Raw genomic sequence first — 113765 nt, 5'->3', positions numbered from 1 at the left:
CGAGGGGCCTCCTGGATCCTGGCGTGACTGAAATTTCAGTGAATCACGCCCTGCCCCCCTGTCAAAGTGACAAAAACGCCTAACTAGCCGTGATTTAGCCCTGGCCTGACCATGCCCAGCTGCGCCTGGGGCGGGCTCAAGGGCGCGCGCAGGCTCAGCTCGAAGCGACTGCCCAGCCCCGGGTTGGATTCGTGCTGCAGGCGTGCGCCGATCAGCTCGGCCAACTGCCGACAAATCGCCAGGCCAATGCCCAGGCCGCCGTATTCACGGGTCATCGAACCATCGACCTGGAAGAAGCGCTGGTACAGCGTGGCTTCATCCAGGCAGTCGAAACCGATGCCACTGTCGCTGACGCTGATGCTCAAGCCCAGTTGGTCCGGCCCCAGGCGATCACCGCGTACCTGCAACATGACTCCGCCCTGATGAGTGAACTTGATGCCGTTATCCATCAGGTAACCCAGACACATGGCCAGCTTGTGCCGATCGCCGATCAGCACATCCGGCAGCTCCGCCGGGGTATCCAGGCTCAGGTACAAGCCCTTGGCCATGGCGGGAGCAGCGTATTCGGCACGCACCTCCTGCAGCAGCGAACGCAGGCTGAACGGGGCGTTCTGGGCGCTCAGGCGGCCGGCCTGCAGCTCGGTGAGGATGAGAATGTCATCGACCATGCCCATCATGTCCTGGGCCGCCGAAGTAGCGGTGTGCTGATACTGGGCCAGCTCGCCGTCCAGCGACATGGTCTGCATCAGCTCCAGCGAACCGATCACACCGTTCATCGGCGTGCGCAGTTCATGGGTGACGGTGGCCAGGAACTGGTCCTTGAGGCGGTTGCTGTTGGCCAGCTGGACGTTGAGCTGCTCAAGGGTCCGACCGGTTTCGCGCAGGGTCTGGGCCTGCTCTTCACGCATACTGTTTATGCGGTCGGCCAGGGCCAGCGACAGCAGGCCGACCTCCAGCGCCGAACCGATCTGGCTGGCATACATGGTCAGGAATACGTTGGGCAAATAGCCCAGTACCATCAGGGTGTTGACCAGGCCGCCGAGCAAGAACGCCGACCAGGCGATGATGAAGTAGCGAGCCACGCGCAAACCACGGTGCCAGGCATAAATCCCGGCAGCGAAGATGCATACGGTAAACAGCAGCGCCAACGCCGTGGCCAGACGCAGGGCGACGCCGTAGCTGCTGGTCAGCGACAGCAACATGACCAGCGCACCACCGCCCATCAATACCTTGAGCACCCCATCGAAGGCACGGCTGTGATTGCGCAGCTGCAGGAAACTGCGGGCAAACTGGCAACCGAACAGGCCGGACGCACCGATGAACATTGGCGTGGCGGCGTTCGCCCACCAGGGGCTGTCCGGCCAGAAATAGGCCACCCCGGCGCCGTTGACCGAGACCTGGTAAAGGCCGAACGAAGCGATATAGAGGATGTAATACAGGTAACTGGTGTCGCGCACGCTGAGGTAGATGAACAGGTTGTACACCAGCATCCCCAGCAACACGCCATAGATCAGGCCCAGCACATACAGGCGGGTCGGCTGTGCTTCCAGGTAGGCCTGGGCCGACCACAGGGTCAGCGGCGCCTGCACCGAACCCTGGCTGTGCAGGCGCAGGTAGGCGGTGGTGGTCTGGCCGGGAGTAAAGGGCAGTTCGAAAAGGTAGTTGTTCTGCTTGATTTGCCGACTGGCGTAAGGCAGGGCGTCGCCGGTGCGCTGGGCCAGGCGAAAGGTGCCGCTGGCGTCCGGCAGGTAGAGTTCAAGGTGATCGAGGGGTGGATAGGCCAGCTCCAGCAACCAGGTACGTGGCGCGGCCGACGGCAAGGCGGTGTAGTGCAACTGGATTTTCAGCCAGAACACCGAGGTGGAATAGCCGGCATTGAGGACCTCGGCCCGGTGCGGGCGAAAATGCTCGCTGAACGACGGCGCACTGACCTGCGCAATGCTGGCATTGCCATCGCGGTCTTCGAACACCTGCATCATCTGCCCCAGCGGCAAGCTGCGGGTGGAGTCGTTGAAATCGACCGCCGTGGCCAGTAACGGCAACCAGCCCAGCACAACAATCAGCAAATAGCGCATACAGCCCCAGCATGGTCTGTCCCGGTCGCGTCGCGTAGCCTCCTGTCCGTTTGAGGCGACGCAATCCGGCAGTAACCGTTATCGGTTTATTCGAGCACTCTAGCATAGCTTTCCGAGCCTGCCAGACGCCACTGAAAACTTTGCACCGAAGGCTCTAGAACGGCACTTTCAGCGTTTTTTAAACTGCAGTTCAAACGCCCGTTGAAAAATCCGCGGCGCCGGGGCGGACCCAGCAAAAGCGTTTGGTGATAAGCTCGCGCACCATGAATACCTACAGCTCCCGCCCCGTTGTCCTCTGTCTCTCCGGCCACGACCCCAGTGGCGGCGCCGGCTTGCAGGCAGATATCGAAGCCCTGATTGCGCAAGGCTGTCATGCCGCTCCGGCCGTGACCGCCCTGACCGTCCAGGATACTGTCAATGTCAGCGACTTCCGCGTCCTCGACCGCGAGTGGGTACTGGCCCAGGCCAATGCCGTGCTCGCCGATTCGACGGTAGCGGCGGTCAAGCTGGGCATGCTCGGCTCTACCGAAATGGTCGATACCGTGGTCGAACTGCTCAGTGCTCATCCGCATCTGCCGCTGGTCTGCGACCCGGTCCTGCGCGCTGGCGGCGGTGGCCGCCTGGGCAAGGATGAAGTCGGCTACGCCATGCGCGAGCGCCTGCTGCCCTTGGCAACCATCGCCACCCCTAACCTTCCCGAAGCGCGCATCCTGGCCGAACTGCCCGAAGGCAGTGCCGATGAATGCGCAGAAAAGCTCCTGCCGTTTGTCAGACACCTGCTGATCACCGGCGGTCACGGCGACGAACACGAAATCCATAACCGCCTGTACAGCCGCGACGGCCAGCGTCACACCTGGACCTGCCAGCGCCTGCCCGGCAGCTACCACGGCTCCGGCTGCACCCTGGCCAGCACCCTGGCCGGCCGCCTGGCCCTTGGCGAACAACTGCAGAGCGCCGTGCGCACAGCCCTGGACTACACCTGGCGAACCCTGCGCGACGCCGAGCAACTGGGCAAAGGCCAGTTCGTGCCGCGCCGCCTGCCCCTGGATTTCTGTTCCTGATCTTCGCTTGAGGTCTACACCATGAAGTTACGCGGCCTGTATGCCATCACTGACAGCCAGTTGCTGGCCGGCAAGTTTCTGCCCTATGTCGAAGCGGCCCTCGAAGGCGGCGTGACCTTGCTGCAGTACCGTGACAAGAGCCAGGACGAGTCCCGCCGGCTGCGCGAAGCGGAGGCCCTGGCCGAGCTGTGTGCACGCTACAACACTCAGTTGATCATCAACGATGACGCCGAGCTGGCCGCGCGCCTGGGCGTCGGCGTCCACCTGGGCCAGACCGACGGGCCGTTGACCCCGGCGCGAGCCTTGCTCGGGCGCAACGCCATCATCGGTTCCACCTGCCACGCGCAAATTGACCTGGCCGAGCAGGCCGCCCGTGAAGGCGCCAGCTACGTCGCCTTCGGCCGCTTCTTCAACTCGGTGACCAAGCCGGGCGCACCCGCCGCCGACATCGCCCTGCTGGAGCAAGCGCACGACCGCATCCATCTGCCGATCTGCGTGATCGGCGGCATCACCCTCGACAACGCCGCCCCGCTGGTCGCCCACGGCGCCAGCCTGCTTGCGGTGATTCATGGCCTGTTCGGCGCCGACAGCACGCAGGAAGTCACCCGTCGTGCCCGCGCCTTCAACGCCCTGTTCGCATCTGCCTGATTGAGAGAGCCCATCATGTCTCGTTCCGAAACCCTGTTTGCCAACGCCCAGAAACACATCCCCGGTGGCGTCAACTCGCCGGTGCGGGCGTTCAAAAGCGTTGGCGGCACGCCGCTGTTCTTCAAGCACGCCGCCGGTGCCTATGTCACTGACGAAGACGACAAGCGCTACGTGGACTACGTCGGCTCCTGGGGCCCGATGATTCTCGGCCATAGCCACCCGGACGTGCTCGAGTCGGTACGCAAGCAACTGGAGCACGGCCTGTCCTACGGCGCCCCCACCGCCATGGAAACCGAAATGGCCGACCTGGTCTGCTCGATCGTGCCATCGATGGAAATGGTGCGCATGGTCAGCTCCGGCACCGAAGCGACCATGAGCGCCATCCGCCTGGCCCGTGGCTACACCGGCCGCGACAGCATCATCAAGTTCGAGGGCTGCTACCACGGCCACTCCGACAGCCTGCTGGTAAAAGCCGGTTCCGGCCTGCTGACCCAGGGCGTGCCAAGCTCCGCTGGCGTTCCGGCAGCCTTTGCCAAACACACCCTGACCCTGCCGTTCAACGACATCGACGCGGTCGAGAAGATGCTCGCTGACGTCGGCCAGGAAGTCGCCTGCATCATCGTCGAGCCGGTCGCCGGCAACATGAACTGCGTGCCGCCGGCGCCTGGTTTCCTCGAGGGCCTGCGCACACTGTGCGACCAGCACGGCGTGGTGCTGATCTTCGACGAAGTGATGACCGGTTTTCGCGTCGCCCTGGGTGGCGCCCAGGCGCACTACGGGGTCACCCCCGACCTGTCGACCTTCGGCAAGATCGTCGGCGGCGGCATGCCGGTGGGCTGCTTCGGCGGCAAGCGCACGATCATGGAACAGATCGCGCCGCTGGGCCCGGTCTACCAGGCCGGTACCCTGTCGGGCAACCCGCTGGCCATGGCCGCCGGCCTGACCACCCTCAAGCTGATCAGCCGCCCGGGCTTCCATGACGAGCTGAGCGCCTTCACCAGCCGCCTGCTCGATGGCCTGCAACAGCGCGCCGATGCCGCTGGCATCCCGTTCGTCACCACCCAGGCTGGCGGCATGTTCGGCCTGTACTTCAGTGGCGCCGACGATATCGTCACCTTCGATGACGTCATGGCCAGCGATGCCGAACGCTTCAAGCGCTTCTTCCACCTCATGCTCGAAGGTGGCGTGTACCTGGCGCCAAGCGCCTTCGAGGCAGGTTTTACCTCGATTGCCCACGGTGAAACCGAGCTGCAGATCACCCTGGATGCGGCTGAGCGAGCGTTCGCCAAGCTCTGATTTTTGCAGCCCTCGCGGGGCAAGCCAGCGCCCACAGTGATCATTGTGGGAGCGGGCTTGCCCCGCAATGGGGCCTTGCAAAGCAGAAAATCGAGTAAAGACTTTGTAAGGTAGGCGCTGCTTATCCCATAATGTGCCACCAGACACTTTGGCCGCAGCTTTGCAGAGGTATGTCGATCCCCATGAACCGCACCGGCCGCGCCCTTGCCCTGGGCTGCCTGTTGCTTCTTCAGCCCCTGCTGGCCACGGCAGGCGGTAACTCGTTGCTGATTCCAGCAACGGGCCGCTGCACCCTCGATTCCCAGCCCGAAGACCTGCCGCAAGCCCTCGCCGCCTGCCAGGACGCGGCCAAGTCCGGGGATGCCCAGGCCCAGTACGAGCTGGGTGAGTTCTACTACGAAGGCACCCATACCCCACGTGACCTCAACCAGGCCCTGAGCTACTTCGAGCAAGCCTCGCTGCAAGGCCACGCCGAGGCTCAATACCGCCTGGGCACCATGTTCTACAAGGGTGAAGGTGTGGCAGCCAACAATGTGCAGGCCTACATCGTACTGAAGATGGCCGCGGTCAACGGCGCAGAAGACGCGCTGGACATGGCCGACGAGGTGTCTGCCAAGATGCCCCGCGATGAGCTGGAAGTCGCTACCCAGGTGCTCGGGCAGATTTTCCGCAAATACCTGCTGGAGCTGCAGACCGCCGAAGGTCGCACGCCCTTCTCACCGCTGCCCTGAAACGCTCGCCTACTTCTCCGGCATTGGCATCGGGAACGGCATTACATTGCCAGTACCGCGCGCCTCGCTGATCTTGGGCGTGCCCAGACGCTCGACCTCGTCGATGCGCACGATCGAATGCATTGGCACAAAGCTGCGCACCACGCCTTCGAACTGGGCCTTGAGCTTTTCTTCGCTCGGGTCGACCACCACCTGGGTGCGCTCGCCAAAGACAAATTCCTCGACTTCAAGGAAGCCCCACAGATCGCTTTGATAGATCTGTTTGGCGTACATCTCGTACACCTGGCCCTGGTTGAGAAAGATCACTTTGTAGATCGGAGCTTCGCGTTTGGTCATTTTTGGCGGGGACAATCACGGGTGGTAAAGAAGGCGCAAACTATAACATAGGCACCGGGCCGACAACGCTAGGATCCAAAGCCCCAGGCCCTTATAATGTGCGGTTCTTCGAATCACCAGATGATCTCCCATGGCCAAGAAGCTTTACATCGAAACCCACGGTTGCCAGATGAACGAGTACGACAGCTCGCGCATGGTCGATCTGCTGGGTGAACATCAAGCCCTTGAAGTCACGGCCCGCGCCGAAGACGCCGACGTCATCCTACTCAACACCTGCTCGATCCGCGAGCGCGCCCAGGACCGGGTGTACTCCCAGCTGGGCCGCTGGCGTGAACTCAAAGACCTGAAGCCGGACATGGTCATCGCCGTCGGCGGCTGCGTGGCCAGCCAGGAAGGCGAGTCGATCCGCAAGCGCGCGCCCTATGTCGACGTGGTCTTCGGCCCGCAGACCCTGCACCGCCTGCCGGAAATGATCGACGCCGCGCGCACCACGCGCCTGCCGCAGGTCGATGTGTCGTTCCCGGAAATCGAGAAGTTCGACCACCTGCCCGAACCGCGCATCGATGGCCCCACCGCCTATGTCTCGGTGATGGAAGGCTGCAGCAAGTACTGCACCTTCTGCGTGGTGCCCTATACCCGTGGCGAGGAAGTCAGCCGGCCGTTCGATGATGTACTGGCCGAGGTCATTCACCTGGCCGAGAACGGCGTGCGTGAAATCACTCTGCTGGGGCAGAACGTCAACGGCTACCGTGGCCAGACCCACGACGGGCGCCTGGCGGACCTTGCCGAGTTGATCCGCGTGGTCGCCGCCGTCGACGGTATCGAGCGCATCCGCTACACCACCTCGCACCCGCTGGAATTTTCCGACAGCCTGATCCAGGCCCACGCCGAGGTGCCGGAGCTGGTCAAGCACCTGCACCTGCCGGTCCAATCGGGCTCCGACCGGGTACTGGCGGCGATGAAGCGCAACCACACCACCCTCGAATACAAGTCCAAGCTGCGCAAACTCAAGGCCGCGGTGCCAGGCATCTGCATCAGCTCGGACTTCATCGTCGGCTTCCCCGGCGAAACCGAGAAAGACTTCGAGCAGACCATGAAGCTGGTGGCCGACGTCGGTTTCGACTTCTCCTACTCGTTCGTCTACAGCCAGCGTCCGGGCACCCCGGCTTCGGACCTGCCGGATGAAACCCCGGAAGAAGTGAAAAAAGAGCGCCTCAAGGCCTTGCAGCATCGCCTCGATACCCAAGGCTTCGAGATCAGCCGACAAATGGTCGGTACCGTCCAGCGCATCCTGGTCACCGACTACTCGCGCCGTGACCCCGGCCAGTTGCAGGGACGCACCGAGAATAACCGTATCGTCAACTTCCGCTGCGACAATCCCAAGCTGATCGGCCAGTTCGTCGACATCCATATCGACGACGCGCGTCCGCACTCGCTGTTCGGCTCGCTGGCCCATTGACCTGTCCTGCCGGGCCTTGTTACAGGCCCGGCGACCCTTGATCGTTTCAGCGCTTTCGCCCTGCAGCGGCTAGGGTTATCCTTGAGACCATATCCTTTGCCGTTGGGCGGCTGAAAAACGACCTTGAACGCACCTATCGAACCACATCGCTTCATCCTAGAGCCCTTCGAGGCCCATCGCTTCGCCAACCTGTGCGGGCAGTTCGACGAGCATCTGCGCCTGATCGAACAGCGCCTGGCCATCGAAATCCGCAACCGCGGCAATCAATTCGAGCTGATCGGCGAACCCAAACACACCTCCTCTGCCGAGCAACTGCTGCGCCGGCTCTATCGCGAAGCCAAGGCCACCGACCTGTCGCCGGAAATGGTCCACCTGTACCTGCAGGAATCGGCCGTCGAAGAGCTGGAAAACCCGGCCGTCAACGAAGTCAGCGTTTCCCTGCGTACACGCAAGGGCATGATTCGTCCTCGCGGGCTGAACCAGCAGCGCTATGTGAAGGAAATCCTCAGCAACGACATCAACTTCGGCATCGGCCCGGCCGGCACCGGCAAGACGTACCTGGCCGTGGCCTGCGCCGTCGATGCCCTGGAGCGTGAACAGGTGCGGCGCATCCTGCTGGTACGCCCGGCAGTCGAAGCGGGCGAAAAGCTCGGCTTCCTGCCTGGCGACCTGGCGCAGAAGATCGATCCGTACCTGCGTCCGCTGTACGACGCGCTGTACGAGATGCTCGGCTTCGAGCACGTGGCCAAGCTGATCGAACGCCAGGTGATCGAGATCGCCCCGCTGGCCTACATGCGCGGCCGCACCCTGAACAACAGCTTCATCATCCTCGACGAAAGCCAGAACACCACGGTCGAGCAGATGAAGATGTTCCTCACCCGTATCGGTTTCGGCTCCACCGCCGTGATCACCGGCGACATCACCCAGGTCGACCTGCCACGTGGCACCAAGTCGGGCCTGACCCAGGTCATCGAGGTGCTCAAGGGTGTGCCGGGCATCAGCTTCACGCACTTCCAGCCCAAGGACGTGGTCCGCCACCCGTTGGTGCAGCGGATTGTCGAAGCCTACGAGCGCTTCGACAGCCAGCAGCAGAACCCGACCGAAGGCAAACAACGCGATGCTTGAGCTCGATCTGCAGCTGGCAAGCGATGCGAACCACCCGAGCGAAGAGCAGTTCCGCCAATGGTGCGAGCTGGCCCTGCGCCAGCGCACGGCCGATTCGGAGCTGACCATTCGTCTGGTCGATGAAGCCGAAGGCCGTGAACTGAATCTCACCTGGCGAGGCAAAGACTACGCCACCAACGTGCTGTCCTTCCCGGCCGACGTGCCTGATGAACTGCTCGACATCCCGCTGCTGGGCGACCTGGTGATCTGCATCGCCGTGGTCGAGCGCGAAGCCGCCGAACAGAGCAAGGCGCTCGACGCCCACTGGGCGCACCTGGTCATCCACGGTTGCCTGCACCTGCTGGGCTACGACCACATCGACGACGATGAGGCCGAGGAAATGGAAGCACTGGAACGCACGTTGCTTGCGGAACTGGGCCATCCGGACCCGTACGCCGACGACGAACACGACGACATTTCAACACTGATATCTGCAAAGGATCACGAGTAACCGCCATGAGCGAAGATCGATCGAGCAACGGGCAAAAGTCCTGGCTGGGCAAACTGACCCAGGCTTTTGCCCACGAGCCGAAAAACCGTCAGGAGCTGCTTGAGCTGCTGCGCGAAGCCCATCAGAACAAGCTGCTCGACAGCGAGGCGCTGACCATTGTCGAGGGCGCCATCCAGGTCGCCGACCTGCAAGTGCGCGACATCATGGTGCCGCGCTCGCAGATGATAAGCATCAAGGCGACCCAGTCGCCACGTGAGTTCCTGCCGGCGGTGATCGACGCCGCGCACTCGCGCTACCCGGTCGTCGGCGAAAGCCATGACGACGTGCTCGGTGTGCTGCTGGCCAAGGACCTGTTGCCGCTGATCCTCAAGGAGAACGGCGACAGCTTCAACATCAAGGACCTGCTGCGCCCGGCCACCTTCGTGCCCGAGTCCAAGCGCCTGAACGTTCTGCTGCGTGAATTTCGCGCCAACCATAACCACATGGCCATCGTCATCGACGAATACGGCGGCGTGGCGGGCCTGGTGACCATCGAAGACGTACTTGAGCAGATCGTCGGCGACATCGAAGACGAACACGACGTCGAGGAAGACAGCTACATCAAGCCGCTGCCCAGTGGCGACTTCCTGATCAAGGCGCTGACCCCGATCGAAAACTTCAACGAGTTCTTCGACAGCCAGTTCTCCGACGACGAATTCGACACCGTCGGCGGCCTGGTCATGAGCGCCTTCGGCCACCTGCCCAAGCGTAACGAGACCACCGAGATCGGCCCGTACCGTTTCCGCATTCTCAACGCCGACAGCCGCCGGATTCACCTGCTGCGTCTGACCCCTATTACCCGTTAAGGACAACCATGCGCTGGATCACCCGCCCCGGCTGGCCCGGTAACCTGCTGGCCGTGGCGGCCGGTGCAATCACCACCCTGGCCCTGGCGCCGTTCGACATCTGGCCGCTGGCATTGCTCGCGGCCGGCCTGTTCTACCTCGGCCTGCGCGAGCTTAGCCCGCGCCAGGCCCTGGGCCGCGGCTGGTGCTTCGGTTTTGGCTTGTACGCCGCTGGCACCAGCTGGATCTACGTCAGTATCAACACCTATGGCGGTGCCACGCCGCTGCTGGCCACCGGGCTGTTGCTGGCGTTCTTCGCCGCCATAGCCTGGTTCTTTGCCCTGCCCGCCTGGCTCTGGGCACGCTGGCTGCGCCGCAACGAGGCGCCGTTGGCCGATGCCCTGTGCTTCGCCGCCCTGTGGGTAGGCCAGGAAGCTTTCCGCGGCTGGTTCCTTACCGGTTTCCCCTGGCTGTACTCCGGCTACAGCCAGCTTGACGGCCCCCTGTCGGGCCTGGCACCGCTGGGTGGCATGTGGCTGATCTCCTTCTGCCTGGCCCTGTGCGCGGCGCTGCTGTGCAACCTGCCACGCCTGCGGGCGCGCAAATCGTTCCTGGCGGTGGCCATCGTCCTGCTGCTGGCACCCTGGGCAATCGGCCTGGCGCTGAAGAACCACGCCTGGACAAGCCCTGCGGGCAAGCCGCTGACTGTCGCTGCGCTGCAAGGCAACGTCGAGCAGGAACTTAAATGGAACCCGGAACACATCAACGCCCAGTTGGCTCTGTACCGCGACATGAGCTTCAGCTCGAAACCTGTCGACCTGCTGGTATGGCCGGAAACCGCGGTGCCGATCCTCAAGGAACAAGCCCAGGGTTACCTGGACATGATGGGCAACTTCGCCGCCGAGCGTAATTCGGCGCTGATCACCGGGTTGCCGGTGCGCGAAGTGGTGCACGAGCAACGCCGCTATTACAACGGCATCACCGTAACCGGCGAAGGCGATGGCACTTACCTCAAGCAAAAACTGGTGCCGTTCGGCGAGTACGTGCCGCTGCAGGATATGCTCCGCGGCCTGATCGCCTTCTTCGACCTGCCAATGTCGGACTTTGCCCGCGGGCCGGCTGACCAGCCTCTGCTGCAGGCCAAGGGCTATCAGATCGCGCCATATATCTGCTACGAAGTGGTCTATCCGGAGTTTGCGGCGAGCCTGGCGGCGCGCAGCGATATTCTCCTGACCATCAGTAATGACACCTGGTTCGGCACCTCGATCGGCCCCCTGCAGCACCTGCAGATGGCCCAGATGCGCGCGCTGGAGGCCGGACGCTGGATGATCCGCGCCACCAACAACGGCGTCACCGGCCTGATCGACCCGTTCGGGCGGATCACCGCGCAGATCCCGCAGTTCGAGCGCGGCATCCTCTACGGCGAAGTGGTGCCGATGCAGCAACTCACCCCGTACCTGCAATGGCGCTCCTGGCCACTGGTGATTCTCTGCGCACTGCTGCTGGGCTGGGCCCTGCTGGCCAGCCGGATCGCCAAGACCGTCTAGTAGAACAGTTTGTAGCCGAGCAGGCCGACTGCCTCGTTGAGCAGTTGGCCGCTCTGCCACATGGACTTGCCTTCCGGCAGCCAGCCACCGAAAGGCCGGGCGTGATCGCGGCCGAGAAAGCCCACCGGTGCCGGCACCACTTCAAACCCCGCCTGCTCGAAGCTCCAGCGTGAACGCTGCATGTGCCAGGCCTGGGTTACCACCACCACGCGCTTGATCCCCAGGGGCTGCAACAGCTCGGCGCTCATTTGGGCGTTTTCCCAGGTGGTGCGGCTGCGCTCTTCCTTCCAGCGTACAGTCACGCCCAGGTCACGTTGCAGGGCATCGGCCATCAGTTGCGCTTCGCTGGGTGGCGTATCGTAGTGCAGGCCGCCGCTGGTCAACACGGGCAACCCCGACGCCTTCGCCAACTGCGCGGCGTACCGCATGCGTTCCATGGCAACGCCCGTGGGCTGGTCCTGCGAATCCCAGGCCGGATCGCCGCGTTCGCGGCCGGCGCCGAGGATGACGATGGCATCGGCATGCTGGCTAAGCCCTGCCCACTGGCTGGTGGCCAGTGCCGGTTCGCTTTCCAGTCGATAGGCGGCCTGCTCCACCATAATCGGCAGGCTCATCACCCACAGCCCGCCCAAACCCAGGACGAAGCACAGGGTCGACAGCCGCGGCCAGGACCTGCGCAGCCACCAGGCAACTATAAGTAAGAGCAACAGAATGCCAGGCGGCATGATCATTTGTTTGATGAGATAGCGAAACGGCACAGGACACCTCCTTGGAGGTGCGCAGCCTAAGACGATCGGCACCTGGCAACAATAGCCAGGTGCCGATCAGAGAAGTTATTGACTCAGTGGCGCACTCCGCATTGCGCCGGAAAAACCCGAACGGCTACTTGAATTGCAGCGTCCTGGACTTTGCTGTGGTAGCGGAACGCTTGTCCTTGAGCCAGACGACTCTGGCCGCAGGCGGCGACTCCGGTTGTGGCAATGCGCCGACGCGTCCATGCCCGCCTTCCGGAAGGGATTCCAGATAGGCCTTGATCACTTCGAATTCAGCGCGGCTCAGACCACGCAACTCCAATTCAGCAGGCACTTCATCGCGTAATCGAACGGAAGTTCTGGCGACCTCGAGGGCCAGGCCCAGACGATCGATCAGCCGTTCGTAAAGCTCCGGTTTCGTTGCTTGTTGCTGCGACTCTCCCATCCGTTCACCTCATTGAAGGTAAATGTATCTCCCCCCACACATGAGCTTAGCGTTACTCGTAAAAGCAGCAGGACGCCGCGACCAACGGCCCGCCGCGCCACAGGCGGTGCAATCAGGGTTTCCCTCGATGGACAGGGGTCATGTATGCTAGGCCGTTCACCATACTTGACACCGGATTGCCGATGCAGCGGTTTGATCGCTGCCTGGATAAGGTCTCCCATTTCTCAGCGCAAAGTAGCCATGCACGAACTCTATCAGCCCCGCGAAATCGAAGCCGCCGCCCAGTCTTACTGGGATGAGCGAAAGTCTTTTGAAGTCAGTGAACAGCCAGGCAAGGACACGTACTACTGCCTATCGATGTTCCCGTACCCAAGCGGCAAGCTACATATGGGCCACGTGCGCAACTACACCATCGGTGACGTGATCGCCCGTTACCAGCGCATGCTCGGCAAGAACGTGCTGCAGCCAATGGGTTGGGACGCCTTCGGCATGCCGGCGGAAAACGCCGCGATGAAGAACAACGTCGCCCCGGCCAAGTGGACCTACGAAAACATCGAATACATGAAGACCCAGCTCAAGAGCCTGGGCCTGGCATTCGACTGGTCGCGAGAAGTCACCACCTGCAAGCCGGACTACTACCGCTGGGAACAGTGGCTGTTCACCCGCCTGTTCGAAAAAGGCGTGATCTACCGCAAGAACGGTACCGTGAACTGGGACCCGGCCGACCAGACCGTACTCGCCAACGAGCAGGTCATCGACGGCCGCGGCTGGCGTTCGGGCGCGCTGATCGAGAAGCGCGAAATCCCGATGTACTACTTCAAGATCACCGACTACGCCGATGAGCTGCTGGAAAGCCTCGATGAGCTGCCGGGCTGGCCTGAGCAGGTCAAGACCATGCAGCGCAACTGGATCGGCAAGTCCCGCGGCATGGAAGTGCAGTTCCCCTACGATCAGGCCAGCATCGGCCACGCCGGGGCCCTGAAGGTCTTCACCACCCGTCCGGACACCCTGATGGGCGCCACCTACGTGGCCGTTGCCGCCGAACACCCGCTGGCCACCCAGGCCGCCCAGGGCAACCCCGAGCTGCAAGCCTTCATCGATGAGTGCAAGAGCGGCAGCGTCGCTGAAGCCGACATCGCCACCCAGGAGAAAAAGGGCCTGGCCACTTCGCTGTTCGTGGAGCACCCGCTGACCGGCGAAAAACTGCCGGTGTGGGTCGCCAACTACGTGTTGATGCACTACGGCGACGGTGCGGTCATGGCTGTTCCGGCTCACGACGAACGCGATTTCGAGTTCGCCCACAAGTACAACCTGCCGGTCAAGGCGGTGATCCGTACCAGCGCTGGCGATGAAGTCGGCAGCGAGTGGCTGGTCGCCTACGGCGAGCATGGCCAGCTGATCAATTCCGGCGCATTCGACGGCCTGGACTTCCAGGGCGCCTTCGACGCCATCGAAGTGGCACTGATCAAGAAAGAAATGGGTAAATCCCGCACCCAGTTCCGCCTGCGCGACTGGGGCATCAGCCGTCAGCGTTACTGGGGCTGCCCGATCCCGATCATCCACTGCCCAGCCTGTGGCGATGTTCCAGTACCGGAAGACCAATTGCCGGTCACCCTGCCAGAAAACGTCGTCCCCGATGGCGCCGGCTCGCCGCTGGCGCGCATGCCCGAGTTCTACGAGTGCAGCTGCCCTAAATGCGGCACCGCGGCCAAGCGCGAAACCGACACCATGGACACCTTCGTCGAGTCGTCCTGGTACTTCGCCCGCTACGCCTCGCCTAACTACGAAGGCGGCATGGTCGACCCGAAAGCGGCCAACCACTGGCTGCCGGTCGACCAGTACATCGGCGGTATCGAACACGCGATCCTGCACCTGCTGTACGCGCGCTTCTTCCACAAGCTGATGCGCGACGAAGGCCTGGTCACTTCCAACGAGCCGTTCAAGAACCTGCTGACCCAGGGCATGGTCGTCGCCGAAACCTACTACCGCGTTGCCAGCAATGGCGGCAAGGACTGGTTCAACCCGGCCGACGTCGAAATCGAGCGCGATGCCAAGGCCAAGATCATCGGCGCCACGCTGAAGACCGACGGTCTGCCGGTCGAGATCGGCGGCACCGAGAAGATGTCCAAGTCCAAGAACAACGGCGTTGACCCGCAGGCGATGATCGAAGCCTACGGCGCCGACACCTGCCGCCTGTTCATGATGTTCGCCTCGCCACCGGACATGAGCCTGGAATGGTCCGACTCCGGTGTCGAAGGTGCCAACCGCTTCCTGCGCCGCGTCTGGCGCCTGGCTCAGGCCCACGTAGCCCAGGGTCTGCCGGGCAAGCTGGACATCGCCAGCCTCGATGACGGGCAAAAAGTGATCCGCCGCGCCATCCACGCTGCCATCAAGCAGGCCAGCACCGATGTCGGTCAGTTCCACAAGTTCAACACCGCCATCGCCCAGGTGATGACCCTGATGAACGTGCTGGAAAAGGCCCCGCAAGCCAGCGAACAGGACCGCTCCCTGCTGCACGAAGGCCTGGAAGCCGTCGCCCTGCTGCTGGCACCGATCACCCCGCACATCAGCCATGAGCTGTGGCAGCGACTGGGTCACCAGGGCGCCGTGATCGACGCCGCCTGGCCGGTGCTGGACGAAAGCGCCCTGGTCCAGGACAGCATCGTCCTGGTCATCCAGGTCAACGGCAAGCTGCGTGGCCAGATCGAAATGCCGGCCGCGGCCAGCCGCGAGGAAGTCGAAGCCGCCGCCCGCAGCAACGAGAACGTGCTGCGCTTCACCGAAGGCCTGAGCATCCGCAAGGTCATCGTGGTACCGGGCAAGCTGGTCAACATCGTCGCCAACTGACAGGAAACGCCGGCCCGCCATAGCGCGGGCCGGCGCACAGAATCGGCCCACAAGGGAGCTACAACATGATCAAACGCAATCTGCTGGTAATGGGCCTGGCCGTCATGCTCAGCGCCTGCGGTTTCCAGCTGCGCGGTACTGGCAACACGGAACTGGCGATCAAGGAACTGGACCTGAGCGCGCGTAACGCCTACGGCGATACTGTGGTGCAACTGCGTCAGGCGTTGCAGAGCAACGGCGTTAAAGTCTACGCTGGCGCGCCTTACAAGCTGGTGCTGACCAACGAGCAGGAAACCCAGCGTGCTGCAACCTACTCGGGTGGCTCGGGGCGCTCGGCCGAGTATGAGCTGACCACGGTGTTGAGCTACAGCATCGAAGGCCACAACGACACCAACCTGCTCAACGACAAGCTCGAAGTGCGCAAGATCTATGTGCATGACGGCAACAACATCACCGGTTCGCAACAGGAAGCTACCCAAACCCGCGTAGAAATGCGCCGCGACCTGGTGCAGAACATGCTGGTGCGCCTGCAGTTGCTAACCCCAAGCCAGCTCGACAGCCTGCAGCAAAAGGCTGACGAACGCGCCAAGGCCGAAGCCGACGCCCTGGAAGCCGCCCGCCGTGCCCAGGACGAAACGCCTCAGCAATCGCCGCTGCAACTGCCGGTCAACTGAGAATGAACGGGGCACTTCGGTGCCCCGTCTGCCATCATGAAACTCACTCCCGCCCAGCTCAACAAACACCTGCAAGGCAGCCTCGCGCCAGTCTACGTGATCAGTGGCGATGACCCGCTGCTGTGCCAGGAAGCCGCCGATGCCGTGCGTGCCGCGGCACGCCAGCAAGGTTTCGATGAACGCCAGGTGTTCAGCGCCGATGCCAACTTCGACTGGGGCACCCTGCTCCAGGCCGGGGCCAGCCTGTCGCTGTTTGCCCAGCGCCGTGTGCTCGAACTGCGTTTACCCTCCGGCAAGCCCGGCGACAAAGGCGCGGCGGCGCTGATCGAATACTGCTCCAACCCCGCTGAAGACACCCTGCTGCTGATCAGCCTGCCCAAACTCGATGGCAGCGCGCAGAAGACCAAGTGGGGCAAGGCACTGATCGAAGGCCAACACGCCCAGTTCGTACAGATCTGGCCGGTAGACAGCCACCAGCTGCCGCAATGGATCAGCCAGCGCCTGTCCCAGGCCGGGTTGAGCGCCCAGCGCGACGCAGTTGACCTGATCGCCGCCCGGGTTGAAGGCAACCTGCTGGCGGCGGCCCAGGAGATCGAGAAGCTCAAGCTGCTGGCCGAAGGCAATCAGATCACGGTCGAAACGGTGCAGGCGGCGGTAGCCGACAGCGCCCGTTTCGATGTTTTCGGCCTGGTCGATGCGATTCTCAATGGCGAGGCGGCCCACGCCTTGCGCATGCTTGAGGGATTGCGCGGCGAAGGTGTCGAGCCACCCGTGATTCTCTGGGCCCTGGCCCGGGAGCTGCGCCTGCTGGCCGGACTTGCCCAGCAGTTCAGCCAGGGCGTGCCGCTGGACAAGGCTTTCAGCCAGGCCCGGCCACCGGTCTGGGACAAGCGCAAGCCATTGATGAGCAAGGCCCTGCAACGCCATTCGGCGCAGCGTTGGAGTCAGTTGCTGCAAGATGCCCAGCGTATCGACGCACAGATCAAGGGCCAGGCACAGGGTTCGGCCTGGACCAGCCTGGCGCGCTTGTCGTTGTTGATGGCCGGGCAGCGCCTGGCGTTGCCGGCGGAGTGAAGCCGGGGGCTGCTTTGCAGCCCATCGCTGGCAAGCCAGCTCCCACGACCGTCCCTGTGGGAGCTGGCTTGCCAGCGATGGCTTCAACGCCTATATTGCGCCCCACACCCACCCCAGCAGGATTCCCTGTCATGAGCAAAAAACCCGCAAAACCCGGGCCCAACAAGGCCAAATCAATCGTTGCCCAGCCTCTGTTCCGTAGCCGCCAGGAACCCGCAGGCAAAGGCAAAGGCAGCTACCGCCGCGAAGCCTTCCAATCGAGAGATTGGGAGGCTTCTTACTTTTTGGCCGCATAAAGGCAAGAATTCGGCAGGCATGGTATGGTCGACACCTGACCTGAAATACCTGGACCTGTGCATGCCCCTTTGTCTTTCCCGTCGCTGGCAACCTCGTCAGCTGATTGCCGCCTCCAGCCTCATCCTGCTTGTCGCCTGCGCGGAAAAACCCACCGCCGCCGATGCACTGCCGCTGGCCCCTGCCCAGCCTGCTCCGGTAGTCACCCTGCCCAACCCCGCCGTCGACACCAGCACTGAAATCCAGCCGCTGCAAACTTTTGCCCAATGGCAGGCAGGCTTCCGTCAGCAAGCCCTGCAAGCGGGCATCAACGCCAGCACCTTCGACAGCGCCTTCCTCGGCGTCACGCCTGACATGGACGTGATCAAGGCTGACCGCAGCCAGCCGGAGTTCACCCGGCCGGTATGGGAATACCTCGATGGCGCGCTGTCGCCGCTGCGCGTTCGCAATGGCAAGGGCCTGCTGGAAAAACACGCTGAACTGCTGAGCCAGATCGAACAACGCTATGGCGTTGATCGCAACGTGCTGGTGTCGGTGTGGGGCATGGAAAGCAACTTCGGCCAGTTCCAGGGCAACAAATCGGTGATCCGCTCCCTGGCCACCTTGGCTTATGAAGGCCGCCGCCCGGCTTTTGCCCAGGCGCAGCTGATCGCGGCCCTGCAGATCCTGCAAAACGGTGATATCCAGCCCGACGCCATGAAAGGCTCGTGGGCCGGCGCCATGGGCCAGACCCAGTTCATCCCCACCACCTACAACACCCATGCCGTGGACTTCGATGGCGATGGCCGTCGCGATATCTGGAACAGTTCGGCTGACGCCCTGGCCTCCACTGCCCACTACCTGCAGAGCTCCGGCTGGAAACGCGGCGAGCCTTGGGGTTTTGAGGTGCAGCTGGCGCCTGGCTTCGATTACTGGCTGGCGGATGGCAGCCAGCGCAAGACAGTCTCCGAATGGCTGCAACTGGGGCTGAAACTGCCTGCCGGCGTACGCCTGCCTACCGGTAGCGAGCAGCTCTCTGCCGCCCTGTTGCTGCCGGCCGGTTATCGCGGCCCGGCGTTCCTGGTGCTGGACAACTTCCGCGCGATCCTCAAGTACAACAACTCGTCGTCCTACGCCATGGCCGTCGGCCTGCTTGGCCAACGGTTCGACGGCTCGGGTTACATCGCCGGATCCTGGCCCAAGGACGACTTGCCGCTGAGCCGCAGCGAGCGGGTCGAATTGCAGACCCTGCTCAGCGCCCGCAACTACGACGCCGGGGCCGCCGACGGCATTATCGGCGCCAACACCCGCAAGGCCATTCGCAGCGCCCAGCAGGCGATGGGCTGGCCTGCCGACGGCTATCCGACGCACAAGCTGCTGGATAGCCTGCGTCAACGCTAAGCAATACAAAAACGCCCCTGTTCAGGGGCGTTTTTCATTCAGCGTCTGAACAAGTCCTGCTCCAGCCGCAAGCACTTGCGATCGGCATCCAGGTGCACCCTGGCCCCTAGCGGCAAGGTCAGGTTCGGGTCGCAATGACCGCTGCGCCATCCGGCCAGTACCGGCACCTGCAACGGCGCGAAGAACTGCCGCATCAAGGGCGCCAGCGCCTCTAGCGTGATCCCGGCAAAATCCCCGACCAGCACGCCACGAATGCCTTCAAGCTTGCCCGCCAGACGCAACTGGGTCAGCAGGCGATCGACCCGGTACAGCGGTTCGTTAACGTCTTCAACAAACAGGATACCGCCGCCACACTGTATTTCTGCGGGTGTCCCCAGGGTCGCGCACAACAGTGACAGATTACCGCCCAGCAAGGGCCCGCTGGCCGCGCCTGGCAGGATGGTGGTCAACGGCCAGGCCTGCGGATGCTCAATGACATCGCCAGCGCTCAAACGGCCGCTGAGCTGCTCGAACAGCGACGCCAGGGTCGGTTCCTGCTTGTTACCCAGCAATTCCGACTTGAGCATGGCGCCGTGGAACGACACGAACCCGGCATGACGGGCAATGGCCATGTGCAGCGCGGTGATGTCGCTGTAGCCGACCAAAGGCTTGGGGTGACGGCGCAGCAGGTCAAAATCGATGTTGTCCAACAGGCGCATGCTGCCGTAGCCACCGCGCAGGCAGATGATGGCATCGACATCCTCGGCAGCGAAGGCGCTGTGCAGATCTTGCAACCGCTGTGCATCGCTACCGGCCAGGTAGCCCTCGGCGGCGGTCACCCCCGGGTAGATCCGGCAACGATAGCCGCGCGCCTCGAACCACTGGTTGACCTTGAGCGTATCAACCTGGGCAGGACCTGCCGGGGCAATGATTGCAATCAGCCCACCTGCCGGCAAGGCCGCCGGCAGCGGCTGGGCATTCGTCAACAGGCCGGCCTGTTGCGTGAAGGGAAGGTTCATCCAGACGACTCCTTGTGTGGACTGATCCGTCCACAGTAAATCAACGATCCGTTCGACGGCGCAAGGAAGCCTTGCCGCAAACAAAAATGCCGATGCCGCAGGGTAGCGGGCATCGGCATTGAGGCACGGCGGCGTCGATCAGAGCTTGATCTTGGCCTCGTTCGCTTGCTGGTCAGCATGGTACGAAGAACGCACCAGCGGGCCGGAGGCGACGTTCTTGAAGCCCATCTTGTAGCCTTCTTCGGCGAACCAGGCGAAGGTGTCCGGGTGCACGAAACGCTGCACCGGCAAGTGGCTACGCGACGGCTGCAGGTACTGGCCGAGGGTCAGCATGTCGATGTTGTGCTCGCGCATGCGGTGCATCACTTCAATCACTTCTTCGTCGGTTTCGCCAAGGCCCAGCATCAGCCCGGACTTGGTCGGTACATGCGGCACCAGTTCCTTGAACTTCTGCAGCAGGGTCAGCGACCACTGGTAGTCCGAACCCGGACGCGCAGCCTTGTACAGGCGAGGCACGGTTTCGAGGTTGTGGTTGAACACATCCGGCGGGGTCTCGGCGGTGATCGCCAGGGCCACATCCATGCGCCCGCGGTAGTCCGGCACCAGGGTCTCGAGCTGGACGCCCGGCGACAGTGCGCGAATTTCACGAATGCAGTCGGCAAAGTGCTGGGCACCGCCATCACGCAGGTCGTCGCGGTCCACCGAAGTGATCACCACGTACTTCAGGCGCAGGTCGGCGATGGCCACGGCAAGGTTCTTTGGCTCGTCAACGTCCAGAGGCTTGGGCCGGCCATGGCCGACGTCGCAGAACGGGCAACGGCGGGTGCAGATGTCACCCATGATCATGAAGGTGGCGGTGCCGCCAGAGAAGCATTCGCCCAGGTTCGGGCACGAGGCTTCTTCGCAGACGCTGTGCAACTTGTGTTTGCGCAGCAGTTGCTTGATACGGTCGACTTCCGGCGAAACCGGAATACGCACGCGAATCCAGTCAGGCTTTTTTGGCAGCTCGTCGGTGGGGATGATCTTCACCGGGATACGCGCGACTTTTTCCGCGCCACGCAGTTTGACACCCGCCTCGACCTTCGGCCGTGGCGCTGGCGTCACGCTTTGCACTGATTCTTGCACAACAGTAGTCATATTCAGAAGATTCCGCCCGTAAGGGTCGTCTGCTCAGCATAGTCGAGGTGCTTGACCAGCTGCCCGCGCAGCCTTGCCCTTACCTCAGAGAGTTCGATCGAGCCTGCCTGATCGCGCAGCTGGGTCATGGCCAGCCCCGCATACCCGCAGGGGTTAATCCGGCGGAATGGCGCAAGGTCCATGTCCACGTTCAGGGCAAGGCCGTGGAACGAACAGCCATTGCGAATCCGCAAGCCGAGGGAGGCGATTTTCGCCCCTTCGACATAGACGCCCGGCGCATCGGCCTTGGCCGCCGCCTCGACGTTATAACTGGCCAACAGCTCGATCAGGCAGCGCTCAATGCGGCTGACCAGATCGCGCACGCCAAAGCCCAGGCGGCGCACATCCAGCAACAGGTACGCCACCAGCTGGCCCGGGCCGTGATAGGTCACCTGGCCGCCGCGATCGGTCTGCACCACCGGGATGTCACCCGGTACCAGCAGATGCTCGGCCTTGCCGGCCTGGCCCTGGGTAAACACCGCCGGGTGTTCAACCAGCCATACCTCATCCGCCGTGCCGGGGCCACGCTGGTCGGTGAACCGACGCATGGCCTCCAGCACCGGCTCATAAGGCAGCAGGCCGAGGTCGCGAAAGCCGAGGCAATCGGGCATCAGAGCACCATTTTCACGATTCCGGTCGCGCGCAGGGCGCTGTTGATATCGTGCAGCTGGTCTTCACCGGTGGCGACGATGTGCAGTTGCACCGTGGTGTACTTGCCTTCCTTGCTCTGGCGTTCGGCCAGGGTATTCATGTCGACCGTGGCGTACTTCTTCAGGATCTCGATCACCGTGTCCTTGAAATTGACCACGGTGTCACCGATGACCTTGATCGGGTAATCGGCGCAGGGGAATTCGATTTTGTGCGATTTGACGTCTTCGGTCATGGCAGTAACGGCCTCGTAAGCCGTGGCAACAACAACGCCCCCGCGTGAGTGGGCGGGGGCGTGGCAGGTCACGATATCAGTTGAACAACCCGTAGAAGAATAGCCGAATGCTATCCCACACACGACGGAAGAAACCACCTTCCTCGACGCCATCCAGCGCGATCAGGTCGGCACTGTGGACAACCTTGTCATCCAGTTTGACTTCCACTTTACCGATCACGTCACCTTTGTTGATCGGAGCGATCAATTGCGGGTTCATGGTCATGCTTGCAGCCAGCTTTTTCAATTGGCCTTTAGGCAAAGTCATGCTCAGATCCTGAGCCAGACCGGCTTTGACCTGATTGGTCGCCCCTTTCCATACCGGCGCCTGGGCCAGTTCGGTACCCTTCTGGTAGAAAGTCTGGGTTTCGAAGAAGCGGAAGCCGTAAGTCAGCAGTTTCTGGGTTTCGGCTGCACGCGATTGCTCGCTGTTGGTACCGAAGACCACGGCGATCAGGCGCATGCCGTCACGTACCGCCGAAGACACCATGCAGTAGCCGGCTTCGTCGGTGTGGCCGGTTTTCAGGCCGTCGACGGTCTTGTCGCGCCACAGCAGCAGGTTGCGGTTAGGCTGCTTGATGTTGTTCCAGAAGAACTCCTTCTGCGAGTAGATCGCGTAGTGAGCCGGGTCTTCGTGGATGATCGCGCGTGCCAGAACCGCCATGTCGTGAGCCGACGAGTAGTGCTCGGGGTTCGGCAGGCCGGTCGGGTTCATGAAGTGGCTGTTGCTCATGCCAAGATCGGTAGCGGTCTTGTTCATCATGTCGGCGAAAGCGTCTTCGCTGCCGGCGATGTGCTCGGCCAGGGCGACGCTGGCGTCGTTACCCGACTGGATGATGATACCGTGCAGCAGGTCGCTGACGCTGACCTGGGTGCCAACCTTGATGAACATCCGCGAACCGCCGGTACGCCAGGCGTTTTCGCTGACGGTGACCGGGTCGTTTTCGCCGATCTGCCCGCGACGGATATCCAGGGTCGCGATGTAGGCGGTCATCAGCTTGGTCAGGCTCGCCGGAGGCAGACGCTGGTCACCATTGTTCTCGACCAGGATGTTGCCGCTGGAGGCTTCCATGAGCACGTAGGACTTGGCAGCCAGTTGCGGCGGCGACGGCATCATCTGCTCTGCCGCGAAGGCGGCAGGGGCAATCATCAGCGGTACAAGCAGGCAAAGGCGTTTGGCAAAGCTGGTTATGTTCATCCGTCTCTCGAAATGGCTAATGGGCTCATGCCCTCATGGGCAAAACGTTTACAGGCGCATGGCCTGACGGGCAAAACCGCCATTGTACATGGCGGCTGCGCCCGGCTGCATGACAAACCGATCAGTCCCCCCGATCAGTCTGCCGTGACGACTTTGGGCTGCCCCAGATTGGCCAGCCGCACGCTGTCCTGCATCTGCTGGGCTTCGCCCTGGCTGTTGATCGGCCCCAGGCGGACCCGGTGCAGGGTCTGCTGGTTACGCACCACCGAACTGATGAAGACCGGCGCGCTGACCATGCTGCTGAGCTTGGAGCGCAGCAGTTCGGCGGCGTCCGGGTTGGCAAAGGCGCCGACCTGCAAGTAAAGACCATTGCTGGCCAGGCCATTATTGCTGGCGACCTGTACCGGGACCACGGCGGCGGCGTGCTGCTGCGGTGGCGGAGTCCATTGTTCGACCGTACCGGTGCTGGCCGGCAGGGCCTGGGTCTGGGCCACTTGCGGCTGGTCGAGCACCATCGGCGCCGCTTGGCCACGCTGAGCCCACCATTGTTTCGGGTCGATACCCTCGACGCGCACCCGCGCGGTACCGGTTTCGGCATAGCCGAGCTTCTTCGCCGCCGCGTAGGACAGGTCGATGATGCGGTCGGAATAGAACGGTCCGCGGTCGTTGACCCGCAGGATCACGCTACGGTGGTTGTCGAGGTTGGTGACCTTGACGTAGGCCGGCAGCGGCAGGGTCTTGTGCGCCGCGCTCATGCCGTAGAGGTCATAGACCTCGCCGTTGGCGGTGTTCTGGCCGTGGAACTTGGTGCCGTACCAGGACGCCGTGCCCTCGGCGCGGTAGTTGCGCGAGTCGGGGATCGGGAAGTAGGTCTTACCCAGTACGGTGTAGGGGTTGGCCTTGTAGTTGCCGGTGTGCACGGTCGGCGTGGCATCGGGGATCTTCGAGACATCGACATCCCACCAGGGCGCGCCGTCCTTGTGGGCCCGGTTGATGTCCAGCCCGGGCTTGGCCCGCACCACATTGGCATTACCCTGGGTAGAGGTGCTCGGGCGGCTGCTCGAGCAGCTCACCAGCACCAGGCCCAGGGCGGCGCAACCAAGCATTTTCAGCGATGTAGCGGAGAACATTACGCGCATTACTTGGCGCCCCGTGCTTGAACCAGCAGGTCCGAGAGCTGATGCACTGCCATGGCATACATCACGCTGCGGTTATAGCGAGTGATCGCGTAGAAGTTTTTCAGGCCCAGCCAGTATTCGGGGCCATTGTCGCCTTCGAGCCGGAAGGCGGTGACCGGCAGATCATCGCGCAGCGCATCATGACTCGACCAGCCCAGTGCCCGCAACTCCCCGACCGTCTTGACCGCGTCGATACCCGGGCTCAGGCCCTCATCGACACGTTCGCCACGTACCGTGGCACGGCTGACCACCTGCTCGCCAGCGACCCAGCCATGGCGCTTGAAGTAGCTGGCAACGCTGCCAATGGCATCGTCCGGGTTGTTCCAGATATTGATGTGGCCGTCGCCGTCAAAGTCCACGGCGTAGGCGCGAAAGCTGCTCGGCATGAACTGCGGCAGGCCCATGGCGCCAGCATAGGAGCCTTTGAGGGTCAGCGGGTCGACCTGCTCTTCACGGGCCAGCAGCAGGTATTCGCGCAGCTCCTTGCGAAAGAATTCGGCGCGCGGCGGGTAATCGAAGCCCAGGGTCGACAGCGCGTCGATCACCCGGTAGTTGCCGGTGTTGCGGCCAAAGAAGGTCTCGACACCGATGATCGAAACGATCACCTGGGCCGGCACGCCGTATTCCTGCTCGGCGCGGGCCAGGGTGGCCTCATGCTGGCGCCAGAAGTCGACGCCACGGGCGACCCGGGCGTCGGTGAGGAACATCGGGCGATAGTCCTTCCAGGGTTTTACCCGTTCGGCCGGACGCGAGATCGCATCGAGGATCGACTGCTTGCGCTGAACCTCGCAAAACACCCCCATCAGCTGCTCACCGGCAAAACCGTAGTCGCGGGTCATTTCGCCGACGAACTCGGCCACCTGGGGCGAGCCGTCATAGTCGCCGGCAGAGGCACCCTGCACCCCGCCGAACAAACCCAGAAAGCCGACCCAAGGCGCGCAACGAGCCGCCCAGCCACGCATTGCTTGCATGTAATTCTTCACCTTATTCAAACCTGCGCAATCCATTTGCGATGCGTATGGATCGACATTAAAACTCCAAACGCTGACAGCAGCGTCACCAACGAAGTTCCGCCATAACTAATGAAGGGCAGCGGCACACCCACTACAGGCAACAAGCCGCTGACCATTCCGATATTGACGAACACATAAACAAAGAAGGTCATGGTCAGGCTGCCGGCCAGCAACTTGCCGTAGAGCGTCTGGGCCTGGGCAGTAATCACCAGGCCACGGCCGATCAACAGCAGGTAGATGAGAAGCAGCGCGCAGATGCCGACCAGGCCGAACTCTTCGCCGAGCACGGCGATGATGAAGTCGGTGTGGCTTTCCGGCAGAAAGTCCAGGTGCGACTGGGTGCCCAGCAGCCAGCCCTTGCCGAACACCCCGCCCGAGCCGATCGCCGCTTTCGACTGGATGATGTTCCAGCCGGTGCCCAGCGGGTCGCTTTCCGGGTCGAGGAAGGTCAGTACCCGTTGCTTCTGATAGTCGTGCATGACGAAGAACCACATGGCCACCGCCACCGGTACCGCCGCCGCCACCACGCTAAGGATCCAGCGCCAGCGCAGGCCGCCCATGAACAGCACGAAGGCGCCGGAGGCCAGGATCAGCAAGGCGGTGCCGAGGTCTGGCTGACGCACGATCAGGATGAACGGCACGCCGATCATGATCAGGCTGATCATCACGTGCTTGAGGTGCGGCGGCAGCGAGCGCTTGGCCAGGTACCAGGCGATGGTCGCCGGCATGATGATCTTCATGAATTCCGAGGGCTGGAAGCGGATCACCCCGGGGATATTGATCCAGCGCGTGGCGCCCATGGCGTTGTGGCCCATGACGTCGACCACCACCAGCAGGATCACCCCGACCACGTAGGCCAGGGGCACCCAGCGCGCCATGAAGCGCGGTTCGAGCTGGGCAATGACGAACATCGATACCAGGCCGATGCCGAAGGAGCTGGCCTGCTTGAGCAGCAGGTCCCAGTTCTTGCCGCTGGCCGAATAGAGGACGAACAGGCTGCCGGCCGCCAGGGTCAGCAGCAGGATCAGCAACGGTCCGTCGACATGGATACGCTGCAGGAAGCTGGCGCGACGACGCATCACGTCCTCGCTGGAAAGCATGCGATCGAAATTGTTCTTCACTGGGCCGACTCCTGAACAACGGTGGCGGGAGCGAACTCGGATTTGAGCCGGCCGTTCTCGTCGAGCAGCCAGGCGTCCATCACCTGACGCATCACTGGCGCTGCGACGCGACCACCGGCCTCGCCGTTTTCGATCATGACCGAGACCACGATCTTCGGGTTCTCTGCCGGGGCGAAGCCGACGAACAGGGCGTGGTCACGGTGGCGTTCCTGAACCTTGTTGCGGTCGTACTTCTCGCCCTGCTTGATCGCTACCACCTGGGCGGTGCCGCTCTTGCCGGCAATCCGGTACTGGGCCCCGGCAGCGGCGGCGCGTGCGGTACCGCGGGCGTTGTGCATCACCTGCTCCATGCCGTGGGTGACCCTGGCCCAGTCGGACTTGTCGCGCAGCACAATGTCTTCCATCGGGTTGTCGTCCACCGGCGGCTGGCCTTCGATGGTCTTGGCCAGGTGCGGACGGTACCACTTGCCCTTGCTGGCGATCAGCGCGATGGCCTGGGCCATCTGCAACGGCGTGGTCTGCATGTAGCCCTGGCCGATACCGAGGATCAGCGTCTCACCCGGGAACCAGGCCTGGCGGCGGGTGGCGCGCTTCCATTCGCGGGTCGGCATCAGGCCGGCGGACTCCTCGAACATGTCGAGGGAGACCTTCTGCCCGAGACCGAACTTGTTCATGTAGCTGGACAGACGGTCGATGCCCATCTTGTGCGCCAGGTCGTAGAAGTAAGTGTCGTTGGAGCGCATGATCGCCAGGTCCAGGTCGACCCAACCGTCGCCGCTGCGGTTCCAGTTGCGGTACTTGTGGTCATAGTTGGGCAACTGGTAGTAGCCCGGGTCGAACACCCGGCTGCTGGCCGTGACCACGCCACTGTCGAGGCCGGCGATGGCCACTGCCGGCTTGATGGTCGAACCCGGTGGGTACAGCCCACGCAGCACGCGGTTGAACAGCGGGCGGTCGATCGAATCGCGCAGGTCGGCGTAGGCCTTGAAGCTGATACCGGTGACGAATGGGTTAGGGTCGAAGCTCGGCTGGCTGACCATCGCCAGCACTTCGCCGGTGTTCGGATCGAGCGCGACGATAGCGCCGCGTCGCCCGCCCAGTGCGGCTTCGGCGGCCTCCTGCAGCTTGATGTCGAGGCTCAGGACGATGTCCTTGCCGGGGATCGGGTCGGTGCGCTTGAGCACCCGCAACACCCGGCCACGGGCATTGGTCTCGACCTCTTCGTAACCCACCTGGCCGTGCAGCTCCGGCTCGTAGAAGCGCTCGATGCCGGTCTTGCCGATATGGTGAGTGCCGCTGTAATTGACCGGATCGAGGGTTTTCAGCTCTTTCTCGTTGATCCGCCCAACATAGCCGACCGAGTGGGCAAAGTGCGCACCCTGCGGGTAATGGCGCACCAGCTGGGCAACCACCTCAACACCCGGCAAGCGGAACTGGTTCACCGCAATACGGGCGATCTGCTCTTCGGTCAGCTCGAACAGGATCGGCACCGGCTCGAACGGCCGGCGCCCCTGGCGCATGCGCTTTTCGAACAGGGTGCGGTCATCCGGGGTCAGTTCCAGCACCTCGACGATTACGTCGAGCACCTGCTGCCAGTCGCCGGAGCGCTCGCGGGTCATGCTCAGGCTGAAGCTTGGCCGGTTGTCGGCGACAATCACCCCGTTGCGGTCGAAGATCAGCCCGCGGGTCGGCGGAATCGGCTGCACATGCACCCGGTTGTTTTCCGACAGGGTCGAGTGATAGTCGTACTGGATCACCTGCAGGTAATACAGGCGGACGATCAACACGCAGATCAGCAGGACGATCGCCACTGCACCGACCACGACGCGGCTACGCACCAGACGGGCGTCTTTCTCGTGATCCTTGAGGCGAATCGGCTGCGACATTGAAAAGGCTTAAGGCTTATTTATGGTAGGGGTGCCCGGACAGTACGGTCCAGGCGCGGTACAGCTGTTCGCCGATCAGTATCCTTACCAACGGGTGGGGCAGTGTCAGTGGCGACAGCGACCAGCGCTGCTCGGCCCGCGCGCAGACTTCCGGCGCCAGCCCTTCGGGGCCGCCAACCATGAAGTTGACAGTACGCGAGTCCAGGCGCCAGCGGTCCAGCTCGACCGCCAGTTGCTCGGTACTCCAGGGCTTGCCATGGACCTCCAGAGTGACAATCCGTTCCCCTGGCTGGACCTTGGCGAGCATGGCCTCGCCCTCCTGACGAATCAGGCGGGCGACGTCGGCATTCTTGCCCCGGGTATTGAGCGGTATTTCCACCAGCTCCAACGACAGCTCAGAGGGCAGGCGCTTGGCATATTCATGCCAACCGTCCTCAACCCACTTGGGCATGCGCGAGCCGACCGCGATCAAACGCAGACGCACGAGCCTTCCTTATTCCCGATCTTTCAGCTTGTCTGAAAACTCGTGGGCATGATCCGGGCTGTGGTGTTTGCCATCAGCTGAGCGGCTCTGCTCCGCACCCAGCCACAGGCGCTCGAGATCGTAGAACTGACGGGCAGCGGCGGTCATCATGTGGACGATGACGTCGTTCAGGTCGAGCAGGACCCAGTCGCTGTCGCCCTTGCCTTCTTCGCCCAGCGGCTGCACGCCCTTGGCCTTGACCTGCTCGCGGACCTTTTCCAGCATCGCGCTGATCTGGCGGTTGGAGGTACCGGTGGCGATGATCATGTAATCGGTCAGGCTGTGCTTTTCACGCACGTCGATAACCTGGATGTCCTGGGCCTTGACGTCTTCCAGGGCGGATTTGGTCAGTTCGACCAGCTCTTCGGCGCTGACGGCGTTGTGTTTTTGCTTGGTCATATAAAACTCATTCAACTCAATAGTATGAGGCGCTTTTCAGCGCCCTCAGTTCGGCGCACGGTAAAGGTTGTGCGCATCGATGTAGGCCAGTACTGCGTCCGGCACCAGAAACCGCACCGACTTGCCGCTGGCCAGCAGCTGTCGGATCTGCGTGGCTGACACCGCAAGCGGCGTCTGCCAGACGAATGCAATATTCCCGGCAGGCCCTTCGAGGGCCTGCGGATCACTGACCGAGCGTGCGGCCAGCAGGTTGCGCAAGGCATCCGGCGGCTCGACGTCGGCATCCGGGCGTTGCAGCACCAGGATGTGACAATGTTGCAGCAATTCTTCCCAACGGTGCCAACCGGGCAGGCCGCAGAACGCGTCCCAGCCCAGCAGCAGAAACAGTTGCTCCGAGGCGGCCATTTCGGCGCGCATCAGCTCCAGCGTTTCAATGGTGTACGACGGCTTGTCGCGGGCAAGCTCGCGGGCATCGACCGACAGCGTTGGCACACCCTGTACGGCGCACCGGACCATCGCCAGACGGTCCTGGGCCGACACCTGCGGTGTGTCGCGGTGCGGCGGGCGGGCGTTAGGCATCAGCCGCAGCTCGTCCAGCGCCAGCACTTCAGCTACCTCCAGCGCACTGCGCAGGTGGCCGATGTGCACGGGGTCGAATGTCCCGCCGAGCACGCCGATGCGCCGGGCGGGCGACAGCGTCGAAACGTGGGCGGGCGGTTTGCGCTCGGCCAAGTCAGAGCGACTCCTGTCCGCGCAGTTGACCGTCGCCGATCACCACGTACTTCTCGCAGGTCAGGCCTTCCAGGCCAACCGGGCCGCGGGCGTGCAGCTTGTCGGTGGAAATACCGATCTCCGCGCCCAGGCCGTACTCGAAACCGTCGGCAAAGCAGGTCGGGGTGTTGATCATCACCGAGGACGAATCGACCTCGGCCATGAACTGGCGAGCCTGCGCCTGATGTTCGGTCACGATGGAATCGGTATGGTGCGAGCCATAGTGATTGATATGTTCGATGGCCTGGTCCAGGCCGTCGACCACGCGAATCGACAGAATCGCCGCGAGGTATTCAGTGTTCCAGTCCGCCTCGGTCGCCGGCACCGCCTCGATAATCTCGAGGGTGCGCTCGCAACCGCGCAGTTCGACACCTTTTTCCCGAAATTGACGGGCCATTTCCGGCAAGAACTCGGCCGCTACCGACTGATCGACCAGCAGGGTTTCCATCGCCCCGCAGATGCCGTAGCGGTAGGTCTTGGCGTTGAAGGCGATGCGCCGGGCCTTGTCCAGCTCTGCATGCTCGGCCACATAGACGTGGCAGATGCCGTCCAGGTGCTTGATCACCGGCACCCGCGCGTCGCGGCTGATGCGCTCGATCAGGCCCTTGCCGCCACGCGGCACGATGACATCGACAAACTCCGGCATGCTGATCAGCGCGCCGACCGCTTCGCGATCGGTGGTTTCCACCACTTGTACCACCGCCGCCGGCAAGCCGGCCTCGGCCAGCCCGCGCTGGATGCAGGCGGCAATAGCACGGTTGGAGTGGATGGCCTCGGAGCCGCCACGCAGGATGGTGGCGTTGCCGGACTTGAGGCACAGGCTGGCGGCGTCGATGGTCACGTTCGGACGCGACTCGTAAATGATGCCGATTACACCCAGCGGTACACGCATCTTGCCAACCTGGATACCCGATGGCCGGTAGCTCATGTCGCGGATCGCGCCGACCGGGTCCGGCAGGCTGGCCACCTGGCGCAGGCCGACAATCATGCCGTCGATGCGCGCCGGGGTCAGTGCCAGGCGCTCGAGCATGGCCGGTTCCAGGCCGTTGGCCCGGCCAGCGGCCAGGTCCAGCTCATTGGCGGCGGTCAGCTCTGCGCGGGCAGCGTCCAGCGCGTTGGCGGCGGCTTGCAGGGCGCGGTTCTTCTGCGCGGTGCTGGCACGGCCGATCACGCGCGACGCCGCGCGGGCAGCGCGACCCAGGCGGGTCATGTAGTCAAGAACGGACTCAGTCATGGGCTCAGTGGTCTTGGCGAAGGGGAAAATCGGATGATTATAACTGTCGCGTGGTCCCACGCCCAGCGGTGACAGGCGGATGGTCGAAAAGAGTGCTGATATTGGCCATTCAGGGTTGGTTAAGACAGAAATTGCTATCATCGCCCACCTGCCCACCCGCGAACCCCGCCAGCATGCCCGATTCTGCCCCCTGCCCGCTCAAGGCCCTGCCCGACAGTTTCTTCGACCGCGACGCCGGGGAACTGGCCAGGGCTCTGCTGGGCAAGGTCATCCGCCACCGTCACGGCCCGTACTGGCTGGCGGCGCGGATCATCGAGACCGAGGCCTACTACCTCACCGACAAGGGCAGCCACGCCTCGCTCGGCTACACCGAGAAACGCAAGGCGCTGTTCCTCGACGGCGGGCACATTTACATGTACTACGCCCGCGGCGGCGACTCGCTGAACTTCAGCGCCCACGGGCCGGGCAATGCTGTGCTGATCAAGTCGGCCTACCCCTTCGTCGACGCCCTTTCGGATGACAACAGCCTGGCGCAAATGCAACTGAACAACCCCGACGCCAGCGGCCAGGCGCGCCCGCCCGAGCGCCTGTGTGCCGGGCAGACCCTGCTGTGCAAGGCACTGGGCCTGAAAGTTCCGCATTGGGACGGCAAACGCTTCGATGCCGAGCAGCTGTTTGTCGAGGACTGCGGTATCAAAGTGAAACAAATTATCCAGACCACCCGCCTGGGGATTCCCCACGGCCGTGATGAACATCTGCCCTACCGGTTCGTCGACGCCGACTTCGCCCGCCATTGCACACGGAACCCGCTGCGCCGGGGCCAAGTCGAAGGCCGGGATTACTTCTTACTGACACAAGGAAACTGACACGATGGGCCCATGGCTCGACAGCCTGACCACTTGGCTCAGCGCCAACCCGCAATGGCTGGGATTGGCGATTTTTCTGGTGGCCTGCGTGGAATGCCTGGCAATAGCCGGGATCATCGTCCCCGGCACCGTCCTGTTGTTCGCCGTCGCGGTACTGGCTGGCAGCGGCGCCCTGACGCTGGGTGAAACCCTGCTGCTGGGCTTTGCCGGTGGCCTGCTCGGTGACGCGATCTCCTACACCCTGGGCCGGCGCTTTCACCAGAACATCCGCCGCTTGCCGCTGCTGCGCCATCATCCTGAATGGATCGGCAGCGCCGAGACCTATTTCCAGCGCTACGGTATCGCCAGCCTGCTGGTCGGGCGCTTCATCGGCCCGCTGCGGCCAATGCTGCCCATGGTCGCCGGCATGTTCGACATGCCGCTGCCACGCTTTATCGCGGTAAGCCTGATCGCCGGGGCCGGCTGGGCGGTGGCTTACCTGCTGCCAGGCTGGGCCACGGGAGCAGCCATGCGCCTGCCGCTGCCGGAAGGCTTCTGGCCACAGGCCGGAGTGGTCGTCGGCGGCCTGGCGGTGCTGATCGGCCTGAGCATCAACAGCAGCCTGCGCAGCATGCGCCGCGGCACCCGACTGATTGCCGGGATGAGCCTGCTGGCCCTGACCGGGCTGTTTTTCGGCTGGCCGTACCTGACCCAGTTCGACCAGGGCCTGATGACCCTGATCCAGGAAAACCGCAGTCGCGCCATCGACGGCACGGTGGTGCTGATCACCCGCCTCGGCGATTTCCGTACCCAGTTTTTCCTTGGCGGCCTGCTCACTGGCCTGCTGCTGCTGGCCCGGCAATGGCGCCCGGCGATTTTCGCCGGCAGCACCCTGATCGGCACGGCACTGGCCAACGGCAGCCTTAAATGGCTATTTGCCCGGGCCCGCCCGGAAGTACTGACCGATCCGCTGACCACCTATAGCATGCCCAGCGGCCACAGTTCGGCGTCGTTTGCGTTCTTTCTGGTGCTGGCAGTACTGGCCGGGCGCGGACAACCGCCGCGCATGCGCCTGACCTGGATCCTGCTGGGCTGCATTCCGGCGCTGTCGATCGCGCTGTCACGGGTCTATCTGGGCGCGCACTGGCCGACCGACATTCTCGCCGGCGCCATGCTCGCCTGCTGCGTGTGTGCCACCAGCCTGACCCTGACCCAGCAGCGTCAACCGCTCACGGCCCTGCCGCTGCGGGTGTGGTGGCTGATCCTGCCGGCGTGCGTCGCGCTGCTGGCATTCTTCGCCCTGCACGCGCTGCCCCACGCCCTGCTGCGCTACCAGTACTGAGGGCTCAGGCGAACAGCTCGCCCTGCAGCCGATCGAGCAGCGCCTGGATAGCCTCCAGGCGTTTGTGCGGCGAATCGATGGCCAACAGGTCGAGCTTGTCTTCTTCGACGAAGGGCAGCAGGTAGGCCAACTGATTGGCCAGTGCCTGCTGGCCCGTCACGGGTACCGGCATGCCCAAGGCTTCGACCATCGGGTGCTCGCCCAGCGCCTGCAGCAGCGCCAGCAAGTCGTGGTGGTCATCTTCCAGCGATTCATCGGCAAGTTCAGGCAGCCAGGACACATCAGCAACCAGCAACTGATCCTTCTGCACCTCGAACGGCCCGACGCGAAAGCGTCGGGTGCCCTCGACGCGAATACCCAGCAGGCCGTTGTCCTGCTGCTGGAAATCACGAATCAGCGCCTCGCAGCCGACCTGCGAGAAACCGCTCGGCGCACTGCCAACCTGCTCGCCTTCAAGAATGCACACCACACCAAAGCCGCCGCCCTGCTTCATGATGCGGCCGATCATGTCCAGGTAGCGCGCCTCGAATATCTGCAAATCGAGAAAGCAGCCTGGAAACAGCACGGTATTGAGCGGAAACAGGGGTAACGTCATTGCAACTCCTCAAGCAACCAGGCTAACCGCCAGGGGCAGGAACACCGCCGTGGCAACCCCCATCAGGCTCATCGCCAGGGCCGCGAAGGCCCCGCATTCTTCACTTTCCTGCAGCGCCACCGAAGTGCCCACCGCATGCGCGGTAACGCCGAGGGCCATGCCCCGCGCCTCGGGGCTGTGCACGCCACAGCGCGACAGCAGCGCCGGACCGAAAATCGCCCCGATCACCCCGGTGATCAGTACGAACACCGCCGCCAGCGCGGCCACGCCGCCAATCTGCTCGGCCACCAACATGGCAATCGGCGAAGTCACCGATTTTGGCGCCATGGTCATCAGGATCATGTGCTCGGCGCCGAACCACCAGCCCAGCAACAGGCAGGCGCCGGTGGCGAACACCCCTCCGATTACCAGCGTAGTAAAAGTCGGCCAGAACAGCTGGCGAATGCGCCGAAGGTTGAGGTAGAGCGGTACCGCCAGAGCCACGGTCGCCGGGCCCAGGAGGATGTTCATGATCTCGGTGCTTTTACGGTACTCGCTGTAGGTCAGGCCACAGGTGAGCAGTACGCCAATGACCACCAGCATCGACACCAGCACCGGTTGCAGGAAGATCCAGCGGGTCTTCTCATAGGCAGCCAGCACCAGTTGATAGGCGCCCAGGGTGATGCCGATGCCGAACAGCGGATGGTGAATGACGGCGTCGACGGCGCCGCTCCAGTCCAGGCTCATGGCTGCTCCTTGTGGGTGCCCTGGCGGGCCATCAGCTTGTGCATCAGCACACCGACAAACACCAGGGTGAGCAACGCCGACAGCACCAGGGCGCCGACGATGGCCCAGAAGTCCGCGGCAATATCCGCGGCATAGACCATCACCCCCACCGCCGGCGGTACCAGCAAGAGAGGCAGGTAGCGCAGCAGACTGTTGGCCGCCTCGCTCAGGGGCGCGCCCACTTCGCCGCGCAGCATCAGGAACACCAGCAGCAACAGCAGACCGATGATCGGCCCCGGAAGGATCGGCACGAACAGGTGATTGATCGCCGTCCCGAACAACTGGAACAGCACCAGCCAGGTCAAACCACGCAACAGCATAAGCATCTCCTTGAAGCCCGGCGGCCATTATAAGCACGCTAACGACCGGCTTATAAGCCGATATTCGCCGACTTGACCGCACCCTGCAGGCGTGCTGATCTTAGGTCTTCGAATCTGCCGAAGTCATAAGAAACCAAAGACAATCTGGAGAGTCACAATGCCCTATGTACCTGTTGCAGAGCTTTCGCAGTACGTTGGAAAGGAACTTGGACGTTCCGAATGGCTGACCATCGATCAACAACGCATCAACCTGTTTGCCGAGGCCACCGGCGACTTTCAGTTCATCCACGTCGACCCGGACAAGGCGGCAAAAACGCCATTTGGCAGCACCATCGCTCACGGTTTTCTGACCCTGTCGCTGATTCCCAAGTTGATGGAAGGCATTCTGGTTGTGCCTGAAGGCCTGAAGATGGCTGTCAACTATGGCCTGGACAGCGTGCGTTTCATCCAGCCGGTGAAGGTCGACAGCAAGGTGCGGCTCAAGGTCGACCTGACTGACGCCACCGAGAAGAAGCCCGGGCAATGGCTGCTCAAGGTCACCGCCACCCTGGAAATCGAAGGCCAGGAAAAACCTGCCTACATTGCCGAACCGCTGTCGCTCTGCTTCGTCTGAGCCAGGCAATGGGTGAAACCGTCCTGGCGACTGTTTCACCCGCCGCATTCTGCGGCATACTCGGGGCCTCACTCGTCCGGACCCCGCCATGCGCCCACTCGTTCCTCTTGCCCTGACCCTGCTACTGGCCGCTTGCGGTGACGGCGAGCCGTTGTCGCCACCCGATGCGCGCCTGCCCGATGGCGGCCGCTATCGAGGCGAGGTGGTCGATGGTCTGTTGCAAGGTGCCGGGCGCATCGACTACCCCAATGGCAGCTGGTATGAAGGCAACTTCCTCAATGGCCAATGGCACGGCCAGGGTGAATGGCACGGCAGCAATGGCGAGGTCTACCGGGGCCAGTTCCAGCAGGGCCTGTTCCACGGCCTGGGCACCCTGAAGACGCCGGGTAGCAGCTACACCGGCGGCTTCAAGCTTGGCCGCCGTGATGGCGAAGGCACCCTGAAAGAACCCGGCCTGCTCTACCGTGGCCAGTTCAAGGACGACCAGTACAACGGCGCCGGCCACCTTGAACTGGCTGACGGCAGCCAGTACCAGGGCCTGTTCGCCCGGGGCAAGCCCAACGGCGAAGGCATTCGCAGCGATGCCAGCGGCAACCAGTTCAGCGGCCATTTCGTCAACGGCCAGCTCGAAGGCAGCGGCACCTTCAACAGCGCCGAAGGCGATCAGTACATCGGCGCCTTTCACGACAACCGCCTGGAAGGGCGGGGTCGTTATGAAAACGTCGACGGCGACGTGTGGATCGGTCAGTTCAAGGACGGCTCGCTCAGCGGCAAGGGCGAACTGATCGGCAGTGACGGCAGCCACTACAAAGGTAATTTCAGCGACTGGCGCTTTTCCGGTAACGGCCGCCTGCAGTTGCCTGACGGCAGTGTCTATGTCGGCGGCTTCGAGAACGACACCTACCAGGGCAATGGCCGCCTGACCCTGGTCGACGGGCGCAGCGAAAGCGGCCTGTGGCTCAATGGCCAGCGCGTGCGCGACGAGCATGGCAAGCTGCTGCCCGACCCGCTGGAACTGGCACTGCTCAACCAGGGCAGCCTGCTTGACCAAGCGCTGACCAAGGTGCCGGCTTCGACCGCACAAATCGAACTCTACAGCCTGGCTCTGGGTGGCGATGGCAAGCAGAGCGTATTCCTGCGTGAAGCCGACTACGTCAGCAACATGCTCAAGAGCCGCTTCGGCGCGGTCGGCCAGGTCAGCCTGGTCAACCACCGCGACCACCTCGCCGACCGGCCCATGGCCACCCGCGAGAACCTCGCCCGCGCCGTGCGCACTTTGGCAGAGCGCAGCGGCCCGGAAGACCTGGTGTTCATCTATCTGACCAGCCACGGCAGCCATGAGCATGAACTGGTGCTCGACCAACCGCGCCTGCAACTGGCCGACCTGCCCGCCGATGCCCTGGCTGCCACCCTGGCGCCATTAAAAGACCGCGACAAGATCATTGTCATCTCGGCCTGTTATTCAGGGGGCTATATCGCTCCGCTCAAGGACGACAGGACCCTGATCATGACCGCTTCGCGCGCCGACCGGGTGTCGTTCGGCTGCTCGGAAGAGGCGGACTTCACCTACTTCGGCGACGCGCTGTTTGCCCAGGCCTTGAACCAGACCGACGACCTGCAACAAGCCTTTGAACGAGCCAGGGCCGCCGTCTCGGAGCGCGAGGCGATCGAAGGTTTCGATGCCTCCGAACCACAGATCTGGGCGCCCAAAGGCGTACTCGATCACTGGCAGCGCCTGCGCCAGCAACAAGCGCGCAAAGCCCTGCAAAGTGATACGGGCAAGCAACAGGCCGAGCATGCAAAAAATGCCGGTAACCACTAAGCTGACTGTATCAAGGGAGAGACATCATGTACTTGACGCCTCAGCATATCCTGCTTGCCGGAGCCACCGGTCTTACCGGTGAACACTTACTTGATCGGCTGCTCAACGAGCCCACCGTCAGCCGCGTATTGGCCCCAACCCGTCGTCCACTGGCCGAACACCCACACCTGGAAAACCCGGTGGGTGACCCGGCGGTGTTCCTCCCACAACTGGCAGGCCGCGTCGACATCGCCTTCTGCTGCCTGGGCACCACCATCAAGCAGGCCGGATCGGAGCCGGCCTTTCGCGCAGTCGACCTGGACATGGTCGTCGCCTTCGGCAAACGCGCCCGGGAGATGGGCGCGCGGCATTTGCTGGTGGTCAGCGCCCTGGGTGCTGACCGTAGATCGCCGATCTTCTACAACCGGGTCAAAGGCGAAATGGAGGCCGCATTGAAGGCCCAGGACTGGCCGCAACTGACCATTGCCCGGCCTTCGCTGCTGCTGGGCGATCGCGTCGAACCGCGGCTGTCGGAGAGGCTGGCCGGGCCACTGTCCAAGCTGATTCCAGGCAAGTATCGAGGGATCGAGGCATGCCAGCTGGCCCGAGCACTGTGGCGTCTGGCGCTGGAAGAGCAGGACGGGATTCGGATTGTCGAGTCCGATGAGTTGCGCAGGCTGGGCAAGTAGAACCTGGGGCTGCTTTGCAGCCCATCGCTGGCAACGCCAGCTCCCACAAGGATCTACATTCTCCCTGTGGGAGCCGGCGTTGCCGGCGATGAGGCCAGCCGCTACAACCCGCCAGTCGCCTGAAACCCAACCCCCAGCGCGGTCAATACCGACAGCGGCAACAGCAAGGTATCGAGCAAGGCACTGCCCGGCAGATCCAGCCCGGGATACTTCGGCGCCTCGGCACCGAAGCGGTCCATGGCGCAACAGCCACCCTGCATGGCATACAGATCCAGGCGCGTACCGGCATACACCAGCGGCGCACCCGGCTTGGCCGCGTCCAGGGTGCGCACGCTGGCGCAACCGCTAGCCACCAAGCACAGCGTCATCACGCCAAGCAGTCGCTTCATTCATCCGCGCCGAAATGATGCTCGCCCCAACGTGGCAGCATGTCCTGGGGAATGTTCAGCAGGTTGAGAATCCGCGCGACAACGAAGTCGATCAGGTCATCGATGGTCTGCGGCTGATGATAAAAGCCCGGCGCCGCCGGCAGGATCACCGCGCCCATGTTCGACAGCTTGAGCATGTTCTCCAGGTGAATGGTCGAGAATGGCGCTTCACGCGGCACCAGGATCAGCTGCCGACGCTCCTTCAAGGTGACATCCGCAGCCCGCTCGATGAGGTTGTTGCAGGCGCCGGTGGCGATCGCCGACAAGGTACCGGTAGAGCACGGCACCACCACCATCGCCGCCGGCGCGCCGGAGCCCGAGGCCACTGGCGACATCCAGTCTTCCTTGCCATACACGCGAATCTGCCCGGCCGCAGCGCCGGTGTATTCGGTGAGGAAGGCTTGCATGGCTTGCGGTTTGGCCGGCAGCAACACATCAGTCTCGGTGGCCATCACCAGTTGCGCGGCCTTGGAGATCAGAAAATGCACCTCGCGGTCTTCGCGCACCAGGCAATCGAGCAGGCGCAGCCCATACTGCGCCCCCGAAGCCCCGGTCATGGCCAGGGTGATGCGTTCCGGCCCGCTCATTTCAGGGCCTCGGCCAACTTGCCGTGCAGGCCGCCGAAGCCGCCGTTGCTCATGATCACCACCTGGGTGCCGGGCTTGGCCTGGCTCTTGACCCGTTCGATGATGGCTTCAAGGCTGTCGGCGACCACAGCGGGTACCTTGCATTCGGCAGCGGTGGCGGCCAGGTCCCAGCCCAGGTTCGGCGGTGCGTACCAGATAACCTGGTCGGCATCGTTGACGCTTTCCGGCAGGCCATCGCGGTGGGCACCGAGTTTCATCGAATTGGAACGCGGCTCGATCACGGCAATCAGCGGCGCATCGCCGATGCGCTTGCGCAGGCCGTCCAGAGTGGTGGCGATGGCGGTCGGGTGGTGGGCGAAATCATCATAGATGGTCACGCCTTGCACTTCAGCGACCTTTTCCATACGGCGTTTGACGCTCTTGAAAGCGCTCAACGCGGCAATGCCCATAGCTGGCACTACACCAACATGACGCGCGGCCGCCAGGGTGGCCAGGGCGTTGGCGACGTTGTGCTGACCGGTCAGCTCCCACTCGACCACGCCCTGGGTTTCGCCCTCGAAGCTGACCTCGAAACGCGAACCATCGGCGCTGAGCAGCTTGACCTGCCACTGCCCGCCCTCACCGGTGGTCTGCACCGGCGTCCAGCAACCCATCTTGATCACCCGCTCCAGAGCAGGCTCGGTGGTCGGATGAATCACCAGCCCTTCGCTCGGAATGGTCCGCACCAAGTGGTGGAACTGCCGCTCGATCGCTGCCAGGTCAGGGAAGATATCCGCATGATCGAACTCAAGGTTGTTGAGGATCGCGGTGCGCGGGCGGTAATGAACGAACTTCGAACGTTTGTCGAAGAAGGCGCTGTCGTACTCATCGGCCTCGACCACGAAGAACGGCGTGCCGCCCAAACGTGCCGATACCGAGAAATTCTGCGGCACGCCGCCGATCAAAAAGCCCGGGCTCATGCCGGCGTGCTCCAGCACCCAGGCGAGCATGCTGCTGGTGGTGGTCTTGCCATGGGTACCGGCAACCGCCAGCACCCAGCGGCCTTGCAGCACATGGTCGGCCAGCCACTGAGGCCCCGACACATACGGCAGGCCCTTGTTCAACACGTATTCCACTGCCGGGTTGCCCCGCGACAGGGCGTTGCCGATCACCACCAGGTCCGGTGCCGGGTCCAGCTGGGCGGCGTCATAGCCCTGGGTCAGTTCGATGCCCTGGGCTTGAAGCTGAGTGCTCATCGGTGGGTAGACGTTGGCATCGGAGCCGGTGACCCGATGGCCCAGCTCCTTGGCCAGGACGGCCAGCGAACCCATGAAAGTGCCGCAAATACCGAGAATATGAATGTGCATGATCGACCTCGCAAAACGTCGAGGCAGGGTAGCCTAGGGCGCGACAAATCGCATCCTGTGTTTCGCTCAGGCGTCCCGGGCGATGCCGTGTTTGCGAAGTTTTCGATACAAGGTATTGCGGCTGACCCCCAACTGCGCCGCGACATGGGTCATGTGCCAGCGTTGTTGCTCCAGCACCGTCAGCAAGGCATTGCGTTCGGCGCTGTCCAGCGGCGGAGCGGGGTTATCCACAGGCGGATTGCTTTTGATAAGGACCGGTGCCTGGCGCACCACGGCTGGCAGGTCGGCAAACTCGATGCGCCCGTCTTCGCACAGGGCCACCAAGGTGCGCAGGACGTTACGCAACTGGCGCACGTTGCCCGGCCAGTTGAAGTCGAGCAACGCCCGGCGCGCCGAAGGCTCAAGGGCAACCGTTTGCTCGCCGGCCTCTTCAGCCAGGATGAAATCGAGCAGCTGGGATTTGTCGCTACGCTCGCGCAAGGCCGGCAGGTCGATTTCCAGGCCGTTGAGGCGGTAGTAAAGGTCTTCCCGGAAACTGCCATCCTCGACCCGCTCCAGCAGGTTGCGGTGGCTGGCGCTGATGATGCGCACGTTGACCGCTTGTGGCTCGCCACCGATGGGCACCACCATGCGGTCTTCCAGTACCCGTAGCAAACGGGTCTGCAGAGCCAGTGGCATGTCGCCGATCTCGTCCAGCAGCAGCGTGCCGCCATCGGCCTGCTGCAACTTGCCGCGCATGCCTTCCTTGCGCGCGCCGGTAAAGCTGCCGCCGCGATAACCGAACAGTTCGCTCTCGATCAGGCTTTCAGGGATCGACGCACAGTTGAGAGCGACAAACGCCTTGCTGCTGCGTTGACTGGCCTGGTGCACGGCTTTGGCGAAAGCCTCCTTGCCGCAGCCGGTCTCGCCGCTGAGCAGCAACGGCACATCGCGCTCGAACACGCGTACGGCGCGGCGAAAGTCGTTCTGCAGGGCCGGATCGACCAGGCAGATGCCACCGGGCTGCGCGGTTTTGGCCGGAGCAACAAAGGGCGCCGCCGCAGGCACCACCGAACGCACCTGCCCGCGCACACTGGCGAACAACACGCGGCCATCCCGGGTGCGCAGCGGCCAGCTGGTGTTGGCCTGGGCGGTGGCGCGGCTGAACAGCTCGTCCTGGGCGCAATCGAAGAACATATCCACAGGCTTGCCAAGCACACCACCGCGGATGGTGCCCAACAGGTTCAAGGCGCTCTGGTTGACCGCACAGATTCGCCCGTCGCCATCAAAAGCCAGCAGCCCTTCACTGAACATCCCGACCGATTCGGCCTGCAGATGAAAGCGCAGGAGGAACTGGTTGTCGAAATAACGCAGGAAGTAACTGCTCTCGATCATCTTCGCCGAGAGGTTGACCAGCGCCATGGTGTGAAACTGGCTCTGGCGCGATACATCAGCCCGCGCCGACGACACATCGAGCACCGCCAGCAATTCACCGTGCGGGTCGAACACCGGGCTGGCCGAGCAGGTCAGCCCGGTATGGCGGCCACGAAAGTGCTCATCCTGATGAATGGTCACCGCCTGACGTTCGACCAGGCAGGTACCGATGCCATTGGTGCCTTCGCGCGCCTCGCTCCAGTCGGCACCGAGCCACAGCCCGGCGCGTTCGAAAATGCGTCGCTCGCTGGGCGCGGTGACGCAGTTGAGGATCACCCCACGGGCGTCGGTGAGCAGCACGGCATGGCCGGCGCCGGAAAGTTGCTGGTGCAGGCTGTTCATCTCGTTGCCGGCGATTTGCAGCACCTGTTGCAAGCGCTCGCGGCTTTCCAGCACGCGGCCGTGTTCGAGCACGGTCGGCGCCATGCTCTGGGCCGGGTCCAGGTGATAGTCCTCGAGGCAACGCAGCCAGGAACGGGCGATCGACGGGTCGCTACCGGGGCCCTGGGCCAGGGCCTTGCCCTGGGTCACGGTGAGTACTTGCCGGGCGTGCCGGCTGAGGTGATTGCTCTGCACTTTTTATTGTTCTCCGCAGACGAGATAGGCCCAGCATCCTCCACCCGTCGGCGCAATGCAATGCTGGCTTGACCGTAGGGTCACGCTTTGTGTCAGTAACGGTACAAAGTGTCACCCAGGCTGTACCGCAGCCGCTACAGCCCCTCGCCTGCGCCCCCGCAAAAACCTGCCAAGCCCTTGATTTAACTGGGCCCGGCCACACTGGCCCAACCCTTGCTCTATGCTTTACATCCTCCCCAACAAGCACAATAGCCAGGAGACACACCATGCGTTATGCACATCCCGGTACCGAAGGCGCCAAGGTTTCCTTCAAGAGCCGTTACGGGAACTACATCGGTGGCGAGTTCGTCGCTCCAGTCAAAGGCCAGTACTTCGAAAACACCTCGCCGGTGAACGGCCAACTGATTGCTGAATTCCCCCGCTCCTCTGCCGAAGACATCGAAAAAGCCCTGGATGCCGCCCATGCCGCCGCAGATGCCTGGGGCGCAACGTCGGTGCAGGCACGCTCGCTGATCCTGCTGAAAATCGCCGACCGTATCGAACAGAACCTCGAACTGCTGGCCATCACCGAAACCTGGGACAACGGCAAGGCTGTGCGCGAAACCCTCAACGCCGACATCCCGCTGGCTGCCGACCATTTCCGCTACTTCGCCGGCTGCCTGCGCGCCCAGGAAGGCAGCGCCGCCGAGATCGACGGCAACACCGTGGCCTACCACATCCATGAACCGCTGGGCGTGGTCGGGCAGATCATCCCCTGGAACTTCCCGATCCTGATGGCCGCGTGGAAACTCGCCCCGGCCCTGGCTGCCGGCAACTGCGTGGTACTCAAGCCCGCCGAGCAAACCCCGCTGGGCATCACGGTGCTGCTGGAAGTGATCGGCGACCTGCTGCCACCCGGCGTGCTCAACGTGGTGCAAGGCTACGGCCGTGAAGCCGGTGAAGCCTTGGCCACCAGCAAGCGCATCGCCAAGATCGCCTTCACCGGCTCCACCCCGGTCGGCTCGCACATCATGAAATGCGCCGCCGAGAACATCATCCCGTCCACCGTCGAGCTGGGCGGCAAGTCGCCGAACATCTTCTTCGAAGACATCATGCAGGCCGAACAGAGCTTCATCGAAAAAGCGGCTGAAGGCCTGGTGCTGGCGTTCTTCAACCAGGGCGAAGTGTGCACCTGCCCATCCCGCGCGCTGGTGCAGGAATCGATCTACCCGGCGTTCATGCAAGAGGTGATGAAGAAGATCAAGCAGATCAAGCGCGGCGACCCGCTGGACACCGACACCATGGTCGGCGCCCAGGCCTCCGAGCAACAGTTCGACAAGATCCTCTCGTACCTGGAAATCGCCGAGAAGGAAGGCGCCGAGCTGCTCACCGGCGGCAAAGTGGAAAAACTCGAAGGCAGCCTGTCGACCGGTTACTACATCCAGCCGACCCTGCTCAAGGGCACCAACAAGATGCGCGTGTTCCAGGAAGAAATCTTCGGGCCAGTGGTGAGCATCACCACCTTCAAGGACGAAGCCGAAGCCCTGGCGATTGCCAACGACACCGAGTTCGGCCTCGGCGCCGGTGTCTGGACCCGCGACATCAACCGCGCCTACCGCATGGGCCGCGGCATCAAGGCCGGCCGCGTATGGACCAACTGCTACCACCTGTACCCGGCCCACGCCGCGTTCGGTGGCTACAAGAAGTCCGGCGTCGGCCGTGAGACCCACAAAATGATGCTCGACCACTACCAGCAAACCAAGAACCTGCTGGTCAGCTACGACATCAACCCGCTGGGCTTCTTCTAAACGGGCAACAGGGCGGTCCCGACCCGGGGCCGCTCTGGCTCGCTTCCTGCAAGACCATCACCAGACAAACCGGCACCCGCCGGTATTGATAAAAAGAACAGGTGAACCCTATGCCAAGCGATCATACCGGCAGCGTGCCGGCAGGCTCTTCTGTCGACTTCGAAAAGGTCGGCTCCGATTACTTCCAACAACGTGAACTGAAAAAGGGCGCCGCCGGCTGGGTTTTGCTGGTGGGCCTGGGCGTCGCCTACGTGATTTCCGGCGACTACGCAGGCTGGAACTTCGGCCTGGCCCAGGGTGGCTGGGGTGGCATGTTCCTCGCCACCTTGCTGATGGCGACCATGTACCTGTGCATGTGTTTCTCGCTGGCTGAACTGTCGTCGATGATCCCCACCGCCGGTGGCGGCTACGGCTTTGCCCGCAGCGCATTCGGGCCCTGGGGCGGGTTTCTTACCGGTACGGCGATCCTCATCGAATACGCGATTGCCCCGGCGGCCATTGCCGTGTTCATCGGCGCCTATTGCCAGTCACTGTTCGGCATCGGCGGCTGGATGATCTACCTGGCCTTCTACATCATCTTCATCGGTATCCACATCTTCGGTGTCGGTGAAGCGCTCAAGCTGATGTTCATCATCACCGCCGTGGCTGCCATTGCCCTGGGCGTGTTCCTGGTGGCGATGGTCCCGCACTTCGACGTCAACAACCTGTTCGATATCGCCCAGACCGACGCTGTCGGCGCCAGCAGCTTCCTGCCGTTCGGCTATGTCGGGGTGTGGGCGGCGATCCCTTACGCCATTTGGTTCTTCCTCGCCGTCGAAGGCGTGCCGCTGGCCGCCGAAGAAACCAAGAACCCCAAACGCGACCTGCCCCGCGGCCTGATCGGCGCCATGCTGGTATTGCTGGCCTTCGCCCTGCTGATCCTAGTGGTCGGCCCTGGCGGCGCCGGTGCCGAAGCGCTGAAAGCCTCCGGCAACCCGCTGGTTGAAGCGCTGTCGAAAGCCTACGGCGGATCGACCTGGATGGGCGGCTTCGTCAACCTGGTGGGCCTGGCCGGCCTGATCGCCAGCTTCTTCTCGATCATCTACGCCTATTCGCGGCAGATCTTTGCCTTGTCGCGTGCCGGCTACCTGCCGCGCAAGTTGTCGGAAACCAACAAGAGCAAGGCCCCGGTGCTGGCCCTGGTAATCCCCGGGATCATCGGCTTCGCCCTGTCGCTGACCGGCCAGGGTGACCTGCTGATCCTGGTCGCGGTGTTCGGCGCTACGCTGTCTTATGTACTGATGATGGCTGCGCACATCACCTTGCGCATCCGCCGGCCGAAAATGGAGCGTCCTTATCGTACCCCTGGCGGTATCTTCACTTCGGGCGTGGCCCTGGTGCTGGCCTGCATCGCCGTGGTGGCGGGTTTCCTGGTCGACCCACGGGTAGTGATTGGCGCCGCAGTGATTTATGCGGTATTGATTGCCTACTTTGCTTTCTACAGCCGGCACCACCTGGTCGCCGGGACCCCGGAAGAAGAATTCGCCGCGATCCAGAAGGCCGAAGAGGCCCTGCACTGATCAACGCCACCTACGCCGCAGGCCAGCCCTGCGGCGTTCTGGAGATTCTGTATGGCAAGTTTTGTACACACGGCAGGCAACCAGACCTACCGTTTCGACAGCCTGAAAGAAGTCATGGCCAAAGCCAGCCCGGCGCGCTCGGGGGACTTTCTCGCCGGTGTCGCCGCCAGCAACGATGGCGAACGGGTGGCGGCGCAGATGGCCCTGGCCGATATCCCGCTCAAGCACTTTCTGACTGAAGCACTGATCCCTTACGAAGACGATGAAGTCACCCGGCTGATCATCGACACCCATGATGCCAATGCCTTCGCCGCCGTCAGTCACCTGACCGTCGGCGGTCTGCGCGACTGGCTGCTCAGCGAGGCCGCCGACGAAGACAGCCTGCGCGCCCTCGCCCCGGGCCTGACCCCGGAAATGGCCGCGGCAGTCTCAAAGATCATGCGTGTGCAGGACCTGGTGCTGGTGGCGCAGAAGATCCGCGTGGTCACCCGCTTTCGCGGCACCATGGGCCTGCGCGGGCGCCTGTCGACCCGCCTGCAGCCCAACCACCCCACCGACGAGCCGGCCGGCATTGCCGCGAGCATCCTCGACGGCCTGCTCTACGGCAACGGCGATGCCATGATCGGCATCAACCCGGCCACCGACAGCATCGCCTCGATCTGCGCGCTGCTGGAAATGCTCGACGCCATCATCCAGCGCTATGACATCCCGACCCAGGCCTGCGTGCTCACCCACGTCACCACCTCGATTGAGGCGATCAACCGTGGCGTACCGCTGGACCTGGTGTTCCAGTCGATCGCCGGCACTGAAGCGGCCAACGCCAGCTTCGGCATCAACCTCAATGTGCTCAAGGAGGGCTACGACGCCGGCCTGAGCCTCAACCGCGGCACCCTCGGGCAGAACCTGATGTACTTCGAGACCGGCCAGGGCAGCGCCCTGTCGGCCAATGCCCACCATGGCGTCGACCAGCAGACCTGCGAAACCCGCGCCTACGCCGTGGCCCGGCACTTCAAGCCGTTCCTGGTCAATACCGTGGTCGGCTTCATCGGCCCCGAGTACCTGTACAACGGCAAACAGATCATCCGCGCCGGCCTTGAGGATCACTTCTGCGGCAAGCTGCTCGGCGTGCCCATGGGTTGCGACATCTGCTACACCAACCATGCCGAAGCCGACCAGGACGACATGGACATGCTCCTGACCCTGCTGGGTGTTGCCGGAATCAACTTCATCATGGGCATCCCCGGCTCCGACGACATCATGCTCAACTACCAGACCACCTCGTTCCACGATGCGCTCTACGCCCGGCAAACCCTGGGCCTGAAACCTGCGCCGGAGTTCGAGGGTTGGCTGGCGCGCATGGGCATCTTCACCCAGGCCGACGGCCGGGTGCGTTTCGGTGACAACCTGCCACCGGCCTTCCGCCAGGCCCTGGCGCAACTGGGATAAGCGAGTTGACTATGGCCAACACCCCACAACACGACAACAGCGCCAATCCCTGGCTGGAGCTGCGCCGCCTGACCCCGGCGCGCATCGCCCTGGGCCGCACCGGCACCAGCCTGCCCACCGGCGCCCAGCTCGACTTTCAGTTCGCTCACGCCCAGGCCCGCGACGCCGTGCACCTGGCCTTCGACCATGCCGGCCTGCGCGAGCAGTTGAGCGAGCGCGGGCGTGACAGCCTGTTGCTGCACAGCGCCGCCGCCGATCGCCACAGCTACCTGCAACGCCCCGATCTGGGGCGCCGGCTGCACGAAGATTCAGCACAACGGCTGCGCGAGCATGCCCAGGCCAACCCCGGTGGCGTTGACCTGGCCATCGTCGTCGCCGACGGCCTCTCGGCCCTGGCCGTGCACCGCCACACCCTGCCGTTTCTCGCCCGCCTGGAAGAACAGAGCGCCGCCGACGGCTGGTCAACATCACCGGTGGTATTGGTGGAACAAGGCCGGGTGGCGGTAGCCGATGAGGTGGGTGAACTGCTCGGGGCGAAAATGACCGTGATCCTGATCGGCGAACGCCCGGGCCTGAGCTCACCGGACAGCCTCGGGCTGTACTTCACCTACAACCCCAAGGTCGGCCTCACCGACGCCTACCGCAACTGCATCTCCAACGTGCGCCTGGAAGGCCTGAGCTACGGCATGGCTGCCCATCGCCTGTTATACCTGATGCGCGAGGCCTGTCGGCGGCAGCTGTCGGGGGTCAATCTGAAGGATGAAGCCCAGGTGCAAACACTTGAGTCAGATTCGGATACGCCGAAAAGCGGAAATTTCCTGCTGAGTAAACCTTGAGATCCTAGATTGCGTTTTCTAATTGCTTTCAGGCAGCATCTACCAAGGCTGTCGGCGACTTGCCGTAAACTCCCATGGACTCTGAGGCCTGCTTATGCGAATCATCCAAGCAACCCTGGAACACCTGGACATACTGGTTCCGCTGTTCGTCAGATACCGCGAGTTCTACGGCCAGTTGCCCTACCCGGACTCCTCGCGCTCGTTCCTCGAGAAACGCCTGGAGCGTGGCGAGTCGATCATCTACCTGGCCCTGCCGGACGATGACGAGAGCAAGCTGATGGGTTTCTGCCAGCTCTATCCGAGCTTCTCGTCGCTGTCGCTCAAGCGCGTGTGGATCCTCAACGATATCTATGTCGCCGAAGACTCCCGGCGCATGCTGGTGGCCGACCACCTGATGCGCGCAGCCAAGAAGCTGGCCAAGGAAACCAACGCCGTGCGCCTGCGGGTGTCCACCAGCAGCGACAACGAAGTGGCGATGAAAACCTACGAATCCATCGGTTTTCACGAAGACACCGAGTTCAAGAGCTACATCCTGCCTATCAACTCGGACTGATCCGAGCGCAACGGCAGGCACCACGCCTGCCGTTCACATTCATTCGACATCCGCCGCTACAAACTGCGCAGGCACAATCTGTTCGTAGCCGTATAATGCGCCTCTTCATTGTGTGTGAAACTTTACCCATCTTCCGGGTAGCGACCGTCCGCATTCGCACTGCCAGCCATCGCAAGCCCGTCGCTCGGGTCAAGAACACAGGTGCTGTACATGGATTTCAACCCGCTGGACCTTATTCTGCATCTCGACGCCTACCTGGACCTGTTGGTCAACAACTACGGCCCGTGGATCTACGCGATCCTGTTCCTGGTGATCTTTTGCGAGACCGGTCTGGTGGTCATGCCGTTCCTGCCGGGTGATTCCCTGCTGTTCATCGCCGGCGCCGTGGCTGCGGGCGGCGGCATGGACCCGGTGCTGCTCGGCGGCCTGCTGATGGCTGCGGCCATTCTCGGCGACAGCACCAACTACGTGATTGGCCGAACGGCGGGCGAACGCTTGTTCCGTAACCCCAACTCGAAGATCTTCCGCCGCGACTACCTGCAGCAGACCCACGATTTCTACGAGCGTCATGGCGGCAAGACCGTGACCCTGGCGCGCTTCCTGCCGATCCTGCGCACTTTCGCACCGTTCGTCGCCGGCATCGCGAAAATGCACTATCCGCGCTTTCTCGGCTTCAGCGTCGCCGGCACCGTACTGTGGGTCGGCGGCCTGGTCACCCTCGGCTACTTCTTCGGCAACGTGCCGTTCATCAAGCAGAACCTGTCGCTGATGATCGTCGCCATCATCCTGCTGTCGCTGGTGCCGATGATCATCGGTGTAGTGCGCAGCCGCATGGGCCGCAATGAAGCCAAGGTTCACTAAGCCCGGTTTATGTGGTCGCTGAGCGCCTGGCGCCGTCGTCGCACCCTGGCCCGACATCCGCTCGACCCGCAGCGCTGGCAGCGGGTGCGCGAGCGCCTGCCGATGCTCGATGGCCTCAGCGACGAGGAAGACCAGTGGCTGCGTGAAGCCTGCGTGTTGTTCCTGCACGACAAGCACCTCAGCGCCCTGCCCGGGGTCGAGCTGGACGGCGAGCAGCGGCTGTTTCTCGCCGCCCAGGCGCAACTGCCGCTGCTGCACCTGGGCGAGCTGAACTGGTACCAGGGTTTTCACGAAATCATCCTCTACCCCGACGACTTCGTGAGCCCGCAGCGCCATCGCGACGCCAGCGGTATCGAGCACGAGTGGGACGGCGAGCACAGCGGCGAAGCCTGGCAACAGGGGCCGGTGATCCTCGCCTGGCCGGGGGTGCTGGCCAGCGGCGGCTGGGAAGGCTACAACCTGGTGATCCACGAACTGGCGCACAAGCTCGACATGCTCAATGGCGACGCCAACGGCCTGCCGCCGCTGCACAGCGACCTGCGCGTCAGCGACTGGGCCCAAGCCATGCAGGAAGCCTTCGACGACCTCAACCGGCAGCTCGACCGCAACCCCGATGCCGAGACCGCCATCGACCCCTATGCCGCGGAAAACCCGGCAGAATTCTTCGCCGTCACCAGCGAATACTTCTTCAGCGCCCCGGACCTGCTCAACGACGCCTACCCCGCGGTGTACCAGCAATTGCGCGGCTTCTACCGCCAGGACCCGCTCGCCCGCCTGCAGCAGCTGCAGCACCATCACCCGCATTACCAGGACGCGCAGGACTGAGCCTGCCGGACATCCGGCCGGGCGTGGCAAGCGCGCTGGAATGTGCCTATAATCGCGACCAATTTTTGGCCAAACATGGGGGCACTGCCCAATGAGCTACAGCAAGATTCCGGCTGGCAAAGACCTGCCGAACGACATCTACGTCGCCATCGAGATTCCAGCCAACCACGCGCCGATCAAGTACGAGATCGACAAGGACAGCGACTGCCTGTTCGTTGACCGTTTCATGGCCACCCCGATGTTCTACCCGGCCAACTACGGCTACATCCCCAACACCCTGGCCGACGACGGTGATCCACTCGACGTGCTGGTTGTTACCCCGTACCCGGTTGCTCCAGGCTCGGTAATCCGCGCCCGTCCGGTCGGCATCCTGAACATGACCGACGACGGCGGCGGCGACGCCAAAGTCATCGCCGTACCGCACGACAAACTGTCGCAACTGTACGTCGACGTCAAAGAATACACCGACCTGCCTGCCCTGCTGATCCAGCAGATCGAGCACTTCTTCGCGAACTACAAAGATCTCGAGAAAGGCAAGTGGGTCAAGATCGAAGGCTGGGATGGCGCTGACGCCGCTCGCGCCGCGATCACCAAGTCGGTTGCAGCTTACAAAGGCTAAGCAACCCTCAACAAAAAGCCCCGCAAATGCGGGGCTTTTTATTTCAGGGCAAGAACACCCCATTCAAGGTGGGAGCGGGCTTGCCCCGCGATAGCTGACCGTCAGCCACATCGCATCGCGGGGCAAGCCCGCTCCCACAGCAAAGGCAACTACCTTCTCAAGCCCTATTCATTCCCAAACCCACATCATCAACAATCGCCTTGGCGAACCCGCTCAGATAAAAAGCGGCCCACATCATGTCGCCGTCTTCATCCATAACCCCGGCCCGGGTCAGCTTGTGCACACATCCCAGCAGGGTTGAAGCCTGCTCCAGCGCGTAATCACACGGCACGCCTGGCGTAATCCGAAACAGCCCCATGGGCAATTGCTGGCTGCTGATAAAGCTTGTGACACCTACCGTCTCGTCGCACGAATCCTCGTTCATGCCACTACTCCCTCTTCCACGGCCTGCAGCTTGCGCAACGCATGCTCGACCAGCGTCCTGGCCATCTCGGCCGAATGCAGCACATTCATCAGCATGCCCTGACCAGGTTCATTGACGTGGGTTCGGCAGAATTCGTCGGTGGTTTCGTGAATACCGCGCAGCAGTTCGCTGGCGTAGGCCAGGGAATCAGGAGGGATCAGGTCGCTGTGAATGGAGAAATAAGGGGTGGTGAAGCTATTGCGGGAAATATCGGAATACGGTGGATCGGGGACGATCTTCTTCATGGCTTAACTCCCAGTCAATTCAGGAGCCTCCACCTCAATCCTTCTCACAAGATTAGGGTGGCAGCTGTACGCGGGGTGAGAAACCGAGGACATAGGAAACTCGGCCAGACCGAAGTCTGCCCGCGCACAGCCGCCATAACATGGCTGCTCTAATGTCATCGGGTTTCTCACGCCCGGTAGCCCACAAGCGACCCGAGGAAGTTAGACCCGATGCATTTTTCGAACAACAGTGAAAAGGCAGCAGCGTGCGTAGGATAGTTCCGAACGCCATTTAAGTGGATTTTTTTGCCGCGAAACCTCCTACACCAGCCTAAGCAAACACCTGTAAGCCAGACAATTTCCCGCCCTCAAAATGAACCTCGCGTTTATAGCCCGGGCTATGCAAGCCCACTAGACTCGGGCCTCATGAATACATCCGGTGATCGTCTCAAAGCGCTCCTGAGCGAGTGCAACCTGTCCCCTTCCGACTTTGCCGCACAGCGCAAGGTCACGCCGCAGCATGTCAACAACTGGTTCAAACGCGGCGTGCCCCTGGCGCGCCTGGATGAAATCGCCGAACTGCTGTGCGTGCGCAGCCGCTGGCTGCGCAACGGCGAAGGCCCCAAGCACCCCAACCCCTTGCCGCGCCTCAACAGCCAGGCCGCCCGCCCGGGCGTCGAAGGCCCCGATGCCAGCCTGCTGGCGGCGCACAACTACAACGACATCCAGCTGCCGTTCTACGGTATCCAGGCCCGCCAGCTGAAACCGCTTGATGACCGCTACCTGCGCTTGCCCATCCGCGCCCTCGACGCCCTGGGAGTCGACCCTGGCGACGCCCTGTGCCTGAGCATGCCCGGGCACAACATGAGCCCGCTGCTGCCACGCGGCACAACCCTGGCCGTCGACCGCAGCCTCACCCGCGTGGTCGAAGGCGAAATCTACGCCCTGCTGCACAACGGCCGCCTGCGCATCAACAGCCTCAGCCGCCGCGCCAACGGCGCCTTGCGCCTGCACAGTCAGGACAGCGACGAATACCCGACCGAAACCTACAGCCCGGCGCAACTCAAGACCCAGCGCCTGGAAGTACTCGGCTGGGTTTTCTGGTGGGGCCATCTGCGCGACAGCCGCCCGGCTTGAGCGTCGGGGGTGATTTTTTGCTGGGCATCGCCGGCCAATCCCAGTATGCTACGCCGCACATTTAGCCCGGCGGCCCAGCCCGCCCGCGGCCCTGGCGCGGCACCCCACAGCTTGCCCGCCACCTCCCGGCCCCAGCGCCGGAGCAACGATTTTAAGGCGGTTGCGGCTTACCAAAAATTAGCCAAGCCCGTCCCCGGAAGCCGGCCACAAGCCGGCTTTTTAATGCCTGCGATTCCACGCCCCCGCCCCTGCTGAATATGCCCGGAAGACATTCATCTCCAAGGCTACCGGTACGCTTTCATTTTTCAGGAACATCCCCGGCACTACATTAAATTCGACGGCTAAATCGCAAAAATCATTTAAAACCTCATTAATACAGGCGCGAACTCCTCTTAATCTTTAATCAACAACTTACGGAGGCGCCACCATGCTGATTTTCTTCAAATCATTGATCATCGGACTCTGCATCGCCGCGCCCGTCGGACCGATCGGCCTGCTGTGCATTCAACGCAGTCTTTCCCAGGGTTGGCGCGCAGGCTTTGCCACTGGCCTGGGCGCGGCGACCGCCGACTCGATCTACGGCTTTATCGGGGCGCTCGGCATTACTGCGCTCATTGCCACGCTGGTCAGCTGGAAACCCTGGTTGTGTATCTTCGGCGGCGCGTTCCTTGCGTATGTGGGGTATCAGATAATCAGATCGAAAGACAAAGCCGAGTCCCTGACGGGAGAGCGAAGCAACATGCTCACGGCCTATACCACCACCTTGTTCCTGACGCTGTCGAACCCGATGACGATCCTGTCCTTCATCGCCATATTTGCCGCCATGAGTGACGGTATCGGCGGCGAGCAAGGCAGTACCCTGTCAGTGGCACTGATGGTCGCCGGAATCTTTCTCGGTTCTGCGGCATGGTGGCTGGGGTTGAGCGGCTTCTCCTCCGCCTTCAAAGCCAGGATGTCCGGCGCAAAGCTGCGACTGATCAACTACTGCTCAGGCACCGCGATCAGCCTGCTCGGCGCGTACCAGATCGTCAGTGGCGTGATGCTCAGTAGCGCTGCGTGAACCGCAACCGAGCTGTGTATCGACGTAGGCGCCAAAGCGTTCGATGGCAACGCGGATCTGCTCGAGCGACACATTGCTGAAGGACAAGCGGACTTCCCGGGTGCCGTGTCCCAACAATGAGAACAACGCGACCGGAAAAACGATGACCCTGAAGGCGATGGCACACTCTTTCATCTGCGCCTGGGTAAATTCAAAGGGCAGTTTCAGATTGATGAAAAAGCCGCCTGCCGGGCGATTCCACGACACCCCGGGCTGATCGGCGAATGCCTGTGCAAGGCACTCAAGCATGTAATCGCGCTTGCGTGCATAGGCCGCCACGCGAGCGGCGTTCAACTGCACCAGGGAAAACTGGTTATCCAGCAGCAAACCGCCGACGACCGCCTGGCACAGCGCCGGTGTATGCACGCTCACCAGGCTTTTGCTTTTACGCAATCTGGCCGCCCACTCGGGTGCATGAACGCCTTGCGGTGCAACCACATAGCCCATGCGCAAGCCGGGGAAGATCGATTTTGCAAACGAGCCAAGATAAAAGACCCGCTCGCTGTCGAGTGCCTTCATCGCAGGCAGCCGATCGCCTTCGTACCTGAAGTAACGGTAGGCATTGTCTTCCAGCACATAGAAATCGCACGCCCGGGCGATGTCCAGCATGGCCTGCCGGGCATCGAAGGACAGGCTGTCGGCAGTCGGATTACTGAAGTCAGGAATGGCATAAATCGCCCGCACCTTACGCCCCTGACACTGCACGGTGCTGATGAAATGGCGCAACGCGCGCGGGTCGAGAAAAGTGGCCATGGGTACGGCAACAACCTCGATCTTCAACAGTTTGGCAATCCCGGTTATGCCGGAAAACACCGGGTCAGGCACCAATAGCACCCCACCCTTGTCGAACAGTGCCAGCAGCGCCAGTGTCACTGCTTCCTGAAAACCCTGACACACCACCAGGCAGTCCGGATCAACCGGACACAAGCCTTCGTCGACCCGCATGTGCTCGGCCAGTAACTCGTTGATGATCCCTGCCGTTGCCGAGTACTGGCACAGCAATGTCGCCACCGATGCAGGCTGATCGAGATACCGCGTGTAACTGGCCAGGCCACGCTCGATCGACGCCGGATCGCATTGCTCATCGTCCGGACGGCCAGAGGCCAGTGAAATTGCCTGCGGATGCTCGCCCGTCAATGAGTTCAACAAATGAATGACATTCAACACTGGCTCATCAAAAACAGAAGATTCACTGATAGTCGACACCTTGTCGCTCCTGTAAAAAAACAACGGGCCACCTGAGCCCGTTGTTCAATTGCCGACACTTTTGCGCGCTATTGGCGTGTCGCTTGCTCAGCCGTCTGAAACGCTTGCAGCAGGTCATCCTGGAGGTCTTCCAGCGCTTCCAGACCAAAGCACAAGCGCACCAACCCCTGGCCAATGCCCATCAGCGCTTTTTCTTCGTCAGTCATTGACGCATGGCTGCCGCTAAAGGGTTGGGCAACCATCGACGTGACACACGCCATGCCTGTACCGGTTCCGAACCATCTGAGCGAGCGTGTGAAGGTTTTATAGACCGGCACCAGGTCACGGCGAATATCGACAAACACGATCCCGCCATAGCCTGTCAGCTGCTTGCCATCGATGTGCGGGTAGTAAACCCGCTCGATATAGGGGAGGTCCTTCAGATAGTTGAGCATTTGCACGGTGGTCTTGCCGTGCCGCTCCATGCGCAACTCAAAGGTCTGCATGCTTCTGCGCAACAACCAGGCGCTATGGGGCGTCAGGATTGAACCCGAATAAAAGCGCCCTTCCAGCAAGCGCTGGTAAAGTGCCTGGTCATTGACCATTACCAGCCCACCCATGACATCGCTGTGCCCTGAGAAGTACTTGGTGGCGCTGTACAGCGAAATATCCGCGCCCCAGGCCAGCGGCTTTTGAAACAACGGCGTCGCCCAGGTGTTGTCGACCACGATCAACGCCTGGGGATTGATGCTCTTGACCGCCGTCGAAACGGCCTGGATGTCGATATCCTTCAAGAACGGATTGGTCGGTGTTTCAAATATCACCATGTCGACCTTCGCCGGCAAGGCTGCCAACCCCTGCGCACAGCTCAGGTCGAGGATGCTCAATTGCACACCCAGGCGTGCTGCGTAACGCTGGAAAAGTTTGTACGAACAACCGTAGATAAGCCTGTTGATCACCAGCGAATCGCCCGGTTTGAGCAGTTCGAGCACCATGTAGAGTGCACTCATGCCCGTGGCGTAGGCCAGGGCATGTTCGCTCCCTTCAAGGGCCGCAACGACTTGTTCAAGCTCGCTGACGTTGGGATTCGCCTTTCTCGAATAGAAAAATGCCGAGTCGGCGCTGAAAGCACTGCATTGATAAAGGGGCGTGACCGCGGGTTGAGCGCCATGGTCATCCACCCGGATGTGCAACATCTCGGTCGAAATGTTCATGCCTTGCTCACCAGTTTGATGACTTGCTCATACATGTTCTGTTTGCCTTCATAGCCGACGGCTGGCGTGATGTCGTTTTGCGCTATGCCGATTTCCTCGATCGATTCAGTGGGAAAATGGGCACGGTCAAACACTTCATGCAGGTTGGAATTCACCCCCGCTGGCAGCCAGACTTCAGGGCCCAACTCGTCCACTCGAGCCTTCGCGATGATGAACCGATAGCTTTCAAACGGCCGCAGCGTCAGGGTTTTCCACTCGCTGCTGTGGCCATCGGCATAGTTTCGACGCAGGTACACGCTTTGCTCCCGGTCAAGGGTGTTGAGAACCTGGGCGTGCAATGAAACGATGTCGCCGTGCCATCCAAACTTCCTTTTCTCGTACGCAGTCAACGCCTCCTCGCGCAACTCGACCGGCTGGCCAGCGGGCAGCTCGGGCAACAACCTGAAGTGGGCATCATGACCGCATTGAGTACAGCAACCCTGGCTATCCAGGCCGATATTCCTGGCGTTCAGCCCGTAGCGGGTGACCAGCAAGGCGCTGCAGTTGTTGCAACTGGTATTGGTACCGTCGACATCATTCACGTTGCCCAGATAGACATGCTCGACCCCCATCGACCGGGCAACGTCCCTGGCCTTGAGTAACCGGTCAACCGGTGTGCGGATGCTGTTGCTCATCTTGTAGTCGGGGTGGAAGCGCACAAAGTGCAACGGCACCTCTGGGCCCAGCTCATCCAGGACCCACTGGCTGATCGTGCGTGCGGTGTCTTCGTCATCACTGATATCGGTCACCATCAACGTGCTGACTTCGACATACTTGCCCGCGTCATAGACTTTCTTGATACCCGCCAGCACCGGCTCAACCCAGCCGGTGGTGACCTTGCGGTAATACTCGGGAGAAATGGACTTCAGCGAGATCGAGAAAATATCGATGACCGGCAACAGTTCATCGATCGCTTCCTCGCTGATGAAAAAGGCCGATTTGTACAGGTTGATCAAGCCAGCTTCTTTGGCCAGCTTGGCCGTGTCCAGAATAAACTCATGCCAGACCACTGGATCATTGTAGGTCCACGACAGTACGCGAATACCGTGCTGCAACGCGGTTTCCACGACCTGTTCGGGGGTGTAGTAATAAACGTCCTTATCGGTAACGTATTTGGCCTGCGAGGTTTTCCAGTTATGGCAGTAGCCACAATTGAGCATACAGCCGATATTACCCAGCGAGAGAATCCGCTCACCGGGTGCGAAGTGGAAAACAGCCTCGGTTTCGATGGTCTCCTCGGTACTATGAACACCCTTGCCATAGTTCAATGTAACTAAACGTCCGCCGCGATTGCCACGCACCTTGCAAAAGCCGAGCTTGCCTTCCTGAATGACACAGTTACGCGGAGAAAGATGACACTTTACTGCGCCGTCCGGCAACAGCTCTTCCAACTTGGCCGGGGTGCTTTGCAGGGTCCAGGTTTTATTATTGAGATCGTTCACTGTTTATTCCTCATCCATCAGCACAGTAGTTACATCATCGGTTAAGTACGCAGCCGCTCGCGCGCCAGTCACTGACTGCCGAGGAGGGTTGTTGTTATGGTTTTAAATCAGGAGGCGCTGGCCAGGCCGTGATTGGTCAGCGAAAAATGCCGGGCATTGATGGTCATGAATGGTTGAATCAACGGACCGATCACCAGCAGGAACAGAAGCGTCCCGACACCAAACGGACCGCCCAGCAACCAGCCGGTTGAAAAGATACCGATTTCAATGAACATCTTGGCCTGGGTGAATGACCAGCGCCATTTGGCGACCATGGTCAATACCACCAGGTCCATGATGCGAATACCAACGCCGCTCATGATGATCAGCGCCGAGGCATAGGCACAAAGCAGTAAACCCAGGGCCAACATGGCATAGGCATTAAGGTGGGGGACCACATGGCCCTCCAGGTCGAGCACCGTCCACAGATCGATCAACAACCCCGTCAGGGTGGTCGTGATGAACGGGCTGATCGGCGGATATTTCTTGTTCCAGAGCATCCACCAGGTCAGGAAGATCAGCGACACAATCGCCGAGCAGACGCCCATGCCGACCATCAGGATTTGATTGAAGGCAATAATAAGCACATCCAGCGGGTCGGTTCCGAGGTGACTCATAATGAACAACTTGGCACCCAGCGAGAACAGGCCGACACCGACCAGATACATGCACACCTGATCAACTTTCAAGTGGCGAAAGCCAAATAATTGCCCGGTGAGGTACTGGCGAAACGAAGGGTAGTTATTGTTATTGCAGCCGCGCGTCTTATTCCCCATACGAACTCCATTTCCAAGGAAAGACCTGGCCCGTGATCCGCGGACCGGGAAATAATTCTTATTATGTCAACGCCGTTCCCAAGCGACTCTTCGAGCGACGAAATTAGACTAGCATCGCACTATTTTTTGATGCATTATTTTTTAATGAAAAAGACACCTTTTTCATTAATTTCTTTGCTTTTGCCAGAGGAAATCTACATGGACCGTATAGACATAAAAATCCTCGCCGCGGTGCAGACCTCGGGCCGAATTTCCATCACCGAGTTGTCTCGGCACGCTGGTCTTTCTATCCCCGCGACCACTGACCGCTTACGCAAACTCGAAGATGCCGGGGTGATCAAGGGCTACAGCGCCCAGGTCGACCCCGTCAAACTCGGATACGGCATCTCGGCCGTGGTTGGCATGACCACCTTCAAGCCAGCCAAAACCAAGTTGATTGCCCTCCTTCAGGAAATACCCGAGGTCGTCGAGTGCCTGCACGTAACGGGTAACGATTCTTACCTGATCAGGCTCTACGCCAAATCCATGGCTGATATCGAAAACACCATCGCCAGGATCAATCCCTTTGGGGAGACACGCACCAGCATCGTACTGTCAGAACCCATCGAGCGACGAAAACTGGCGCCGTGAAGCGCGACATCGATCTTCAGCTACTTTCTACGCAGTCAACCTGTCCTGAATGAATGGAGGCCTCATGAAACTGATCGGCATGCTCGATTCCCCCTACGTACGCCGCGTCGCGGTATCGCTGGAGCTGTACGGCATCACTTTCGAGCACCAGGCGTTGTCAGTGTTTCGCAATTTTAACGAGTTCGCCGCGATCAACCCGGTGGTCAAGGCACCCAGCCTGGTCCTCGACGATGGCACGGTGTTGATGGATTCGACGCTGATTCTGGATTACTTCGAAGCCCTGGCCGTGCCCGCTAAAAAGCTATTGCCGCAAGACTCTCTGGCCCGCGCCAGCGATTTGCAGGTGATCGGCCTGGCGCTGGCAGCCAGTGAGAAGTCGGTGCAGATCTATTACGAACACAACCTGCGCCCGCAGGAGAAACTGCATACGCCCTGGCTCGAGCGGGTGACCGGGCAGTTGCTGGCGGCGTACGCACAGCTCGACGGGCTACTTGCCGAACAGCCGACGAAATGCCCCAGCCTGCCCTTGAGCCAGGCGGAGATCACCACGGCCGTGGCCTGGTCATTCACTCAATACGTGTGCGCCGAGGTAGTTGCGGCCAGTGAGTTTGCGCATGTGCAGCGTCTGGCTGACAAGATTGAAGGCCATCCGGCGATGCTCAAGTATCCGATCGAATAGCACCTGCCGCCAAACCCTCGCGCAACATCTGCACGAAGGCATCCCTTGACGGATGCCTGCCCGCCTGGGCATGCCAGTAGAAGGCGTTGCTGATGGCCTTGAGTTCGGCGAACTCATGGCCAGTCCAGCCGGCGCCTTTGCGGTATTGCTCGAAAATGCCCCTGGGCACCAGCGACACCCCGGCGCCAGCACTCACGCAACTGACGATGGCGCCATAGCTGGCGATGCCGACAATCGGCAGCTTTTGCCCCTGTTCGAGTAGCCAGCGCTCCAGCGCCGCCCGATAAGGGCAGCCTTCCGGCCACATGAAAATGGCCTTGCCCAGCAGGTCTTCAGCGCTGCGAATCGGTCCGAAGGATTCAGGGGCGATCAGTACCAGGTCCTCCTGATACATGGGCGTGCGCTTGAGCAACGGGCGCTCGACCTCCACCGCGACAATTGCACCGTCGAGTCGATGGTTGAGCACGTCATCGAGCAGTTGCGACCAGGTACCCGTGCTCAGTTCCAGCGAAACCTCGGGGAAGCGCGCATGGTATTCCGCCAGCAATCGCGGTAATCGGCCACTGGCCGAAGACTCGATGGCGCCGATGCGCAAGCGCCCGCTGGGTAAGGCTTGCGGGCTCAAAGCAGCCTTGGACTCTTCAGCCAGGGCGAGCATCTGGGTGGCGTATTCGAGAAAGGTTTCCCCCGCCGGGCTGATCTTCAAGCCACGCCCATGACGCAAGAACAGCGGCACGCCCAGCTCCTCTTCCAGCGCCTTGATCCGCGCGGTGATGTTCGACGGCACATAGTGCAATACCTCGGCCGCACGGGCGATGCTGCCGGTGTCGTAAACCGTCTTGAACATGCGAATCTGCATCAGCTCCATACATCACCCAAAGTGAACGATCCGTTCAGTATAAGTCGATTGTGGTGAGCAGATACCTTTCTGATACTGAAGCTCCACGCCTCTGGAGCCTCTTGCGATGCCACGCGCCCACCCCTTGAAAATCGTTCTGGCGACACTGTTCGTGGTGTTGTGCTGGGCCTATTCACCCGCGGGTATCCATATCGCCCTGCAAGGTTACGAGCCGGGACATCTGGCCCTGGCGCGGTTTATCGTGGCGTCGCTATTCATGGCGTTTGTTGCGGTGTGGCGCGGCATCAGCCTGCCGCGCCCCAAGGACTTGCCGCTCTTGATACTGCTCGGGCTTTTTGCCGTGTTTGGGCATCATGTGGCGCTCAACTTTGGCCAGCGCGGAGTAAGCGCCGGAGCCTCCAGCGTGCTGGCGCAGTCGACGCCGCTGTTCACCTTGCTGATTGGCTTTTTTGTCCTGCGTCAGCGCGTCAGCGCCTGGCATTGGGGCTGCCTGGTACTGGGGATGCTCGGTGCGGCCATTGTCGCCGTCGCTGATCGCGGCTTGGGCACACTCGATGCCCATGGTCTGCTGGTGCTGTTGGCCGCGCTGTCGTGGAGCATCTACTTCACCCTGCAGAAACTTCACGGCCATCGTTACGACGGCCTGACCATGGTGTGTTACACCGTGTGGACCGGCACGGCGTTGTTGCTGGTGTACCTGCCAGGCCTTGGCGCTGCGGTGACTGCGGCGTCGCCACAGGCAAACCTGGCGGTACTGATCCTCGGCGTGTTTCCCAGTGCCCTGGCGTACCTCGGTTGGGCTTATGTACTGAGCCATTCCGACGTCAGTCGGGCGTCCATGGCGCTGTACCTGATCCCGCCCTGCGCAATATTGATTGCCGCCGTTTTGCTCGGCGAACAACCTTCACTGCTGGTGGTGCTCGGGGCACTGGTGGTATTGAGCAGCGTGCTGGCCTTGAACCTGACGCCGGGCTTGTCCTGCCCTAAGCCGGCGCGGCAAATTTCACCTTGAAGTAGTCCAGCAGGTTTTGCCCACGGCGAAAGGCCTTGCGCACCTCGTCACTTTCTTTGAGCAGCGCCTCGCTGGGCACCGCATGCTGATCCACCGGCAATGGCCTGGACCACTCCCGCACCCCCTTGGGAAACATCGCTCTGGGGCGATTGTTGACCCAGTTGGAGAGATGGCACGGCAAGGTCCAGCCACCGAACGCCTGAACGAACAGAAAGCCAAACACATACTGCAGCCACGGAAAGTTGTCGCGATAGCCGAGGCGGGCCATATGGAAAAACGCCACCGTGCCCTCCTCGAACTCTTCTGGCGGCGGCGCAGGCAAGGCAGCCGGGCCCTCTTCCATGTAGACGCGAATCGCCTCCCATTCGGCAACTGCACCGCGCAGGCTGCCACAGGCCACGGTCAGCCACAGGACGTTACCGCTTTGCGCGTCGCGCAGGCCGATCATCAGTTTGAACTCGGGCATCACCGCGTATTCGGTGACCAATTGCCCGGCCGAAACACAGGCGATGACCTCTTCCCAGGGCACATACTGGGGTGCAGCGCCCTTCTTCGGCACCATCGCCACTTCGCGGCGCTGGCGATTGAAGCGGATCGGTGGCTGGACGCTGACCTGGCGCACGGCCAGGCAAAATATGACGACGTACATCAACGCCAGCAGCCCGATAAAACCCCAGATGGGCGGCGATGCGAGAAAGTCGTAGACCCCCTCCCAGAACGGCTCAAGCCTACGCCGCACCCAGGCCCCGAGAAATGCCGTCATCACCACGCAGCTCACCACCCCCATGACCGCGGCAATACCGCAGCGGGCCATGAATTCGAAGTTGCCCCGGCCGATGCCGAAGTCCAGGTAGACCTCATTGGCATCACGATGCAAATGCCGGTAGCTGTAGGCTTCTATACCCGTGGGCAAGGGTTTGGGCGACAGGTAGACGATCTGGGTACCGGAGACTTGCTCGAAGTCTCCGGCATGGGGCAGGCGCTGGTATTTGCTGTCAGGCATGAAAACGTTCCGAGTCCTTTCGACAAGGAAGGCACGCCAGGCGCGCTTCCTATGAATAACGCCGCACAGTATCGCGCAAATAGTCATCCAGCAGTTGTGTATCACCGCGCAGCCTCGGCAAGGTCGGCGAGGTTTCGGCGCGCAGCAATTCGCTGTCGATAAACTGCTGCAGCAACACCCGCCGTGGCCCGTAGTCAGCCTCGACCGCCTGGCGCTTGATGCGCAGCAACTCATCGATCTCGGCGAGCATCTGCGGCTCGCTCAGGGTGCCCGCGAGCAGATCGGCAAAGGCCGTCGGTGGCATGCCCAGGCCCAGGTCGATCCAGCGCACGGCCAACAGCGAACGCAGCACGTACAGGTACTTCTTGAAACGCACCTGCGTGCCCTGGAGGAAGTCGCGGTGGTTCTTTTTCGCCATCGACAGGTAGTGGTGCCGCGCCGCCCTGGCGCTGTAGAACTTCAGCGCCAGCGCCTGGAGCGACTCCACTGCACCCGGTTCAGCGCGGTACACCAGCGGCGAACCGAGCCATTCGAGCAGGGTCGGGTTGGAGTTGCGCAGCAGCTTCAGGGTCTTGCGCAGTTCCCAGCCGCTGATGTCCAGTTCGTCGGTCAGCGGCCGCTCGATGACGTCGCGCGGCTCATCGATGCGCAGGTACCAATCCTGGCGCGGGACGTAGATGAAACGCACGTCGAAGTCGCTGTCGGTGGAGGCAAAACCCCAGGCGCGGCTGCCGGATTCGCAGGCGTAGAGCACGGTGACGTCGTGCTCGCGCTCGACCCGGCGCAGCTCTTCAAGCACCCACTCGCGCATGGCGTCCGGCAGTGGGTGACGGTCTTCCTTGTTCATGTTCGTATCCTTGCACTCGGGCGCCTCAAGGCGCCCTCTCTATCCTTTGACGCACACCACCTGACGCAGGGTGTGCACCACTTCCACCAGCTCACGCTGGGCTTGCATCACCGCGTCGATATCCTTGTAGGCCATGGGGATCTCGTCGATCACGTCCTTGTCCTTGCGGCATTCGACATGGGCGGTGGCGCGTCGCTGATCCTCGACGGTGAACGCCTGCTTGGCCCGGGTGCGGCTCATGACCCGCCCGGCGCCGTGGCTGCAGGAGCAGAACGCCTCTTCGTTGCCCAGGCCGCGAACGATGAAACTCTTTGCCCCCATGGAGCCAGGAATGATCCCCAGCTCGCCCTTCTGCGCCGACACCGCGCCCTTGCGGGTGACTAGCACGTCGTGGCCAAAGTGATGCTCGCGCTGCACATAGTTGTGGTGGCAGTTGACCGCTTCGAGGTTGGCCTCGAAGGGTCTACCGAGCACTTTGCGCGTGGCGGCGATCACCGCGTGCATCATCAACGCGCGGTTCTGCCGGGCGAAGTCCTGGGCCCATTCCACCGCTTCGACGTAGTCGGCAAAGTGCCGGCTGCCTTCTTCGAAATAGGCCAGGTTGCGGTCCGGCAGGTTGGCGATGTGCTGGCGCATGTCGGCCTGGGCCAGTTCGATGAACAGGTTGCCGATGGCATTGCCAACTCCGCGCGAACCGCTGTGCAACATGAACCAGACGCGGTTGGCTTCATCCAGGCAGACCTCGATGAAATGGTTGCCGCCGCCGAGGGTGCCCAGGTGCTGGCGGTTGTTGGTTTTCTCCAGCTTCGGGTACTTGTCGGTGATTGCCTTGAAGCGCGCCGCCAGGTCGTGCCAGGCATGGTCAGCCATGGCCGGCACGCTGTCCCAGGCCCCCTGGTCGCGACGACCGAAGGTCTTGCCGTGGGGCACCGCTTTCTCGATTGCAGTGCGCAGGCCATGCAGGTTGTCCGGCAGGTCGCTGGCGGTCAGCGAGGTGCGCGCGGCGATCATGCCGCAGCCAATATCGACGCCGACCGCCGCCGGGATGATCGCGCCCAGGGTCGGGATCACGCTGCCGATGGTCGAGCCCTTGCCCAGGTGCACATCGGGCATCACCGCCAGGTGCTTGAAGATGAACGGCATCTTCGCGGTGTTCAGCAGTTGCTCACGGGCGCCCTCGTCCACCGGGACGCCGTCGGTCCAGAGCTTGATCGGCTTGCCGCCGGCCACTTCGAGTATGTTCATTGTCGTACTTCCACTTTTATCTGTTGCTGCCGGGCTGCTTGAGCCCGGCAAACCTCATCCGGCCTTGATGCTGACCAGTCCATTCAACACCTGATCCAGGCCGCCGAACACCGAAATCCGGTCGATTCGCTCGGCCACCCGTTCCAGGGTTTCCAGTTCCTTCAGGCGCAGGGCCGTCGGGTTGTCTTCCATGACCTTGGCGGTGTTGAGCAGCGAACGGGTTGCCGAGGTCTCTTCGCGGCGGCGGATGACGTTGGCCTGCGCCGCTTTCTCCGCCTCCACCACCTGCGCCAGCAGGGCCTTCATCTCACCTGGAAGGATGATGTCGCGCACCCCCAGGCCGCTGACTTCGATACCGCTGCCGGCGAGTTTCTCCTGCAGGTACTGGCTGACCGAATCGTCGATCAGTTGCTTGTTTTCCAACAGTTCATCCAGCGTTCGGGTGCCCACCGCCGCCCGCAGGCCGAACTGCACCTCGCGGTACAGGTGCTCCAGCGGTTTGCTCAGTTGCGCGAACGCACCGAGCACATCGCTGTAGCGCCAGTTGGCCGCAAGATTCAGGCGCAGGCTGACCTTGTCGCGGGTGAGGATTTCCTGCCCGCTGATTTCCATGGCCTGGATGCGCATGTCGACCAACTCGACACTCACCTGGCGGCTGAAGCGCCAGAAGCCGTACTGCCCGGCGCCGAGCAACTCGACCACCACGCCATCGACCTTCAACACACCGACATGAAAGGCCGGCACAGACGCCAGCAACACCGCGTCCAGCCCGGCCAGGTTACGGCTGCGCAATTTCGGCTGGTTGAGCTGGGCCACCAGGGCGCCGTCCAGGCGATAAGTCTGGCTCAGGTCGATGCGCTGCAGGGTCTGCGCGCTCTGGCCTTTCCAGTACAGCTGGCGGCTGCCCGGGGCCAGCAACTCGACCAGGGCACCGTCCTCAAATCGCAGGCCGGCTTCGTTTTCCGCCAGGTCCATGCGTTCGAAATACTGCTCGACCAGAGCCGGCTCGCTTTGCCGCAGGTAGCCGGCCAGGCGATGTTCGAACAGCGAAGTATTGAGGCTGAAGGTTTCCACCGTCAGCCGGTTGTGCAGGTCGAAACGCTTGTGCACGCCAGGTTCGAGGATCGACACAAAGTCGCCTTCGCAGAACAGCAGGCCGCGTTCGTTCTTTTTCACGATAAAGCGTTTCAACAGTTTCATCTTGATCATCCTGTGCAATTAATCCTTGGTGCCGGTGCTGCCAAAGAGCCGAGCGCTGCGGGCGTGGCCCGGAGGAGTCAGTTGCCGGGACGTCCTGTCCACTGACCGCATCCTGCGGTCCGGCAACTGCCTTGCTCCGGGCCCGGCCGGCAAGCCGGGCAAATCGGCGGTGGGCGTGTGCGCTCCGTGCGCACCTTGCAGCCTTCCCTGGCTACGCCCCACCGGCGGGTACAACATTCGAGATACCTTGGAGGGTATGTAAGGTTCGAGTCAGGCCTCGAGACCAGCGTCTCCGTGAGGAGCCACGCTATCGACTGCTCGTTGCGGCGGCGGCATGCACGACACCAACACCTGGGGTGGGCTCGTGCACCGGCGGGGACATAAACCCCGTCCCGTTGGCCAGCTTGGCGATGCGGTCGAGGGAGATATTGCGAGGGGCGTGCCAGGTTTTGATTTAAAGACAGAATAAATTTTTATCTTATTGATTTATAAGGATTTTATTTTAACAACCATAAGCAAATGAAATTTCTCAGCCCACAACAAACAAGATTTTTATATATGATGAGATAGGTATTTATCTTTTGAGCTAAATAGAAATGAGCAAGCGTAGCGTCGCCATCGGTTTTCTCGGCACCACCCTTGATCGCAACGGCAAAGGTGCCGCGCGCTGGCAGCGCTGGCGCCCAACCATCAGCCTGTGCCAGCAAGCGCAAACCCCGATCGATCGCCTGGAGCTGATCCACGGCACCAGCGCCCGCGATCTGGGCCTGGCCGAGCGCATACGTGACGACATCCAGAGCATCTCGCCACACACCGAGGTGCGCCTGCAGCCCATGGTCCTGCGCAACCCCTGGGACTTCGAGGAGGTCTATGGTGCCCTGCACGATTTTGCCAGCGCCTACCCGTTCGATACCGAGCACGAGGACTACCTGGTCCACATCACCACCGGCACCCACGTCGCGCAGATCTGCTGGTTCCTGCTCACCGAGGCGCGCTACCTGCCGGCGCGGCTGATCCAGACCTCGCCAGCCCGCGGCAAGGAAGACACGGCCGACCCGGCCGGCACCAGCACGCTGATTGACCTGGACCTGTCGCGCTACGATCACATCGCCTCGCGCTTTCAACGCGAGCAAGCCGACAGCCTGAACTTTCTCAAGGCCGGTATCGCCACCCGCAACGCCGCCTTCAACCGCTCCATCGAGCAGATCGAACGTGTGGCGCTGCGCTCGCGGGCGCCGATGCTGCTGGTCGGCCCGACCGGCGCGGGCAAATCCTTCCTGGCCCGGCGCATCTATGAACTCAAGCGCGCTCGCCACCAGTTGGAGGGGCGCTTTGTCGAAGTGAACTGCGCCACCTTGCGCGGTGACGGCGCCATGTCGGCACTGTTCGGTCACAGCAAAGGCGCCTTCACCGGTGCCCAGAACGCCCGCGAAGGTTTGCTGCGCGCAGCCGATGGCGGCATGTTGTTCCTTGATGAAATCGGCGAGCTGGGCGCCGACGAGCAGGCCATGCTGCTCAAGGCCATCGAAGAAAAACGCTTCTTCCCGCTGGGCTCGGACCGCGAAGTAGAGAGCGACTTCCAGCTGATTGCCGGTACCCATCGCGACCTGCGCAGCCGGGTCGCCGAAGGGCTGTTCCGCGAAGACCTGTACGCACGCATCAACTTGTGGACCTTCGAGTTGCCGGGGCTGGCCGGGCGCAGGGAGGACATCGAGCCGAACATCGATTTCGAACTGCAGCGCCATGCCCGCGAACAGAACCGCCAGGTGCGCTTCAACCTGGAGGCCAAGCGTCGCTACCTGGCCTTTGCCAACTCGCCGCAAGCGCGCTGGGCCGGCAACTTCCGCGAGCTGTCGGCCTCGATCACGCGCATGGCCACCCTCGCCGACAGTGGGCGTATCGACGAAGCGCTGGTGCTGGAGGAGATCGAGCGCCTGCAGCGCGCCTGGGGCCTGGCGCAGGGAGCGGACCCGCTCGACGCGCTGCTCGGCGACAAGGCGCTGGACCAGTTCGACCGCCTGCAACTGCAGGCCGTACTCAAGGTTTGCCGCAACGCCCGCACTTTGTCCGAAGCCGGACGCCAGCTGTTCGATGTATCACGCCAGGAAAAAGAAAAGCCCAACGACGCCGACCGCCTGCGCAAATACCTGGCGCGCTTTGGCCTGGAATGGAATCAACTCAAGGGTTGAACAGGGTGCTAGAATTCGCGCCCTCTTCGGCCGCATCTGGCCGAGCACTACCGAAAAAGGACTCTCGGCCATGTCATTGCTGACAGCTACCCGCCTGCATCTCTACTCCTTCGGCCTGCTGGCCGGCCTCAGCCTCACCGCCGCCAGTGCCTACGCCGACGAAGCCACCGACCAGGCCGTGCACAAGGGCCGCTGGCAAGGCATGGCCGCCATGGCCAACCTGTACCTCAACGACGCCACCCCGGCCGAGCTCATGGATGCCGGTGACAAGGAAAAGAGCGAGCACGACAACTATGCCGGCGCCCTGGCCTTCTATCTGACCGCCGCCCGCCTGGACCCGAAGAACGCCTTCGCCTCTTACCAGGCCGCTGCCGCGCTGTCGTCCATGGACAGCCCGGAACTGGCCGCGCAATACCTCGACCAGGCGCGTGAGCGCGGCTTCTGGCAAGCGGTGATCCTCAAGGAAGACGACGAACTGGAGCCGATGCAGAAAGACCCGGCCTACCAGAAGCTGCTGCAAGCCGCCGAGAAGAACTACCCGACCCAGGCCAAGGACGCCGGCCTCGCTGCGTTCAGCATTCCTGAAGGCAAGGCGCCGGCTGGCGGCTGGCCAGTGGTGGTATGGCTGGCCGGTTTCGGCACCGAAGGCGTCAAGGGCACCAACATGCGCGCCGACCTGGTGGGCGACAAGGCCGTGCTGGTGGCCCTGAACGGCACCCTCAAACGCGACGAGCATCAGTTCATGTGGCAGCGGCAATCGGTCGAGCCGACCGAGCAAGCGGTGGCCGCGGCCCTGAAGAAGCTGGAAAAAGACACCCGCATCGACCGCTCGAAAGTTGCCCTGATCGGCTTCTCGCAAGGCGCCGAACACGCCGCGCACCTGATCGCCCAGTACCCGCAGAACTACAGCGGCGCCGTGCTGCTGTCGCCGGGCGGCTTCAAGATCCCGTTCACCGTGCAGAAGGCCAAGGACAAGCGCCTGGTCGTGGTTCATGGTGCACAGGAGCATGAAAGCAACCTGCAACTGACCGCCACCACCGAAAAAGCCTTCGCCAGCAACAACAAGGTGCAGAGCCACGAACACCCTGAAGGCCACACCTTCCAGGACGACTGGCGCAAGGCCTACCCTGGCTACCTGGATTACGCCCTGGGCCTTTAAGCCCGGCTTAGACCTAGGTCGTAGCCCTGAGGCTTGCAAGCATGATGGCACCCTGATGTATGCTTGCACGGTCTTCAGGGCGGGGTGAAAGTCCCCACCGGCGGTAAATCGAAAGATGAGCCCGCGAGCGCCTCGGCCTTTGGTCGAGGGTCAGCAGATCTGGTGAGACTCCAGAGCCGACGGTCATAGTCCGGATGAAAGAAGGCGTCAGGTCAGGGCCATCGTGCGCCCTGGCGCACGCATTTTGTTCGCCCTGAAACGTTCATCGATCACTTACGAGGAGCGTTTCATGTCCCCTTTGCACCGCAAGCAATTCCCTAACGTCGCTGCCGCCGTCGCTGCCTATCAGGCCGGTAAACCCGTGCTGTTGCTCGATGACGACGACCGCGAGGACGAGGCGGATATCATCGCCGCCGCCGAAAACATCAGCCTGCAGACCATGGCCATGATGATCCGTGATTGCAGCGGCATCGTCTGCCTGTGCCTGGATGAAATCACCGTTGACGAGCTGTCGCTGGCACCGATGGTGCCGAACAACCGCGCCCGCCATGGCACCGGTTTCACTGTGACCATCGAAGCCGCTGAAGGCGTATCCACGGGCGTGTCGGCCCAGGACCGCATCACCACCATCCAGGCAGCGCTGGACTCGACCCGCGCAGACCTGCGCATCGTCAGCCCCGGCCACGTGTTCCCGCTGCGCTCACGCGATGGCGGCGTGCTCACCCGTCGTGGCCACACCGAAGGCTCGGTAGACCTCGCCCGCCTGGCTGGCCTGCGTCCGGCAGCGGTCCTCTGCGAGCTGATGAACCCCGATGGCAGCATGGCCCGTGGCGAACAGGTGGCAGAGTACGCCAGGCTGCATTCGCTGCCGGTACTGACCATCGACGAGTTGGCCCGTTACCGCCAGGCAGCCTTGACTCCCGCCCTGGAAAGCGCCTGAAAAATATTCTGTTCGAGAAAATTTACAGCCCTGCAGACAGCTACTAAGGTGAATACAGAGGAGTGAATCGCGGCTGATTCAAGGCAGTCGCATCGTGCTGAGCGGGTGCAGCTTCATGCACCCGGATTTGCCTCTATTAGGAGGCGGGAAGACGACTTCATGGGGCGCCGCAAGCCAACCCGGAGTCGTCCCCGCCTCTGCTTTTTTCTGCCCTACTTCAAGCCCAGCTGCGTGCGCAAAAAGTCGTGCAGGCCGACCGCGCTTTTCTTGTAGCCGTCCGCCGTCAGGTGCACCAGATCGCCACGGGCCAAGCCTGAAGCCTGCCAGCCGGTAATCGAACACTGTCCGCCCATATACGCCTGCCAGTCCCAGAACAGGGCATTGGCCTGCTTGGCTGCCTGGCGCTGGATGCGGATCAACTGGGCCAGTTGCTGCGGCTGGCGCGCGGCGCAACTGCGGGCCTTGCGCTGCTTGATCGAGTCCGGCGGACCAACCAGCAGCACCACCGCCCGCGGCAGGTCCTGGCGCAGGCGCTTGAGGGTATTGCGCAGTTGCGTCTGGTACAGGTTGAGATCGAGAGTGTCATCGAAGGCTTCGTTGGTGCCGTAGGCGAGGATCACCAGGTCCGGGCGCAAGGTCTTGAGGTTGTCCTGCCAGCCGGCCTGCCATTTGTCCTGCACCTCAAGACGCGCGCCGTTGATACCCAGCGCCGAATAGATCACCCCGGCATTCTTCTGGCCCTGGATGTACCACCCCCCCAGCACGGTGCCGGGACGGCCGTTGAGGGTCAGGTCCAGCGGCAGACCGAGGTTGCCGACCTGCGGGCCGAAGCGCCATTGCCCGCCGGTTGCCGCCAGCATGCGCTGGTTGCGTCCACGGCCGTCGCGCAGCACCAGGGTACTGTTCTCCCGCGCCTGGTACAGCGCCTGCACGCGATAACGTTGGGCACCAGGTTCACGGGCCTCGATGCGTACGCTGGGGTTGGCCGCCATCGGCACCGACAAGTAACCGCCGAGCGGGAACTGCGTGCTCTGCTGATTACGCGCCGACACCAGCTCCCACTGGCGCTTGGCGGCTTTGAGGATAACCTGGTCGTAGCGGGTGCCCGGCACCGGCGTGGCGGCGATCAGGCCGATACCGCCGTCGCCATATCGCGCTTGCAGCAGGCGGCGCATCTCGCCACTGAACAGATCGGCAGCGGTGTGCGAGTCGCCGAACTGAATGATATTGACCGGCGCGCGGTTGGCGTTCTTGAACTTGCCCGCCAGTACCGCCAGGTTGCCATCGACGCGGTTGACCGGGGCCTTGGCCGCCGTATTGGCTGGCCTGGCCGTGGTATTGACCGCCGCCACCGGGCTACAGCCCGGCAGCGCGCAGATCAGCAGGGCCAATCCCAGAATGTTGTGCAGTCGACGCATCAGTGTCCCGTTACAGTGAGGCCGGGAAAGGCGATCATCGAGAGAATCCGTTCCGAGATCAGCTTCTGTCCGGTGGTGGTGAAATGGATGCCGTCATCGACCCGGGTCTTGATCCGTTTGCCCTGGCTGTTCTGCAAAGTAGCGGAGAAGCTGTCGTCGTTGTAACCGAGTGCCGGGTTGGCCGAAACGTAGTGCTGTTGGTACAGGCCGGTCTGTTGCTCGTACAACCCGCTCAGATAAGCCATGGCCGTAGACAGCTTGGGCTTCTGCATGTTCGGCGGCCCGACCCAGATCACCTGCACATTGTGCGCACGGGCCTGGTCAAGAATCGAGTCGATGCGCTGGCGATAGGTGACTTCCCACTCCGGCGACTTGAAGCGCAGGAACGGCTTGCCCTTGCCCTGGGGCATGTCCCACGGGTCATTGGGGCCGAGGAAGATCACCATCAGGCGAATGTTCGGCTCGCTTTCCAGGGTCTTGGCCACGGTCTGCGGCCAGTTGAAGAACCCCGGATAGGCAAGGCCGGTGCTTTGCTTGCTGAGGTTGACGCTCTTGATCTGGTAGCGCTTGCGCAGGCTGTTGGCCAGGTGCGGGGCGACGCCCTGCATCAGCGAGTCGCCGACCAGGAACACTTCATCACCGGCCGCCAGGGACACAACGGTGCCCGCTTGCAGCGGCGTCTGGGCAACCTGGGCCGCAGGTTGGGTCACCGGCGCAGCAACGGGCGCAGCAGGTGCCGCCACCTGGACTACGACCGGCTTGCTGACCGCTACCTGCGCGGTAGCTGGCGGCTTGCCCAGGTGCACCGGAACCACCCGGATCGGCGCCGGCAGCTCGACCGTATCGCTGGCCTCGACCTTGGCCACCAGTACCGGCTCGTTACGTTTTTCCAGGCTATCGACAAAACTGTCGCGGGCATCGCCCAAGGCGTGGGTCAGGTTGCCACCCAGGCGCCAGGCCGGGCTTTGCCCGAGCACCGGCAGCTCGCAGCTCTGGTGATATTTCTGCTGGCAATAGAGGCTGATCGAATCCTGGTTCAGCCAGAACAACAGCAGCGTGGTGATGACGATGGCGTACAACGCCTTGGCCGCGCCCGCTTGCGAGGACATCAAACGACCGGCATTAGAAACTTGCATAGATGAACCCCGGCACGCCCGATTGCGAAGCAAAAATAACCAAGGAAACGAACAACCCCAGCGGTATCGGATACAACTGCCAAGGCAAGCGCGTGGTCGCTGCAAAGAACTGACGCAGGAGCACCAGCAACTGCGGGTAGACAGCCACATACAGCACGCTCACCAGCAACAGCAGGCCGGTACTGGAGAACAATCCATCCAGGCTCAGCCCACCGATTCCGGCGAGCATGTCCACGGCTTCATCAAGGCTCGCACTGCGGAAGAAGATCCAGGCGAAGGCCACATAGTGGAAGGTCAGCAGACGCGCCGCCAAACCGGCCCCCGGCCAGCGCATCGGCTGCGGCAGGATGTAGGTCGAGGCCTTGTACAGCGCCAGGCCGATACCGTGCAACGCGCCCCAGATGATGAAGTTGATGCTCGCCCCGTGCCACAGCCCGGAAACCAGCATCGCCAGCAGCATGTTCAGGTTGCCGCGCCACACGCCCTGGCGGTTACCGCCCAGGGGGATGTAGACATAGTCGCGAATGAACAGCGACAGGCTGATATGCCAGCGGCCCCAGAATTCCTTGAGGTTGTGCGCGGCATAGGGCGCATTGAAGTTCTCGGGCAGGCGAAAGCCCAGCAGCAAGGCAATGCCGGTGACCAGGTTGGTGTAGCCGCTGAAGTTGAAATAGATCAGGAAGCTGTAGCCATACACGCTCAGCAGGATCTGCTCGGGCGAATAGCTGCCCGGCGTTTCAAACACCGGGTCGACCCACTCACTGGCCAGCCAGGCGCTGCAAAAGAACAGCTTGACCACCGCCAGGGCGATCAGGCCCAAAGCCCGTTGCGGCTCCAGCACCTCACGGATACCGCTGGTGCGAATCTGCGCCAGCATGTGGCTGGCGCGGTTGACCGGGCCGGCAATCAGGCTGGGGAAGAACGCCAGGTACAGGGCCAGGTCGAACGGCGAAGCCAAGGGCATCTCGCGGCGGTTGATCGACACCAGGTAGCTGACCGAGTGAAAGGCGTAGAACGACAGGCCGATCGGCACCAGCACTTCCAGCACCGGCAGTGACACATCCAGCCCGGCACTGGCCAGGGCACCCTGCACGCCGCCGACAAAGAACTCCTGATACTTGAACAGATAGAAGCAGCCCAGCACCAGCAGCAACACCAGCAAATAGCTGAAGCGCCGCCCGGGATACCGCTCACCGACCAGGCCGAGCAGGTACACCAGGGCGCTGTAGCCCAGCAGGATATACAGGGAGTTGAAGCTGAAACTGGCCACCAGTGCGTAACTGGCCGCCAGCAGCAGGACGTTCTGCAGGCGAACGCTCCAGCACAGGCTCCAGTAGACGATGAAAAACAGTGTGAAGCAGAGGCCGAACTCGATCGAAAGGAAGCTCACAACGTAGTCCATTACGTGACAACAGAAATAGGAGGCTTCACCGCGAGAAACCCGCGGGGTAAAGCGGGCGCGATTATGGCAGAGAGCCATAAGCCCTCACAATGCGAGCCCTGCAGAAAAATCAAGACTTCACCGGCGGCCTTTGTGCAACAGAATGCGACGAAAGATCGCCCCTATCGATTTGCTCCCCCCGCCCCGCTCTGCTAGTGTCGCGCCGTTTATACCGCCACCGAGACAGCCGCCATGGCCCGAAAAAAAGCCTCCATTGATTTCGAGCAATCCCTCGCCGACCTGCAGGTCCTGGTCGAGCGCCTGGAGAACGGCGAGCTGTCGCTGGAAGACTCGCTGACCGCCTTCGAACAAGGCATCAGCCTGACCCGCGACTGCCAGAGCGCTCTGGCCCAGGCCGAACAGAAGGTCCAGGTGTTGCTTGAGCGCGATGGCGAGCTGGCCGCCGAGCCTTTCGATGCGGACCAGGCAGAATGATCAGTCGCTATCAGGCCGACTGCCAGGCCCGGGTCGACGCCGCCCTTGAGCAACTGTTCGTGCCGCCGTCGCAGGAACTCACCCGCCTCTACCAGGCCATGCGCTATAGCGTGATGAACGGCGGCAAGCGCGTACGCCCGCTGCTCGCCTACGCCGCTTGCGAAGCCCTGGGTGGCACGCCGGAGCAAGCCAACGGCGCTGCCTGCGCGGTCGAGCTGATTCACGCCTACTCGCTGGTGCACGACGATTTGCCGGCCATGGACGATGACGACCTGCGCCGCGGCCAGCCGACCACCCACAAGGCCTTCGATGAAGCCTGCGCGATCCTGGCTGGCGACGGCTTGCAGAGCCTGGCCTTCAGTGCCCTGCTCGACCCGCAGCTGAGCCCGCAGCAAGACAGCATCCGCCTGGCCATGGTCCAGGCCCTGGCGTTGGCCGCCGGCCCTGCCGGCATGGTCGGCGGCCAGGCCATCGACTTAGGTTCGGTGGGCCTCAAGCTCGACCAGACGGCGCTGGAGTTCATGCACCGGCACAAGACCGGCGCGCTGATCGAAGCCAGCGTCAGGCTCGGCGCCCTGGCCAGCGCCCGCGCCGACCAGACCCAGCTCAAGGCCCTGCAAACGTATGCACAGGCCATCGGCCTGGCGTTCCAGGTCCAGGACGATATCCTCGACGTCGAGAGCGACACCGAAACCCTGGGCAAGCGCCAGGGCGCAGACATCGCCCGCGACAAGCCGACCTACCCGGCCTTGCTCGGCCTCGACGCCGCCAAGGCCTATGCCCTGGAACTGCGCGACCAGGCCCTGCATGCCCTGCGTCCGTTTGACGCGGCGGCCGAGCCGCTGCGGGAATTGGCGCGTTATATCGTTGAACGGCGTAATTAAGCGCAAACCGCATCGCGGGGCAAGCCCGCTCCCACAGCGATCACTGTAGGAGCGGGCTTGCCCCGCGATTAGCTCAAATGGGCAGCCAATACCGCAATAAGGTAAACTGCCGCCACTTCATATCTATAACGATTCGCCTGATGCCCACGACGTTTCAAGAGATCCCCCGCGAACGCCCGGTCACGCCGCTGCTTGACCGTGCTGATACGCCTGCCGGCCTGCGCCGCCTGGCTGAAGCCGACCTGGAGAGCCTGGCCGACGAGTTGCGCCAGGAATTGCTCTATACCGTTGGCCAGACCGGCGGGCATTTCGGTGCCGGCCTGGGCGTCATCGAGCTGACGATCGCCCTGCACTACGTCTTCGACACCCCGGACGACCGCCTGGTGTGGGACGTTGGTCATCAGGCCTATCCGCACAAGATCCTCACCGGTCGCCGCCAGCGCATGAACACCCTGCGCCAGAAGGACGGCCTGGCCGCCTTCCCGCGCCGCGCCGAGAGCGAGTACGACACCTTTGGTGTCGGTCACTCCAGCACCTCGATCAGTGCTGCCCTGGGCATGGCCATCGCCGCCCGCCTGCAGAACGATCCACGCAAGTCCATCGCCGTGATCGGCGACGGCGCGCTGACCGCCGGCATGGCCTTCGAGGCGTTGAACCACGCCCAGGAAGTCGATGCCGACATGCTGGTGATCCTCAACGACAACGACATGTCGATTTCGCGCAATGTCGGCGGCCTGTCCAATTACCTGGCCAAGATCCTCTCCAGCCGCACCTACTCGAGCATGCGCGAGGGCAGCAAGAAAGTCCTGTCGCGCCTGCCCGGCGCCTGGGAAATCGCCCGCCGCACCGAAGAATACGCCAAAGGCATGCTGGTGCCCGGCACCCTGTTCGAAGAGCTGGGCTGGAACTACATCGGTCCGATCGATGGCCACGACCTGCCGACCCTGATCACCACCCTGCGCAACATGCGTGACCTCAAGGGCCCGCAGTTCCTGCACGTGGTGACCAAGAAGGGCAAGGGCTTCGCCCCGGCCGAAGTCGACCCGATCGGCTACCACGCGATCACCAAGCTCGAGCCTGTGGACAAACCTGCCGCCGCGCCGAAACAGGCCGCTGGGCCGAAGTACTCCGCGGTGTTCGGCCAATGGCTGTGCGACATGGCGGCGGCCGACCAGCGCCTGGTCGGCATCACCCCGGCCATGAAGGAAGGCTCCGACCTGGTGGCCTTCAGCGAGCGCTACCCGGATCGCTACTTCGACGTCGCCATCGCCGAACAGCACGCGGTAACCCTGGCGGCGGGCATGGCCTGCGAAGGCAGCAAGCCGGTGGTGGCGATCTATTCGACCTTCCTCCAGCGCGCCTACGACCAGCTGATCCATGACGTTGCGGTGCAGAACCTCGACGTACTGTTCGCCATCGACCGCGCCGGCCTGGTCGGCGAAGACGGCCCGACCCACGCAGGCAGCTTCGACCTGTCGTTCCTGCGCTGCATCCCCGGCATGCTGGTGATGACCCCGAGCGACGAGAACGAACTGCGCAAGATGCTCAGCACCGGCCACCTATACAACGGCCCGGCGGCCGTGCGCTACCCACGCGGCAGCGGCCCGAATGCGACCATCGAGAGCAACCTCGAGCCGTTGGAAATCGGCAAGGGCATCGTTCGCCGCCAGGGCAGCAAGGTAGCCTTGCTGGTGTTCGGCGTGCAGCTGAGCGAAGCCCTGAAGGTTGCCGAGCAGATCGACGCCACCGTGGTTGACATGCGCTTTGTCAAACCGCTGGATGAAGCCCTGGTGCGCGAAATCGCCGGCAGCCACGAGCTGCTGGTGACCCTCGAAGAGAACGCCATCATGGGCGGCGCCGGTGCGGCGGTAAGTGAGTTCCTCGCGCGTGAAGCCGTACTCAAGCCGGTGCTGCACCTGGGCCTGCCAGATGTGTATGTCGAGCATGCCAAGCCTGCGCAGATGCTGGCCGAGTGCGGGCTGGATGCGGCCGGGATCGAGGCTTCGGTGCGTCAGCGGATGCAACTGCTCGGTCTTTGATCTTCGGGGCCTTAACCGGCCTCATCGCTGGCAAGCCAGCTCCCACAAGTACAGCGCATGCAGAACCTGTGGGAGCTGGCTTGCCAGCGATAGCAATGGAACTGCCCATGAAATCCCTGCGCCTGGTAGCCCCACTCCTGCTATTGCCGACCACCCTGCTGGCCGAGCCCATCGACCGCGAAAGCGCCCTGAAGCTGCCCGACACGCTGATCAGCGCCAACCGCCAGGTCGAAGACCGCACCCAGACCAGCGCCGCCAACACGGTGTTCACCCGTGCTGACATCGACCGCCTGCAACCTTCCAGCATCACTGACCTGCTGACCCGGGTACCCGGCGTTCAGGTCTCGCGCACCGGCGGGCGTGGCAGCCTGCCCGGCATCTTCATTCGCGGCACCAAGTCGGCCCAGAGCCTGGTGCTGGTGGACGGCGTACGCATCGCCAACACCTCGTCCGGTGACAGCGGCCTGCAGTTTCTCAACATCGATCAGATCGAGCGGGTCGAAGTACTGCGCGGGTCGCGCTCGGCGATCTACGGCAGCGATGCGATTGGCGGGGTGATCCAGATCTTCACCCGCCGCGCCAGCACGCCCGGCCTGCAGCCACGCCTGCACCTGGCCGGCGGCAGCAACAAGACCTGGCAGCGTGATGTTGGCCTGTCCGGTGGTGACGAGCGCACCCGTTTCAACCTCGCCGCCGGCCTGGACGAAACCGCTGGCATCAACGCCACCCGCGAATCGTTTCCCGCCAACGGCGATCACGATGCCTACCGCAACAAGAGCCTGAGCCTGAACCTCAGCCATGTCGCCAGCGACTCGCTGGAGCTGGGCCTGAACTGGCTCGACAGCCACGGGCGCAGCGAATACGACAATCTGTTTGGCGACCAGAGCCAGCCTTATACCGACTTCAACGTCTCCAGCGTCGGCACCTATGCCGACGCCCAGTTCACCGAGATGTGGCATTCACGCCTGGAGCTGGGCCACAGCGAAAACCGTGATACCAAGCGCGACTCGCTGCAACCGGGCGGTAGCGAGTTCAACACCTATCGCGATTCGCTGAACTGGCAGAATGACCTGAGCCTCGACGAACACAACAACCTGCTGCTGGGTGGCGACTGGTACCAGGACCGCCTGCACGGCAGCACGCCCCTGGACGAAGACAGCCGCTGGAACCGCGCCGCCTTTGTGCAGCACCGCTACAAGGGCGACAGCTTCAGCACCGAAGTGGGCGTGCGCCGCGACCAGAACCAGCAGTTCGGCAGCCAGAACAGCTGGAGCGCCAGCCTCGGCCTGCCGCTCAACGCGGACAACGACCTGCTGCTGTCCTACAGCGAAGGCTTCCGCGCGCCGACCTTCAATGACCTCTACTACCCGGACTTTGGCAACCCCGACCTCAAGCCCGAGCGCTCGAAAAGCTACGAATTGCAATGGCGCAGCCAACTGGCTGAAACCACCCGGCTGGAGGCGTCGCTGTACCGCACCGACCTGCGCAATGCGATCTCCCTGGGCCCCAACTACATTCCGCACAATGTCGGTTCGGCACGGATCAACGGCTTCGAAGCCAGCCTGCATCAGGCGTGGTTCGGCTGGCAGAGCAACCTGGGCCTGTCGCTGATCGACCCGCGTGACCGCGATTCCGGGCACACCCTGGAACGCCGTGCCCGCCGTACCTTGAGCCTGGACCTGGATCGCCAGTTCGATCGCCTGGGCCTCGGTGCCAGCTGGCAGGCGGTCAGCAGCAGTTACGCGGATGCGGACAACAAACGCTCACTCAGTGGCTACGGTCTGCTCGGTTTGCGCAGCAGCTGGAACCTGAGCCGCGAGATTCGCCTGGAGCTCAAAGCCGATAACCTGCTGGACAAAGCCTACAGCCGCGCGCAGTACAACTATGGCGCAGGCTATGCTGACTATCGCGAAGAGGGCCGGACCTGGCTATTGGGCGTCACCTGGACGCCGGCGCTTTAGCCTGCAACAACGCACACAACTTCGCCGTCGCTTCGATCATCTGCCCACTGGGGCGCTCCAGGCCTTTGTCCGGCACCTGCAGCAACAGGCCGTCGCGCACTGCCGCAACGTTGGGCCAGGCCTTCCAGGCGTCTAGCTGAGGCTGATCGGGGGCGAGGATGACCTGGGGATTGCGCGCCAGCACGGTCTCCAGGTTGACCTGAGGCGCCGGCTGGGTGAGGTCGGCGAACACGTTGCGCGCGCCACAGACGCTGAGGGCATCGGAGATGATCTGATAGCCACCGACGGTGTACAGCGGCTTGTCCCAGACCTGATAGAACACCGACAGCGGGCGCTCTCGGCGGTACTGTTGGCGTAACGCTGCAAGGCGGCTGCGCAAGGCATCGGCCAACTGCCCGCCTTGCTCCTTGCGCCCGATGCGCACGCCAATTTCGTCGACCTGGGAAACCAGGTCATCCAGCTCGTGCACATCGACGCTATACAGCGGGATACCGAGACGTTCGAGCTGGTCGCGCTGGGCCGCCGGCACGCTGCCCGGCCAGTACAGCACCAGATCCGGGCGCACGCTGAGCAGGCGCTCCATGTCCAGCTGGCCATAGCGGCCAACCAGCGGCACGTCTTCCAGTTGCGCCGGCCGTTCGTGCCACTCGGCCATGCCCACCAGCAGATCGCCGGCCTGCAGGTCGAGAATGATTTCAGTGATCGAAGGCGCCAGGCTGACCACCCGCGGCGCTGCCGCCAATGGCATGCCGAGGGCCAGCAGCAACAGCCACAGGTAACGGCGCATCAGCCGAGCTGGCGAGGGATACGGTAGAGGTAGAGCAGGACCAGGCTGGAGATCGCCAGGAGGATCTGCGGCACCGCCTCAAGGCCGACGAATACCGACAGCGCAGCGATCCAGGCCGGCAGGCAGGCGAACAGCATGCCCAGCCGGCGGATGCGTGCCAGCTCGATCCAGGCCCCAGGCTCGTCGTCAGTGTTCAAGGCTTTCTGGGTCGCGATCAGCCCGTGCTTGTACGCACCGAAGCGCGGCAGGCTGAGGAACATCGACGCCACGCCGGCGATGAACATCGGCATGGCCAGGATCGGAATCAGCGCCTGCACGCCACCAAAGGCCCAGGCAAACACCAGCAACGGTGCCAGCGCCACCGCCAGGTACTGCCACCAGGCCAGCTCCAGACGACGGCGAACCTGGGCGCGGGTCACGCCCGACCGGCCTCGCCCTGGTGCTCGTTGCCCATCATGTGGCCGAGCTTGCCGGCTTTGGTCGCCAGGTAGTGTTTGTTATGTGGGTTGTGGCCGGTGTGCAGCGGCACGCGTTCGGCAACCGGGATGCCCATGCTGGTAAGGGCCTTGACCTTGCGCGGGTTGTTGGTCATCAGCCGCAGCGACTTGACCCCCAGATGCTCGAGCATCGGCTGGCACATGCCGTAGTCACGCTGGTCGGCGGCAAAGCCCAGGCGCTCGTTGGCCTCGACAGTGTCGGCGCCGCCGTCTTGCAGCTCGTAGGCGCGGATCTTGTTCAACAGGCCAATGCCGCGGCCTTCCTGGCGCAGGTACAGCAGCACGCCGCGGCCTTCGCGGGCGATCGCCTGCAGGGCCGCTTCGAGTTGCGAACCGCAGTCGCAGCGCTGGCTGAACAAGGCGTCGCCGGTCAGGCATTCGGAATGCAGGCGCCCCAGCACCGGCTGCCCGTCGGCCACATCACCCAGGCTGAGCACGACGTGCTCGCGGCCGGTGGCTTCATCGAGAAAACCATGCATGGTGAAGGTCGCAAAGGGGGTAGGCAGCTTGGAAGCGGCAACAAAAACGACGGGCACGTTGTGCTCCTGATCAGTAACTTGAAAATTGACGTGGGGCGATTGTATCAGCAGCGCAGCGCCGCTGCTTAGGCTGAATTATTGGGCAAACAGATCGAGAGGTTCGATATTGCCTAACGGTTCTTGCCCTCGCCGCCGAACGGATACGGCTGTTGCCAGTGCTCGAAGATCGCCCGCAACTCGCCACTGGCCACCAGCTTGTCCATGCGTTGATCGAACAGGGCGCGCAACGCTTTGCCCTCGGCAGTGCGGCCAAAGGCGATGTACAGCGGCAGTTCGGCCAGGTGGCTGCGGCGGAACAGCTCGGGCTTGGGCGCCTGTTCGAGGACATAGTCGACTTCGGTCAGGGCATCGATGTAGAAGTCGACGCGATCGTGCTCAAGCATCGGCAAAATCCCCTCGCGGCGCTGGATCTCGCGAAAATGGCCGACGTTGGGCAGGTAGTTCTTGTAGTCATAACCGCGCACCCAGGCCAGGCGATACTGGCCAAGGGTCTGCTGGGTGGGCACAGGACGGCTGGCCAGGCCCAGGGCATAGATATGGTCCATGTCGAAGTACCAGCGCGGGTAGAGGTTGTCGGCGTTCTCTTCGTGATAGGAGCCGACCCAGGCATCCGCCTCACCACGCTTGACCAGGCCGACCGCACGGCTGTACGGCGCACTCAGGGTACGGACCTTGACGCCGGCCGGCTCGAACACCTTGCGCAGCACGTCCCAGGCCAGACCGCTGCCATCGGCGTTGGTGTAATCGAGCCATTCCTCACTGACCAGACGGACCTGGCCGGGCGTCGCCAAGGGCGCATCAGCCGCCTTTACCACATTTGCCGCCAGAACCAGCAACAACAGCAACAGCCGCCATCCCGTCATCACCCCGCTCCCTTAGGTAAAGCTCCATACCAGAACCTGCATGCCCAGCCAGGCAAACACCCCCGCCAGCACATCGTCGAGCATGATCCCGACCCCGCCATGTACGTGACGGTCAACCCAGCGGATCGGCCAGGGCTTGAGGATGTCGAAAAATCGGAACATCAAGAAGCCCGCCAGCAGCCACAACCAGCCTTCTGGCACCAGCCACAGGGTGATCCACATACCGACCATTTCGTCCCAGACGATCCCCTCATGGTCGTGGACTTTCAGGTCATCGGCGACCTTGCCGCACAGCCAGAAGCCGAACAGCATGGTCAGGCCGAGCATCAGCCAGTAGCCCCAGTCGGGCAGCATCTGCCACAACGGGATAAAAGGTAGAGCCACCAGCGAGCCCCAGGTTCCCGGCGCCTTGGGCAAAGTCCCGGAGCCGAAGCCGAAAGCCAGAAAATGCCAGGGATTGCGCCAGACCGACGGCGGAACGAACTCCGCTGGCACCTGTTTGGGGTGATCGGTCACGGTGTCTCCTTAAAATGTTGATAGCCCCGGGTTTGCGGGGTGATGTCCTGGCCGCCGCCATCGAGCAGGCGCACGCCGCTCCCGGCACCGACCCGCCCGACCACATGGATCGGCCAGCCGGCCGCCAGCAGGGACTCAAGCTCGGCTTCGGGCAAGGTAAAGGCCAGGACGTAATCATCGCCCCCGGCCAGTGCCGCCTGTTGCGCGTCGTCGTGGCCGAGAACAGCCTGCAGTGCCGCCGACAACGGTAACCGCTCAAGCTCGACCTGCAATGCCACATCCGACGCCTTGGCGATATGCCCACAATCGGCGAGCAGGCCGTCGGAAATGTCCAGCGCCGCCGTAGCCTTGCCGCGCAACGCCTGGCCCAACGCCAGTTGCGGCTGCGGCGACCAGTAATGGGCAAGCAGGGGCTCGGCCTGGGCAGCATCGGCCACGCGTTCGCCCAGCACCAGCGGCAAGGCGCCGGCGGCATTGCCCAGCTCGCCACCGACACAGAGCAGATCACCGGCTCGCGCACCGCTGCGGGTCAGGGCCTGACCGCCCGGCACACGGCCGAACACGGTCATGGTCAGGCTCAGCGGGCCACGGGTGGTATCACCGCCAATCAGGCTCAGCTGGCAACTTTCGGCCATCTGGTTCAAGCCACGGGCATAGGCTTGCAGCCAGTCGGCACGAACCTCCGGCAGGGTCAGGGCAAGGGTAAAGCCGATGGGCGTGGCGCCCATGGCCGCCAGGTCACTGGCAGCGACGGCCAGCGAACGCTGACCGAGCAGAAAAGGGTCGCAGACAGCCGGGAAATGCACCCCGGCCACCAGCGTATCGGTGGAGATCGCCAGCTGTTCGCCCGGTGGCACGCTGAGCAAGGCGCAATCATCGCCAATGCCCAGCGCCACGCCTTCACCACCTTGCGCACAGGACGCGGCGGCGAAGTAATGACGAATCAGCTCGAACTCACCCATTGGCACATAGCGCCGCAATCAGCGCTTGAACGCCTTGACTTCGGCTTCACGCAGGCGTGGAGCCAGCTTGTCGAGCACGCCATTGACGAATTTGTGGCCGTCGGTGGCGCCAAACACTTTGGCCAGCTCCACACCTTCGTTGATCACGACGCGGTACGGGACGTCAACGCGCATCATGAACTCCCAGGTGGACAGGCGCAGCACTGCCAGTTCAACTGGATCGAGCTCTTCAAGGGCCAGGTCCAGGCACGGCTTCAGTGCTTCGTCGATTTCGGCCTTTTTCACCGGAACCCCGTGAAGGATTTCGCGGAAGTAGGCACCGTCGACATCGGTGAAATCGTTATCGACCCGGAACTGCGCTTCGATCTCGTTCAGCGACTGCTTGGCCATGTGCCATTGGTACAGGGCCTGAGTCGCGAGCTGACGGGCTTCGCGACGCTTGGCGCTTTTCGATGGCTTGCCAGCATCCGCAGGTTTTGGATCGCGCGGGTTGAAACGATCGCTTTCGTCGCTAATCACTTGGCCTCCAACTGCGCCAGCAGGCTGACCATTTCCAGAGCGGACAGGGCAGCTTCGGCGCCCTTGTTGCCGGCCTTGGTGCCGGAACGCTCAATGGCCTGTTCGATCGAGTCGACGGTCAGGACACCGAAGGAGACCGGCACGCCGAACTCCATGGACACCTGGGCCAGGCCCTTGGTGCATTCGCCCGCTACGTACTCGAAATGCGGGGTACCGCCACGGATCACGGCGCCCAGGGCGATGATCGCGGCATATTCGCTTTGCTGGGCGACTTTCTGTGCTACCAGCGGGATTTCGAAGGCACCCGGGGCACGGATGATGGTGATGTCGCTTTCGTTCACACCGTGGCGAACCAGGGCGTCAACGGCACCGCTCACCAGGCTTTCGACAACGAAGCTGTTGAAGCGGCCAACCACCAAAGCATAGCGACCTTTGGGGGCGATGAAGGTACCTTCGATGGTCTTCAGGGTCATTCCGGAGTTCTCATCTTAAAGAGCCAGGCCGCAAACGGGCGGCCTGTGGGGGTTTGGGACACGAATGGCAGCGCGACAAACCGCCTGCTTTATTCGGAGGGCACGTATTCTACAACTTCCAGATCGAATCCGGATATCGCATTGAACTTCATTGGCGAACTCATCAGGCGCATTTTGCGCACGCCGAGGTCGCGCAGGATCTGCGAACCGGCACCGACGGTGCTGTAGGTGGTCGGGGTTTTCGCCTGCGGGGCAGCGTCGGCGCTTTCGCGAATGTGCGCCAGCAGCACGTCGCCATCGAGCGGGTGACCGAGCAGCAGCACCACACCGCTGCCAGCGTCTGCAACGGCGCTCATGGCCGCGCGCAGGCTCCAGCGGCCCGGTTGCTTGACCATCAGCAGGTCGCGCAGCGGGTCCATGTTGTGCACCCGTACCAGGGTCGGTTCTTCAGCGCAGATGTTGCCCAGGGTCAGGGCCATGTGCACGTCGCCCTCGACCGAGTCACGGTAGGTGACCAGGTTGAAATGGCCCAGCTCGCTGTCCAGCGGCTGCTCGGAAACCCGCTGAACGGTACGTTCGTGGATCATCCGGTAGTGGATCAGGTCGGCGATGGTGCCGATCTTGATGTTGTGTTCGGCGGCGAAGGTTTCCAGCTCGGCACGACGGGACATGGTGCCGTCATCGTTCATCACCTCGCAGATCACCCCGCTCGGCTCGAAACCGGCCATGCGCGCCAGGTCGCAGGCAGCTTCGGTGTGGCCGGCACGGGCCAGGGTACCACCCGGCTGGGCCATCAACGGGAAGATGTGACCGGGGCTGACGATGTCTTCGGCCTTGGCATCACGGGCAGCGGCAGCCTGCACGGTGCGCGCACGGTCGGCGGCGGAGATGCCGGTGGTGACCCCGGTGGCGGCTTCGATCGACACGGTGAACTTGGTACCGAAGCCCGAGCCATTACGTGGCGCCATCAGCGGCAGCTTGAGCGTTTCGCAGCGCTCGCGCGACATCGGCATGCAGATCAGGCCCCGGGCGTGCTTGGCCATGAAGTTGATGTGTTCGGCCTTGCAGCACTCGGCGGCCATGATCAGGTCGCCTTCGTTCTCGCGGTCTTCGTCGTCCATGAGGATGACCATTTTGCCCTGGCGGATGTCTTCGACCAGTTCTTCGATGCTGTTGAGCGCCACGTGGCACCCCCTTTCAAATCAGGATTTCAGGTAGCCGTTGGCGGCCAGGAAACTTTCGGTGATGCCGCTGCCTTTGCTCGGCTCGGCGGCCTTGTCACCCAGCAGCAGACGCTCCAGGTAACGTGCCAGCAGGTCGACCTCAAGGTTCACCCGACGACCTGGACGGTAGTCGGCCATGATGGTTTCGGCCAGGGTGTGCGGGACGATGGTCAGCTCGAACTCGGCGCCATCGACGACGTTCACCGTCAGGCTGGTGCCGTCGACGGTGATCGAGCCCTTGTGGGCAATGTATTTGGCCAGTTCTTTCGGCGCACGGATGCGGAACTGGATGGCGCGGGCGTTATCGCTGCGCGAGACCACTTCGCCGACGCCGTCGACGTGGCCGCTGACCAGGTGACCGCCCAGGCGGGTGGTCGGTGTCAGGGCCTTTTCCAGGTTGACCCGGCTGCCGCTTTTGAGCTCGTTGAAGGCGGTGCAGTCGAGGGTTTCGCGGCTGACGTCGGCCCAGAAGCCATCGCCAGGCAGTTCGACCGCAGTCAGGCACACGCCGTTGACGGCGATGCTGTCGCCCAGTTTGACGTCGCCCAGGTCGAGCTTGCCGGTTTCGACATACACCCGCACATCACCGCCTTTGGGGGTCAGGGAACGGATGCTGCCAATCGATTCGATGATGCCGGTGAACATGGAGTCCTCCTCGAGAACAGGGCTGCGCGTGGCGCTAGCCGCAAATTATACGCCGGGCGCCGGCTTCGGTACCGCAGTGACTCGCCAGTCATCGCCTATTGCGCGCATTTCGGTGATCTGCAAATGGGGCGCCTGGCTCATTTTTTCCAGTGGCCAGTCGAGCAATGGCCGGGCATTGGAGCCGAGAATGCGCCCGGCGACAAAAATCTGATACTCATCGATCAGGCCCTGCCGGGCAAAGGCACCGACCAAGCCGGCGCCGGCTTCGACCAGCACTTCGTTGATGCCACGGGCCGCCAGCTCGAGCATCAGTGCGGGCAAATCGACGCGGCCATCGCTGCCCGGCAGGCGTAACAGCTCATGCCCGGCTTCAACATAACGCGGGTCGACTTCAGCGGCGGTTACCACCAGGGCCGGCCCCGCTTGAAAGAACGCTGCATCGAGCGGCAAACGCAAACGGCCGTCGATCAACACCCGCAAAGGTGGACGGGCCAGGGCCAGCGCGGTGGTTTCAGGGTCCAGGCCAAGTTCTTCGCCGCGCACGGTCATCCGCGCGTTGTCGGCCAGCACGCTTTCGGCGCTGGTCAGCACCACGCTGGATCGTGCACGCAAACGCTGCACCGCCGAGCGCGCCGCCGGGCCGGTGATCCACTGGCTCTCGCCGCTGGCCATGGCCGTGCGGCCGTCCAGGCTCATCGCCAGCTTGGCCCGCACGAACGGCAGGCCGTGTTCCATGCGCTTGAGAAAACCCGGGTTCAGGGCGCGGGCTTCAGCTTCAAGCACACCGCTTGCGACTTCTATGCCAGCGTCGGCCAGGCGCTTGAGGCCTTGGCCGGCGACTTGCGGATTAGGGTCCTGCATGGCCGCTACCACCCGCGCCACGCCGGCCTTGACCAGCGCCTCGGCACAGGGCGGCGTGCGCCCGTGGTGGCTGCACGGCTCAAGGGTGACGTAGGCACAGGCGCCGCGGGCCAGCTCACCGGCCTGGCGCAAGGCATGTACTTCGGCATGGGGCTCGCCGGCACGCACGTGCCAGCCTTCGCCGACGACCTGGCCATCACGGACGATCACGCAGCCGACGCGCGGGTTCGGGTGGGTGGAGTACAAGCCCTTGCGGGCCAACTCGATGGCCCGGGCCATGTAGTGCGCATCAAGCACCGCGCGTTCGCTGGACATGCTCACTCTTTAGCCGGCACACGGGCCAGGCGGTCGATTTCTTCACGGAACTCGTTGAGGTCCTGGAAGCGCCGGTACACGGAGGCAAAGCGGATATAGGCGACTTCATCGAGCTTCTGCAGCTCGGCCATGACCAGCTCGCCAACCACCAGCGACTTGATCTCGCGCTCGCCGGTGGCCCGCAGCTTGTGCTTGATGTGCGCCAGCGCCGCTTCCAGGCGCTCGACGCTGACCGGACGTTTTTCCAGGGCGCGCTGCATACCGGCGCGCAGTTTTTCTTCGTCGAAGGGCTGGCGGCTGCCGTCCTGCTTGATCAGCCGGGGCAGAACCAGTTCGGCGGTTTCGAAGGTGGTGAAGCGCTCACCGCAGGCAACGCATTCGCGCCGACGGCGCACTTGCTCGCCCTCGGCAACCAGTCGCGAGTCGATGACCTTGGTGTCGTTGGCACCGCAGAAGGGACAGTGCATGGTGGCAGGCAACAAAAAAAGGGAGGGCCATGGTAGCGCATCCCACTGGCAAGACAAGCCAAAGGGGTTACCATCCAGTGAGGAAATATGCCGCGAAGGAATTCCCCATGCCATCAAGAGCGCTTGTCGTGCTCAGTTTCGCCGCCCTGCTGGCCGCTTGCAGCAGCGATAAACCCCAGCCTGCGCCGGCCCCGAAAGCCCCTGTAGCCAGCAAACCGGCCAAAGAACTCGGCCCGCTGCCGGCCTATCAGCGCGAGTTGAGCGGCACTTTGCTCAACATCCCGGTCGGTGCCGAAGTCGAACTGGCCTTGCTGGTGATCGATGAACGTGGCCGTCCGCAAGGCCTGCTGGCCAGCAGCACGTTCAGCGGCAATGGCCTGGACCTGCCGTTTCGCCTGCGCTTCAACCCCGAAGCCTTTCCGGCCGGTGCGCGGGTCGAGCTGCGCGGCCGCGCGAGCAAATCCGGGCAACTGATCCTGCACCTGCCGCCCCTGCGTATCGCCCAGGCACAAACCCAGGCTACCGGCCCGCTGCGCTTCGAAAAGGCGCCATGATGGCGCCCGCTCCGCTGCAACAGGCCTTGAGCGAACTGCTGGGTGACGCGCAACTGGTGGTCAGCGATCTGCCCGAGTGCGCGCTCAGGTTGTGGCTGATCGATGCGCAGAACATGGACCGCGCCTTCAGCTCCGAAGAAACCCGGCGCATCCTCCACGAACCGCCGTACTGGAGCTTCTGCTGGGCCAGCGGCCTGGCCATGGCACGGTATCTGGACGAGCACCGGCACTGGGTCGAAGGCAAGCGCGTGCTCGATTTTGGCGCAGGGTCCGGCATTGCCGGTATTGCCGCGGCCAAGGCCGGGGCGCTTGAAGTCGTCGCCTGCGATCTTGATCCACTGGCGCTGCACGCCTGCCGGGCCAACGCCGAACTCAACGAGGTGGAACTGAGCTATTCCAGCGATTTCTTCCAGGAGGCCGACCGTTTCGACTTGATCCTGGTCGCCGATGTGCTCTACGACCGCGCCAACCTGCCGCTGCTGGATGAATTCCTCAGCCGAGGCCAGCAGGCCCTGGTGGCCGATTCACGGGTACGGGATTTCAGCCATCCGCTGTACCGGTCCCTGGGTGTGCTGGATGCCCTGACCTTGCCGGACCTGGCCGAGCCCCACGAATTCCGCCGGGTCAGCCTGTACCACGCCAGCCGCCAGCCTTTATAGTGATGCCATTCACGGATTTTCGAGAGTCGCGATGAACCCTGCTACCCCGTACATATTCGACGCCACGGCCACCGACTTCGATCAGTCGGTGATCCAGAACTCTTTCCACAAACCGGTGCTGGTCGATTTCTGGGCCGAGTGGTGCGCGCCGTGCAAGGCGCTGATGCCGCTGCTGGCGCAGATCACCGAGAGTTACCAGGGCGAACTGCTGTTGGCCAAGGTCAACTGCGATATCGAGCAGGACATCGTTGCCCGCTTCGGCATCCGCAGCCTGCCGACCGTGGTGCTGTTCAAGGATGGTCAGCCCGTGGACGGCTTTGCCGGTGCCCAGCCGGAGTCGGCGATTCGCACCCTGCTCGAACCCCACGTAAAACTGCCGCCACCCGCTGCCGCCGACCCGCTGGAACTGGCCCAGGCACTGTTTGCCGAAGGGCGCTTCAGCGAAGCCGAGAGCACCCTCAAGGCACTGCTCACGGAAGACAACAGCAATGCCGGTGCGCTGATCCTCTATGCCCGTTGCCTGGCTGAGCGGGGCGAGCTGGGTGAAGCCCAGACCGTGCTCGACGCGGTCAAGAGCGATGAGCACAAGGCCGCCCTCGCCGGCGCCAAGGCGCAACTGACCTTCCTGGGCCTGGCCGCCAGCCTGCCGGAAGTCGCCGACCTGAAAGCGCGCCTGGCGCAGAATGGCGAAGATGATGAAGCGGCGTATCAGCTGTGCATACAGCAACTGTCGCGCCAGCAGTACGAGGCGGCGCTGGAAGGCTTGCTGAAGCTGTTCAAGCGCAATCGCGGCTACGATGGCGGGGTGGCGCACAAGACCTTGCTGCAGGTATTTGACCTGCTGGGGAATGACCATCCGCTGGTCGGCACCTATCGTCGCAAGTTGTTTGCTGCCTTGTATTGAATTGATCGCGGGGCAAACCCGCTCCTGCTGATCTTGTAGGAGCGGGCTTGCCCCGCGATACCCTCATCACCCCACCCAGTGATAAACCGGCGCATCCGCCCCGCTTTCCACCTTCACCTCGGCACTATGGCGCAAGCGAACCAACAAGCGCTTGCCGGCCGCCATACTCCCCGCCAGCCCTTCCAGATGCTCGAGCAACTCCGGCCCGTTGAGCTGCCCGGCCTTGCGCAGCACCTCGCGCGCGGCCTGCCATAGCGCATCATCCGGCCGCACCGCTGCCACGGGAGCGGCAGCCACCGCCGGCGCTGGCGCCACAGCAACCAGCTGACCGCCCAGTTGCGCCCATTCCGCCGGGTCCAGTTCCAGGGTCAGGTCTACCGGCCAGTCGCCGATGTGTCCGCGAATTCGCATGGGTTTGTCCTTGTGCGCAATCAATGGGCCCATGCTCCCACGCCAACGCCTCATCGCCAAGCACACTGGCGCGGCCCGAACAAGTTGTTATAACATTACCAAATCCATCCAGTGCCTCTGCGGAGTCCGCCCATGCGTCGTCTGTTGCTTGCCTTGCCGTTTGCCTTGTTGCCCCTGGCCGTCGCTCATGCCCACGACGACGACCACGATCATGACCACGCTCATGGCAGCCTCGCCGCCCATGAGCACGGCGTTGCCCGCCTCAATGTAGTGCTGGACGACAAGACCCTGGAGCTGGAACTGGACAGCCCGGCGATGAACCTGGTCGGCTTCGAACACCCGGCCACCAGCGCCGCCGACAAGGCCAAGGTCGCTGCCGTACGCACACAATTGGAAAAACCATTGGCCCTGTTCGGCCTGGCTAAAGCGGCCAACTGCAGCGAGAGTGATCAGGAGCTGGAAAGCCCGCTGTTCGGCGACAAGCCGGCAGTCGATGACGATGGCGACGAGCACGAAGGCCACGCACACAGTGAAATCCATGCCCATTACCGGCTGGCCTGTGACAAGCCCGGCGAGCTCAAGAGCCTCGACCTGAGCCCATTGTTCAAGGCCTTCCCCGCCACCCAGAAAATTGCGCTACAACTGATCGGACCCAACGGCCAACAAGGTGTCGAAGCGACCCCGGCCAAAGCCACGATCAACTTCTGATAGCCCTTTTGCAGCGAAACGCCCGGGGTAACCCGGGCGTTCATTTATGAGCCAGGCACTGATTGAACTGACCGACCTGGGCTTTGCCTGGCCGGGCCAAGCCCCCCTGCTGGATATTCCCGCCCTGCGCCTGGAAGCCGGCGAATCGCTGTTTCTCAAAGGCCCCAGCGGCAGCGGCAAGACCACCCTGCTCGGCCTGCTCGGCGGCGTGCAAAAACCCGATCGCGGCAGCATCCGCCTGCTCGGCCAGGACTTGAGCGAACTGAAGCTGGCCGCCCGCGACCGCTTTCGGGTCGACCACACCGGTTACATCTTCCAGCAGTTCAACCTGCTGCCGTTCCTCTCGGTACGGGAGAACGTCGAACTGCCCTGCCGCTTCTCGCGCAGCCGCGCGCAACGCGCCGCCGAGCGCCACGGCAGCATCGACCAGGCCGCCGCCAGCCTGCTTGCTCACCTGGGTTTGAAAGACCCGGCGCTGCTCGCCCGCCGCGCCGACAGCCTGTCGATCGGCCAGCAGCAGCGTGTCGCGGCCGCCCGGGCCTTGATCGGCCAGCCGGAACTGGTGATCGCCGACGAGCCGACGTCCGCCCTCGATGCCGACACCCGTGAAGCCTTCATTCGCCTGTTGTTCGCCGAGTGCCGTGCCGCCGGTTCCAGCCTGCTGTTTGTCAGCCACGACCAGAGCCTGGCGCCGTTGTTCGACCGTCAGCTGTCCCTTGCCGAACTCAACCGTGCGGCCCAGCCGGCCAATGACCTGGAGGCCTGATGTACCTGCTCCGCCTTGCCTTGGCCAGCCTGGCCAACCGCCGCTTTACTGCTTTTTTGACCGCCTTCGCCATTGCACTCTCGGTGTGCCTGCTGCTGGCGGTCGAGCGGGTGCGCACCGAAGCCCGCGCCAGCTTCGCCAGCACCATCAGCGGCACCGACCTGATCGTCGGCGCCCGCTCAGGCTCGGTGAACCTGCTGCTGTACTCGGTATTTCGCATCGGCAACGCCACCAACAACATTCGTTGGGAGAGCTTCGAACACTACGCCAGCGACAAACGGGTGAAATGGGCCATCCCCATTTCCCTGGGCGATTCGCATCGCGGCTACCGGGTAATGGGCACCGACGCACGCTATTTCGAGCACTACCAGTACGGCCGCAAGCAGCACCTGCAACTGGCCGAGGGACGGGCCTTTGCCAGTGATCCGTTCGAGGTGGTGCTTGGCGCCGAAGTGGCCGACGCCCTGCACTACAAGCTTGGCGACAAACTGGTGCTGGCCCATGGCGTGGCAGCCATCAGCCTGGTCAAGCACGATGACAAACCCTTCACCGTGGTCGGCGTGCTGCAACGCACCGGCACTCCCGTCGACCGTACTTTGCACATCAGCCTGGGCGGGATGGAAGCCATCCACATCGACTGGCACAACGGCATGCCGGCCCGCGGCGCTGGGCGCATCAGCGCCGAGCAGGCGCGCAACATGGACCTCGAGCCCGTAGCCATCACCGCGTTCATGCTCGGCCTGAACAACAAGGTGGCAACCTTCAGCCTGCAACGGGAAATCAACGAGTACCGCGGCGAACCGCTGCTGGCGATCCTCCCCGGTGTAGCCCTGCAAGAGCTCTGGAGCCTGATGGGCACGGCTGAGCAGGCACTGTTCGTGGTCTCGTTGTTTGTGGTACTGACCGGCCTGATCGGCATGCTCACCGCGATCCTCACCAGCCTCAATGAACGGCGCCGGGAAATGGCCATCCTGCGCTCGGTAGGCGCGCGCCCCTGGCACATTGCCGGGCTGCTGGTGCTCGAAGCCCTGGCCTTGGCGGTAGCCGGTATCGGCGCCGGGCTGGCCTTGTTATACGGCGGCATCGCCCTGGCTCAGGGCTACGTGCAAGCCAACTACGGCCTGTTACTGCCGCTGGCCTGGCCCAGCGCCCATGAGTGGACCTTGCTGGGCATCATTCTTGGCGCTGCCCTGCTGATGGGCAGCGTGCCGGCTTGGCGCGCCTATCGCCAGTCGCTGGCCGACGGCCTGTCCATTCACCTGTGAGCACCTCGATGACCCGCGCCCTGCTGCTGTTACTGCTGTTGATCGCCTCGCCCTTGTGGGCGGCCGAACCCCGCACCCTGGAATGGCAGCAACTGATCCCGGCCGGGGCGCCGGTGATCCAGCCGCAGCTGGCGCCGCTGCACGACCTCTCGCAATTGAGTGATGCCCTGGCCGCGGAAGCGGCGCCAGCAGCGCGGCAAACCGCACCCAATGCCCCGGTGGTCAAGGCCCTGGATGGCCAGCAGGTGAAACTGCCCGGCTATATCGTGCCACTGGAAGTCAGCGAGGAAGGCCGCACCACCGAGTTCCTGCTGGTGCCTTACTACGGCGCCTGCATTCATGTGCCGCCACCGCCGTCGAACCAGATCGTTCACATCTTCAGCGAGATTGGCGTGAAGGTCGAAGACCTCTACCAGCCTTACTGGATCGAAGGCCAGATGCAGGTCAAAGCCACCAGCAGTGAACTGGCCGATGCCGGATATCAGATGGAAGCCGAGAAAATCTACGCATACGAGCTAGAATAAATGGCCGCCTGCAGGGCTTTGACGATTTCATTGAGCTGAGTCAAAAGTCGCCGTCCGTCAGCTCCTTACCATTGGACTCATTAAATTCTAAACGTCCTTTGGGAGCTTCCATGAACAAGTCCTTGCTTGGCGCCTCGCTCGTTGCTCTGGCGCTTGCAGCCCCTGTTGCCCACGCCCACCAGGCTGGCGACTTCATCCTGCGTGCCGGTGCGATCACTACCGCTCCCAACGAGAACAGCGGCGACATCAAGCTCGACGGCACCAAGATGTCCGGCACCAAGGCAACCCTGGACAGCGACACCCAACTGGGTCTGGCTTTCGCCTACATGCTGACCGACCACATCGGCCTCGAGCTGCTGGCCGCCACCCCGTTCCAGCACACTGTCGGCGTCAAGGGCCTGGGCGCTGGCCTGGACGGCAAGCTGGGCGACATCAAGCAACTGCCGCCGACCCTGTCGCTGCAGTACTACCCGATGGAAGCTTCGTCGAAGTTCCAGCCTTACGCTGGTATCGGCCTGAACTACACCATGTTCTTTGACGAAGACCTGAGCAGCAACCGCAAAGCTCAAGGCTTCAGCAACATGAAGTTGAAAGATTCGGTCGGCCTGGCCGGTCAGTTGGGCATGGACTACATGATCAACGACAACTTCCTGGTCAACGCCGCGGTCTGGTACGTCGACATCGACACCAAGGCCACCATCGACGGCCCGAGCGCCCTGGGCGTCGGCAAGACCAAGGTCGACGTGGATGTCGATCCATGGGTCTACATGGTGGGTGTAGGCTACAAGTTCTAAGCGTCGTTTAAACACAAATCGCGGGGCAAGCCCGCTCCTACAGCACTTGTAGGAGCGGGCTTGCCCCGCGATGCATTTCAGCGCCCTAAAAGACGCGCCAGCCCATCGGCCAGTGGCGTCGGCTCAGGGAAATCAAAACGGCTCAGCAAACGCTGATTGTTCGCCCGCGAATGGCGGATATCACCCGAGCGCGCTGGCCCATGACTGATCGCCGGCAAATCGCCAACCACCGATTTCAGCGCGGCCAGCAACTGGTTCAGCGAAGTGGCCTGATTCAGGCCGATATTCACCGCGCCCTCTTCGACTTCCGCCATCTCCAGTGCCTGGACCATCACCGTCACCAGATCGCCGACATAGAGAAAGTCGCGAGTCTGCTCGCCATCGCCAAACAGGGTGATCGGCGTCCCGTTCAGGGCGCGCTCGCAGAAAATGCTGATGACCCCGGAATACGGCGAGGACGGATCCTGGCGCGGGCCGAAGATGTTGAAGAAGCGAAACACTACCGGTTCCAGGCCATGCTGACGGCGGTAGAAGTCCAGGTATTGCTCGCTGGCCAGCTTGTCTACCGCGTAAGGCGTCAACGGTGCCTTGGGCGTATCTTCCTCGATCGACTGGCCTTCGCCGTTATTGCCATAAACCGCAGCGCTGGAGGCAAACAACACGCGCTTGATGCCGTTCAGGCGCATGGCCTCGCAGACATTCAGGGTGCCGATGAAGTTGCTCTGGTGGGTTTTCACCGGGTCATCCACCGAGGCCTGCACCGAGGCCACGGCGGCCAGGTGCACCACTGCCTGGCAACCGGCAGCCACGCGTTTGACCAGCTCGGCGTCGGCGACGTCGCCTTCGACCAGTTCCAGACGCGGGTTATCTACTTGGAGGTTGCCTGGTTTGCCGGTCGACAGGTCATCGAGGATACGCACGGCATAACCTTTGGCCAGCAGCGCATCGCTCAGGTGGGAACCGATGAAGCCAGCGCCACCGGTGATCAGAATAGGGGCATCAGCCATGACGATAGAAGCGATCCAGTAAGGGCGGCAAACCGGCGCGCCAGGCGCGGGGTTTGATACCAAAGGTGTGGAGAATTTTCTTGCAGGCCAGTACCGCATGCTGCGGTTCTTCGCTGGCGTCCGGGCGCGCGGCGTGGGCCTGCGCGGTCGGTGCCTGTACCGCCAGCTTATGCAACTGGGCCGCTTCTGTGAGGATAGCCTGCCCCAGCGCCAGCGGCGTGGTCGCCTCGTTGCCGGCGTAGTGATAGGTGCCCCACAGCGGCGCGGCGCAATCGAGCTGCTTGAGTACCGAAAGGATCACCCGCGCGGCGTCGTCCACCGGGGTCGGGTTGCCACGCCGGTCATCGGCCAACAGCAGCTCCTGGGGTTGCTCGGCGCGGGTCAGGAAGCGCCCGAGCACACCGTCGATGCTCTCGTCGAGCACCCAGCCAAAGCGCAGCAGTACATGTTGCGGGCAGGTGGCGCGTACGCTCTGCTCGATGCGCCACAAGGCCTGGCCACGCAGGCCCAGCGGCACTGGCTCATCCTTTTCGCTGTAGGCCGTGGCCCGCGAGCCATCGAAGACCCGGTAGCTGGACGGCTGGACGAGAATGATGTTGTGGTGCTGACACAGCTCGGCCAGGCGCTCGACTGCGCGTTCCTGCTGGGCCAGGCGCTGCTCGCTGACTGCTTCGGCCTGGAACCAGTCGAAATAGTAGGCCAGGTTGATCAGCGCATCGGGGCGGGTGTCGTCGAGCAGTTGGGTCAGGCTCGCTGGATCCCAGCCGCTGTCCGGCGGGCGCGGCGCCAGAAAGCCGATATCTTCCTCGGCCCCGAGACGAATCAGCGCTTGCCCGAGGGCACTTCCACCACCCAACAGCATCAGGCGCATTCGCATAGAGTCAGCAGGTCCGATCAGTTTATTGGAAGAAAGCCTTCATTTTGCGGTTTCCGGCAGGGGAAGTCCAACACAGGGGCACCCGTCCCGCCCGGCGTTGCGTCGAGGGCGAGTTTTTGCCCCTGCGTAATCTACCTATACTAGATCCGGAGTAATCTGGCACAGGCAACCCGCTCGGCACGTGGCGGCATCATCAGTTCCTGGAGACGGTGTCCATGCATCTGGAAGCAACCTCGACCCAACGTTCCACCTGGCAATACGACGAACCCACCCCCGGCACCGAACGCTTCATCAGCGAAACCTTCGACGGCTTCCAGCAACAGGCGCGGCTGCTGATACCCGATCAGGAGCGCGCCGCGCCGCTGTTCGTGATCGGTGGTGCGCGCTCTGACTTCACCCGCCTCAACCCGCTGTTGTATCGCCTGCAACAGCAGGGTATCGGCTCGCTGACCGGCAACCTCTCAGGCCATAGCCTGGCGGCCGAGCCCGGCGCACCACAACCGTCGCTGACCACCAACCTGGAGGAGGCGCAGCGCTTTCACCGGCATATCGCCGAGCGCTGCCAGACCCTGCTCGGCCACAGCCTCGGCGGCGCCATCGCGCTGAAACTGGCCGCGCAAACACCGGCCATCGACAAGCTGGTGCTGATCTGCCCGGCGGTTTACCCGGATGCCGCCCACCAGGCGCCCTTCGGCCCGGCCTTCACCGAGGCGATCCGCCAGCCCTACGGGTTTCTCGACTGCGACAGCTACGAATTCCTGCGCAAGTTCCAAGGCCGGGTGCTGCTGGTGATCGGCGAGTTCGACGGGCTCAACTCCAGGGCTTATGGGCAAGGCGAAGGCACCTCGGCCGGCACCTTGTGGCTGGCCGGTGCCCAGCGTTACAGCCCGATCCCCGAAGAAGTCACCCAGGCCCTGCTGCGCGCAGTGCCGGCGCCGCACCTGGAATGCCTGCTACTGACCGATTGCGATCACGGCATCGCCGCGCACCTGCGCGACAAGCCGGCCGTGGCCGATCAGGTGGCGCAGGTGGTGGCCGAGTTCATTCTCGGCTGAGCGCGGTTATTCGATCTCGAACAGGCCGTTACGGATCGGCCCGGCGCTGAGGCGTTCGCGTACGTCGTCGTCGATCCGCGGATCGTCCGGGCGGTACAGCTTGACCTGGCGGTAGGCGCTGATGCGGTTGATCTCGGTGCCCAGGTATTCCCACACCACCCGGGTGCAGGCCGGGGTGCGCCGGTCGCCGCTGGAAACCCCGGTCTTGAGGCCGTTGAGGCGGGTAATGCGGCTCTTGAAGCTGGGTATCAGGATGGTCTGGCTCATCTCGTTGACGGTCAGCGATTCGTAGTCGAGCAAAAACAAGCGGTCCTGCAACTGGAACGCCGCGCCCAGGTAGCGGCAACGCACCCAGTCTTCGGCCTGAACGTCGGTGCTGCTGGAGCGCTCCTGACGCTCCTGACGCTCGAACAAAAAACTGCCGCGCTCTTCGCGCAGGTGCACCAGCGACAGCAGGATCGAGCCCGGTACCGACATGCAGTTGGAGTATTCGAAGTAATAACCGCAGTAGCGCGACAGGTTGCCGGCCTGTTCACGCAACGGCCGCAGCAGTTCGGCCAGCGGGTCGTCCTGGCTCACTGCGGGGTTGGCGGCACTGCGGGCACCGATCAGGCGGGCGAACTGCTCCGGCGGCAAACCCAGCTCGTAATCCTCGACACCGAAGAAATCGCCGATGCGCTTGAGGTTGTATGCCGTCGGCTGGCTCTGCCCGCTCAGGTACTTGTTGAACTGCGCGCGGTTGATCGACAGCTGCCGGCAAACTTCCGAGATAGAGCGGTAGTGGCTGCAGGCAAGCTTGAGATTGGTGCCGAGATATTCGCTCATGTGAGCCGTTCCAGGTGATGCGACAGGCGCCAGTTTAGCATCAAGTCGCATCAACTGAGAGCAACCCGCGAAATTGTAACCAACCTTGTCATGACCAACCATGCGCCCCCATGGATACGGCGCATCGACGCCGGCCTGTCGTCTTTCATGCGAAGAATAAGAATCGAGGTATTACATGCTCGAAGCGCTCAACGATTTCCTCTCGGGGAAACTCCTCATCGTGCTTATCGTCGGACTCGGCAGCTATTTCACCCTGCGCTCCCGTTTCGTCCAGTTCCGCCATTTCGGCCACATGTTCAGCGTCTTCAAGGAATCCCTGCGCGGCCAGGCCGGCCAACTGAGCTCGTTCCAGGCGCTGATGCTGAGCCTGGCCGGCCGTGTCGGTGCCGGTAACATCGCAGGTGTCGGCATCGCCGTGACCCTCGGCGGCCCGGGGGCGGTGTTCTGGATGTGGGTAACCGCGCTGGTGGGCATGTCCAGCAGCTTTTTCGAGTGCACCCTGGCCCAGGTCTACAAGCGGAGCGACGGCAACGGCCTGTACCGTGGCGGCCCGGCCTACTACATCCAGCACGGCTTGAAGCTGCGCTGGATGGCAATGGTGTTCGCGATCCTGCTGCTGGTGACCTACGGCTTCACCTTCAACGGCCTGCAGTCCTACACCGTGACCCACTCGCTGCAGAACGCTTTCGGCTTCGAACCGCAGTACACCGGCATCGCCCTGGCCGCCCTGCTCGGCCTGGTGTTCATCGGTGGTATCAAGCGTATCGCCTCGGTTTCGGACCTGCTGGTACCGATCAAGACCCTGGCCTACATCGGTGTGACCCTGTACGTGATCTTCACCCAGATCGAACACGTGCCGGCCATGCTCGAAACCATCATCAAAAGCGCTTTCGGCCTTGATCCGGCCTTTGCCGGCCTGCTCGGCAGCGCCATCGTCATGGGCGTGAAGCGTGGCGTGTTCGCCAACGAAGCCGGCCTTGGCAGTGCGCCGAACGTTGCCGCTGTTGCCGCTGTACGCCACCCGGCGGCCCAGGGCGTGGTCCAGGCCTTCTCGGTGTTCCTCGATACCTTCGTGATCTGCACCTGCACCGCGCTGCTGATCCTGCTCTCGGGCTTCTATACCCCAGGCTTCGAAGGTGACGGCATCGCCCTGACCCAGAACTCCCTGGCCGCCGTGGTCGGTGACTGGGGGCGGATCTTCGTCAGCGTGGCCCTGTCGTTGTTCGTCTTCACCTGCATCCTCTACAACTACTACCTGGGTGAAACCAGCCTGCAGTTCTTCACCCGTAACCGCCTGGTGCTGCTGAGCTACCGCGGCCTGGTGCTGCTGCTGATCCTCTGGGGCTCGGTGCAGAACCTGTCAACCGTATTCGCCTTTGCCGACATCACCATGACCTGCCTGGCGTTCGTCAACCTGATCGCCCTGGCCCTGCTGTTCAAGGTCGGCCTGCGCGTGATGCGCGACTACGACGAACAGCGCCGCGCCGGTATCGCCCAGCCGGTGTTCGATGCGTCGAAGTTTTCCGACCTCGACCTGGACCCGCAAGCCTGGCCGGTCAAGCCGGTTGCTGAAGCCGAGGCTGAAGTGGCTGTCGGTCAGGCTCAGACCCAGCGCTGATCCATACTGCAGAAAAAGCCGCCCCGTTCGTGGGCGGCTTCCCCCTCCCCCGCTTTTCTCTCACCTGCCCGGAAATTTCTCATGCGTGCAGTCAAGAACCTTCTAGTCCTGTACACCGGCGGCACCATCGGCATGCTGCAAACCCCGCAAGGCCTGGCGCCTGCCGGTGGCTTCGAAGCGCGCATGCGTGAGCACCTGCAACAGCTGGCCGATGCGCCGCTGCTGACCTGGCGCCTGCACGAACTGACGCCGTTGATCGACAGCGCCAACATGCAGCAAGGCAACTGGCTGGCCATGCGCGAGGCGATTGTCGAAGCGGTCGAGCGCGATGGCCATGACGGCATCCTCCTGCTGCACGGCACCGACACCCTGGCCTACACCGCAGCGGCACTGTCGTTCCTGCTGCTCGGCCTGCCGGTACCCGTGCTGCTGACCGGCTCGATGTTGCCGGCCGGCGCCCCCGACAGCGACGCCTGGGACAACCTCTGCGGCGCCCTGCGCTTGATGGCGACGGGTATCGACAACGGTGTGCAGCTGTATTTCCACGGCCAGCTGTTGCATGGCGCGCGCGCTTCGAAGCTGCGCAGCGAGGCTTTCGATGCCTTCGCCACGCTGCCGCGTGAACGCGATGGGCAACGCGTCGAGACGATCCCGGCCTGCCTGGATTATCGCCAGCCATGCCAACCGGTAAACCTGATGGTGTTGCCGGTGTTCCCCGGGCTGCAGGTCGGCCATCTGCGCGGCCTGCTGGCCAGCGGTGTACAAGGCCTGCTGCTGGAGTGCTACGGCAGCGGCACCGGGCCGTCGGACGATCAGGACCTGTTGGATGCATTGCACGACGCTCGCCAAGGCGGGGTGTTGATTGCTGCTATCAGCCAGTGCCCGGAAGGTGCGGTGCACTTCGATACTTATGCGGCCGGCAGCCGCTTGCGCGACACCGGCCTGGTCAGCGCTGGCGGCATGACCCGCGAAGCTGCGCTGGGCAAGATGTTCGCCTTGCTCGGCGCCGGGCTGGATGTGCAGGCGGCGGAGCACTGGTTCGCCCTGGACCTGTGCGGCGAGCGCGCACAGTAGAAAATGGCGGAAGGCAGCGGGAGTCGAACCTGCCCAGGAACGGCTGCCGTCCCCAACCGGGTTTGAAGCCCGGCCGCGCCACCGGGCGCGATTGCCTTCCTTGTACGGATTACTGCCCGGGCGATTGGGCCAGGGCATTGTCGGCGCGAATCTGCCGCCGATCGCCAACACGCCGGGTGAGGCCGATGCGGTCGAAGTACTCGAGTATCTGCACGCTGCGTTTGCGGCCGATCCCCAAGACATCGCGAAACGCTGCGACCTGCACCACCGGGTCATCGCTGGCCAGCTGCAAGAGCATAGCCGCCATTTGCCGGATCGTGGCCTCAGGATAGAACAGATCGCGCACCACCTGGTGCACCTGCCCCAAGCGCCCGAGCTTGCGCAGCAACAAGCGCACCTCGGCCTCATCGGCTTTTACCGACCTGGCCAGATCGCGTACCCAGGGCGGATCGAACGTGCCTTCTTCAAGCAACGGTTGCAACTGGCTCCACAGCTGGGAGTCGGCATCGCTCAAGCGTATCTGGTGCCCGGGCAGATGCAGCCAGGGCCCGCTACCGACCAACCTGCCGCCGGCGAGCAGCTCATCCACCAGGCTGATGAATGCCGGACGTTCCAGTGCCAGGGCAATGAAGCGACGCAAACGATCGCGATCAGGGCCGAGCTGATCCGGCTCCTGCTCATGGAAACGCGCCAGCCCCTCCAGCACTGCGGTTTGCAGTGCAAGCCAATGCTCATTGGTGAACAGCAGCGGTCCTTGCCGGGTAGCGATTATCTGGACATTGGCGGGTAGTTGCCAACTGCTGCGCAGGCGGTTGAACTGACGCTCCAGGCGCTGTGGGTCGAGCCCGATGTCGTCACTGGCGAGCAGTGCCGGCAGGGCCTGTTCCAGGCTGTTGGCGCAGGCCAATGCCTGCAACTGGGCGATGCGCGCCTCGCTGCGGCGCTGGCGGGCAGGCGCAAAGGGGTCGAGTACACGGCCCCCCCCGAGGGTACGTTGTGCACGCTGGTCACGCAGTACCAGCCGATCACCGTGAACCGCCTGCAGCGGTGCATTACTGAGCAACTGGGCAAACATGCGCGCGCCCGGCAGCAACTGCTCGCCCTGCAACAAAGCCACCCGGGCGGTGACATCCTGGGTGCCCAGGTGCACGTGCACCGGGCTGAAATGCTCGAAGGCGCGAAGTTCGCTGGCCAGTAGCTGCAGCTCGATATCCAGGCGCTGGGTCGGCGCGTGCAGCCACTCGGCAAGCAGCCAGTCACCGCGGTGAATCTGCTCAAGGTCCAGGCGCTCGGCGCTGATGTTCAGGGCGACTCGCTGCCCGGCATGGGCCTCGGCGGCCACCTGGTTCTGCGCATGCAGGCCACGCACCCGTACCGGCTTGCCGGCTTTGCCCAGCAGCAGGGTGTCGCCCAGCAGCAGGGTGTCGCCCAGTTGCACACGCCCGTCCAGCGCGGTACCAGTGACCACGATGCCGGCGCCAGCTACTGCGAACGCGCGGTCGATGGCCAGGCGAAAACCGCCCTGGCTACGGCGCTGGCTGACCTCGCCCTGGGCCGCCAGCAAGGCCAGGCGCAGCGGCTCGATACCCTCACCCGTCACACTGGAAACCACGAACTGCGCCGCGCCCGTATAAGGCCCGGCCGCCAGCAACGCACTGACCTGGACTTGTACTTCCTGCACCCGCTGCGGCTCGACCCGATCGCACTTGCTGATCACCACCAGGGCCTGGGGAATGCCCAGCAATTCGACAATCGCCAGGTGCTCGCGGGTTTGCGGCATCACCCCGTCATCAGCAGCGACGACCAGCAGCACCAGGTCGATACCCTGGGCGCCAGCGAGCATGTTGTGGATAAAACGTTCGTGGCCGGGCACATCGATAAAGCCGGTAAGAGGTGCGCCCTCGGTCAGGGCGGCAAAGCGATAACCGAGGTCGATGGTCATGCCGCGCTCGCGCTCTTCCCGGCGCTGGTCGCCCGCCTGGCCGGTCAGGGCTTCGAGCAGGGCCGTCTTGCCGTGGTCGATATGCCCGGCGGTACCGACAATCACACCTGCACCTGCGACAACTGCGCCAACCACGCGGCTTCGTCATCGAGTTGGCGCAGGTCCAGCCACAGGGCATCGTCATCGATGCGTCCGAGTACCGGAATCGGCAGGGCCCGCAGCGCGCTCTCCAGGCCATGCAAGGTGCGCCCGCGCAGACGCTTGGAGACCTGTGGGCGTAAACACAAGGCAGCACTGGGCAAGCGCGCCACCGGCTGGCTGCCACTGCCGATCATGCCCAGCGCAGGCTCTGCGCTGACCGCCCAGTGGTCGCCCAGCTGTTGAGCCAACGCCGGCAGCAAGCGCTCGGCCTGCTGGAGGATATCGGCCTGCGACCGGGTCAGCAGGCGCAGGCTGGGCAGGCGCTCGGCCAACTGATCGGGGTTGCGGTACAAAGCCAGCACGGCTTCAAGTGCCGCAAGGGTAAGCTTGTCGACCCGCAAGGCGCGTTTGAGCGGGTTCTTCTTGATCCGCGCGATCAAGTCCTTGCGCCCGACGATGATGCCCGCCTGGGGCCCGCCCAGCAGTTTGTCGCCGCTGAAGGTGACGATATCGGCGCCATCAGCCAGGGACTGGCGCACGGTAGGCTCGGCCGGCAAGCCCCAGCGGCTGAGATCGAGCAGGCTGCCGCTGCCCAGGTCTTCCAGCAACGGCAACCCGTGGCGATGGGCCAACTGCGCCAGTTCTGCCGTCGGCACCTGGGTGGTGAAGCCCTGGATGCTGTAGTTGCTGCAATGCACGCGCATCAACAGGCCGCTGCGCGGGCTGATGGCCGCTTCGTAATCGCGGGCGTGAGTACGGTTGGTGGTGCCCACTTCATGCAGCTTGACCCCGGCGCGGGCCATGATATCGGGAATACGAAAAGCGCCACCGATCTCGATCAGCTCGCCACGCGAGATGATCCCCTCCTTGCGTGCGCCCAGGCTGTTGAGCGCCAGCAGCACGGCAGCGGCGTTGTTGTTGACCACAGTGACGGCCTCGGCGCCGGTGAGCTCGCGGATCAGGCCTTCGATCAGGTCATCGCGGTCGCCGCGTTTGCCGCTGGCCAGGTCGAATTCGAGGTTGAGCGGGTAGCGGGCCGCCAGTTGCACGGCGTCGATGGCTTCCTCGGGCAGCAAGGCCCGCCCCAGGTTGGTGTGCAGCACCGTGCCGGTGAGGTTGAACACGCGGCGGACCTGACTGCGGTGCCGGGTAATGAGGCGCTCGCCGGCGCGGCCAAGCAGCACAGGGGCAGCCAGTTCGGCGGCATCCAGCTGGCCGAGCCTGGCGTCGTCGCGCAGGTCGTCGAGCAGTTGGCGCAGGCTGGCCAGGACAGCGTCGCGGCCGTAGCGGTCGATCAGCGGGAGGCTGGCGGGGTGACGCAACAGGGTGTCGATGGAGGGCAGGCGGGTCGGGAGCTTGGCGAGGTTGGACGACATTCAGACGGTTCTCAACTTCAGCGTTGACCTAGTGGGAGCTGGCTCGCCAGCGATGGCATCACTACAGTCCTGGCGATGGACCGCAGCGTCTGCATCGCTGGCAAGCCAGCTCCCACAGGGTTATGGGCAAAACCTCAGTGTAGACCCGATCTCACTCCCCTCCCGGCGCCAGCAACAGGTTCGGCGCCAGGCGCTGAAATCCTTCCTGATCCAGGCGCATATCCAGCGCCAGGCTGGCCAGGTCGGCCGACAGCGCTTCGGCATCGGCGTCGTTTTCCAGGTAGATGTGCTTGAGATAGGCGTTGCAGCCCGGACAGCACTCGGCCTGCAGCGGTGCCTTGGCGCTGGCATGGCGGTCGTCCTCAAAGCTGAAATACTTGAGGTCCTTGCTCTGCTCGCAGTACACGCACTTGACCCGCACCACATGCCATTCGCAGGCACACAGCGAACACACCAGGTAACGCAGGCCGTTGTACTTGCCGCGGTGGCGGATCACCCCGGCCATCGCCGGTGAGCCACAGGCCGGGCATTGGCACAGGCTGTCCGCCGCCTTCAACTCGACACCCTGCAGGCTCAGCAACCAATGGCTCCAGGCGGCCTGCAACGCGGCGCCGAGAAACGGCACCAACGCCGCCGGTACCAGGCTGTACTGGCCTGTGAGCAAGGCGATGGCCCACAGCTTGCGCTGTTCGTCGGCAGCACGCTGCAGTACTGCCACCGCATCCGCCACAGCGCCACGCGAAGCCGGATAGCGCTGCAACAACGCCTGCAGATAAGCCAGCCAATGCCCTTCGCGCACCAGGCTGTCGGCCGCCAGCGGTGGCAAGCCGTGCTCGACACACAGGCGCTGGCGCTCAGTGTCGCTGGGGGCTGCGGCAGGCGGTTGGTCCAGCAGGCCCTGTTGTACCTGGCACAGGCCGGCCAGCAAGCGCAGGTAATCCGCCAGCGGGTTGCCCTCGGCCAATAGCTCCAGCCGCTGCGCGCGCAGGGCGAACAGGTTCTTCGGCGGCAGATAGAGAAACGGCGGCGTGCTGGCCGCCGCTTCGATCTGCCCGGGTTCCAGAAGAGTACTCAAGCGCTCATCCTTTTTTGTTGATCGGCGGCTCCGGTTGTTTGTCGCCGGTCACCTCCCGATACCACAGCTCATGGTGTTTTTTCGCCCAGGCGCGGCTGACCCAGCCATGCAGCATGGCGCTGACCGAGCCCTTGATCCAGATGCCGGCGTAGATGTGGACGATGATGCTCAGCACCAGCACGAACGCCGCCAGCGCATGCAGCAGGGTTGCCAGGCGAATCGAGCCGATGCCGAAGTAACTGCTGAAGTAGGCGCGCCAGATCACCACGCCGCTGATCAACAGGACCAGCATGCACAGCAGCAGCGTCCAGAACAGCAGCTTCTGCCCGGGGTTGTACTTGCCGATCGGCGGTACGCCCTCCTCTTCGTTGCGCATCACCCGGTCGATGCGTTTGAGCCACAGGCGATCGTTGGCGATAAAGTAGTTCGCCCGCCAGAAACGCAGCACCAGGCCAAGAAAGAACACGAACATCAGCACGCCCATGAACGGATGCAATATGCGCGTCCAGGGCCCGCCACCGAACAGATGGCTGAGCCAGTACAGCGCCGGGTGAAACAGCGCCAGCCCCGACAACGCGGCCATGATGAAGAGGATCGCCACCAGCCAGTGGTTGCTCCGCTCGTTGGCGTTGTAGCGCAGGATCGGTTTGTCGTTCATGGTCGTTCCTCCCCTTGCCCACCTGGCCGCTTCGGGTCATAGACATGCACCGCTGGATCGACCACATGCACGCTGGCATCCGGCGGGCTGGGGTGCTCGTCTTCTTCGACCCGTTGCGGGCCGACGCGCACATAATGGAAGAACCCGGCCAGCACCGCCGCGCCCATGGCCAGCAGCGCCAGCGGCTTGGTCACACCTTTCCACAAGCCGACCAGCGGGCTGATGATCGGCTGGTCCGGAAGGCCTGCGTATATCCTCGGTGTGTCGGCGTGGTGCAGCACGTACATCACGTGGGTACCGCCGACGCCATCCGGGTCATACAGGCCGGCGTTGTCGAAACCACGGGACTTGAGGTCGACGATGCGCTCGGCGGCATGCTCCTTCATGTCCTGCTTGGTGCCGAAGACGATGGCGCCGGTCGGGCAGGTTTTCACGCAGGCCGGCTCCAGCCCCACCGACACGCGGTCGGAGCACAGGGTGCATTTGTAAGCCTTGTGGTCCTTCTGCGAGATCCGCGGGATGTTGAACGGGCAGCCGGTGATGCAGTAACCGCAACCGATGCAATGGTCCTGGTTGAAGTCGACGATGCCGTTGGCATGCTTGATGATCGCTCCCGGGCTCGGGCAGGCCTTCAGGCAGCCGGGGTCAGCGCAGTGCATGCAACCGTCCTTGCGGATCAGCCACTCCAGGTTGCCCTCGCTGGTCTCGTGCTCGGTGAAGCGCATTAGGGTCCAGGTTTCGGCGCTCAGGTCCTGCGGGTTGTCGTAGGTGCCATGGTTGTAGCCAACCTCGTCACGCAGCTCGTTCCATTCCGAACAGGCCACCTGGCAGGCCTTGCAACCGATGCACTTGGTAGTGTCGATCAGCTTGGCCACTTCCTCCTGCTGACGGATAGACGAAGGGGCGGTGGTGGTGGCCGAACGGGCGATGATGTCTTGGCTGGCCATCAGATTTTCTCCACGTTGACCAGGAACGACTTCGATTCCGGGGTCTGGGTGTTGCCATCACCGAGGAACGGCACCAGGGTGTTGGTCAGGTAGCCGTGCCGGGTTACCCCGGTAAACCCCCAGTGCAACGGAATGCCGATCTGGTGCACGGTCTGGTTGTTGACCTGCAACGGCCGGATCCGCTTGGTCACCACCGCAACTGCCTCGATATGCCCACGCTTGCAGGAGACCCGTACCCGGTCACCGGCGGCGATACCCTTCTCCTTGGCCAGGGCTTCGCCGATCTCGACAAACTGCTCGGGCTGGGTCACGGCGTTGATCGGACAGTGCTTGGTCCAGAAGTGGAAGTGCTCGGTCAGGCGGTAGCTGGTGGCCGCGTAAGGGAAGTCCTTGGCTTGCCCCAGGCTGTCCCACACCGAATCGAACACCCGCCCGGCCGGGTTGCTGGTCGCCTGCTTGTTGTTCGGGTGCAACGGGTTGATGCCGATCGGCGTCTCGAACGGCTCGTAATGCTCGGGGAATGGCCCTTCGGCCATCTTGTCCAGGGCAAAGAAGCGCGCGACCCCTTCAGGGTTCATGATGAACGGGTTCATCCCCGACTCCGGCGCCGCATCGACCTTGAAGTCCGGCACGTCGGTGCCGCCCCACGCCTTGCCGTTCCACCACACCAGGCGCTTGTTCGGCGCCCACGGCTTGCCTTGAGGGTCGGCCGAGGCACGGTTGTAGAGAATCCGTCGGTTCATCGGCCAGGCCCAGGCCCAGCCCAGGTTTTGCTTCATCCCGTACGGGTCGGCGTTGTCGCGCCGGGCCATCTGGTTACCCTGCTCGGTCCAGCTGCCAGAGAAAATCCAGCAACCGGAGGCGGTGCTGCCATCGTCCTTGAGCTGGGCGAAGCCGGCCAGTTGCTGCCCGGCCTTGACCAGCGCCCCCGAGGCATCGGTGACATCGGCCACGGCGTAGCCACTGAACTCCTTGGCGATTTCTTCCGGCGTCGGTTCTTCGGGCACCTTGTAGGGCCAGTTGAGTTTGAGGATCGACTCGGCCCAAGCGCCGCCGTCGCGCTGATAACGCTCGCGCAGGCGCAGGAACAGCTCGCTCATGATGCGCACGTCGGTACGCGCCTGTCCCGGCCCTTCGGCGCCCTTCCAGTGCCATTGCAACCAGCGGCTGCTGTTGACCAGCGAGCCATCCTCCTCGGCAAAGCAGGTGGTGGGCAGGCGAATGACTTCGGTCTGGATACTGGCCGTTTCGACATCGTTGAACGGCCCGGCATTGCGCCAGAACTCCGAGGTCTCGGTGGCCAGCGGGTCCATCACCACCAGCCACTTGAGCTTGCTCAGGGCGGCGGTAACGCGGTTCTTGTCGGGCAAGGCGGCAATCGGGTTGAAGCCCTGGCAGAAGTAACCGTTGACCTGGTCCTTGGCCATCATGTCGAACATCTTCAACACGTCGTAACCGGGAATATCCAGCTTCGGCAGGTAGTCATAGCCCCAGTTGTTCTCGACCGTGGCGTTGGCGCCATACCAGGCCTTCATCAGGCTGACATGGAACTTGCCATAGTTCTGCCAGTAGGACAGCTGCCCCGGCCGCAGTGCCTTGGGCGCACGCTTGGCGATGTAGGCGTTGTAGTCTTGCTCGGCATCCGCGGGCAGGGTCAGGTAACCCGGCAGCAGGTTGGACAACAGCCCAAGGTCTGTCAGCCCCTGGATATTGGAGTGCCCACGCAAGGCGTTGACTCCGCCACCCGGCATGCCGACGTTGCCCAGCAGCAACTGGACCATGGCGGCACTGCGGATGATCTGCGAGCCGATCGAATGCTGAGTCCAGCCCAGGGCATAAAGAATCGTCATGGTCTTGCCCGGTTGCGAGCAAGTAGCGATCTCTTCCCAGATCTTGCGCATGCTGTCGGCCGGCATACCGCAGATCTGGCTGGCCAGTTCCAGGGTGTAGCGGCTGTAGTGCTGCTTCATCAACTGGTAGACACAGCGTGGGTCCTGCAGCGTCGGGTCGACCTTGGCAAAGCCATCCTCGCCGATTTCGTAGCCCCAGCCGGACTTGTCGGTGTAACTGCGCTTGGCCGCGTCGTAACCACTGAACAGGCCGTCTTCGAAACTGAAACCGGCTTTGACGATAAACGACACATCGGTGTAGTTGCGCACGTACTCGTGCTGGATCTTGTCGTTGCTCAGCAGAAAATTGATCAACCCGCCCATGAAGGCAATATCACTGCCGGTGCGGATTGGCGCGTAATAGTCGGCCACCGAAGCGGTTCGGGTAAAACGCGGGTCGACCACGATCAGACGGGCCTTGTTGTGGGCCTTGGCCTCGGTCACCCATTTGAAGCCACAGGGATGGGCTTCTGCAGCGTTGCCACCCATCACCAGGATCAGATTCGCGTTGGCGATATCGGTCCAGTGGTTGGTCATGGCTCCACGGCCGTACGTCGGGGCAAGACTTGCCACCGTCGGGCCATGTCAGACACGTGCCTGGTTATCGAACCCCAGCATGCCAAGGCTGCGAATGACCTTGTGGGTCATGTAGCCGGCTTCATTGGAAGACGCCGAGGCGGCCAGGAAGCCTACGCTCAGCCAACGGTTGACGGTCTGGCCCTGGGCATTCTTCTCGATGAAGTTGGCGTCACGGTCGGCTTTCATCAGGTCGGCGACACGGTCAAGCGCGTCATCCCAGGAAATCCGCGTCCACTCGTTGCTCCCCGCCTTGCGCACCTGGGGGTACTGCAAACGGCTGGGGCTGTGGATAAAGTCGAGCAGGCCGGCGCCTTTCGGGCACAGCGTACCGCGGTTCACCGGATGGTCGGCGTCGCCTTCGATATGGATGATGTTCTGCGCCACGTTCTTGGCCGCATCACCCTGGCTGTACATGATCAGGCCGCAGCCGACCGAGCAGTAGGGGCAGGTGTTGCGGGTCTCTTTGGTGTGCGCCAGCTTGAAGTGGCGCACCTGCTCGGCGAAGGCAGGTGTCGGGGCCATGCCCAACGCCGCCAGGCTCGAGCCTCCAAGGCCAACTGCTGCGACCTTGAAGAACTGCCGACGGTTGAGATCCATCGTGCACTCCTGATCAGGTGGTGGACGCGCGGGACGTTGCCGGCGTCTCTTGAACGATCACGGTGGCGACATTGGTAGCAGTCACCAGTTGATACTGTAGTCAAGATTCCTGACCAGCGTGCTGAAAATGGCTCATTACCCCGTTACAGGTTGCGCACGACATTGAGCGCAGCGCTACGTCATCGCGCTTCCCCTCCCAAGTAGTCCGAAACTCCCATCTCGCCTGGGAGTATCGGCCGATGCACAAGTTCCGACGCTTATCCATAGTTGCAGCGTGTATCGATAGTAGGTCCACGGTCCGGCCCCTACGCCTGGAATTGCTCTGGAGAATGTCATGACTACCCGCAAAAAAATAACAACACCCACGAGCGACCTGACCGGTGACAGCAGTACCGATCTGTTCCCCATCCGCCAGAATGCCGTTGCGAGCAAAGACAAAAACGCTACCGTCGTAAGCGATCCACCGCCCCAGCAGACGCCGACCGTCACAACCGATCAAGCAGACTACGCCCCCGGCAGCACGGCCATCATCACGGCCAGCGGTTTCGCCGCTGGTAGCACAGTGGCGCTCGAAGTGGAGCACGCCACCGGCCCAGGCGCGGATAACCTGTGGGGCACGCCCGACGATGTACTCAATACCAACACCGGCGAGGGACATGAGCCCTGGTACGTGACCGACGGCGGTGCCGGCGATCTCGACGGCCAAGTCAACGGCAGCGTCACGACCTCGTGGTACGTGAATCCCGACGATTCGGCAGGCGCGACGTTCCTGCTCACCGCCACCTCTGCCGGTGCCGATGGCAAGTTTGCTACCCGTGACGACGTTGTCGCGACAACGTCGTTTACCGACAGCGCCCTGAGCGTGGTAGCGACGGGGGTAAACGTTTCGTTGGACGAAACAGCCGGCTTGCAGAACAGCATGGCCACCGCAGTCCCTGCGGGAGACGCTGACGACAATGACATTCTGCTCACGGCGCTGCCCTCGGCCTTCGCTACCCGGCTGACAGCACTGGGGGCAGGTACCGCAACAGGTGCGGCCTTGAGTGGCTATACGGGGGCGGCGGGCAACACGGGCAGCAATGCGTTCACCATCACCGCGGCGCCCGGAGCCAGCATTTCCGATATCAGCTTCACCGACAGCCTTGGCGCAGCGCTCAATGGCCTGGACAGCGGACTCGATACCCTCAATGGCACCGATATCCTTCTCTATACCGATACCAACAACAACATCCTGCTGGGCCGAGCCGGGGGCCCAGCCGGCGCGATCGTGTTCGCGGCCTACATCGAGGAAACCGGATCACCGGTCAGCGGCGGCAAGATCTGGACCGTGGAATACCAACCGCTCAAGCATCCGGACGCCAGTAACCCGGACGATGCCCTCAACCTGCTGAACAAGGTGTTCATCGGTGCTAGCCAGGACCTGGTATTCAGCCTGGCCAATGCGCCTTCAGGGCAAAACCTGTTCCTGATGTTCACGACGGCGAACCCGACCGTTGTCGACGTCGGTGGGGTCCTGCGGATCACGGACCCGACAATTATCGCCACCGGCAAGAACCCCGCCGACCAGTCGAGCGGCGCCAATATAACGACGGGCGACACGATCAATACCAGCCAGGCGGGTGGCCCGACCACCTTCGGCACCAACAGTCAGATGATTACGGAACAGGAAGGCATCCGCTTTTCGTTCGTCACCGGTGCCCGGCAGAATGTGACCATTCCCAACCTGGATCAGAACGAAGCAGATGTTGAAGCCAACATCGACTTTACCGCCGTGTTCAATACGAGGTCGGCCACTTTCGACGTCGTGCAGTTGCAAAGCGGCAAGAGCGCTGTGGTAAAAATCAGCGCATTCAGCACCGCTGCTGAACCTGGCGTGAATTTCATCAACGGCTATGTGGGTGATACGTCAGTTGCAATCAGCAATGTTCGCGTCATCAACATCAGCACCGGGCTGGTGATCGAGAACTCGGACGGATCGGCGAATGATCCGGCCATTGTCATCAGCTTTGCTTCCGGGGTTGCAACCATCACCGGCGTTAAAGCCGGCTACAAGATTGAATACACCACAACGGCAGACCACAACCGCGTGCTCATCGAGAATGGCGCGGCTACCGACGCCAAGGGCAATAACCACGCCGATTTCGATATCGGTGGCTTCAAGCTGCTCCAAGCCTCTACTACGACCGCCGAAATTGGCTCGAAGATGATCTTCGAGGACGACGGCCCGAGCATCAGCACCACCGGCACCGAGCCAACACTGACAGTAGACGAAACTGTGCTGGCAACTAACGCCACGCAGAACTTCGCCGCCAACTTCACCTCGGCATTCGGCGCCGATGGCGCCGGCACCCTGACCTATGCGCTGGGCGTGGTAGCCGGGGCCTCGGGGCTGACCGACACGGCCACTAATGAGGCGGTGAACCTGTCGCTCAACAGCGGCGTGGTCGAAGGCCGTACGGCGACGACCAACCAACTGGTGTTCACCGTCAGCGTTGCCGCCAACGGTGACGTCACCCTCGATCAGCTCCGCGCCGTGGTGCATTCCGACACCACCAATCCGGATGATTCCACCAGCCTGACCGCCGACAACCTGGTGACCCTGACGGCAACCAAAACCGACAGGGATGGCGACAGCGTCCAGGCCACCCTCAACATCGGGCAGAACCTGGTTATCAAGGACGACGGCCCGAGCATCAGCACCACCGGCACCGAGCCAACGCTGACGGTGGACGAAACTGTGCTGGCGACTAACGCCAGGCAGAGCTTCGCCGCCAACTTCACCGCGTCGTGTGCTGCGGATGGCGCCGGAACGTTGGCCTATGCGCTGGGCGTGGTAGCCGGGGCCTCCGGGCTGACCGACACGGCAACTAATGAG

111 protein-coding genes, 1 tRNA gene and 1 riboswitch are annotated in these 113765 nt (G+C 62.9%); of the genes, 51 read left to right on the top strand and 61 right to left on the bottom strand.

Annotation, left to right across the window (positions count from 1 at the left end):
* Window positions 1-83: 83 nt before the first annotated feature.
* Window positions 84-2075, bottom strand: a complete 1992-nt coding sequence (locus JV241A_RS02840; protein WP_134061326.1) for a hybrid sensor histidine kinase/response regulator — start codon at window positions 2073-2075, stop codon at window positions 84-86.
* A 263-nt stretch (window positions 2076-2338) separates the two neighbouring features.
* On the opposite strand from JV241A_RS02840, the gene JV241A_RS02835 reads away from it, so the two are divergent.
* From JV241A_RS02835 to JV241A_RS02820, 4 genes are all read left to right on the top strand, one after another.
* Window positions 2339-3136, top strand: coding sequence for a hydroxymethylpyrimidine/phosphomethylpyrimidine kinase (locus JV241A_RS02835; RefSeq protein ID WP_115085176.1), 798 nt, complete (start codon window positions 2339-2341; stop codon window positions 3134-3136).
* 21 nt (window positions 3137-3157) lie between these two features.
* A complete protein-coding gene (thiE, locus tag JV241A_RS02830) occupies window positions 3158-3784 on the top strand; it encodes a thiamine phosphate synthase (RefSeq protein WP_115085175.1) in 627 nt (208 codons plus the stop codon).
* A gap of 15 nt (window positions 3785-3799) precedes the next feature.
* Complete coding sequence (hemL, locus tag JV241A_RS02825; protein ID WP_115085174.1) at window positions 3800-5080, top strand: glutamate-1-semialdehyde 2,1-aminomutase; 1281 nt, start codon at window positions 3800-3802, stop codon at window positions 5078-5080.
* A 182-nt stretch (window positions 5081-5262) separates the two neighbouring features.
* Window positions 5263-5811, top strand: a complete 549-nt coding sequence (locus JV241A_RS02820; protein ID WP_115085173.1) for a tetratricopeptide repeat protein — start codon at window positions 5263-5265, stop codon at window positions 5809-5811.
* A gap of 9 nt (window positions 5812-5820) precedes the next feature.
* Here JV241A_RS02820 and JV241A_RS02815 read toward each other — a convergent pair whose 3' ends face one another.
* A complete protein-coding gene (locus JV241A_RS02815; protein ID WP_010222917.1) occupies window positions 5821-6147 on the bottom strand; it encodes a DUF1820 family protein in 327 nt (108 codons plus the stop codon).
* Window positions 6148-6277: 130 nt separating this feature from the next.
* Between JV241A_RS02815 and miaB the strand changes: the two genes are divergently transcribed.
* The 5 genes from miaB to lnt all read left to right on the top strand — a co-directional run bounded on the left by miaB (window position 6278) and on the right by lnt (window position 11592).
* Window positions 6278-7606, top strand: a complete 1329-nt coding sequence (gene miaB / locus JV241A_RS02810; protein ID WP_115085172.1) for a tRNA (N6-isopentenyl adenosine(37)-C2)-methylthiotransferase MiaB — start codon at window positions 6278-6280, stop codon at window positions 7604-7606.
* Between the two features lie 123 nt (window positions 7607-7729).
* Entirely contained in the window at window positions 7730-8731 is a 1002-nt protein-coding gene (locus tag JV241A_RS02805) for a PhoH family protein (protein ID WP_115085171.1), read from the top strand.
* A complete protein-coding gene (ybeY, locus tag JV241A_RS02800; protein WP_115085170.1) occupies window positions 8724-9221 on the top strand; it encodes an rRNA maturation RNase YbeY in 498 nt (165 codons plus the stop codon). Before JV241A_RS02805 ends, ybeY begins: the two co-directional genes overlap by 8 nt.
* Before the next feature lie 5 nt (window positions 9222-9226).
* On the top strand, window positions 9227-10066 hold the full coding sequence (locus JV241A_RS02795) for an HlyC/CorC family transporter (protein ID WP_028944390.1): 840 nt from the start codon (window positions 9227-9229) through the stop codon (window positions 10064-10066).
* Window positions 10067-10074: 8 nt separating this feature from the next.
* Window positions 10075-11592: an apolipoprotein N-acyltransferase gene (lnt, locus tag JV241A_RS02790; RefSeq protein WP_115085169.1), complete on the top strand. Its 1518-nt coding sequence runs from the start codon at window positions 10075-10077 to the stop codon at window positions 11590-11592.
* Here lnt and JV241A_RS02785 read toward each other — a convergent pair.
* Window positions 11589-12350 carry a YdcF family protein gene (locus JV241A_RS02785; protein WP_134061325.1) on the bottom strand — a complete coding sequence of 254 codons (762 nt, stop codon included), beginning with the start codon at window positions 12348-12350 and terminating at the stop codon, window positions 11589-11591. The genes lnt and JV241A_RS02785 overlap by 4 nt on opposite strands.
* 124 nt (window positions 12351-12474) lie before the next feature.
* Window positions 12475-12789, bottom strand: a complete 315-nt coding sequence (locus JV241A_RS02780; RefSeq protein WP_115085167.1) for a hypothetical protein — start codon at window positions 12787-12789, stop codon at window positions 12475-12477.
* A 240-nt stretch (window positions 12790-13029) separates the two neighbouring features.
* Between JV241A_RS02780 and leuS the strand changes: the two genes are divergently transcribed.
* From leuS to JV241A_RS02755, 5 genes are all read left to right on the top strand, one after another.
* Window positions 13030-15636: a leucine--tRNA ligase gene (leuS, locus tag JV241A_RS02775; RefSeq protein WP_134061324.1), complete on the top strand. Its 2607-nt coding sequence runs from the start codon at window positions 13030-13032 to the stop codon at window positions 15634-15636.
* Window positions 15637-15701: 65 nt separating this feature from the next.
* The gene (lptE, locus tag JV241A_RS02770; RefSeq protein ID WP_134061323.1) at window positions 15702-16310 is read left to right on the top strand and encodes an LPS assembly lipoprotein LptE; all 609 of its coding nucleotides are present in this window, start codon (window positions 15702-15704) and stop codon (window positions 16308-16310) included.
* A gap of 36 nt (window positions 16311-16346) precedes the next feature.
* Entirely contained in the window at window positions 16347-17384 is a 1038-nt protein-coding gene (holA, locus tag JV241A_RS02765; protein ID WP_115085164.1) for a DNA polymerase III subunit delta, read from the top strand.
* 131 nt (window positions 17385-17515) lie between these two features.
* Complete coding sequence (arfA, locus tag JV241A_RS02760; protein ID WP_038998593.1) at window positions 17516-17680, top strand: alternative ribosome rescue factor ArfA; 165 nt, start codon at window positions 17516-17518, stop codon at window positions 17678-17680.
* A gap of 61 nt (window positions 17681-17741) precedes the next feature.
* Window positions 17742-19058 carry a lytic murein transglycosylase gene (locus JV241A_RS02755; protein ID WP_115085269.1) on the top strand — a complete coding sequence of 439 codons (1317 nt, stop codon included), beginning with the start codon at window positions 17742-17744 and terminating at the stop codon, window positions 19056-19058.
* Between the two features lie 38 nt (window positions 19059-19096).
* Here JV241A_RS02755 and JV241A_RS02750 read toward each other — a convergent pair whose 3' ends face one another.
* The 13 genes from JV241A_RS02750 to JV241A_RS02690 form a co-directional block, all read right to left on the bottom strand.
* Window positions 19097-20056, bottom strand: a complete 960-nt coding sequence (locus JV241A_RS02750; protein ID WP_134061322.1) for an LD-carboxypeptidase — start codon at window positions 20054-20056, stop codon at window positions 19097-19099.
* 138 nt (window positions 20057-20194) lie between these two features.
* Window positions 20195-21193 (bottom strand): lipoyl synthase, encoded by a 999-nt coding sequence (lipA, locus tag JV241A_RS02745; protein ID WP_134061321.1) that lies wholly within the window; start codon window positions 21191-21193, stop codon window positions 20195-20197.
* 2 nt (window positions 21194-21195) lie between these two features.
* Window positions 21196-21843: a lipoyl(octanoyl) transferase LipB gene (gene lipB / locus JV241A_RS02740; RefSeq protein WP_115085162.1), complete on the bottom strand. Its 648-nt coding sequence runs from the start codon at window positions 21841-21843 to the stop codon at window positions 21196-21198.
* The gene (locus JV241A_RS02735) at window positions 21843-22115 is read right to left on the bottom strand and encodes a DUF493 domain-containing protein (protein ID WP_115085161.1); all 273 of its coding nucleotides are present in this window, start codon (window positions 22113-22115) and stop codon (window positions 21843-21845) included. The genes lipB and JV241A_RS02735 overlap by 1 nt, the downstream gene beginning before the upstream one ends.
* Window positions 22116-22191: 76 nt before the next feature.
* Window positions 22192-23352: a D-alanyl-D-alanine carboxypeptidase family protein gene (locus JV241A_RS02730; RefSeq protein WP_100782774.1), complete on the bottom strand. Its 1161-nt coding sequence runs from the start codon at window positions 23350-23352 to the stop codon at window positions 22192-22194.
* Between the two features lie 134 nt (window positions 23353-23486).
* Window positions 23487-24491 carry a septal ring lytic transglycosylase RlpA family protein gene (locus JV241A_RS02725; protein WP_115085160.1) on the bottom strand — a complete coding sequence of 335 codons (1005 nt, stop codon included), beginning with the start codon at window positions 24489-24491 and terminating at the stop codon, window positions 23487-23489.
* Complete coding sequence (gene mltB, locus JV241A_RS02720; protein WP_134061320.1) at window positions 24491-25501, bottom strand: lytic murein transglycosylase B; 1011 nt, start codon at window positions 25499-25501, stop codon at window positions 24491-24493. The genes JV241A_RS02725 and mltB overlap by 1 nt, the downstream gene beginning before the upstream one ends.
* Before the next feature lie 17 nt (window positions 25502-25518).
* Window positions 25519-26622: a rod shape-determining protein RodA gene (gene rodA, locus JV241A_RS02715; protein ID WP_166675638.1), complete on the bottom strand. Its 1104-nt coding sequence runs from the start codon at window positions 26620-26622 to the stop codon at window positions 25519-25521.
* 38 nt (window positions 26623-26660) lie between these two features.
* Window positions 26661-28550 (bottom strand): penicillin-binding protein 2, encoded by a 1890-nt coding sequence (gene mrdA / locus JV241A_RS02710; protein ID WP_115085158.1) that lies wholly within the window; start codon window positions 28548-28550, stop codon window positions 26661-26663.
* Between the two features lie 16 nt (window positions 28551-28566).
* Window positions 28567-29034, bottom strand: coding sequence for a 23S rRNA (pseudouridine(1915)-N(3))-methyltransferase RlmH (gene rlmH / locus JV241A_RS02705; protein ID WP_010222895.1), 468 nt, complete (start codon window positions 29032-29034; stop codon window positions 28567-28569).
* Window positions 29035-29043: 9 nt separating this feature from the next.
* Complete coding sequence (gene rsfS / locus JV241A_RS02700) at window positions 29044-29472, bottom strand: ribosome silencing factor (RefSeq protein WP_115085156.1); 429 nt, start codon at window positions 29470-29472, stop codon at window positions 29044-29046.
* Between the two features lie 45 nt (window positions 29473-29517).
* The gene (gene nadD, locus JV241A_RS02695; protein ID WP_166675637.1) at window positions 29518-30168 is read right to left on the bottom strand and encodes a nicotinate-nucleotide adenylyltransferase; all 651 of its coding nucleotides are present in this window, start codon (window positions 30166-30168) and stop codon (window positions 29518-29520) included.
* A gap of 37 nt (window positions 30169-30205) precedes the next feature.
* Entirely contained in the window at window positions 30206-31477 is a 1272-nt protein-coding gene (locus JV241A_RS02690) for a glutamate-5-semialdehyde dehydrogenase (RefSeq protein WP_115085154.1), read from the bottom strand.
* Window positions 31478-31650: 173 nt separating this feature from the next.
* Here JV241A_RS02690 and JV241A_RS02685 point away from each other — a divergent pair, with 173 nt between their 5' ends.
* Entirely contained in the window at window positions 31651-32343 is a 693-nt protein-coding gene (locus tag JV241A_RS02685) for a DNA-3-methyladenine glycosylase (RefSeq protein WP_115085153.1), read from the top strand.
* Between the two features lie 4 nt (window positions 32344-32347).
* Window positions 32348-33664 carry a bifunctional DedA family/phosphatase PAP2 family protein gene (locus tag JV241A_RS02680; RefSeq protein WP_134061319.1) on the top strand — a complete coding sequence of 439 codons (1317 nt, stop codon included), beginning with the start codon at window positions 32348-32350 and terminating at the stop codon, window positions 33662-33664.
* Window positions 33665-33668: 4 nt separating this feature from the next.
* On the opposite strand, the gene JV241A_RS02675 is transcribed toward JV241A_RS02680, so the two are convergent.
* The 3 genes from JV241A_RS02675 to JV241A_RS02665 are packed head-to-tail and all read right to left on the bottom strand — an operon-like array spanning window position 33669 to window position 35344.
* The gene (locus JV241A_RS02675) at window positions 33669-34259 is read right to left on the bottom strand and encodes an LON peptidase substrate-binding domain-containing protein (protein ID WP_134061318.1); all 591 of its coding nucleotides are present in this window, start codon (window positions 34257-34259) and stop codon (window positions 33669-33671) included.
* Window positions 34260-34268: 9 nt separating this feature from the next.
* Window positions 34269-34979, bottom strand: a complete 711-nt coding sequence (locus JV241A_RS02670; protein ID WP_177414823.1) for an LrgB family protein — start codon at window positions 34977-34979, stop codon at window positions 34269-34271.
* 2 nt (window positions 34980-34981) lie between these two features.
* The gene (locus tag JV241A_RS02665; protein ID WP_115085149.1) at window positions 34982-35344 is read right to left on the bottom strand and encodes a CidA/LrgA family protein; all 363 of its coding nucleotides are present in this window, start codon (window positions 35342-35344) and stop codon (window positions 34982-34984) included.
* Between the two features lie 157 nt (window positions 35345-35501).
* On the opposite strand from JV241A_RS02665, the gene JV241A_RS02660 reads away from it, so the two are divergent.
* The 3 genes from JV241A_RS02660 to JV241A_RS02650 all read left to right on the top strand — a co-directional run bounded on the left by JV241A_RS02660 (window position 35502) and on the right by JV241A_RS02650 (window position 38447).
* Window positions 35502-35957 (top strand): MaoC family dehydratase, encoded by a 456-nt coding sequence (locus JV241A_RS02660; protein WP_115085148.1) that lies wholly within the window; start codon window positions 35502-35504, stop codon window positions 35955-35957.
* A gap of 88 nt (window positions 35958-36045) precedes the next feature.
* Window positions 36046-37779: a C13 family peptidase gene (locus JV241A_RS02655; RefSeq protein WP_134061317.1), complete on the top strand. Its 1734-nt coding sequence runs from the start codon at window positions 36046-36048 to the stop codon at window positions 37777-37779.
* A gap of 26 nt (window positions 37780-37805) precedes the next feature.
* Window positions 37806-38447 carry an oxidoreductase gene (locus JV241A_RS02650; RefSeq protein WP_115085146.1) on the top strand — a complete coding sequence of 214 codons (642 nt, stop codon included), beginning with the start codon at window positions 37806-37808 and terminating at the stop codon, window positions 38445-38447.
* Window positions 38448-38548: 101 nt separating this feature from the next.
* Here the strand turns inward: JV241A_RS02650 and JV241A_RS02645 are convergent, their stop codons facing one another.
* From JV241A_RS02645 to JV241A_RS02630, 4 genes are all read right to left on the bottom strand, one after another.
* On the bottom strand, window positions 38549-38836 hold the full coding sequence (locus tag JV241A_RS02645) for a YceK/YidQ family lipoprotein (RefSeq protein ID WP_115085145.1): 288 nt from the start codon (window positions 38834-38836) through the stop codon (window positions 38549-38551).
* Window positions 38833-39462, bottom strand: coding sequence for a flavin prenyltransferase UbiX (ubiX, locus tag JV241A_RS02640; protein ID WP_115085144.1), 630 nt, complete (start codon window positions 39460-39462; stop codon window positions 38833-38835). The genes JV241A_RS02645 and ubiX overlap by 4 nt, the downstream gene beginning before the upstream one ends.
* The gene (gene mpl / locus JV241A_RS02635; RefSeq protein ID WP_010222881.1) at window positions 39459-40808 is read right to left on the bottom strand and encodes a UDP-N-acetylmuramate:L-alanyl-gamma-D-glutamyl-meso-diaminopimelate ligase; all 1350 of its coding nucleotides are present in this window, start codon (window positions 40806-40808) and stop codon (window positions 39459-39461) included. The genes ubiX and mpl overlap by 4 nt, the downstream gene beginning before the upstream one ends.
* 66 nt (window positions 40809-40874) lie before the next feature.
* Window positions 40875-42797, bottom strand: a complete 1923-nt coding sequence (locus JV241A_RS02630; protein ID WP_134061316.1) for a sigma-54-dependent Fis family transcriptional regulator — start codon at window positions 42795-42797, stop codon at window positions 40875-40877.
* A 266-nt stretch (window positions 42798-43063) separates the two neighbouring features.
* Between JV241A_RS02630 and JV241A_RS02625 the strand changes: the two genes are divergently transcribed.
* The 8 genes from JV241A_RS02625 to ppa all read left to right on the top strand — a co-directional run bounded on the left by JV241A_RS02625 (window position 43064) and on the right by ppa (window position 51283).
* The gene (locus JV241A_RS02625) at window positions 43064-44584 is read left to right on the top strand and encodes an aldehyde dehydrogenase family protein (protein WP_115085141.1); all 1521 of its coding nucleotides are present in this window, start codon (window positions 43064-43066) and stop codon (window positions 44582-44584) included.
* 110 nt (window positions 44585-44694) lie between these two features.
* Entirely contained in the window at window positions 44695-46143 is a 1449-nt protein-coding gene (gene eat, locus JV241A_RS02620) for an ethanolamine permease (protein ID WP_134061315.1), read from the top strand.
* A 51-nt stretch (window positions 46144-46194) separates the two neighbouring features.
* Window positions 46195-47589, top strand: a complete 1395-nt coding sequence (locus JV241A_RS02615) for an ethanolamine ammonia-lyase subunit EutB (protein ID WP_115085139.1) — start codon at window positions 46195-46197, stop codon at window positions 47587-47589.
* An 11-nt stretch (window positions 47590-47600) separates the two neighbouring features.
* On the top strand, window positions 47601-48425 hold the full coding sequence (gene eutC / locus JV241A_RS02610; RefSeq protein ID WP_115085138.1) for an ethanolamine ammonia-lyase subunit EutC: 825 nt from the start codon (window positions 47601-47603) through the stop codon (window positions 48423-48425).
* 94 nt (window positions 48426-48519) lie between these two features.
* Window positions 48520-48978 carry a GNAT family N-acetyltransferase gene (locus JV241A_RS02605; RefSeq protein WP_115085137.1) on the top strand — a complete coding sequence of 153 codons (459 nt, stop codon included), beginning with the start codon at window positions 48520-48522 and terminating at the stop codon, window positions 48976-48978.
* Between the two features lie 210 nt (window positions 48979-49188).
* Window positions 49189-49839 carry a DedA family protein gene (locus JV241A_RS02600; protein ID WP_115085136.1) on the top strand — a complete coding sequence of 217 codons (651 nt, stop codon included), beginning with the start codon at window positions 49189-49191 and terminating at the stop codon, window positions 49837-49839.
* A gap of 9 nt (window positions 49840-49848) precedes the next feature.
* Window positions 49849-50664 (top strand): M90 family metallopeptidase, encoded by an 816-nt coding sequence (locus JV241A_RS02595; RefSeq protein WP_134061314.1) that lies wholly within the window; start codon window positions 49849-49851, stop codon window positions 50662-50664.
* 91 nt (window positions 50665-50755) lie between these two features.
* Complete coding sequence (gene ppa, locus JV241A_RS02590; RefSeq protein WP_007933577.1) at window positions 50756-51283, top strand: inorganic diphosphatase; 528 nt, start codon at window positions 50756-50758, stop codon at window positions 51281-51283.
* Window positions 51284-51440: 157 nt separating this feature from the next.
* Here the strand turns inward: ppa and JV241A_RS02585 are convergent, their stop codons facing one another.
* Entirely contained in the window at window positions 51441-51707 is a 267-nt protein-coding gene (locus tag JV241A_RS02585) for a DUF3077 domain-containing protein (RefSeq protein WP_134061313.1), read from the bottom strand.
* Window positions 51704-51991: a hypothetical protein gene (locus JV241A_RS02580; protein WP_134061312.1), complete on the bottom strand. Its 288-nt coding sequence runs from the start codon at window positions 51989-51991 to the stop codon at window positions 51704-51706. The genes JV241A_RS02585 and JV241A_RS02580 overlap by 4 nt, the downstream gene beginning before the upstream one ends.
* 405 nt (window positions 51992-52396) lie before the next feature.
* Between JV241A_RS02580 and JV241A_RS02575 the strand changes: the two genes are divergently transcribed.
* Together JV241A_RS02575 and JV241A_RS02570 are read left to right on the top strand one after the other, a co-directional pair.
* On the top strand, window positions 52397-53107 hold the full coding sequence (locus JV241A_RS02575; RefSeq protein ID WP_115085132.1) for an XRE family transcriptional regulator: 711 nt from the start codon (window positions 52397-52399) through the stop codon (window positions 53105-53107).
* Between the two features lie 427 nt (window positions 53108-53534).
* A complete protein-coding gene (locus tag JV241A_RS02570) occupies window positions 53535-54167 on the top strand; it encodes a LysE family translocator (protein ID WP_115085131.1) in 633 nt (210 codons plus the stop codon).
* Here the strand turns inward: JV241A_RS02570 and JV241A_RS02565 are convergent.
* The 4 genes from JV241A_RS02565 to JV241A_RS02550 all read right to left on the bottom strand — a co-directional run bounded on the left by JV241A_RS02565 (window position 54096) and on the right by JV241A_RS02550 (window position 58901).
* A complete protein-coding gene (locus JV241A_RS02565; protein WP_134061311.1) occupies window positions 54096-55412 on the bottom strand; it encodes a PLP-dependent aminotransferase family protein in 1317 nt (438 codons plus the stop codon). The genes JV241A_RS02570 and JV241A_RS02565 overlap by 72 nt on opposite strands.
* Window positions 55413-55480: 68 nt before the next feature.
* Window positions 55481-56605 (bottom strand): PLP-dependent transferase, encoded by a 1125-nt coding sequence (locus JV241A_RS02560; protein ID WP_115085129.1) that lies wholly within the window; start codon window positions 56603-56605, stop codon window positions 55481-55483.
* Window positions 56602-58086 carry an AmmeMemoRadiSam system radical SAM enzyme gene (gene amrS / locus JV241A_RS02555; RefSeq protein WP_115085128.1) on the bottom strand — a complete coding sequence of 495 codons (1485 nt, stop codon included), beginning with the start codon at window positions 58084-58086 and terminating at the stop codon, window positions 56602-56604. Before amrS ends, JV241A_RS02560 begins: the two co-directional genes overlap by 4 nt.
* 107 nt (window positions 58087-58193) lie before the next feature.
* A complete protein-coding gene (locus tag JV241A_RS02550) occupies window positions 58194-58901 on the bottom strand; it encodes a hypothetical protein (RefSeq protein WP_115085127.1) in 708 nt (235 codons plus the stop codon).
* Window positions 58902-59099: 198 nt separating this feature from the next.
* On the opposite strand from JV241A_RS02550, the gene JV241A_RS02545 reads away from it, so the two are divergent.
* Together JV241A_RS02545 and JV241A_RS02540 are read left to right on the top strand one after the other, a co-directional pair.
* Window positions 59100-59531 carry an Lrp/AsnC family transcriptional regulator gene (locus JV241A_RS02545; RefSeq protein WP_115085126.1) on the top strand — a complete coding sequence of 144 codons (432 nt, stop codon included), beginning with the start codon at window positions 59100-59102 and terminating at the stop codon, window positions 59529-59531.
* A gap of 64 nt (window positions 59532-59595) precedes the next feature.
* A complete protein-coding gene (locus JV241A_RS02540; RefSeq protein ID WP_115085125.1) occupies window positions 59596-60210 on the top strand; it encodes a glutathione S-transferase family protein in 615 nt (204 codons plus the stop codon).
* Here JV241A_RS02540 and JV241A_RS02535 read toward each other — a convergent pair.
* Window positions 60191-61078: a LysR substrate-binding domain-containing protein gene (locus JV241A_RS02535; protein ID WP_134061310.1), complete on the bottom strand. Its 888-nt coding sequence runs from the start codon at window positions 61076-61078 to the stop codon at window positions 60191-60193. The two genes, JV241A_RS02540 and JV241A_RS02535, sit on opposite strands and share 20 nt — an antisense overlap.
* Window positions 61079-61175: 97 nt before the next feature.
* Here JV241A_RS02535 and JV241A_RS02530 point away from each other — a divergent pair, with 97 nt between their 5' ends.
* Window positions 61176-62081, top strand: coding sequence for a DMT family transporter (locus JV241A_RS02530; RefSeq protein ID WP_134061309.1), 906 nt, complete (start codon window positions 61176-61178; stop codon window positions 62079-62081).
* Here JV241A_RS02530 and JV241A_RS27590 read toward each other — a convergent pair.
* Genes JV241A_RS27590 through JV241A_RS02510 form a run of 4 tightly spaced genes read right to left on the bottom strand, consistent with a single transcriptional unit; the run spans window position 62053 to window position 66376 of the window.
* Window positions 62053-63084, bottom strand: coding sequence for a DUF6708 domain-containing protein (locus JV241A_RS27590; protein WP_134061308.1), 1032 nt, complete (start codon window positions 63082-63084; stop codon window positions 62053-62055). The two genes, JV241A_RS02530 and JV241A_RS27590, sit on opposite strands and share 29 nt — an antisense overlap.
* Before the next feature lie 49 nt (window positions 63085-63133).
* Window positions 63134-63931 carry a nucleotidyltransferase domain-containing protein gene (locus JV241A_RS02520; RefSeq protein ID WP_134061307.1) on the bottom strand — a complete coding sequence of 266 codons (798 nt, stop codon included), beginning with the start codon at window positions 63929-63931 and terminating at the stop codon, window positions 63134-63136.
* Window positions 63932-63970: 39 nt separating this feature from the next.
* Window positions 63971-65176 (bottom strand): RtcB family protein, encoded by a 1206-nt coding sequence (locus JV241A_RS02515; protein WP_134061306.1) that lies wholly within the window; start codon window positions 65174-65176, stop codon window positions 63971-63973.
* 54 nt (window positions 65177-65230) lie between these two features.
* Entirely contained in the window at window positions 65231-66376 is a 1146-nt protein-coding gene (locus tag JV241A_RS02510; protein WP_115085267.1) for a slipin family protein, read from the bottom strand.
* A gap of 596 nt (window positions 66377-66972) precedes the next feature.
* Here JV241A_RS02510 and rtcR point away from each other — a divergent pair.
* The 3 genes from rtcR (at window position 66973) to ribB (ending at window position 70664) form a co-directional block, all read left to right on the top strand.
* The gene (gene rtcR, locus JV241A_RS02505) at window positions 66973-68565 is read left to right on the top strand and encodes an RNA repair transcriptional activator RtcR (RefSeq protein WP_115085119.1); all 1593 of its coding nucleotides are present in this window, start codon (window positions 66973-66975) and stop codon (window positions 68563-68565) included.
* Between the two features lie 70 nt (window positions 68566-68635).
* Window positions 68636-69724 (top strand): dienelactone hydrolase family protein, encoded by a 1089-nt coding sequence (locus JV241A_RS02500; protein ID WP_134061305.1) that lies wholly within the window; start codon window positions 68636-68638, stop codon window positions 69722-69724.
* Window positions 69725-69790: 66 nt separating this feature from the next.
* Window positions 69791-69934: riboswitch (FMN riboswitch) on the top strand.
* A gap of 79 nt (window positions 69935-70013) precedes the next feature.
* Complete coding sequence (gene ribB / locus JV241A_RS02495) at window positions 70014-70664, top strand: 3,4-dihydroxy-2-butanone-4-phosphate synthase (protein WP_115085117.1); 651 nt, start codon at window positions 70014-70016, stop codon at window positions 70662-70664.
* Window positions 70665-70876: 212 nt separating this feature from the next.
* On the opposite strand, the gene JV241A_RS02490 is transcribed toward ribB, so the two are convergent.
* Genes JV241A_RS02490 through JV241A_RS02480 form a run of 3 tightly spaced genes read right to left on the bottom strand, consistent with a single transcriptional unit; the run spans window position 70877 to window position 74608 of the window.
* Window positions 70877-72082, bottom strand: a complete 1206-nt coding sequence (locus JV241A_RS02490) for an SGNH/GDSL hydrolase family protein (protein ID WP_134061304.1) — start codon at window positions 72080-72082, stop codon at window positions 70877-70879.
* Entirely contained in the window at window positions 72082-73191 is a 1110-nt protein-coding gene (locus JV241A_RS02485) for an SGNH family hydrolase (protein ID WP_345789710.1), read from the bottom strand. The genes JV241A_RS02490 and JV241A_RS02485 overlap by 1 nt, the downstream gene beginning before the upstream one ends.
* A gap of 13 nt (window positions 73192-73204) precedes the next feature.
* Entirely contained in the window at window positions 73205-74608 is a 1404-nt protein-coding gene (locus JV241A_RS02480; RefSeq protein ID WP_240047824.1) for an MBOAT family O-acyltransferase, read from the bottom strand.
* Between the two features lie 243 nt (window positions 74609-74851).
* On the opposite strand from JV241A_RS02480, the gene JV241A_RS02475 reads away from it, so the two are divergent.
* The 4 genes from JV241A_RS02475 (at window position 74852) to JV241A_RS02460 (ending at window position 79978) form a co-directional block, all read left to right on the top strand.
* Entirely contained in the window at window positions 74852-75094 is a 243-nt protein-coding gene (locus JV241A_RS02475) for an exodeoxyribonuclease VII small subunit (RefSeq protein WP_115085113.1), read from the top strand.
* Complete coding sequence (ispA, locus tag JV241A_RS02470; RefSeq protein WP_115085112.1) at window positions 75091-75978, top strand: (2E,6E)-farnesyl diphosphate synthase; 888 nt, start codon at window positions 75091-75093, stop codon at window positions 75976-75978. Before JV241A_RS02475 ends, ispA begins: the two co-directional genes overlap by 4 nt.
* A 140-nt stretch (window positions 75979-76118) precedes the next feature.
* On the top strand, window positions 76119-78017 hold the full coding sequence (gene dxs, locus JV241A_RS02465) for a 1-deoxy-D-xylulose-5-phosphate synthase (RefSeq protein WP_134061301.1): 1899 nt from the start codon (window positions 76119-76121) through the stop codon (window positions 78015-78017).
* Between the two features lie 107 nt (window positions 78018-78124).
* On the top strand, window positions 78125-79978 hold the full coding sequence (locus JV241A_RS02460) for a TonB-dependent receptor (RefSeq protein ID WP_134061300.1): 1854 nt from the start codon (window positions 78125-78127) through the stop codon (window positions 79976-79978).
* Here JV241A_RS02460 and JV241A_RS02455 read toward each other — a convergent pair.
* The 12 genes from JV241A_RS02455 to nrdR form a co-directional block, all read right to left on the bottom strand.
* Window positions 79956-80765 carry a cobalamin-binding protein gene (locus JV241A_RS02455; RefSeq protein ID WP_115085109.1) on the bottom strand — a complete coding sequence of 270 codons (810 nt, stop codon included), beginning with the start codon at window positions 80763-80765 and terminating at the stop codon, window positions 79956-79958. The genes JV241A_RS02460 and JV241A_RS02455 overlap by 23 nt on opposite strands.
* Window positions 80765-81184 (bottom strand): MFS transporter, encoded by a 420-nt coding sequence (locus tag JV241A_RS02450; RefSeq protein ID WP_134061299.1) that lies wholly within the window; start codon window positions 81182-81184, stop codon window positions 80765-80767. Before JV241A_RS02450 ends, JV241A_RS02455 begins: the two co-directional genes overlap by 1 nt.
* Window positions 81181-81798 carry a GTP cyclohydrolase II gene (gene ribA, locus JV241A_RS02445; protein WP_115085107.1) on the bottom strand — a complete coding sequence of 206 codons (618 nt, stop codon included), beginning with the start codon at window positions 81796-81798 and terminating at the stop codon, window positions 81181-81183. The genes JV241A_RS02450 and ribA overlap by 4 nt, the downstream gene beginning before the upstream one ends.
* Window positions 81799-81911: 113 nt before the next feature.
* Window positions 81912-82664, bottom strand: coding sequence for a transporter substrate-binding domain-containing protein (locus JV241A_RS02440; protein ID WP_134061298.1), 753 nt, complete (start codon window positions 82662-82664; stop codon window positions 81912-81914).
* Window positions 82665-82676: 12 nt separating this feature from the next.
* Window positions 82677-83180: a phosphatidylglycerophosphatase A gene (locus JV241A_RS02435; protein ID WP_115085105.1), complete on the bottom strand. Its 504-nt coding sequence runs from the start codon at window positions 83178-83180 to the stop codon at window positions 82677-82679.
* The gene (gene thiL / locus JV241A_RS02430) at window positions 83177-84142 is read right to left on the bottom strand and encodes a thiamine-phosphate kinase (protein WP_134061297.1); all 966 of its coding nucleotides are present in this window, start codon (window positions 84140-84142) and stop codon (window positions 83177-83179) included. The genes JV241A_RS02435 and thiL overlap by 4 nt, the downstream gene beginning before the upstream one ends.
* A gap of 18 nt (window positions 84143-84160) precedes the next feature.
* Window positions 84161-84661 carry a transcription antitermination factor NusB gene (nusB, locus tag JV241A_RS02425; RefSeq protein WP_115085103.1) on the bottom strand — a complete coding sequence of 167 codons (501 nt, stop codon included), beginning with the start codon at window positions 84659-84661 and terminating at the stop codon, window positions 84161-84163.
* The gene (ribE, locus tag JV241A_RS02420; RefSeq protein WP_010222842.1) at window positions 84658-85134 is read right to left on the bottom strand and encodes a 6,7-dimethyl-8-ribityllumazine synthase; all 477 of its coding nucleotides are present in this window, start codon (window positions 85132-85134) and stop codon (window positions 84658-84660) included. Before ribE ends, nusB begins: the two co-directional genes overlap by 4 nt.
* A gap of 89 nt (window positions 85135-85223) precedes the next feature.
* Window positions 85224-86318, bottom strand: a complete 1095-nt coding sequence (gene ribBA, locus JV241A_RS02415; RefSeq protein WP_115085102.1) for a bifunctional 3,4-dihydroxy-2-butanone-4-phosphate synthase/GTP cyclohydrolase II — start codon at window positions 86316-86318, stop codon at window positions 85224-85226.
* Between the two features lie 18 nt (window positions 86319-86336).
* The gene (locus tag JV241A_RS02410; RefSeq protein ID WP_010222840.1) at window positions 86337-87002 is read right to left on the bottom strand and encodes a riboflavin synthase; all 666 of its coding nucleotides are present in this window, start codon (window positions 87000-87002) and stop codon (window positions 86337-86339) included.
* 45 nt (window positions 87003-87047) lie between these two features.
* A complete protein-coding gene (ribD, locus tag JV241A_RS02405; RefSeq protein WP_134061296.1) occupies window positions 87048-88178 on the bottom strand; it encodes a bifunctional diaminohydroxyphosphoribosylaminopyrimidine deaminase/5-amino-6-(5-phosphoribosylamino)uracil reductase RibD in 1131 nt (376 codons plus the stop codon).
* Between the two features lie 2 nt (window positions 88179-88180).
* Window positions 88181-88645, bottom strand: a complete 465-nt coding sequence (gene nrdR / locus JV241A_RS02400; RefSeq protein WP_010222838.1) for a transcriptional regulator NrdR — start codon at window positions 88643-88645, stop codon at window positions 88181-88183.
* A 107-nt stretch (window positions 88646-88752) separates the two neighbouring features.
* Between nrdR and JV241A_RS02395 the strand changes: the two genes are divergently transcribed.
* Genes JV241A_RS02395 through trxA form a run of 3 tightly spaced genes read left to right on the top strand, consistent with a single transcriptional unit; the run spans window position 88753 to window position 90762 of the window.
* Window positions 88753-89199: a hypothetical protein gene (locus tag JV241A_RS02395; protein ID WP_115085099.1), complete on the top strand. Its 447-nt coding sequence runs from the start codon at window positions 88753-88755 to the stop codon at window positions 89197-89199.
* Complete coding sequence (locus tag JV241A_RS02390) at window positions 89199-89858, top strand: 50S ribosomal protein L11 methyltransferase (protein ID WP_115085098.1); 660 nt, start codon at window positions 89199-89201, stop codon at window positions 89856-89858. Before JV241A_RS02395 ends, JV241A_RS02390 begins: the two co-directional genes overlap by 1 nt.
* Window positions 89859-89889: 31 nt before the next feature.
* Window positions 89890-90762: a thioredoxin gene (gene trxA / locus JV241A_RS02385; protein WP_115085097.1), complete on the top strand. Its 873-nt coding sequence runs from the start codon at window positions 89890-89892 to the stop codon at window positions 90760-90762.
* A 66-nt stretch (window positions 90763-90828) separates the two neighbouring features.
* Here trxA and JV241A_RS02380 read toward each other — a convergent pair whose 3' ends face one another.
* A complete protein-coding gene (locus tag JV241A_RS02380) occupies window positions 90829-91173 on the bottom strand; it encodes a hypothetical protein (protein ID WP_115085096.1) in 345 nt (114 codons plus the stop codon).
* 132 nt (window positions 91174-91305) lie between these two features.
* Here JV241A_RS02380 and JV241A_RS02375 point away from each other — a divergent pair, with 132 nt between their 5' ends.
* From JV241A_RS02375 to JV241A_RS02355, 5 genes are all read left to right on the top strand, one after another.
* Window positions 91306-91881: a DUF2796 domain-containing protein gene (locus JV241A_RS02375; protein WP_115085095.1), complete on the top strand. Its 576-nt coding sequence runs from the start codon at window positions 91306-91308 to the stop codon at window positions 91879-91881.
* A gap of 46 nt (window positions 91882-91927) precedes the next feature.
* Window positions 91928-92647 carry an ABC transporter ATP-binding protein gene (locus tag JV241A_RS02370; protein ID WP_115085094.1) on the top strand — a complete coding sequence of 240 codons (720 nt, stop codon included), beginning with the start codon at window positions 91928-91930 and terminating at the stop codon, window positions 92645-92647.
* Window positions 92647-93912, top strand: coding sequence for an ABC transporter permease (locus tag JV241A_RS02365; RefSeq protein WP_115085093.1), 1266 nt, complete (start codon window positions 92647-92649; stop codon window positions 93910-93912). Before JV241A_RS02370 ends, JV241A_RS02365 begins: the two co-directional genes overlap by 1 nt.
* 8 nt (window positions 93913-93920) lie before the next feature.
* Window positions 93921-94436: a DUF3299 domain-containing protein gene (locus JV241A_RS02360; RefSeq protein WP_115085092.1), complete on the top strand. Its 516-nt coding sequence runs from the start codon at window positions 93921-93923 to the stop codon at window positions 94434-94436.
* A gap of 110 nt (window positions 94437-94546) precedes the next feature.
* A complete protein-coding gene (locus tag JV241A_RS02355) occupies window positions 94547-95230 on the top strand; it encodes an OmpW family outer membrane protein (RefSeq protein ID WP_115085091.1) in 684 nt (227 codons plus the stop codon).
* A gap of 77 nt (window positions 95231-95307) precedes the next feature.
* On the opposite strand, the gene JV241A_RS02350 is transcribed toward JV241A_RS02355, so the two are convergent.
* Both JV241A_RS02350 and JV241A_RS02345 read right to left on the bottom strand, forming a co-directional pair.
* On the bottom strand, window positions 95308-96237 hold the full coding sequence (locus JV241A_RS02350; RefSeq protein WP_115085090.1) for an NAD-dependent epimerase/dehydratase family protein: 930 nt from the start codon (window positions 96235-96237) through the stop codon (window positions 95308-95310).
* A complete protein-coding gene (locus tag JV241A_RS02345; protein WP_045199991.1) occupies window positions 96230-97114 on the bottom strand; it encodes a sugar nucleotide-binding protein in 885 nt (294 codons plus the stop codon). The genes JV241A_RS02350 and JV241A_RS02345 overlap by 8 nt, the downstream gene beginning before the upstream one ends.
* A gap of 215 nt (window positions 97115-97329) precedes the next feature.
* Here JV241A_RS02345 and JV241A_RS02340 point away from each other — a divergent pair, with 215 nt between their 5' ends.
* Entirely contained in the window at window positions 97330-98169 is an 840-nt protein-coding gene (locus JV241A_RS02340; protein ID WP_115085089.1) for an alpha/beta fold hydrolase, read from the top strand.
* Window positions 98170-98175: 6 nt separating this feature from the next.
* On the opposite strand, the gene JV241A_RS02335 is transcribed toward JV241A_RS02340, so the two are convergent.
* Entirely contained in the window at window positions 98176-98994 is an 819-nt protein-coding gene (locus JV241A_RS02335) for a helix-turn-helix transcriptional regulator (RefSeq protein WP_115085088.1), read from the bottom strand.
* A gap of 175 nt (window positions 98995-99169) precedes the next feature.
* Here JV241A_RS02335 and JV241A_RS02330 point away from each other — a divergent pair, with 175 nt between their 5' ends.
* Window positions 99170-100612 (top strand): sodium:alanine symporter family protein, encoded by a 1443-nt coding sequence (locus JV241A_RS02330; protein WP_115085087.1) that lies wholly within the window; start codon window positions 99170-99172, stop codon window positions 100610-100612.
* An 81-nt stretch (window positions 100613-100693) separates the two neighbouring features.
* Window positions 100694-101686, top strand: a complete 993-nt coding sequence (locus tag JV241A_RS02325) for an asparaginase (RefSeq protein WP_134061295.1) — start codon at window positions 100694-100696, stop codon at window positions 101684-101686.
* Window positions 101687-101690: 4 nt separating this feature from the next.
* Here JV241A_RS02325 and JV241A_RS02320 read toward each other — a convergent pair.
* The 7 genes from JV241A_RS02320 to fdnG all read right to left on the bottom strand — a co-directional run bounded on the left by JV241A_RS02320 (window position 101691) and on the right by fdnG (window position 110890).
* Window positions 101691-101786 (bottom strand) — tRNA-Sec (locus JV241A_RS02320).
* Between the two features lie 9 nt (window positions 101787-101795).
* Complete coding sequence (gene selB / locus JV241A_RS02315; protein ID WP_134061294.1) at window positions 101796-103733, bottom strand: selenocysteine-specific translation elongation factor; 1938 nt, start codon at window positions 103731-103733, stop codon at window positions 101796-101798.
* On the bottom strand, window positions 103730-105145 hold the full coding sequence (selA, locus tag JV241A_RS02310; protein WP_134061293.1) for an L-seryl-tRNA(Sec) selenium transferase: 1416 nt from the start codon (window positions 105143-105145) through the stop codon (window positions 103730-103732). Before selA ends, selB begins: the two co-directional genes overlap by 4 nt.
* 151 nt (window positions 105146-105296) lie before the next feature.
* Window positions 105297-106220: a formate dehydrogenase accessory protein FdhE gene (gene fdhE / locus JV241A_RS02305; RefSeq protein WP_115085082.1), complete on the bottom strand. Its 924-nt coding sequence runs from the start codon at window positions 106218-106220 to the stop codon at window positions 105297-105299.
* 4 nt (window positions 106221-106224) lie between these two features.
* The gene (locus JV241A_RS02300) at window positions 106225-106878 is read right to left on the bottom strand and encodes a formate dehydrogenase subunit gamma (RefSeq protein WP_134061292.1); all 654 of its coding nucleotides are present in this window, start codon (window positions 106876-106878) and stop codon (window positions 106225-106227) included.
* A complete protein-coding gene (gene fdxH, locus JV241A_RS02295) occupies window positions 106875-107825 on the bottom strand; it encodes a formate dehydrogenase subunit beta (RefSeq protein WP_134061291.1) in 951 nt (316 codons plus the stop codon). The genes JV241A_RS02300 and fdxH overlap by 4 nt, the downstream gene beginning before the upstream one ends.
* On the bottom strand, window positions 107825-110890 hold the full coding sequence (gene fdnG / locus JV241A_RS02290; RefSeq protein ID WP_166675632.1) for a formate dehydrogenase-N subunit alpha: 3066 nt from the start codon (window positions 110888-110890) through the stop codon (window positions 107825-107827). The genes fdxH and fdnG overlap by 1 nt, the downstream gene beginning before the upstream one ends.
* A 334-nt stretch (window positions 110891-111224) precedes the next feature.
* Here fdnG and JV241A_RS02280 point away from each other — a divergent pair.
* Window positions 111225-113765, top strand: a 2541-nt coding sequence (locus JV241A_RS02280; protein ID WP_240047823.1) for a DUF5801 repeats-in-toxin domain-containing protein, incomplete at its 3' end; no start/stop codon positions are given.

Origin of the sequence: Pseudomonas sp. JV241A, from assembly GCF_900275665.1 — a bacterium.
In the GTDB taxonomy this organism is placed as follows: Bacteria; Pseudomonadota; Gammaproteobacteria; order Pseudomonadales; family Pseudomonadaceae; genus Aquipseudomonas; species Aquipseudomonas wadenswilerensis.
Note: the sequence above shows the minus strand (reverse complement) of the source record. Positions and strands in the feature narration are given on the sequence as shown.

Coding starts and splice junctions, on each gene's coding strand:
- mrdA (WP_115085158.1), bottom strand. CDS start 28,550: ATGTCGCAGCCGATTCGCCTCAAGGATCACGAGAAAGACGCCCGTCTG.
- JV241A_RS02580 (WP_134061312.1), bottom strand. CDS start 51,991: ATGAAGAAGATCGTCCCCGATCCACCGTATTCCGATATTTCCCGCAAT.
- JV241A_RS02345 (WP_045199991.1), bottom strand. CDS start 97,114: ATGCGAATGCGCCTGATGCTGTTGGGTGGTGGAAGTGCCCTCGGGCAA.
- JV241A_RS02550 (WP_115085127.1), bottom strand. CDS start 58,901: ATGGGGAATAAGACGCGCGGCTGCAATAACAATAACTACCCTTCGTTT.
- JV241A_RS02820 (WP_115085173.1), top strand. CDS start 5,263: ATGAACCGCACCGGCCGCGCCCTTGCCCTGGGCTGCCTGTTGCTTCTT.
- JV241A_RS02750 (WP_134061322.1), bottom strand. CDS start 20,056: ATGAACCTTCCCTTCACGCAACAGGCCGGCCTGTTGACGAATGCCCAG.
- JV241A_RS02300 (WP_134061292.1), bottom strand. CDS start 106,878: ATGAACGACAAACCGATCCTGCGCTACAACGCCAACGAGCGGAGCAAC.
- JV241A_RS02500 (WP_134061305.1), top strand. CDS start 68,636: ATGTCATTGCTGACAGCTACCCGCCTGCATCTCTACTCCTTCGGCCTG.
- mltB (WP_134061320.1), bottom strand. CDS start 25,501: ATGCAAGCAATGCGTGGCTGGGCGGCTCGTTGCGCGCCTTGGGTCGGC.
- JV241A_RS02725 (WP_115085160.1), bottom strand. CDS start 24,491: ATGCGCGTAATGTTCTCCGCTACATCGCTGAAAATGCTTGGTTGCGCC.
- JV241A_RS02675 (WP_134061318.1), bottom strand. CDS start 34,259: ATGACGTTACCCCTGTTTCCGCTCAATACCGTGCTGTTTCCAGGCTGC.
- JV241A_RS02615 (WP_115085139.1), top strand. CDS start 46,195: ATGGCAAGTTTTGTACACACGGCAGGCAACCAGACCTACCGTTTCGAC.
- eutC (WP_115085138.1), top strand. CDS start 47,601: ATGGCCAACACCCCACAACACGACAACAGCGCCAATCCCTGGCTGGAG.
- JV241A_RS02685 (WP_115085153.1), top strand. CDS start 31,651: ATGCCCGATTCTGCCCCCTGCCCGCTCAAGGCCCTGCCCGACAGTTTC.
- rsfS (WP_115085156.1), bottom strand. CDS start 29,472: ATGACCAAGCAAAAACACAACGCCGTCAGCGCCGAAGAGCTGGTCGAA.
- JV241A_RS02350 (WP_115085090.1), bottom strand. CDS start 96,237: ATGGCTGATGCCCCTATTCTGATCACCGGTGGCGCTGGCTTCATCGGT.
- ppa (WP_007933577.1), top strand. CDS start 50,756: ATGAGCTACAGCAAGATTCCGGCTGGCAAAGACCTGCCGAACGACATC.
- JV241A_RS02395 (WP_115085099.1), top strand. CDS start 88,753: ATGCCATCAAGAGCGCTTGTCGTGCTCAGTTTCGCCGCCCTGCTGGCC.
- trxA (WP_115085097.1), top strand. CDS start 89,890: ATGAACCCTGCTACCCCGTACATATTCGACGCCACGGCCACCGACTTC.
- JV241A_RS02520 (WP_134061307.1), bottom strand. CDS start 63,931: ATGAACAAGGAAGACCGTCACCCACTGCCGGACGCCATGCGCGAGTGG.
- JV241A_RS02355 (WP_115085091.1), top strand. CDS start 94,547: ATGAACAAGTCCTTGCTTGGCGCCTCGCTCGTTGCTCTGGCGCTTGCA.
- lnt (WP_115085169.1), top strand. CDS start 10,075: ATGCGCTGGATCACCCGCCCCGGCTGGCCCGGTAACCTGCTGGCCGTG.
- JV241A_RS02730 (WP_100782774.1), bottom strand. CDS start 23,352: ATGAACATAACCAGCTTTGCCAAACGCCTTTGCCTGCTTGTACCGCTG.
- JV241A_RS02440 (WP_134061298.1), bottom strand. CDS start 82,664: ATGACGGGATGGCGGCTGTTGCTGTTGTTGCTGGTTCTGGCGGCAAAT.
- JV241A_RS02540 (WP_115085125.1), top strand. CDS start 59,596: ATGAAACTGATCGGCATGCTCGATTCCCCCTACGTACGCCGCGTCGCG.
- ribD (WP_134061296.1), bottom strand. CDS start 88,178: ATGTCCAGCGAACGCGCGGTGCTTGATGCGCACTACATGGCCCGGGCC.
- JV241A_RS02390 (WP_115085098.1), top strand. CDS start 89,199: ATGGCGCCCGCTCCGCTGCAACAGGCCTTGAGCGAACTGCTGGGTGAC.
- leuS (WP_134061324.1), top strand. CDS start 13,030: ATGCACGAACTCTATCAGCCCCGCGAAATCGAAGCCGCCGCCCAGTCT.
- JV241A_RS02650 (WP_115085146.1), top strand. CDS start 37,806: ATGTACTTGACGCCTCAGCATATCCTGCTTGCCGGAGCCACCGGTCTT.
- JV241A_RS02575 (WP_115085132.1), top strand. CDS start 52,397: ATGAATACATCCGGTGATCGTCTCAAAGCGCTCCTGAGCGAGTGCAAC.
- ribE (WP_010222842.1), bottom strand. CDS start 85,134: ATGACCCTGAAGACCATCGAAGGTACCTTCATCGCCCCCAAAGGTCGC.
- JV241A_RS02655 (WP_134061317.1), top strand. CDS start 36,046: ATGCGCCCACTCGTTCCTCTTGCCCTGACCCTGCTACTGGCCGCTTGC.
- JV241A_RS02365 (WP_115085093.1), top strand. CDS start 92,647: ATGTACCTGCTCCGCCTTGCCTTGGCCAGCCTGGCCAACCGCCGCTTT.
- ribB (WP_115085117.1), top strand. CDS start 70,014: ATGTCCCCTTTGCACCGCAAGCAATTCCCTAACGTCGCTGCCGCCGTC.
- nrdR (WP_010222838.1), bottom strand. CDS start 88,645: ATGCACTGTCCCTTCTGCGGTGCCAACGACACCAAGGTCATCGACTCG.
- JV241A_RS02490 (WP_134061304.1), bottom strand. CDS start 72,082: ATGCGTCGACTGCACAACATTCTGGGATTGGCCCTGCTGATCTGCGCG.
- arfA (WP_038998593.1), top strand. CDS start 17,516: ATGAGCAAAAAACCCGCAAAACCCGGGCCCAACAAGGCCAAATCAATC.
- rtcR (WP_115085119.1), top strand. CDS start 66,973: ATGAGCAAGCGTAGCGTCGCCATCGGTTTTCTCGGCACCACCCTTGAT.
- JV241A_RS02815 (WP_010222917.1), bottom strand. CDS start 6,147: ATGACCAAACGCGAAGCTCCGATCTACAAAGTGATCTTTCTCAACCAG.
- JV241A_RS02570 (WP_115085131.1), top strand. CDS start 53,535: ATGCTGATTTTCTTCAAATCATTGATCATCGGACTCTGCATCGCCGCG.
- JV241A_RS02560 (WP_115085129.1), bottom strand. CDS start 56,605: ATGAACATTTCGACCGAGATGTTGCACATCCGGGTGGATGACCATGGC.
- lipB (WP_115085162.1), bottom strand. CDS start 21,843: ATGCCCGATTGCCTCGGCTTTCGCGACCTCGGCCTGCTGCCTTATGAG.
- JV241A_RS02530 (WP_134061309.1), top strand. CDS start 61,176: ATGCCACGCGCCCACCCCTTGAAAATCGTTCTGGCGACACTGTTCGTG.
- JV241A_RS02585 (WP_134061313.1), bottom strand. CDS start 51,707: ATGAACGAGGATTCGTGCGACGAGACGGTAGGTGTCACAAGCTTTATC.
- JV241A_RS02335 (WP_115085088.1), bottom strand. CDS start 98,994: ATGAGCGAATATCTCGGCACCAATCTCAAGCTTGCCTGCAGCCACTAC.
- JV241A_RS02375 (WP_115085095.1), top strand. CDS start 91,306: ATGCGTCGTCTGTTGCTTGCCTTGCCGTTTGCCTTGTTGCCCCTGGCC.
- holA (WP_115085164.1), top strand. CDS start 16,347: ATGAAACTCACTCCCGCCCAGCTCAACAAACACCTGCAAGGCAGCCTC.
- thiL (WP_134061297.1), bottom strand. CDS start 84,142: ATGGGTGAGTTCGAGCTGATTCGTCATTACTTCGCCGCCGCGTCCTGT.
- JV241A_RS02485 (WP_345789710.1), bottom strand. CDS start 73,191: ATGTCCTCGCAAGCGGGCGCGGCCAAGGCGTTGTACGCCATCGTCATC.
- JV241A_RS02360 (WP_115085092.1), top strand. CDS start 93,921: ATGACCCGCGCCCTGCTGCTGTTACTGCTGTTGATCGCCTCGCCCTTG.
- JV241A_RS02665 (WP_115085149.1), bottom strand. CDS start 35,344: ATGCTGTTGCGTGGTTTGACCTGGCTGGTGCTGTTCCAGTTGTTCGGG.
- JV241A_RS02380 (WP_115085096.1), bottom strand. CDS start 91,173: ATGCGAATTCGCGGACACATCGGCGACTGGCCGGTAGACCTGACCCTG.
- JV241A_RS02595 (WP_134061314.1), top strand. CDS start 49,849: ATGTGGTCGCTGAGCGCCTGGCGCCGTCGTCGCACCCTGGCCCGACAT.
- JV241A_RS02510 (WP_115085267.1), bottom strand. CDS start 66,376: ATGAAACTGTTGAAACGCTTTATCGTGAAAAAGAACGAACGCGGCCTG.
- JV241A_RS02840 (WP_134061326.1), bottom strand. CDS start 2,075: ATGCGCTATTTGCTGATTGTTGTGCTGGGCTGGTTGCCGTTACTGGCC.
- JV241A_RS27590 (WP_134061308.1), bottom strand. CDS start 63,084: ATGCCTGACAGCAAATACCAGCGCCTGCCCCATGCCGGAGACTTCGAG.
- JV241A_RS02455 (WP_115085109.1), bottom strand. CDS start 80,765: ATGCGCCGTTACCTGTGGCTGTTGCTGCTGGCCCTCGGCATGCCATTG.
- dxs (WP_134061301.1), top strand. CDS start 76,119: ATGCCCACGACGTTTCAAGAGATCCCCCGCGAACGCCCGGTCACGCCG.
- JV241A_RS02515 (WP_134061306.1), bottom strand. CDS start 65,176: ATGAACATACTCGAAGTGGCCGGCGGCAAGCCGATCAAGCTCTGGACC.
- JV241A_RS02545 (WP_115085126.1), top strand. CDS start 59,100: ATGGACCGTATAGACATAAAAATCCTCGCCGCGGTGCAGACCTCGGGC.
- ubiX (WP_115085144.1), bottom strand. CDS start 39,462: ATGAGCGGGCCGGAACGCATCACCCTGGCCATGACCGGGGCTTCGGGG.
- JV241A_RS02460 (WP_134061300.1), top strand. CDS start 78,125: ATGAAATCCCTGCGCCTGGTAGCCCCACTCCTGCTATTGCCGACCACC.
- hemL (WP_115085174.1), top strand. CDS start 3,800: ATGTCTCGTTCCGAAACCCTGTTTGCCAACGCCCAGAAACACATCCCC.
- mpl (WP_010222881.1), bottom strand. CDS start 40,808: ATGCACATTCATATTCTCGGTATTTGCGGCACTTTCATGGGTTCGCTG.
- JV241A_RS02410 (WP_010222840.1), bottom strand. CDS start 87,002: ATGTTCACCGGCATCATCGAATCGATTGGCAGCATCCGTTCCCTGACC.
- eat (WP_134061315.1), top strand. CDS start 44,695: ATGCCAAGCGATCATACCGGCAGCGTGCCGGCAGGCTCTTCTGTCGAC.
- JV241A_RS02660 (WP_115085148.1), top strand. CDS start 35,502: ATGCCCTATGTACCTGTTGCAGAGCTTTCGCAGTACGTTGGAAAGGAA.
- JV241A_RS02325 (WP_134061295.1), top strand. CDS start 100,694: ATGCGTGCAGTCAAGAACCTTCTAGTCCTGTACACCGGCGGCACCATC.
- JV241A_RS02755 (WP_115085269.1), top strand. CDS start 17,742: ATGCCCCTTTGTCTTTCCCGTCGCTGGCAACCTCGTCAGCTGATTGCC.
- lptE (WP_134061323.1), top strand. CDS start 15,702: ATGATCAAACGCAATCTGCTGGTAATGGGCCTGGCCGTCATGCTCAGC.
- JV241A_RS02780 (WP_115085167.1), bottom strand. CDS start 12,789: ATGGGAGAGTCGCAGCAACAAGCAACGAAACCGGAGCTTTACGAACGG.
- selA (WP_134061293.1), bottom strand. CDS start 105,145: ATGTCGTCCAACCTCGCCAAGCTCCCGACCCGCCTGCCCTCCATCGAC.
- rodA (WP_166675638.1), bottom strand. CDS start 26,622: ATGCGTCGTCGCGCCAGCTTCCTGCAGCGTATCCATGTCGACGGACCG.
- JV241A_RS02835 (WP_115085176.1), top strand. CDS start 2,339: ATGAATACCTACAGCTCCCGCCCCGTTGTCCTCTGTCTCTCCGGCCAC.
- lipA (WP_134061321.1), bottom strand. CDS start 21,193: ATGACTACTGTTGTGCAAGAATCAGTGCAAAGCGTGACGCCAGCGCCA.
- thiE (WP_115085175.1), top strand. CDS start 3,158: ATGAAGTTACGCGGCCTGTATGCCATCACTGACAGCCAGTTGCTGGCC.
- JV241A_RS02605 (WP_115085137.1), top strand. CDS start 48,520: ATGCGAATCATCCAAGCAACCCTGGAACACCTGGACATACTGGTTCCG.
- JV241A_RS02735 (WP_115085161.1), bottom strand. CDS start 22,115: ATGACCGAAGACGTCAAATCGCACAAAATCGAATTCCCCTGCGCCGAT.
- JV241A_RS02690 (WP_115085154.1), bottom strand. CDS start 31,477: ATGACTGAGTCCGTTCTTGACTACATGACCCGCCTGGGTCGCGCTGCC.
- JV241A_RS02625 (WP_115085141.1), top strand. CDS start 43,064: ATGCGTTATGCACATCCCGGTACCGAAGGCGCCAAGGTTTCCTTCAAG.
- JV241A_RS02680 (WP_134061319.1), top strand. CDS start 32,348: ATGGGCCCATGGCTCGACAGCCTGACCACTTGGCTCAGCGCCAACCCG.
- JV241A_RS02330 (WP_115085087.1), top strand. CDS start 99,170: ATGCTCGAAGCGCTCAACGATTTCCTCTCGGGGAAACTCCTCATCGTG.
- JV241A_RS02645 (WP_115085145.1), bottom strand. CDS start 38,836: ATGAAGCGACTGCTTGGCGTGATGACGCTGTGCTTGGTGGCTAGCGGT.
- JV241A_RS02475 (WP_115085113.1), top strand. CDS start 74,852: ATGGCCCGAAAAAAAGCCTCCATTGATTTCGAGCAATCCCTCGCCGAC.
- JV241A_RS02340 (WP_115085089.1), top strand. CDS start 97,330: ATGCATCTGGAAGCAACCTCGACCCAACGTTCCACCTGGCAATACGAC.
- JV241A_RS02370 (WP_115085094.1), top strand. CDS start 91,928: ATGAGCCAGGCACTGATTGAACTGACCGACCTGGGCTTTGCCTGGCCG.
- JV241A_RS02600 (WP_115085136.1), top strand. CDS start 49,189: ATGGATTTCAACCCGCTGGACCTTATTCTGCATCTCGACGCCTACCTG.
- fdxH (WP_134061291.1), bottom strand. CDS start 107,825: ATGGCCAGCCAAGACATCATCGCCCGTTCGGCCACCACCACCGCCCCT.
- ispA (WP_115085112.1), top strand. CDS start 75,091: ATGATCAGTCGCTATCAGGCCGACTGCCAGGCCCGGGTCGACGCCGCC.
- miaB (WP_115085172.1), top strand. CDS start 6,278: ATGGCCAAGAAGCTTTACATCGAAACCCACGGTTGCCAGATGAACGAG.
- JV241A_RS02535 (WP_134061310.1), bottom strand. CDS start 61,078: ATGGAGCTGATGCAGATTCGCATGTTCAAGACGGTTTACGACACCGGC.
- JV241A_RS02795 (WP_028944390.1), top strand. CDS start 9,227: ATGAGCGAAGATCGATCGAGCAACGGGCAAAAGTCCTGGCTGGGCAAA.
- ybeY (WP_115085170.1), top strand. CDS start 8,724: ATGCTTGAGCTCGATCTGCAGCTGGCAAGCGATGCGAACCACCCGAGC.